The organism is Embleya sp. NPDC059237, from assembly GCF_042754105.1.
Lineage (GTDB): Bacteria > Actinomycetota > Actinomycetes > Streptomycetales > Streptomycetaceae > Embleya.
This window is the reverse complement of record NZ_JBHZAE010000005.1, coordinates 1-88,584: the sequence shown is the minus strand read 5'-3', so window position 1 is coordinate 88,584 and position 88,584 is coordinate 1. Positions and strand designations below refer to the sequence as shown.

The following is an 88,584-nucleotide window of genomic DNA, read 5'->3' as shown; positions in this document are numbered from 1 at the left end:
GTTGCTCGGCGAAAATCGGCCGGCAGCGGCGAGCAGAGAGGACCGCCGGGTCGAATCCGCCGGCGAGCCTTCCCGAGCGGGCCGGGCGCTTCCCGCGAGCGTCGCACCTCGGTCAACTGCGGGGCCGGGCAGAGTCGCCGGGTTGGCCGCCGCCGGCGTGCGGGGCTCCAACACTCGAAGCCCCCGACGAGACGGGCGTGTTGCTCGGCGAAAACCGGCCGGCAGCGGCGAGCAGGGAGGACCGCCGGGTCGAGTCCTCCGGGGAACCTTCCCGAGTGGGTCGGGTGTTTCCAGCGAGCGTCGCGTTTCGGTCGGGTGGCCGGTCCGGGGCGGTCAGAGTCGCCGGGGTTGGTCGCCGCCGGCGTGCGGGGCTCCGAGACTCGAAGCCCCCGACGAGACGGGTGCGTTGGTCGGCGAAAACCGGCCGGCAGCGGCGAGCAGGGATGGCGGTCGCGTCGAGTCGGCCGGGAGCCTTTCCGAGTGGGTTGGGAGGGCGGGTGTTTTCGGTGTGCGGTGGGTGTGTGGGCGGCGAAGGTTCACGAACCCGGATCGCGTGGGGTGCTGCTGCCTCAGCGTGAGGGAAAACCGCAGGTCAGCTTTGGATGGGAGCCGTTTCGCGGGCTCGGGATCCGGTTTCGAGTCGTACTGGGCACTTTCGGTCGCCGCGCCGGCGTTTTAGAGGCCGGAGCGCACGAAACCGGCACTCGACACCCGACTTTCCGCGCCGGCCCCGCAAATCCCCAGGTCACCGAAACATGAAGCCCCAAGCCACCCATCGCGAACCGGTTTCAGACCCCATCCCGCGCAAACGCCCCCGAAATGCCCCCAACCACTCGGGAAGGCCTCCGGCAGACTTGACCCGAGCCCCCTCCCACTCCCCCGCTGCCGGCCGGTTTTCGCCGAGCAACACACCCGTCTCGTCGGGAGCCCAGGGTCTCGGAGCCCCGCACGCCGGCGGCGGCCAACCCGGCGACTCTGACCCGGCCCCGCAGCCGCCCGAGGCGCGACCCCCGCCGCAAGCACCCGACCCACCCCTGAAGGCCCCCCGGAGGACTCGACCCAACCCCTCACCCTGCCCGCCGCTGCCGGCCGGTTTTCGCCGACCAACGCACCCGTCTCGTCGGGAGCCCCCGGTCTCGGAGCCCCGCACGCCGGCGGCGGCCCACCCCGCGACTCAGACCGCTCCGGACCAGCCCACGCAACCAAAAGCGCAACGCCCGCCGCAAGCACCCCACCCACTCCGGAAGGCCCCCGCAGGACTCGACCCGAGACCCGACCCCTCACCCTGCCCGCCGCTGCCGGCCGGTTTTCGCCGAGCAACGTGCCCGTCTCGTCGGGAGCCCCCGGTCTCGGAGCCCCGCACGCCGGTGGCGGCTCGCCCTTCGAGCCGGGCCGGCGTGCGGGGCTCCGCAGCCGACCGAGATGCGACCCCCGCCGGAAGCGCCCGGCCCACTCGGGAGAGCCCCGGCGGCCCCGGCCCGCTAGCGTGCCTCGGGGGCTGTGCCGTAGTGGTCGGCCAGGGTTCGGAGTTCGCGGGCCGCGGTGATGGCGGCGGATTTGCCGTTGGAGGTTTGGATGCCCATTACCGGCAGCGTGTCGCCGTTGGACATGTCGATGTAGACCCACGGGTCGCCCTGGCGGAGGTACACGCGGACGATCTGGGCCCATTCCAGATGTGTGGTCCGCAGCAGGTTGACCACCGTCACGCCGTCCGCGGCGGCGACCACCTTCGGGCGGCCCAGCATCACCATCGCGCCGAGGCCCAGGACGCCGGTGGCCGCGACGCCCATTCGTGAGCCGAATCCCCAGCCGCCCTTCTCCGGCAGCATCACCGCCAGCACGCACAGCCCGACCAGGATGATCGCGCCGAGCACGCCGGTGATCAGCCGACTGCGCCTGGCGTACCAGGTACGCGGGAGCGGGGGGTCGACGGGGGTGGGCTCGCTCATAGGGAAACGGTTCTCCGGAGGGTGGCGGTGGTCGGCCCGCCGGGTGACGGGCCGACCGGACGGGGTCAGAGGCGGCAGGCGTGGATCCCGGTGACCAGGATCGCCCGCGCGCCGATCTCCCAGAGGTCGTCCATGATCTGCTGGGCGTTCTTGCGCGGCACCATCGCTCGCACCGCGACCCAGCCCTCGTTGTGCAGCGGGCTGACCGTCGGCGACTCCAGGCCCGGGGTCAGCGTGACCGCCGCCTCGACCCGCTCGACCCGGATGTCGTAGTCCATCATCACGTAGCTGCGCGCGACCAGGACGCCCTGGAGCCGGCGCACCAACTGCTCCAGCGCCGGCGAGGTCTCCGCGCCGGCGCGCCGGATCAGTACCGCCTCGGAGCGCAGGATCGGCTCGCCGAACACCTCCAGGCCCGCCTGGGCCAGCGTGGTGCCGGTCTCCACCACGTCGGCGATCACGTCGGCGACGCCCAGCTGGATCGCGGTCTCCACCGCGCCGTCCAGCTTGACCAGTGCCGCGGCCTCGATGCCGTGCTCGGCGAAGTCGCGCTGGACGATGCCGATGTAGGAGGAGGCCACCCGCAGTCCGGCCAGCCCCTTCTTGCCCTGCTCGGCCAGCTCGCGCGCGATCGGCGCGGGCGCGGCGTAGCGGAACGTGGCCGGGGCCAGGCCCAGTTGCAGGATCTCCTCGGCGTCGGCGCCGGAGTCCATCAGCAGGTCGCGCCCGGTGATGCCGGCGTCCAGCCGGCCGGAGCCGACGTAGATCGCGATGTCGCGCGGGCGCAGGAAGAAGAACTCGACGTTGTTGTCGGGGTCGGTGAGGACCAGTTCCTTGGAGTGCTTGCGCTGGCGGTAGCCGGCCTCATGCAGCATCGCCGACGCAGGCTCGGAGAGGGAACCCTTGTTGGGTACGGCGATGCGCAGCATGGAATGACCCTTCGGGATGGTGCTGAACCGAGTGGAGCGGAACCGAGTGGAGCGGAACCGAGTGGAGCGATACCTGGTGGAGCGATACCGAGTGGAGTGAATCGGGTGGATCTCAGGGGTACGGCTTCGCCCCCGGCCCGGGTGGTGGGCCGGGGACGGCGGCTGTCACAGGTGAGCGTATACGTCCTGGAGGGAGATGCCGCGGGCGACCATCATCACCTGGAGGTGGTACAGGAGCTGGGAGATCTCCTCGGCGGTGCGGTCGGCGCCCTCGTGCTCGGCGGCCATCCACACCTCGGCGGCCTCCTCCACGACCTTCTTGCCGATCGTGTGTACGCCGGCGGTGACGAGCTCGACCGTGCGCGAGCCTTCCTGGCCCGATTCCGCCTTGGCCCGCAGCTCGTCGAAAAGCTGTTCAAACGTCTTCATGGTGCCCATCGCGTGGTTGTGGGTGGCGTGTCGAACGGCCCGGCCGACCTGCCGGTCAGGCCGAACGCCACGGTTCGGAGAGCGTACGCAACGCCATCGCGGTCGCGACGGCCGCCTCCACCGCTTCGCGGCCCTTGTCCTCGCGCGAGTGCGGCAGGCCGGCCCGGTCCAAGGCCTGCTCCTCGGTGTCGCACGTGAGCACACCGAAGCCGATCGGCACGCCCGTGTCGAGCGCGACCCGGGTGAGGCCGTCGGTGGCGGCGGAGCATACGTACTCGAAGTGCGGGGTGCCGCCGCGGATGACCACGCCGAGCGCGACCACCGCGTCGTAGCCGCGGCCGGCCAGCGCCTTGGCGAGCACGGGCAATTCGAACGCGCCGGGGGCCCGGATCAGCGTGGGTTCGGTGATGCCCAGCTCGCTCAGGGCCTTGACGGCCCCATCCACGAGGCCGTCCATCACGGCGGTGTGCCATTGCGCGGCGACCACGCCCACGCGCAGGTCACGGCAGCCCTCGACGGTCAGTTTCGGGGCTCCTGCGCCACTCATGTCTGTCGTTGTCCTTCGGCTGGAACGGCTCGATGCCCGGGCTGTGTTGCCCGGTTTGTGCACGACTGCGAGCCTGGTTGCGAGATGAGGATGGAGCGGTTCGAACGAGACGAACCTATCGGCGCGGCCGGGACCGCACCGCGTGCGTGTCACCGGTACGGGTGACGTCGGCGGCTCTGGAAAGCCGAGGGGTCACGCGCTGCTGACCGCGCGCCCCTTCGCGTCGACGGCCTCCGCGACCTCGGCGACCGACGGCAGGTCCGCGGTCGGGTCGCTGGGGTCCAGCCAGGGCAGGTCGTGGCCCATCCGGTCGCGCTTGGTCTGGAGGTAGCGCAGGTTGTCCGCGGTGGCGTGCACCGGCAGGGCGACCCGGCCGGTGATCTCCAGGCCGTAACCCTCCAGGCCCGCGCGCTTGGCGGGGTTGTTGGTGAGCAGCCGCATCGAGCGCACGCCCAGGTCGACCAGGATCTGCGCGCCGGTGCCGTAGTCGCGGGCGTCGGCCGGCAGGCCCAGTTCCAGGTTGGCGTCCACCGTGTCGTGGCCGGCGTCCTGGAGTTGGTACGCCTGGAGCTTGTGGATCAGCCCGATCCCGCGCCCCTCGTGCCCGCGCATGTACAACACCACGCCTCGGCCCTCGGCGGTGACCCGGTCCAGCGCGGCGTCCAGCTGCGGGCCGCAGTCGCAGCGCAGCGAGCCGAACACATCGCCGGTCAGGCACTCGGAGTGCACCCGGACCAGGACGTCCTCGCCGTCGCCGATGTCGCCGGCGACCAGCGCGATGTGCTCGACGTTGTCGACCGTGCTGCGGTAGCCGATCGCCCGGAACGTGCCGTGCTCGGTGGGCAGTCGGGTCTCGGCGGCACGCTCGATCGTGCGCTCGGTACGGCGGCGGTAGGCGATCAGGTCGGCGATGCTGACGATCTTGAGGCCGTGTTCGCGGGCGAACGGGATCAGCTGCGGCAGCCGGGCCATCGTGCCGTCGTCGTTGACCACCTCGCAGATCACCCCGACCGGCGCCAGACCGGCCAACTCGGCGAGGTCCACGGCCGCCTCGGTGTGCCCGGGGCGCACCAGCACACCGCCCTCGACCGCGCGCAGCGGGAAGATGTGGCCGGGTCGGGTCAGCTGGGTGGGCAGCGTGTCCGGGTCGGACAGCAGCCGCACGGTGTGCGTGCGGTCGGCGGCCGAGATGCCGGTGTCCACGCCGTCCTTGGCGTCGACCGAGACCGAGTAGGCGGTGCCCTTGCGATCCTCGTTGACGGCGGTCATCGGGGGCAGCTTGAGCCGGTCCAGGTCGGCACCGCGCATCGGCACGCAGACCACGCCCGAGGAGTAGCGGATCATGAAGGCCATCAACGCCTGCGTGGCCAACTCGCCGGCGAAGATCAGGTCGCCCTCGTTCTCCCGGTCCTCGTCGTCCACGACGACGATCGCCTCGCCGGCGGCCATCGCCTTGATCGCGTCGTCGATGGTGTCGAGGGCCGACTCGGTGGGCGCGCCCATCTGCGCCGGCACCTCGATCTCGGTGGTTTCGCTGCTGGTCTTCACGCCGTTGCCCCTTCCAGGTGCCGTTCTGCCCTGCGGGCAGCCCCCTTGTCCCGGTACCGCCGGGAGCGGTTCCACCAGTCGACGAGTCCGGCGACGCACATCACGAGGAAGACGCCGTAGACCAGTCCGCTGAACACCAGACCGTGCTGCCAGGCGAGGGGTACGCCGACCAAGTCGACCGCGATCCACACCAGCCAGAACTCGAACAGCCCTCGGGCCTGCGCGAGCATGGCCACGACCGAGCCGACGAAGATGTACGCGTCCGGCCAGGGCGCCCACGAGATGCCCGTGTGTTCGAGCAGTTGCGCGAAGCCGACCGTGCCGACCGCCATCAGCGCGACCAGCGCGATCCGCTCGTGGGTGGTGCCGAAGCGGATCTCCACCTCACCGGTGTCGCGCCGCCCGCGCGCCCAGCGCCACCAGCCGTACGCGGCGGCGACGATGATCACCACGTTGCGCATCGCGCTGCCGCCCAGGTGCACGGAGGTGTTGGCGGCGATCAGCAGCGCCGCGCCCACGATCTGTACCGGCCATGCCCACAGGTTGCGGCGCAGCGCGAGCCAGACGGTGGCCAGGGACGCGATCTGGCCGAGCAGGTCGGACCACGGCACCGGCTTGTTCGCGACGGTGAACGCGGCGTCGTTGAGCCAGCCGGTCACGATGCCCTCACCTGTGTACCGAGCCCGGGTGTGCCCGGTCCGTGGGTGCCCAGTCGCTCGACGTACTTGGCGATGATGTCGACCTCGAGGTTGACCGGGTCGCCGACGGTTTTCACGCCGAGGGTGGTGAGCGCGAGCGTGGTGGGGATCAGGCTGACGGTGAAGCTCGCGTCGTGCGCCTCGACGACGGTGAGGCTGATTCCGTCGACGGTGATCGAGCCCTTGTCCACCACGTAGCGGGCCAGGTGCGCCGGGAGGGCGATCTCGACGATCTCCCACTCCTCGCCGGGGGTGCGGGCCAGGATCTCGCCGGTGCCGTCGACGTGCCCCTGGACCAGGTGTCCGCCGAGCCGGCCGCCGAGCACCATGGGGCGCTCCAGATTGACCCGCGAGCCGGTGCTCAGCGCGCCGAGGCTGGACTTGTCCAGCGTCTCCTGCATCACGTCGGCGGTGAAGGTGGCCACCTCGGGGTCGACCTTGTCGTCCACGACGGTCAGACACACACCGTTGACGGCGATCGAGTCGCCGTGTCGGGCACCGGTGGTGACGACGGGGCCGCGGATGGTGATCCGGGCCGAGTCGGTCAGCCGCTCGATGGCCACGATCTCGCCGAGTTCCTCAACGATTCCGGTGAACATGCGTCAGGACTCCTTCGTACGGCCGGCGGAGTGCGGCCGTGGGCGGGCGGTGATGCGGATGTCGGTGCCGAGGCGCGTGACGTCGTCGACGTCCAGTCGCAACATCTCGGAGATGGTGCCGATTCCGGCCGGGCCCAGGGCGGTGGGTCCGGCGCCGAGCAGGGCGGGGGCGAGATAGCCCACGACGGTGTCGATCAGGCCGGCCGCGGCGAACGCGCCGGCGAGGGTGGGGCCGCCTTCGAGCAGCACGGCGCGCACGTCGCGGGCGTACAGCTCCTTCAGCAGCGCGGGCAGGTCCAGGCCGGTGTCCGCGAGCGGTACGCGCAGTACGGCGGCCTGGGGCAGGTGTGCGGCGACCGCGTCGGGGCCGACCGCGATCAGGGTCGGCGCCGCGTCGTCGAGCACCCGGGCGTCGGCGCGGGTGCGGGCGTGGGTGTCCACGATCACCCGCAGCGGTTGCCGGGCGCCGGGTACGTCGCGCGCGGCCAGGTGCGGGTCGTCGGCGAGCTGCGTGCCGGAGCCGGCCAGCACCGCGTCGACGCTCGCCCGCAGCACGTGGGTGTCGGCGCGGGATTCGACGGAGCTGATCCACCGGGCGCTGCCGTCGGCGGCGGCGCTGCGGCCGTCGAGCGTGGCCGCGTACTTCCAGGTCACGTGCGGGCGGCCCAGGCGGATGGCGGTCAGCCAGGCCCGGTTGCCCGCCGCGGCCTCGGCGGCGAGCAGGCCGCCCTCGGCGTCGATGCCCGCCGCACGCAGCACCGCGCCGCCGCCGGCCGCGGCCGGGTTGGGGTCGGCGACGGCGTAGCGCACCCGGCGGATGCCGGCGTCGATCAGGGCCTGTGTGCAGGGGCCGGTGCGGCCGGTGTGCGAGCAGGGTTCGAGGGTGACCAGGGCGGTGCCGCCGCGGGCCGCCGCACCGGCCGCGCGCAGCGCCTCGACCTCGGCGTGCGGGGCGCCGGCGCGGGTGTGGAAGCCCTCACCGACCACGGTGCCGTCGGGGCCGAGCACGACACAGCCGACCAGCGGATTGGGACTGGTGTGACCGAGCGCACGGCTCGCCAGCGAGATGGCCCGGCGCATCGCCGAGGTCTCCTCGACCGGCGGGGCGGTGTTGCCCTCCACCTCGTGCCTCCTCGCGTTCGACGCGGGGCAACCGGGGTGTTTTCGGGCACAACGACACGACGAATCGACGCGCGGGGATGTCGGCGCACCTTGGGGTACGCGGGCATGCCGCAGTCGCTCGCCGCGCGCCACCTCCCATCCGGACTTTGACCGTCGGTACCGGAATTCCACCGGTTCAGCCGGCCGTCGCTCCACGTGATGCGGGGCGTCGACCGGGTCGCGGACTGTAACCGCCGGTTCGGATTTTCACCGACCCCGGAGCGCGCGTACGTGACTTTCGTACACCTCGAAGTGTGCCACGGCGGCCGACAACGTTGACCGTGGGCAACCTGTGCCGTCCGTCACGGTGCGTTCGTATATCCGAACGCGACTGCGGCGAGGATGATCTGACGATTCGTCAGGTCGCTGGTCGAGGCGGTGCCCGCGGCGGGCCGCTTCGATGAGATTCTGTGCGCATGACCGTGCAGATCAATCCGAGCATCCTGTCCGCCGACTTCGCCCGCCTCGCCGACGAGGTCGCGCAGGTGCGCAACGCCGACTGGCTCCACGTGGATGTCATGGACAACCACTTCGTACCGAACCTCACCCTCGGCCTGCCCGTGGTGGAGAGCCTGATGAAGGCCACCGACACCCCCATCGACATGCACCTGATGATCGAGGACCCGGACCGCTGGGCACCCGCCTACGCGGAGGCCGGCGCGGGCAGCGTCACGTTCCACGTGGAGGCCGCGACCGCCCCGATCAAGCTCGCCCGCGACCTGCGGGCCAAGGGCGCGCGGGCCTCGATGGCGCTGCGGCCGGCCACGCCGATCGAGCCGTACGAGGACCTGCTGCCCGAGCTGGACATGCTCCTGGTGATGACGGTCGAGCCGGGATTCGGCGGGCAGAGCTTCCTGGACGTGATGTTGCCGAAGATCCGCCGGACCCGGCAGCTGATCGCCAAGCACGGTCTGCAGATGTGGCTGCAGGTGGACGGCGGGGTCTCCGCCAAGACGATCGAGATGTGCGCGGAGGCCGGGGCGGACGTGTTCGTGGCGGGCTCGGCGGTCTTCGACGGAACGGACCCGGGTGCGGCGGTGGACCGGCTGCGGGCGCTGGCGACGGGGGCCGCGGAGCGCTGCGCCCATTAGGGCGGGGTTGTTTTGCCCACGCGCCCACCCGTTGCGCTGCGTGAGCACGCTGCGGTTTTCACGGTTCGGGGTCGCCCGCGCCGGCCCGTGAAGCTTCGTCACAATGAGTGAAAGCGATGCGCGGCTGTTGGGGTCTCTCGTCGTCCTCGCCGGGGCGGGAGACCTCAGCCGGTCGCGGACCAGATCGTCCAGTGGTCGATTTCGGTGATGGGCGCCCGGGACGGAAGCTTGGACTCGATGTAGGCCGCCAGCGCGTCCAGTTCGGTGTCGGTCAGTTCGTGCAGCAGCGAGCGGCCCGTGCGGGCGCGCAGGTCGGCGCCGACCTCTCGGGCGTCGGTGTAGCTGCGGCGGGTCTCGGCGAGCGCGGTGGTGCGTACGGCGGTGAAGCCGGCCTCGCGCAGTGCCGCCTCGACCGTGGCGCCGGTGGGGCGCCGGGCGGTCTCGATCGCGAGCAGCGCGGGGAACCGCTCGAAGAACCAGCCGCGCAGGTGGGTGGGCGTGCCGGGGCGGGCGACGTCGGCCGGGGTGCGGTCCTGGACGATCAGCGTGCCGCCGGGCGCGAGCAGCCGCCGGGCCTCGCGGAAACATTCGGCGAGGTCGTCGAGATGGTGGATCAGCGCCCGCTCGAACACGATGTCGGCGGCGCCGTCGGGCAACCCCGTGGCGTACGCATCCCCTTCGCGAAACGACAGCCCTCCCCGCGGCGACAACCCGGCCCGCTCCCGGGCGCCGGAGAGGATCGCGGCCGAGAAGTCCACCCCGACCACGCTCGCCGCCCCCAGGTCCAGCCACGCGGTGGTGTACACCCCGCCACCGCACCCGACGTCCACGACCCGCGCCCCGACCGGGTCCACGAGGTCGCCGACCAGCCGCGCCCAGTCCGCGCCGGCGGTGCGGTGGGTGTACGTGAGGCGGTTGGCGTGGTTGTGGAAGTCGATCGGCATGGCGGCCTCCCGGGGGCATGGCGCAAACTATCTCGACATCAAGATACTTCACGACGAGAGGACGCTTCAAGGTCTCGCCGGCGCCGCCGGATCAGGTACACGCCGGTGCACAGGGTGACCCCGGTCAGCGCGGCAATGTGCTCGCGGCCGGCCAGGTTCGGCTTGACCACCACCTCGGCGATCATCAGCGCCCACACACCCACGAACAGGATCGGCGCCCGGCGCACCATCGCGATGCACACCACCAGGCCGACCACCGCGGCCGAGGGGCCGGTGTCCATGATGTCGCCCTGATGTGCGTCGATGCCGAGCACGTGGTCCGGGCCGAGGCCGACCATCACGCGCGCGGCCAGCGTGCCGGACAGCGTGGCGACGTACGCGATCACCAGGGTCCGACGGGCGCCCAGGTCGAGTTCGGCCAGTCCGAACAGGATCAGCACCTGGATCAGCGCACCCCACACCGGCAGGTCCGGCGCGGGCACGAACAACGACACGGGGGTGCGCAGCAGCGCGAGCGGCAGCGGGATGCCCGCGCTCACCCCGCCCAGCACCCGCACCACGTCGCCGCCCCACGAGGTGCGCCAGGCCAGCCAGAAGCCGAGGCTCAGGAGCACCGCGCACACCGTGAGCGGAATCGCTTTCGGCCCGTGCGCGCGCAGTTCGCGCACGGGCCGCGCGGTGAGCCTGGTCCATTCGCCGCGCACCGCCGCCCCTGTGCGGACGAGCAGGCCGGGGCGCGGGGTGCTGCGGGCGAGCGTGGACATGGGTACGGCGGCTCCTGCGATGGCGGGATGTCGCGACCGCCCGCGGTGCGCGTGGAACCCGAGGGACGGCCGGTGCGGCCGCGCCCGAAGTGACGACCACCCTCGCCGGTATGCCCCATTCAACCGGATTCAGCCGCGCATCACCCCATTCGGCCGGGCGACCGCCGACCGGTCAGCCCCTCCGACGCAGCAGGGCCAGATACATCGCGTCCGTGCCGTGCAGGTGCGGCCACAGTTGTACGTCCGGCCCGCTGCCCAGGTGCGGTACGCCCGGGAACAGGGGGCGGGCGTCGATCAGCTCGGCCTCGTCCGCGCGCAGAATGTCGTCGACCACCACGCGGGTCTCGGCCGGGTGCGGTGAGCAGGTGACGTAGGCGATCACCCCGCCGGGACGGGCCGCCGCCACCGCCGTGCGCAGCAAAGCGCGCTGGAGTTCGCCCAGTTCGGGGATGTCCTCGGGCTTGCGGCGCCAGCGCGACTCCGGGCGGCGGCGCAGCGCGCCCAGGCCGCTGCACGGGACGTCGGCGATCACCCGGTCGAAGCTCCCGGGTCGCCAGGCCAGCCTGGTGCCGTCGGCGGTGATCACCTGATGGTGGGTCAGGTGGCCGATCGCGTTGCGGACCAGGCGGGCGCGGTGGTGGCGGCGTTCGACCGCGAGCAGCGACACGTCGCGGCCCGTGGCGATCGCGGCGAGCAGGCCCGCCTTGCCGCCGGGGCCGGCGCACAGGTCCAGCCAGCGGCTCTCGGTGCCCTCCACCTCGGCGTTCGCCAGCGCGGCGGCGACGAGCTGGCTGCCCTCGTCCTGGACGGCGGCCCGGCCGTCGCGGATCGCCTTGATCGCGGCGGGGTCGCCCTCGGGCAGCGTGGCGGCGTACGGCGACCAGCGCCCGGGGGTGGCCCCGGCCTCGTACAGCTCGGCGAGTTCCACCCGGCCCGGGCGGGCGACCAGGGAGATCACCGGGGCGAGGTTGTCGGCGGCGAGCAGCGCCTCCATCGCGGCGCGGTCGTGCGGGTTGCCGCGCGCGCCCAGCGCGTCCCACAGCGCCTGCACGATCCAGCGCGGGTGCGAGTGCAGGACCGCGAGGTGGCCCTCGGGGTCGTCCTCGTAGGGCGGCGCGATCTGCCGCAACCACGTGTCCAGGTCCTGCTTGGACACCCGGCGCAGGATCGCGTTGACGAACTTGGCCCGGCCGTCGCCGAGTACCGCGCGGGCCAGTTCCACGGTGGCCGAGACGGCCGCGTGTACGGGGGTGCGCATGCTCAGCAGCTGGTGCACGCCGAGCGCGAGCACGTCCAGGACCGGCGGGTCGATCTCCTGGATCGGCCGGTCGGTGCAGGCCGCCACGATCCGGTCGTAGGTGCCCTGGCGGCGCAGCGTGCCGTGCACCAACTCGGTCGCGAAGGCGGCGTCACGGGGGATGATCCGGCGCTCGCGCAGCAGCGCGGGCAGCACCAGGTTGGCGTAGGCGTCGCGTTCGCCGACCGCGTGCAGGACGTCGTAGGCGGCCAGGCGCGCGGCGTCGGGACGCGGGCGGCGGTAGGGGCGTGCGGCGGGGGCGTTGGTCACGGTGCTCAGTTCGTGCCGAGGGTTTCACCGGGCTCGGGGTGTGCGCCCCGGGCCCAGTCGGTGGCGGCCATCATGCGTTTGCCCTGGGGCTGGACCTGGGTGAGTTCGACCGCATGGCTGCCGGTACCCACGCGGACCACCTTCTTCTCCACCGCGATCTCGCCGGGGGCCAGCGCGTTGTCCCCGGCGCGCAGCCGGACCGGGGCGAGCTTCAGCCGCTCGCCGCGGAAAGTGGTCCAGGCGCCGGGGGCGGGGGTACAGCCGCGCACCACGCGGTCCACGCGCAGCGCGGGTGCGGTGAAGTCGACGCGGGCGTCCTCGACGCCGATCTTGGGCGCGAGGGACACCCCCTCCGGGGACTGCGGGCGCGGGGCGAGGCTGCCGTCGGCGATCCCGTCCATGGTCGCCACCAGCAGGCGCGCGCCGGAGCGGGAGAGCCGGTCGAGCAGGTCGCCGCTGGTGTCGGTGGGCCGGATCTCGTCGGTGACCATGCCGTACACCGGGCCGGAGTCCAGGCCCTGTTCGATCTCGAAGGTGCACGCGCCGGTGATGTCGTCGCCGGCGAGCACGGCGTGCTGCACCGGCGCCGCGCCGCGCCAGGCGGGCAGCAGCGAGAAGTGCAGGTTGACCCAGCCGCGCGCGGGGATCTCCAACGCGACCTTGGGCAGCAGCGCGCCGTAGGCGACCACGGGGCAGCAATCGGGGGCGATCTCGGTGAGCCGGGCCAAAAATTCCGGGTCGCGCGGCTTGGCCGGGCGCAGGATCTCGATCCCGGCCTCGGCGGCTCGCTCGGCCACCGGACTGGCGACCAGTCTGCGACCGCGACCGGCGGGGGCGTCGGGGCGGGTGACCACCGCGACCACCTCGTGCCGGGACTCCAGGAGGGCTTCGAGTGCGGGGACGGCGACCTCGGGGGTGCCGGCGAAGACTAGGCGCATGGGGTTTTAGAGGGCCTTCCCGAAGGTGGAGTGGGGGGAGAACTTCACCTGGGGCGGGGCCTGCCCCGCCCACTCCGCCTCGCGCAGCGCACGCAGCGCGGACTTGCGCTGTTCGCGGTCGAGCCGGTCGATGAACAGGATGCCGTCGAGGTGGTCGGTCTCGTGCTGGATGCAGCGCGAGAGCAGCCGGGTGCCCTCGATGACGACGGGGTCGCCGTGCATGTTGAAGCCCTTGGCGACCACGCCGTACGCGCGCTTGGTGTCGTAGCGCAGACCCGGCAGGGACAGGCAGCCCTCGGGGCCGTCCTGTTCGTCCTCGGACAGGTCCAGGTCGGGGTTGATCAGGTGGCCCACCTCGCCGTCCACCTGGTAGGTGAACACCCGCAGGGCAACGCCGATCTGCGGCGCGGCCAGGCCGCTGCCGGGCGCGTCGCGCATCGTGTCGGTGAGGTCGGCGACCAGTCGACGCAGTTCCTTGTCGAACACGGTGACCGGGTCGGCCTTGCTGCGCAGGACGGGGTCGCCGAACAGGCGGATCGGCTGGACTGCCACGGGTGTGCTCCCCCATCGGTGGTCGGTCGGTGGTCGGTCGTACGGCTGCCGGCGACCGCCGCGCGTGGCGGCGCGGTGCACGAGGTGTGCCGCTCGGCGGTGTCGGTCGATCGGAACCGGAGAGCGGCAAGTCTACTGAGCGGGCGCGGCCCGGCTCCCGCATGCCGGGCGTGGGTCGCCGGCGGGGCGGCCCGGGGTACGTCCGGCGACCGTCCGCGTCGGCTTCCGGTGGTGCGCGGAGTGGGGCTCGCGTGCCTCCGGCAAGCCTGGTCGGGTGGGGCCGGCTTACCTCCGGCAACCCTGTCCGAGGTGGCGGACACTCTCCGGGTGTGATGACCGAACAGGAACATCAGGACGGGGACCACGTGTTGTGGGCCCGGGTCCGCGCGGGGGATCGCGACGCGTTCGCGGTGGTGTTCGACCGGCACGCGGGGGCGGTCTACGGCCACCTCCTGCGGCGGACCGGTGACGGCGGTGAGGCCGAGGACCTGACGTCGGCGGTGTTCCTGACCGCCTGGCGTCGCCGTGCGGAGGTGACCTTCGACCGGGACAGCGCACTGCCGTGGCTGCTCGGCACGGCGAACCGCACGGTGGCCAACCGGCGGCGCGCGCTCAAGCGTTACCGGGCGCTGGCCGCGCGGGTGCCGCTGCCCGACCACGAACCCGACCACGCGGACGAGGTGGCCCGGCGGATCGACCGCGAGCGTGCGGCGCAGGCGTTGCGGCGTTCGGTGGCGAAGCTGCCCCGGCACGAGCGCGACGTGGTGGAGCTGTGCGTGTGGGGCGGCCTGGATCAGCAGGCGGCGGCCACCGCGCTGGGCGTGGCGTTGGGCACGGTCAAGGCGCGGATGCATCGGGCCCGCAAGCGGTTGAGCGGCCTGCTGGCCGAAGAGGGCGTGCACGCGAGCACGCACACAGGCATCGAGGAGGCACGATGAGCCCGTACGACGAGGACCGGCTGCCCGGACACGACCGGCGCCGGCGGGAGTTGCTGGCCATGCTCGACACGGAGCCGTCCGGCCGGCACCGGGCGCTGGTACCGGGGATCGCCGCCGGCGCGGTGCTCGCGATGTGCGCCGTGGGGGTGTTGGCCGCGGGGCCGTGGCGGGGGCCGGAGAACCTGTCGGCCGCGGGGCCGGTGGCCGGCCAGGACCCGTCCCAGGGGGTGCCGAGGGAGTCGGCCAAGGCGGGCGACCCGGTGCCGTGGGACGTGGCGAGCCGAACGCTGGCGACGTGTCTGGACAACGGCCGGCGGGCCGCGGTCCCGCCTCCGCCGCCGACCGGATTCGCGACGTCGAAGCCGACGTGGCAGCCACCGGGGGCGACGATGTCGCCGGGTGGAGGGTGGTCGCTGCCGCCGGGGATGCCGTTGTCGGAGGCGCCCGTGCCGCCGTGGTCGAGCGATCCGGTGCCGCCGGCCGGAACGGGCCGGCCGACCGGGCCGAACGTGTCCCCGACGTCGTCCGGGGGGCCCGCGATCGGGTCCGGGTCGCTGTACTGGCCGGACAAGCCGGCCACGTTCCCGCCGGGCGTCGCGGTGGACGGGGGGCCGCCGCCGCCGCTGACGGCGAGCCCGACGGCGCACGGGGCGCGGACGCCGAGTCCGGCCGGGCCCGACGCGTCGTTGTGGAAGGTGCGCGAGCCGGATTCGGCGTTCAAGCCGTACTTCACCGCCTGGGAGGAGATGCGCAGCGGCATGTTGCGCCCGATGGTCGTGGGCAAGGCGACCAAGCCGGGCCTGGTGGTCTGCCACGGGGAGGCGCCACCGGACTTCCCGGCCCCGACGGCGGCCGACGGCACCCTCGCGGGCCCGTTCGAAGTCCGTCGAAGCATGCTCCTCGGTCCGGTGAACGACCCGCCGCCGGTCTCCGCGGTGTCCACGTGGTGGGGCAGGACCACGGCCTCGGTGGCCCGGATCGTGGTGGAGCTGCCGGACGGACGCACGATCGGCGCGGTGGTCCGCAACGGCGTGTGGTTCGCCGGCATCCCCGGCAACGTCGACGCCCCGCCGCACATCCGCGCCTACGACGCGGCCGGCGCCCTCCTGGCCGACCGCACGGGCGACACGGAGTCGCTGCGCTGCACCACGACCCCGACGACGAAGGGCTGCGGAAGTCGGACGCACTGGGGGTAGCCGCCCCTAGCTGCGACAGGGGCGAACGCCCGATTCGTCGCGGGTCCGCGGGTCCGCGGGTCCGCGGGGCGGCAGGTCTGCGAGGCAGCAGGGCCGCAGGGCCGCAACCGACGAGAAACCCGCGGGCATGGCGTCACTCGCGTCGGCGGGTCACACCCGGGTGGGCTCGTGGCACCCGCCGCGCGGCCCCCGGAGCCGGGCCATGAGCCGGGCGCCCGGGGTGCCGCCGGGGGCGCGCCGTCCGGGCGGACCGGGCGCCGCGCCCGACCGCGTCAGCCGATGTCCGGCGGATCGACCCTGATCAGCACCGGATCGGCGGTCCCCCGGGCCAGACGCAACGTCTGTGCCGCCTTCAGCGCGTGTGCCAGTTCCGCGCCGCGGCCGGGTTCGATCCGGAGCAGGACCCGTTCGTGGCGCGGCGGTTCGGCCGCCGGCCGGGCCGCCGCGGGGGGTGGCGGCGTGGTGCCGAACAGGGCGCGGGTGAGTTCGGCGCGGGTGTCGGCGGCCCTGGGGTCGGGCCTGGTCGGCGCCGGCGGCGGGGTGCGGGCGACGGTCGGGGCGACCGGGACGGGCCCCAGTACATCCACCCCGTCCGGCAGCCGCAACACCGCCAGGAAGTCGGCGATCCCTGCGGGCGGCCCGGTGACCGACGCCATCCGCGAAACCGGCGGCAGGTTCAGGTCGGCCCGCTCGCCGAGTTCGGTCAGCGCGTACCCCTGTGGGTCCCACCGCACCAGCGCCTGCACCGGGCGCAGCGTGGACTCGGCGACCACGACCAGCGTGCCGCCCTCCCCCGCCGGGCGGACCAGGCTCGCCGCGTCCAGCCAGCGGCGCAGCGCCTCCTCGCCGGCGCGCAGGTCGGGCCGGGTGAGCAGGGCCCAGCCGTCCAGGAGCAGCGCCGCCGCGTAGCCGCTCGGCGCGACCGGTTCGGCTCCGGGCGTGGCGATGATCAGCGCGGGCAGATCCGGCACGGTGGTCAGGATCGCGTCCCGCCCGGAGGTACGCACCGGCACGGTCGGGAACGCGCGGCCCAACTCCTCCGCGGTCCGCCGCGCGCCGATCACGCCCGCCCGGATGCGGTCCCCGCCGCACACCCGGCAATGCCAGTTCGGCGCCGGCCGGGTACACCAACCGCAGGTCAACACCGCGTCCCCGGAGGGCAGTTCGAGCGGCCCCGAACAGTGCACGCAGCGCGCCGGCTCCCGGCAGCGCTGACACGACGTGCGCACCAGGTAGCCGCGTCGGGGCACCTGGACCAGGACCGGACCGCTGCGCAACGCGGAGCGCGCCACGTCCCAGGCCAGGCTCGGCAACCGTGCCGCGCGCGCCGCCTCGTCCCGGGCCAGGTCGAAATCGCTGCCGACGGTGCGCACGAGCGGTGCGGCGGCGCGGACGGCGGCGCGGTCGGCGTCCAGCGGCCGGGCCCAGCCGGTGCGGACCAGTTGCGCGGCCTCGACCGTGGTGGAGTGCCCGCCGACGGTGAACGCGGCGTGCTCGCGGGCGGCGCGCATGGCCAGTACCTCGCGCACGTGGGGGTGCGGCGCGTTCTGGTCGGCGTGCGAGTCGTCGCCGTCGTTCCAGACCAGGGCCAGGCCCAGTTCCACCACCGGCGCGAACATCGCCGCGCGGGTGCCCACGACGGCGCGGACCGTGCCCCGGTTGACCGCGAGCCAGCGCCGGTAGCGCTCCTCGGGTCCCAGTCCGGCGGTCAGCGCGACGTGCCGGCCCGGACCGAGCAGCGCGGTCAACGCCGCGTCGACCCGATCCACGGCCTTGGCGTCGGGGACGACCGCGAGCGCTCCCCGACCTCCGGCCAGGGTGGCGGCCAACGCGCGGGCGATCTCGTCCGGCCAGTGCGGTCCGGGCAGCGCGGCCCACACCGTGCGCGGCGACTCCCCCGCGGCGAGCGCGGCCAGGTGCGCGACGCCGGCCGGGTAGCGCGACCACGGCCCGGGCGCGGGCGGCCCGGGCCGTGTCAACGGCTCCCCCGAGGGCTCCGCCTCGGCGCGCGCGTGCCGGGCCGGCAGCGCGAGCTGCACGACGTCGGCGAGGCTGCCGGCGTACCGGTCCGCCACCGCCCGGGCCAGCTCGACCATCGGCGGCGCGAGCACGATCTCAGGCGAGACCACGCTCGCCAACGGGGCCAGCGGCCCGGCGTACGTGCTGCGCTCGGCCCGCTCGACGATCACCCCGTCGATCAACCCGCCACCGCGCCGCCGCCCGTCCACGACCTTGGCCCCGAACCGCACCCGCACCCGCACCCCGGGCTGGGCCTGCTCGTCCAGCTTGGCCGGCACCGAGTAGTCGAACAACCGATCCAGATGCACGAGCCCCTTGTCCACGACGACCCTGGCCACCGGTAGCCGCTCGGCCTGAGCCGGCGCCTTCGGCTTGCGCCCCCGCGCAGCCCGCACGGCCCGCCGCGCCCCCTCGACCCCGAGCACCAACTGCCCGTCCTCGCCGCTGCTCCCACCAGGATCGTTCGTCGCCACATCGATCATCCTGACAGACGGGTACGACGCATCCCCGCAGGGACGACGCCCCCCTCAGCAGCCCGATACCGCTCCCGCGACGGGCAACGACAGCCCACTCGCATACTCCCAGGTATACTGGACGGTATGACCTCCACCACGATCAAGGTCGAGACGGGCATACGAGACGAACTGGCTCGCCTGGCCGCGGACGAACTCGGCGGCGTCACGTTGAATGCCGCCCTTTCCCATCTGCTCACCGAGCACCGCAAGGCAGCGGTCTTGGCCGCGTATGCACGGCTCGAGGCCGACCCTGCCGCGTGGAAGGGCTACGAAAGCGAACTCGGCGAGTGGGACGGCCTGGCCGGCGACGGCCTGGGCGGTGGGCAGTGAGCCGGAAAGCCGCCCCGTGGGAGGTCTGGATGGCCGACCTCGCGCCGGTCATCGGCTCGGAGCAGTCCGGTCGCCGTCCCGTCGTGGTGGTGAACTCACCGTTCTACGCGTCCTTCCCCATCGCCATGGCGATCATCGTGCCGCTGACCACGCAGGACCGCGGCCTGCCCCATCACGTCCCGGTGTCCTCGCCACAGTCCGGCCTCCGCCGTCCGAGCTGGGCCCGGACCGACGATGTGCGGGCGATCTCCGAACAGCGTCTCATCGGGCGCCCGCTGGGCAGCGTCGGCGACAAGGAGGCGGAGGAGATCCGCACCTACCTTCGGCTCATGCTGGACGTCTGAAGCGTCATGCACGCCGGATCGACCCGGGCCGGGCGTGGCCTACTCCACCTCCACGCCGTGTGACTCCGCGACGCCCAGTAGGCCGTTGCGGAAGCCGTTTGTGGTGGGGGAGAAAGTCCAGCCGGTGTCGGTGCGGACGAAGGCGCCGAGGACCATGGCGGTTTCGCCGGAGCGGCGGGTCGGGACCGGGTTGGTGCCGAGGTTGCGGCCGTTCGCCTGGTCGAGGCGGGTGAGTTTGGTGCCGCGCAGGGTGCTCAGGTCGCGGCCGGGGGCGTGTTCCTCGTCGACGGCGGCGGCCAGGACCAGCCGGTCGGCCTCGCGGGGCAGCAGGGCCAGGTCGATCAGGAAGCCCACCCCGTCGCCGATCCGCACCGCCCCTTCCGGACTGGCCGGGTTGTTGAAGAAGACGAAGTGCTCGTCGCCGAGCACCCGTCCGCGCCGGCATACGAACGCGCACGGGTCCAGCGGCGGCGCGGTCCCCGCGTCCCAGGCCACCTGGACCAGGAGCCGGCTGCCGGGCGCGGCGGCCGTGCCGGTGCCCGGACCCAGCCGACCGCGCAGGCCGTGGCGGGCGAGCAGGCCGACCAACTCCGGCCCGGTGACCAGGCCCAGCGGCTTGTTGCGGATGAACTCGTGGCTGCCGGGCCCGAATTGGGACGTGGTGACCAGCAGGCCCTTGTTCGCGCCGTGGTGCTGTACGGTCCCGGCCAGGTCGCGCACGGCGGTCGGCGGGACGGTGTGCCGGTAGCGCTTGACCTGCACCACGATCGTGCCGCCGCGGATCGGGTCCGGGTCCACCGCGACCACGTCGACGCCCTGGTCGCCGCTGCGCGCGGTGGTCGCGACCTCCATGCCCATGCGCTGGAACAGCTCGGCGATCAGGTTCTCGAACTCGATCGGGTCCATCACGAACAGGTCCGGATCGTCGTCGGCCCCGGGCCGCGCGGGCAGCGTGGGGGTGGGCGCCGGCGCCGGCGTCGGCGCCGAGGCGACGCTGTCCGCGAGCCGGGTCGTGCGTACCGGGGTGGGCCGGTCCGGGCGCGTCGACAGCGTGCCCTCCATCGCCTCCAGGCACGCGACCGCGTCCACCCGGTCCAGGCTGATGTGCCGGAAGTCCTGCGCGCGGGCGGTCACCGTGACCAGGTACGTGCGCCCGGGTCGGCCCGTCGCCGGGTCGATCGCCTGAACGAAGCCGTTCAGCACCACCGAGTCGAGGATGCCCTCGTGGTCGGCGAAGAACAGTTCGGCGAGTATCCGCAGCGCGCTCTGCGCGAGCACGTCGCGGTGGATCGTGCGCCGGTCGGTCGCCGTGCGGGCGACCTCCTTCTCCTGGTCGTCGGTCTTGACGTAGCGCATCCGGGCCACCGCCGGCACCACGTCGACGGTCGGGAGTTCGTGGTCGACCACGAGTTGGCGCTGCGCGGCGTCGAAGGCCACCGTCGACTGGTCGGAGAAGCCCTCCGGCCAGTCCGGCGAGGCGAGCAGGACCCCCTCGAAGTAGTCCTCGATCGCCTCCGGATCGCGCGCCGCGAGCCGCCGCACCAGGTCGTCGACCTGCTCGTTGCGCTGCGCGGCGAGCGCCCGCTGACCGTTGGCCCACTCCTCGAACCGGCGGCGGTAGTCGTTGTATCGCTGCTGCCGCTCGTATTCGGCGGCCTGTGCGGCCCGCAGGTCGTGCTCGTAGCGGGCCTGTGCCTGCGCCCGGTCCTGCTCATAGCGCGAGTGCGCGCCGGGCGCGAACGAGCCCAGGCCGGACGGGGCGGCGACCTGATAGCGCGCCGGATCGGGCATCGGGATCGGCCGGGCCAACTCCCCCGGCTGGAACGGCGGGATCTCCACGGCGGCGCGCAACCGGTCGATCCGGAACCCCGGCGCGCTCAGCCGGGCCCGGAGCACGCCCTGGAGTTCGGCGACGCGCTCCTCGATCTCGGCGGTCCGTCGGGCCACTTCGGCCTCGCGGGCCTGCTGGTAGGCGCGCTGCGCCTCGCGGTCCGCGCGGGCGGCGGCCTTCTGCGCCTCACGGCGATTGCGCTCGTCCGCCCGCTGTTGCTGCTGCCGCGCGCGCAACTCGGCCTCGCGCTGCCGCTGTTGCTGCCGCTGTAGTTCGGCCCATGTCCCCAGCACGCCGGTGCTCCGCCGACTCGCCACGCTATCGCCCTTCCGCCCTGCACCCGTCCGCCCCCACGCTGGATGCCATCCTGCCGTGTTCGACCACTCGGCGCGAAGGCGGTCGGCGGGTCGATCCGCAGGTGGTCGGGCGAGGGGCCGGGTGGGCGGCGGAACGGGGGCCGGACCGGCACCCCGCTCGCGCTCCCGAGTCACGCCGAGCCGTCACCGGCCCCCGCGTGAACCACCACCCCTGGAACCGCTGGACGAACCGCCCTTGGAGCCGCTGCCGGACGAACTGCCGCCCTTGGACCCGCTGGTCGAGCCGCCCGTCGAACCGCCGGACGAGCCGCCCGTGGCCGAACCGCCCGTGTTTCCCGTCGTGGCCGATCCGGAACTCGTGAAGCGCGCGGGATCGGGTGTGTCCGTCGGTCCGGATCGGGTGGCGGTCGGCAACGCGGTGCCGGGGTTCGTGGCGGTCGCGCTCGGGACGGAAACCGTCGTGCGCTTCGGCGGTTTCGGCCGCTTCGACGACTTGCTCCCACCGCCGCATCCCGTCAGGACCAGTACGCCGGCCGTGGTCGCCGCGACGGCGACCGTCCCGACCCGGAAGATTCGTTTCTTCGTACGTCGCATGCTGCACACGCCCCCGTGATCGACTGTCGTAGGACTGTAGCCGGCCCGACCGGCCGCCGCCGGCATCCCCCTCCCCACGGCGGCCGATTCGACTCATTCGCAGGCCGTACCATCCCCGTCCCGGTCCAGGTGCGCGCCGTAGCCGGGTTCGCCGCGATGGATCGGCGCGGCGCCGGCGGCCCGAACCGCGGTGCAGTTCTTGTAGTAGACCGGCCCGTCGCCGCCGGTGCTGCTGCCGCCGGTAGTACCGGAGGTACCGGAGCCACCGGACGAACCCGTCCCCGCCGAACCGCCGCTCGACCCCGTGCTCTTGCTCCCCCCGGTGCCGACCGAGTCGCCCGCCGGCGTGGCGGGTGCCTTCGACGGTGTCGGCGTGGAGTTCTTCGCAGCCGCCGACGGCGACGGCGACAACGAGGACGACGGCGCGGAAGGTGTCGGCGAACCCGACGCGGTGGCCGCGCCCGCCCCGCCGCCGCTCTGCGAGGGCTTCGGCGAGCCGGACTTGCCGCCCCCGTCGCACCCCGCCAATGCCAGGGTCAACACCACCGCCAACGCCGGCACGATCACCCCCGCATGCCGCCGCGTGGATCCGATTTTCGGCATGCCTGTACCCGATGTGCCCATCTGCGAGTTTCCCCCCTCGATATGTGCCGCCCGGACTCTAGCCGCCATCCCCGCCGCTGTCCGCCGGACCCGGGAGCCGGCACCGCTTATCACGTTTCGCCGGGTATCTGGACCGGGCCTCGGAAGGCACCTACGGTGCCTGGATGGACCGATTGAGCGCGATGGATGCCGGGTTCTACTTCGTCGAGGACGAGAACGTGCCGATGCACGTCGGATCCGTGCTGATCTTCGACGGGCCCGCCCCGTCGTACGGCGACGTGATCCGACTGTTCGTCTCGAAGTTGCCGGACGTGCCGCGCTACCGGCAGCGGGTCCGCACGCTGCCGCTGCATCTGGGCCGCCCGGTGTGGGTGGACGACGAACACTTTCAGATCCTCTACCACGTGCGGCACACCGCGGTGCCCGCGCCGGGCGGCGCCGATCAGGTGCGCAACCTCGCCGGCCGGCTGTTCGCGCAGCGGCTGGACCTGACCAAGCCGCTGTGGGAGGTCTGGCTGGTGGAGGGCCTGGCCGACGGCCGCTGGGCGATCATCTCCAAGGTGCACCACTGCCTGATCGACGGCATCGCCGGCACCGACCTGCTGCAGATCCTGCTCGACTGGCGCAAGGACCCGGAGCCGCCCGGGGCCGACGAGTCGGCGGACCTCGACCCGTGGCTCCCGGAGCCCGCGCCGAGCACCGCGGATCTGATCGCGGACGGCCTGCGGGACGCGGTCGCGGCCCCGATCAAGCACCTGGCGGCGGTGCCGGCGCTGGCTCGGGAAATGCGCAGCGGCTCGGAACTGACCGACATCGTCCGGGCGCTGGCCCGCAGCCTGCCCGGTACCGCGCATCGGCTCCTGGAGACCTCGGCCGGCTCGCTCAACGGCTCGATCGGGCCGCATCGGCGCTGGGTGTGGGCCGATGCGGAGATCGCCGAGATCAAACGGATCCGGAAGGAGTTCGGCGGCACCGTCAACGACGTGATCCTCACCGCGATCACCCGGGGCTTTCGCGATCTGTTGGCGGGGCGGGGCGAGTTGACGTCGGATCAGGTGGTCCGCTCGCTGGTCCCGGTGTCGGTGCGGGCGCCGCGCGAGCGCAAAACGCTCAACAACCGGCTCAGCGCAATCCTGGTGAACCTGCCGGTCGGCGAGGACGATCCGGCGGCCCGGCTCCGCTCGATCCGCGAGCAGATGGACGACCTCAAACGCAGCCGGCAGGCGGCCGGCGCCGATGTCCTCACCAATCTGGGCAACTTCGCCGCGCCGACCCTGCTGGCCCTCGGCTCGCGCACCGCGCTGCGCTTCCCCCAGCGCTTCCTGCAGACGCTCACCACCAACGTCCCGGGCCCGCGCGTGCCGCTGTACATGCTGGGCCGCCCGCTGCGCGAGCTCTACCCGTACGTCCCGATCGCGAGCACGATGCGCATCGGCGTCGGCGTCTTCTCCTACCTGGACCACGTCACCTTCGGCATCACCGCCGACTTCGACGCAGTCCCCGACGCCCAATCCCTCGCCGACGGCGTCCGCGCGGGCATCGACGAACTGCTGGATGCCGCGGCCACTTCCCCCTGAACACGCCGGGGCGAAGGGAGGACCGGGGGGCGGGAACGGCACAATGCCGGGATGAGCGCTTCGCGGGACATTCTTGGTCGGTCGGCTGCCGGGCCGGATCGTACGTTGCGGTACGGGGCGGGAGTGGAGCAGGTTGTCGATCTCTGGCAGGCGGCGGGCGAGTCGCGTGGGCTTGTCGTGGTGTTGCACGGGGGGTATTGGCGGGCGCGGTACGACCGGGGGTACACGTACTCGATGTGCGTCGCGTTGGCGGCCGAGGGGTACACGGCCGCGACCGTCGAGTATCGCCGGGCCGGGCAACCGGGGGGTGGCCGGCCCGGGACGTTCGAGGATGTCGCCGCCGCCGTCGATCTGCTGGCGGCGCAGGTCCCGGAGCCGATGGTGCTGCTCGGCCACTCCGCCGGCGGGCACCTCGCGGTGTGGGCCGCGCTCCGCGATCGGGTGCCGGCGGGTGGCCCGGGTCGGCTGTCCGCGCCGCCGGCCCTGGCGGGGGCGATCGCGTTGGGCGGCGTACTGGACCTGGACGCGGCGCTGAAGCTGAACCTGGACGACGGCGCGGCGGCCGAGTTCCTGCCGGACCACTCCGAGCCCGTGCTCGCCGAGACCGACCCGGTCCGGCTGGCGGCGGGTGGGGTCGGCGGGCGCCGGTTGATCCTGCTGCACGGCGACGCCGACGAGCAGGTCCCGATCGCGCTGAGCCGAACCTTCGCAGCCGTCTCGGGAGCAGACCTGCGCGAACTCCCGGGAATCGGCCACTTCGAGCCGGTCGACCCGCTCTCGACGGCCTGGCCGAAGGTCACCCGAGCGGTCGCCGACGTGCTGGGCTGACCAACGGCGGTCCCTGGCCCGCGGCTCCTCAGCCGCGATTCGCCAGCAACACCCCGACGCCGCCGATCGCGATCCCGGCCAGCGTGGTCACCCGCAACGACTGGTCCAGCAGGAGCCACGCGAGGAGCGCGGTCGCGGCCGGCGTCAGGAAGAACAGCGTGCCGACCCGACTGGCCGAGGACCGCCGCAACATCAGGTTGAGCAGCGTGAACACCCCGATCGAGTTGACCAGCACCATCCACGCGAGCGTGCCGAGGAACGGCCCCCACGCGCCGATGTGCGGCGTCTCGAACAGCAGCGATCCCAGGCCGATGAACGGCGCGCTGACCAGGAACTGCACGGCCGTGCCGGTGCGCAGGTCGACGTCCTGCACATAGCGCTTCTGGTACACCGTGCCCACGCTGAGCCCGAGCAGCCCGACCACGGCCAGGACCAGCGCCGGGAGCGACGTGCCGGCGGGACCGGAGACGGCGAGCACGACCCCGATCGTGCCCAGGCCGAAGCCCAACCACTGCCGCACGCTCACCCGCTCGCCGAGGACACGCCCGGCCAACAGTGCGATCAGCACCGGATTGAGCCCCTGGACGAGGGCCGCCACGGCGGCGGACATGCCGAGCGACAGCGCCGTGTACAGCGCGCCGAACTGGACCGCCTGGAACAGCAGTCCGGCCACCATCACGTGCCCGAGCCGTCGACCGCGCGGCCACGGCGCCCGCACGACCAGGGCGAACACGGCGAGCAGCGCTCCGGCGAGCACGAACCGGAAGAACATCAGCAACAACGGCGGCGCCGCGTCCACCCCGATCGCAGCGACGATGAACCCGCTGCTCCACAGCAGCACGAACAGCGGCGGCACCGCCTTCCCGGCCGCGTCCCTTCGCCGTTCCCGCCCGGGTCGCCCGACTCGCCACCCGGTCCGATCCGGCGGATGCCCGACGGCCGTCGGTGCCGACCGGCCGCCCGGAGCGACGTGCTGCCTGCTGTCCTGGGTGGTGTCTGCGACGGTCACTGGGACCCACTCCCGATCGACGAAGAGAATAACTGCCCAATCCGGTTACTCAGCCTGGCCCGTCCGACGCTAACCTGTCAAACGGGTTATCCTGACGGGGTGGCCTACACCTTCAGCGGCGGCGACGTCGCACTCGACCTGATCGGCACCGTCCAGGCGCGCCGCACCGAGGCGCGCGACCTTCTCGACACACCGACCTCGCTCGCGTCCTGGACGGTCGCGGCCGGCCTCGTCGACACGCTTCCGACGGTGGACGATCGCGGGCTCGCGGACACGATCGAACTGCGCGAGGCGATGTACCGACTGGCCCTGGCCCGCGAGACACCGCAGGGGTACGCCGGGCCCGACCGCGCGACGCTCAACCGCCTCGCGGCCGGCGAGCCGGTCCGGGTGGCGCTGACCGCGGACGGCCGAGTGGAGCGCACCGGCGACCTCGCGGCGGTGCTGGCCGAGATCGCCCGCTCGGCGATCACGTTGTTCGGCGGCCCGGACGTGGACCGGATCAGGGAGTGCGAGGCGCCGCTGTGCACCCGGCTCTACGTGGACACCTCACGCCACGGCAGCCGCCGCTGGTGCGACATGCGCGGCTGCGGCAACCGGGCCAAGGCCGCCGCCTTCCGCGCCCGCCACCGCGGCGAGCCGGAATCCGCCGACGCCTGAGCGGATCGGCGCGCCGCCGGCGCCGCGGGCGACTGCCCGGTCAGGCCCGAGCGCACGACCGCCCTCGCGTCAGCGCCCGCCGAGCGTCGACGCCAGGATGCGCAGTGCCCGGTCCACCACGTCCCGGTCCGCGCCCGCGATCGGCTCGAGGAGCCCGTCGAGCGCGTCGATCCGCGCCCGCATCGCCGTCCGGGCACAGCGCCGGCCCGCCTCGGTGAGGCAGACCAGCACCGAGCGGCCGTCCTCGGGGTTGGGCCGGCGCTCGACCAACTCCTTGCGCGCGAGCCGGTCCACGCAGTGCGTCATACCGCCCGAGGAGTACATCACCAGCGGCCGCAACTCCCGCAGCGTCAGGCCAGGTTCGTCCGGCCGGGTGGCCAGCACGGCCAGCACCATGTACTCCGGCGCGGTCAGGTCCAGCGCACCGATGCTGCGCCGGTCGAACTCCTCCATCGCGATCATCGCCTGATGCATCCGCACCACGAACCCGACCGAGGACGCCTCCACGTCCGGCAGCACCGCCGACCACGCGGCCACCACGGAGTCGGCGTAGTCGGCCTGTGCATCACTCACGTCGTACTCCCTGGCAGCGCAACCCCACTCGGTCCCGGCCGCCACGGTAGCGGCGAAGGCCCCGGGCCGGCGCTAACCGGCCGGTGCCGTGCACGGCGCGCCGCCGCACACGTCGACGACCCGCCCGGTGGCCAGGAAGATCGCCTTCTGCTGCCGGGCCACCGGCGAATTGCGCGGGTCCGAGTGCGGATCGCGGCCGTACTCGGGCCCGATCGGCGGCGTATTGGTCACCGGCGGGGCGGGCGAACCGCTGTCCCAGACCACCAGCGCGGAGCCCCGGTACGGCCCGTGCGGCAGCGGCCTGATCCCCCAGTACGGGTCCCGGTCCGGATTGCGTCCGGGGGCGATCGCGGGCTCGTGGATCCGCGCGCCGATCGTGCGCGCCTCGACCTCGGCGGTCACCGTGGAGACTTGGTGGTCGCCGAACGCGATCTGCATCAGCACGTCGTGGCGCGGCGTACCGGGCAACGATCCCCGGCCGAGGCCGCTCGCGTAGCCGTTGGTCTCGCCCCGGTCCCAGAGCATCTGGAACAACGAAAGCACCACCTGCTGATCGAGCCTGTCCGGATAGGTCGCGTCCAGGATCCGTCCGTACGGCCCGAAGTCGGAGCTGCGGTTGAGCAGCACGCCGTAGTTCATCCCGGTCACCCCGAGCACCCCGCGCTTGATGTCCCGCGACACCGCGACCAACGATCCGCCGAGGATGCCGCCCTGGCTGTTGCCGTCGAAGACCAGCCCCTTGGAGGTGTCGATCAGCGGTCGGCCGGCATCGGTACGAAACGCCGGATCGGCGCTGAAGCCGCGCTCGTGGATCATCTCCCGGCCGAGGAACAGCGCGTTGAGGAACCCCTGTCGGGTGCGATCCGGCACCGCGCCGAAGCTGCCGAGGTCGGCCAACGCCCGGGCGACGGTGGGCAGATCCTCGTCGGCCATGCCGATCCACTTGGTCGCGCAGAACGTGATGCCGTGCTCGGCGGCCATCGCCTTGACGTTGCCGCCGCCCACCTCGTTGTTGCTGCCGAGCAGGCCGTGACCGTACAGCGACGCCTGCGACGGGGTGTCGAACGCGCTGCGCGGAATCTCGCAACGGAACTGGGCCTGCTGGGTGTTGCCCGGCAGTTGGCGCGGCAGCCCGTCCCGCCCGAGATTGAGCGTGGAACCGGTGGGCCCGCCGGGGCGGTCGAGGTAGCTGGGCACGGTGACCGTCCCGGTGACCTCGCGGGCGATCCGCGAATCCTCCTGCGGCGTGGTGTTCTTGACACCCGTCACCGTGAACTGCGGTGCCTGATCGCCGAGTCGACCGAACGCGTCGTCGCGCATCCGCAACATGCCCGCAGTGAGGTTGTGTTCACTCGCGACGGTGAAGTCCCAGGCCAGGTACAGGTCACGGCGCTCGACACCGGCCCGGTCCAACCGGTCGAGGACCGGTCGCAGGCGCGCCTGGCGAGCCGCCAGGGGGTCGCGGCGCGGGAGGGTGCGGCCGGCGACCTTGGCGAACGCCTCGGGCGTGGCGAGCAGTCGACCGTCGACGCCGCGCAGGTTGCGCAGGCCGACCACGTAGTGGTGGCCCGGTACGAAGTTTCGTGCGGGGTGGACCAGCAGCGCCTGCCGGGTCGGATCGACGGCGTTGGCGTCGAGTTCGGCCCAGTACGGCCACCGTTCGCCGGTGTCGGTGTCCAGGACGACGATCGGTGCGTCGCGGGCGAGCGAGGCGCCGACGTCGGTGACCGGGGCCGCGCCGCTTCGGCCGAGGTCGACGCCGGGGACCCGGGTGGTCAGCGTCGAACCGGGCGAGAAGCCGTCGTTGCGATTCCACGCGTCGGGGGTGGCGCCGTGCGGCATCATCGCCGCCGAGAAGGCGACCCGCCGCCCGGTCTCGGTATGCCGATCGGCTTGCGTGTACCAGTCGTTGGGGAACGGCAACAAACACGCCGCCGGGTCGATCGGGTCGCACCCCGGTTCGCCGCCGGGGCCGTCCGGATGGGCCTCGGCGGCCGGTGGCGCCAGGAACACCAGGAGCAGCGCGGCCGCGGCGACGATCGTCGCGGGCATCCGGCGTCGGGAACGCACGCGGGGGCGGGGCAGGGTTCGGCTCACTATTCCTCCAACTCCTACGGCGAGGGCTGTGCAGGAATATCAACCGACATCTTGCAGGGCGGGCGGCACGAGGGGAACGGGCAACGCAGGACCCGGCGATCGGCGCGTGGGCGTCGCCGATCCACACTCGTACGGCGCAGCCCCGAGCGCGGGCGCCCATCCGCTCGACGACGATGGTTCGATGACGCCGTCCCGGACGCAGCCGAGCAGGCCAGGGCAGGCACGGGCGTGACCGCCGTACTGGTCGCTGCCGGCGCCTTCCTGATGACCCTGCTCGGCGGCTGGGTGGCGCAGCGCATCGGCGATCGTCGGCATCTCGTACTCGGCCTCGCCGCCGGACTGATGCTCGGCGTGGTCGCGTTCGACCTGCTGCCCGAGTCGTTGTCGGCGGCGGGTGGGCGGATCGGCGGGGTGCCCCAGGCGCTGCTGATGTTCGTCCTGGGCTTCCTCGTGCTGCACGTGGTCGAGCGTTCGGTGGCGATCCACCGGGGCCACGAGAGCGAGTACGCCCCGCACGCCCACCACCACGGCCCGACCATGGGCACCGACGGTCGGGTCAAGGGCATCGGACTGACCGCCGGCATCGCGCTGGTCGGGCACAGCGTGATGGACGGCTTCGCGATCGGCGCGGCGTTCCAGGCCGGCACCACCGTCGGTACGACGGTGGCGATCGCGGTGGTGGCGCACGACTTCGCCGACGGCTTCAACACGTTCACCGTCACCCGCATGTACGGCAACGACCGCCGCCGGGCCCTGACCCTGCTGGGCGCGGACGCCCTCGCGCCGGTGGCAGGCGCGGCCCTCACGCTGGCGTTCACCATCCCGGAGCACGCGCTCGGCCTGTACCTGGGTTTCTTCGCCGGTTTCCTGCTCTACCTCGCCACGGCCGACATCCTCCCCGAGGCGCACAGCCCACACCCGTCGGGCTCGACGCTGCTGTGCACGGTGGCGGGTGTGGGGTTCCTGTGGTTGGTCATCTCGTTGGCGCAGTAGGCGGCGCAGAGGGTTCGGGTCGGCTCGCCGCCCGTCCCCGTATTCAGCGGATCGGGCCCGTACGTTCGATCAGGTCCCAGCGGTTTCCGTACAGGTCGCGGAAGACGGCCACTATCCCGTACTTCTCCCGGCGCGGCGGCTCCTCGAAGACCACGCCCGCCGCCAGCATGCGGGCGTGTTCGCGCGCGAAGTCGTCGGTGTACAGGAACAGTCCGACCCGGCCGCCCGTCTGGTCCCCCACCCGGGAGCGCTGCTCGTCGTCCACCGCCCTGGCCAGCAGTACGGCCGCCTCGTTCGGTCCCGTGCCGGGCGGGGCGACCACGACCCAGCGTTTCCCGTCCGCCATCGGGGTGTCCTCGCGCAGGTCGAACCCGAGCGCGCCGGTATAGAACGTGATCGCCTCGTCGTAGTCCCGCACCACCACCGCGACCAGCCCGAGCCGATTCATCGGCCCACCCCGACCGGTACCCGTGTGGCAACGCCCTCGATGGTCATGCGGCCCAAGCTACCTTCCGGGTCTGCCATCCGACCGGGACGGGTCGTCGACACACCGGCGGGTTGGTCCCGGCGGGCGCGGGGCCGCGCGCTCCCCTCGGATTCCGCTGTGGGCGGACCTTCTTGCCTTCCCTTCGTATCGGCGTAACTTGGATTACATGATTACAACGAAGCAGGAAGCAGTGCGCGGCTGGTTCACCGGACGCCTGCCGGAGGGCCTGTTCACCGCACTGGTCGAGGTGATCGTCGACCGCGAGGAGATCACCGTCATCGGCCGTATCCCCGAGCCGGAACTCGCCGAGGAGGTATCGGCCGACGAGCGGGAGGCCGCGCTCGACGGGCGGATCGCCGAGTTCCGCGAGCGCACCCGCGAGGACCGCATGGCGGTGGCCCGCGAGGCCGAACGCCGCTTCGGCCGCAAGGTCTCGTGGGGCGTCGAGTGCGGCGGCACCCGCGCCCTCTACACCAACGTCTCCGTACCCGTGATGACCCGGCTCCGCCAGCCCGAACGCCAGGTCCTGGACACCCTGGTCGCGGGCGGCGTCGCGCGCAGCCGCAGCGACGCGCTGGCCTGGTGCGTGCGCCTGGTGCAGCGCAACACCGACACGTGGCTCACCGATCTCCGCGACTCGCTGGAGCACGTCGAGCGGGTCCGCTCCCAGGGGCCCGACACCCCCGGCGAGTAGAGCCCCCGGCCCCACACGCGCCGTGCCCGTCGCCCACCCGGCGACGCGGCACGGCGTACGCATGATCCCCGAGCGACGGCACGCAGCGCGGCACGCCCGCCCCCCTCGGCCCGAGTGGCATCGGCGCCTCGATTCGATCGAGATCGGCGCTCGCAAACGAGAGCAGTGCTCTTGACTTGGAGCATGGGACGCAGAATGATGCTCTCAGGCGAGAGCGGTGCTCTCGCAAGCCACGGGGAGGCTCGCATGATCGTGCTCTATTGGACCGCGATGTTGTTTCTGTTCCTGGCCGAGTTGGCCGCCATCGCGGCCACCGCCTACTGGGGGTTCACACTCACCGCCGGGTGGGCGGTGCGGATCCTGGTCGGATTGGCCGCACCGACCGTGATGATCCTCCTCTGGGGTCGGTTCGCCGCCGCCAACAACGCCGATGCGCTGACCGGGCTTCCGCGCGTGTTGTTCGAGATCGCCTGGTGGGGCGCCGGCATCGTCGCCTTCGTCGCGGCGGGCCTGCTCCCCGGCGCGATCGGCGTCGCCGTCGCCCGCCTCACCGGCCTCGGCGCCCAGCGCGGCAAGGCCCACGCGGCACGCCGCTGAGCCGCGCCCCGGGCCCTGTCCGGCGGTTCAGGCCAGGCGCCGGCGGAGCCAGTGCAGCGCGCCGTGGGCCTGGGCTCGTTGGAACGCGCGCAGAGTAGGGAGGCCGTTCGGGGCCGGCCCCAGGGAGTTCGCGGCGAAGAAGCCGGCGGCGGCCAGTACGGCGGTGATCCGGTCCGGGTCCACCCCCCGCCGGACCAGATGGGCCTCGATCGGGTCGATGGCGGCGTCGCCGTTGTGCATGATCACGCTCGGCGCCATCAGGACCACGTCGATCCAGGACGCCCCGCGCACGGCCCACGGCCAGTCGACGAACACGACCCGGTCCGGGGTCAGCAGGATGTTGTCCGCGCGCAGGTCGCCGTGCACCAGCGCGGTGCCCTTGGCGGCGGCCGGCCAGTACGCCTCGTGCGCGGCGATCCGGTCGACGTTGGCGCACGTCCACGCGCCGAACGACTCGGGATCGAAGCCGCGTCGCCACGCCCCGAAGGTGACGCCCAGCGCCTCGGCGACGGTGGGCACCTCGATCGGGGACGGGTCCAGGACGGCGACCAGGTCGGCGCAGGCGGCCAGGACCCGGGTCAGGTCCTCCGGGCGCCAGGGCTGGGCCGGCGTGTGGCCGTCGATGTCCTCGAAGGCCAGTGCCACCCAGCCGTCGAGGTCGACCTCGGCGAGCAGGCGCGGCACGGGGGCGGCGGGCGGGAGGGCGGCGGCGACCCTGGCCTCGGCCCGGTGCAGGGCGGGCGACTCGGGGTTCGCCTCGACGCCGACGGCCTTGACGAATGCCCGTCGGCCGTCCGCGAGTTCGACTCGGGCGGCGATGCCGGGCGAGAATCCGCCGACCTGGGTGACGGCCCTCACGACCCGGGCGCCGAGCCGCGCCTCCACCGCCGCGCGCAGCCCTTCCGGCGCGGCCTCCCACGGCACTCGTACCCCGGAGGCCACGGGCGCGGCCTCGGACATCCCGGGCGCCTCCGCCTCGGGCGACGTCGTACCGGCCCGCTCTGCGCTGCTCTCGCTGGTCATCGGATCAGGATTTCCGTCCGCCGGAGCCCGGGCAAATCGTTATCCGGACCCGCACCGCGACCGGAATCGACGACCCGGGTCCGCACCGGGCCCGATCCGTGTCGTTCCGTGCCCGGATCCGCGCCGGCGGTTCCGCCGTTACCGTTCCGTCCAACTTCGGCCATGTGATGTCCACCTGACGCACCGTGGGCCGCCGCTACCGTGACGGCCATGATCCGCATAACTGTTTTCCACCCCGGAGTCGTCCGGTGATCGGTTGGTTCGAAGCCGTCGTACTCGGCTTGGTCCAGGGGCTCACCGAGTTCCTGCCGATCTCCTCCAGCGCGCATCTGCGCATCGTGTCGGCGTTCGCCGGCTGGGAGGACCCGGGTTCGGCGTTCACCGCCGTGACCCAGATCGGGACGGAAAGCGCCGTCCTGATCTACTTTCGCAAAGACATCGGCAACATCGTCGGCACGTGGGTGAAGTCCCTGTACACGCCGTCGCTGCGCGGCGAACTCGACGCGCGCATGGGCTGGTACATCATCGTCGGCACGTTGCCCATCGGCGTACTCGGCCTGATCTTCCAGGACACGATCGAGACCACGTTCCGCGATCTGCGGCTGATCGGCACCACGCTGATCGTGTTCGGTCTGATCCTGTTGATCGCGGACCGGATGGCGCTGAACAACCGGGGCATGGAGAAGCTCAACGGCAAGGAGTCGCTGATCTACGGCTTCGCCCAGTCGCTGGCGCTGATCCCCGGCGTCTCGCGCTCGGGCGGTACGGTCACGGCGGGCCTGCTGATGGGGTATCGCCGCGAGGTCGCGGCGCGCTACTCGTTCCTGCTGGCCATCCCGGCGGTACTGGCCTCCGGCGGCCTGGAGTTGTTCAAGATCGGCGAGGGGCCGGCGCCGGCGTGGGGGCCGACGATCGTGGCCACGCTCGTGGCGTTCGTGGTCGGCTACGCGGCGATCGCCTGGTTCCTGAAGTTCATCAGCACGCACAGCTTCACCGTGTTCGTGGCGTACCGCGTCGTGCTGGGCCTGGTCGTGCTCGGCCTGGTGATCTTCGGCGCCCTCGAACCGACGGCGGGCGCGGCGAAGTAGGACCGCGCCGATCCGGAAAGCCGTTCGGCTCCGCCATGTACGGCGAGGCCGAACGGCCCACCGAAAAAAACCGCTCGGGTCACTCGTCCCCGAGCATCGCGAACACGAAGGCCAGCCGTCGGTCGACCCACGGCGCCAGGATCCGGACCGGCTTCCCGCGCCCGTCCGTCGTCATCACCAGGTCGCCGGCCGCCTTCCAGGCGAGTACGCGCGGGCGTACCGGGCCGATCGACCCGTCGGGGCCGCCGAGCACCGTGTCGAACGTCAGGCTCAGCGCGGTGTCCGCCGTGTGGGCGGCCAGGCGGCGCGGATCGGTCGTCGCGAAGAGGTTGCGGCCGACGATCTCGGGCCGGCCGGGCTGGTCGATCCGCCAGGTGTGCTTGAGCGGTCGCCGGGTGGGCGGAATGCGCCGGATGGTGCCGACGGGTTCGCCGTCGGCGGCGCGGACCCGGTCGTGCCGTACGTCGTCGATCGTCTCGGCGGGGTCCACCGTGCAGAGCAGGTCGCCGTCGGGGAGGTACAACGAACGGCGGTCGTTCCCGGCGAGCGCACACGGGGTGAAGAAGTCCCCCGGGCCACCACCGCGCAGGATCCGCACGCCGACCGCGGAACCGGCCGCACGATTCCTTGTCCCGTCGCTCGACGACGAGCCGTAGCGGAACGCGGTTACGCGCTGCCAGGCGGGCGCGTCGGGGTCGAACCCGGCACCGGAGTCGGTGTCGGGACCCGGTTCGGCGTCGGCGCCCGGTTCGGTATCGCGACCCGGATCGCCCGTCGCAACGGGATCCTCCGAGCCGGGTACCGACGCCGTATCCACCCCGGCCGTCGGCTCCGCCTCGCCCCGTCCCCTCCGCCGCCCGAACACCATCCGACCCCGGTCCTCCTCCGTCACGACACGTCGACCCGCGCGCCGGTCGTACCGTCGTACGCCCGGACCATCCGCGCTCGACCGTATCGGGCGGGCTCAGACCTCCCCGAAGTCGTCCCCCGCGTCGTCCTCGACCTCGTCGCCGAAGTCGTCCTCGAAGTCCGCGCCGTAGTCCTCGCCGAAGTCCTCCTCGAACCCGGCGCACACCGCCTTGCGGCCGCCGCTGCGCAACTCGACGCGGAAACGTTGGGTCAACGCGGCGACCACGAGCAGACCCCGCCCGGCCTCGGCGTCTTCCAACACCTCCACGGGAGACGGCAGCGAACACGGCAGGTGATCCAACACCTCGACCCACAACATCCGGCCGTGCAGCGACGCGGACACCTCGTAGTCGCCGTAGTCGCCCGCGTGCTCGACCGCGTTCGAGGCCAGTTCGGAGGTGACCCGGACCGGATCGTCGGACTCGAACCCGACCCGCTCGCAAAAGCGCCGCACGTGGGCGCGCGCGGTGGAGACGGTCTGCGGTTTCGACACGAGCCGTACGGTCGAACGTGTCCTGGACACGGTGGTGGCCACGTCTCCCCCTCCAGTCGGTCGGGCTGCTGAGAGCACCGTGATCGAATACTTCCTGGAAACGGGCCCGAACTGCGATTTTCGGTCACCGATCGACCGCGATCTGGTAGAAACCGCGGCAAGATCGGTGGACTACTTGGAAGTTACCGAATCCGAGGCCCTTCCGGGCGGATCGTTTGGCAAAGAAAACCGCGCGTCGGACCGGACATCCCACGCCCGGGCCGGCAACCAGCCGTCGTACCCCGGGAGTTCGTCGAAATCCCAGGTCAGCCTATCGAGCCGAGGGCGCTGGGCGCGGCGAAACGCGGGACAACGACGCGTCGAGGGAGCACCGAATCGCCGACGACGAACGACCCGACCCCCAACCGGGGATCGGGTCGTTCGTCGTCGGCGGCGCAGGTCGGAGGGGCCCGGCTCAGAAGCGGATCGAGCGCTCGATCGACTCGATGTCCCGCAAACGCTCGGTCGCGCTGCTCGGCGCCGAGGACAACAGGTAGATCGGCACCACGCCGGTGTCGATCACGGTGACCCGGAGCCGGAACGGCGCCACGTTGCGGTCCTCGGGCGTGCTCTCGATGTCCATCAGCCACGCGTTGCGCCCGTCGAGACGGGTCGCCTCGCTGGAGCGCACCACGTCCTGGGCCTTGGCCGGGTAGATCAGTTCGAGTTGGGCCCGGCCGACGGTCTCCGCAGTCTCCGGCATCGATCGCGGCTTGGCGGTCACGTACGCCTTGGTGTCGACCACGCCGACCATGAACGTGCCGAGCGGGTTGTTCGGGTCGGGTGTGGGCTTGGCGGTGGGGTCGGTCGCCTTGGGGTCGACGGTGGAGGCGACCGAGGAGTACAGGCCGACGTACGGGTCCGGGGGCTTGGCGTACCAGCCCTGGGGCAGCACGTACGACACGTGCGCCTTCTCGTCGCGGATCTCGCCGGGTCGGGCCGAGCGGGTGGCCGCGGGGGGCGCCGACTCGCCGTCGCCGGCGTTGTCGTCGCCCGGTCCGCACGCGCCGACCGCGATCAGCGCGGCCAGCGTCGCTCCGAGGGCCGCGCGCCTCATCCCAGGACCTCCGCGTCGCCCCCGTCGACCTCCACGTCGCCCGCCTCGACCGCGACCCGGTAGGCCGCCTCGACCTCGCTCGTGGCCGCGCCCTCCCGGTCGAGCAGGTGCGCGTACAGCAGGCGCGAGCCGGCCAGGTCGGCGTCGAGCGCGCGCCGGATGTGCTCCCGGGCGGCCTCGGTTCGGCCCGCGTCCAGTTCGGCGTCGCCGAGGTCGACCAGCGCGTCCTCCTGGCCCGCCTCGACCGCGCGGGTCAGCCAGGCGATGCCGTCGTCGACGGCGTCGCCGTTGAGCAGCAGCCGGCCGAGGTTGGCCATCGCGAACTCGTCGCCCGCCTCCGCCGCCGGGCGCAGCAGCGCCTCCGCCTCGGCGGCCCGGTCGAAGTCCTGGAGGAAGGCGGCGAAGTCGTTCGGCGCGTCGGGGTCGCCGCTCTCGATCGCCGAGACGTACCAGCGCTCGGCCGCCTCCGGCTCGTCGAGCGCGTCGGCGAGCAGGTTGGCGATCGGCAGCGCCCAGCGCGTCTCGCCCAGCCGGTGCCGGTCGATCAGCAGGTCGACCGCGGCCTCCGCCCGGCCGGTGACCTCCAACAACTCGCTCAGCGCGTCCACGGCCTCCGCGTCGCCCTCCGCCAGCGCCCGGCGCAGCACCGCCTCGGCGGTCTCGTCGCCGCCCGCGAACATCAGTTCGCCGGCCTTGCGTCGGGCTTCGGGCGCACCGGCGTCGGCGGCTTCGAGGTAGAGCTTGACGGCGACGTCCATGCGTCCCTCGCGCACTGCTTGGTCGGCCTGGGCGAGGTGGTTCGTGCCGGACATGGTCCTGCTTTCGGATCGCGGGGCGTAGGCCCACGAGCCTGCCACATCAGCGGGCTTCGGACGTGGTCGGCACGGACGGCGCCCGTCGAGGCCGGCCGGCGCGTGTCACCGCTCGGAGGCCGGCGTGCCGCCGCTCAGAACGGATGCGGCGCGATCTCCCCCCGCATCGTCACCCACTGTGTCTCGGTGAATGCCTCGATGTTGGCCTCCGGGCCGCCGAACCGGGCACCCGTGCCCGATGCCGCCTGGCCGCCGAAGGGGGCATTGGCCTCGTCGTCGACCGTCTGGTCGTTGATGTGCACCAGGCCGGTGGGGATCGCGTCGGCCACCCGCATCGCCTGCCCGACGTCGCCGAGGATGCCGAGCGAGAGGCCGTACTCGCTGTCCCGGGCCAGCGCGATCGCCTCCTCGACCGTGCCGAACGGGACGACCGGCGCCACCGGTCCGAACACCTCGTCGGCGTACGCGGGCATCGTCGGCCGCACGTCCGCCAGTACGGTCGGCCGATAGAACAGCCCCTCGTACGTGCCGCCGGCGGCCAGGCGCGCGCCCGCGGCCACGCTGTCCCGGACCAGGCCGTCGATCCGGCGCAGTTGCCGCTCGTCGATGATCGGGCCGAGCGCCACGTCCTCGGTCTCGGGGTCGCCGACCGGCAGGTGATCGGCCTTCGCGGCCAGGGCGGCGACGTAGTCCGGGTACAGGCTCTCGTGGACGAGATGGCGGCCGGTGGCCATGCAGATCTGGCCCTGGTGCAGGAACGAGCCCCAGGCGCCGGCCGCCGCGGCGCGGTCGAGGTCGGCGCCGGGGAGCACGATCAACGCGTTGTTGCCGCCCAGTTCCAGGTGGGCGCGCTTGAGCAGGCGTCCGCAGGTCTCGCCGATCCGGCGCCCGGCGGCGGTGGATCCGGTGAACGAGACGATCCGTACCTCGGGGGCGGACACCAGGGCCGCGCCCGTGTCGGCCCCTCCGGGCACCAGGTGCAGTACGCCGGCGGGCAGGCCGGCCTCCTCCAGGATCCGGGCGAGCACCACGCCGCCGCCGATCGCCGTGCGCGGGTCCGGCTTGAGCAGGACGGCGTTGCCGAGCGCGAGCGCGGGCGCGACGGAGCGGATCGACAGGATCAGCGGGTAGTTGAACGGCGCGATCACGCCGACCACGCCCGCCGGGCGGCGGCGGGCCATGCTCCAGCGCGGCTGGGTCGACGGGAGCACCAGGCCCTGCGGATGCGCCGCGAGCGCCGACGCCTCGAAGCACTCGGCCGCGGCGAAGCCCACCTCGACGGCCGCCTTGGCCGGGACCGATCCGGACTCGCGGACCAGCAGGTCGCGGATCTCCTCGGCGTGCCGCTCGAACAACAGCCCCGCGCGGCGCAGTACGGCGGCGCGCTCGTCGTACGGCCGGGCCGCCCAGTCGCCCTGAACGGCGGCGGCGGCCGTCGCCGCGCGGGCGACGTCGGCGGGATCGGCCGCGCCGACCACACCCAGCACTTTCCCGGTCGCGGGCGCGACCGCCTCGTACGTCCCTCCGGATCCGGGCGTCCACCGCCCGTCGAAGATCTTCCCGGTCCACGTGCCGTCGGCAAGCAACATGCGGCGTCCTCCCAGGCGATCGGCCTCGCGGGTCGCGGCGGACCTGCTCGCGACCTCGACGTGCCCGATACGCCCGGATGTTGCTACGGATTCCTCGCCTGCGAACCGATTCCTTCCACTCACCGGAAGGGTGGACGTGTCGTGTGATGAGGTGTCCCCATGACCGCCGCGACCTCGCCCGTGATCTCCCTCGGCTTCCGCACCGACCTGATGCTGCTCACCCTTCAGGGCAGCCGCGTCGAGGAGCGGGACGGCTACCGGGTCGTCCGTACGCCCGCCAACCCCACCTTCCACTGGGGCAACTTCCTCCTCCTGCCCGCTCCCCCGGCCCCCGGCGCCGCGGGTCGCTGGGTGGACACCTTCCGTCGGGAATTCCCCGACGCGGACCACGTGGCCCTCGGCGTCGACGGCACGGACGGTGCCGCCGGCGATCCGGCCGACCTCGCCGCCGCCGATCTGCACGTCGAGCGCGGCACGGTCCTGACCGCCGCGTCCCTGCGCCCGCCGGCCCGCCCCAACACCACCGCGACCTACCGCGTCGCCGCCGGCGACGACGACTGGGCCCAGGCGCTCGCGCTCAACGAGGCCGGCAACACGGACTTCGAGCCCGCCGCCTACCGCGAGTTCGCCGCCCGCCGCCTGGCCGGCTTCCGCGCCCTGCAGGAACGCGGCCACGGCGCCTGGTTCGGCGCCTTCGAGGACGGCCGACTCCGCGCCGGCCTCGGCCTGTTCACCGACGGCCGAGGCCTGGCCCGCTACCAGATCGTCGGCACCCACCCGGACCACCGCAACCGCGGCCTGGCCTCCGGCCTGGTACACGCCGCCGCCGAGCACGCCGCGACCCACTGGTCCGTGACCACCCTGGTCATCGTCGCCGACCCCGACTACGTGGCGATCGACCTCTACCGCCGCCTGGGCTTCGCCGGCACGGAAACCCAGATCCAACTCCAGATCGTCCCCACCTGAGCACGCCGGGCGTTGCGTCAGGGGCGGGCGAAGCCGATGGCGGCTTCGCCGGTGTACATCAGGAACGTGAGGGTTTCCTGGAAGTAGAGGTGGATGCCCGCGTCGTCGTGGGACAGGTAGCCGATGGACAGGTCCTGGCCCAGGCGCAGTTCGTAGTCGCCGCCTCGGGTGGACAGCACGAAAGCGCCGTCGATGGCGGGGGCCCAGATCGGCTCGCCGGCCAGGATTCGGGTCAGGTGTTGGCGGATCGGGTAGCCGTGGTCCGCGGCCTCGTTGACCGCGGTGTACGCCTCCGGGCCGAGCACCAGGTGGTACGGGCCGTTCACGCCGGCCAGGCGCAGTTCGGTCAGCGCCCGGCTGACCGCGTCCGGATAGTCGCGGGCGTCGGTCGGGAGCGACACCGGCACGTTCGTGGACGCCCGGCGGATGCCCTCGATCGACGCCGCCGGGTAGCCCTCGAAGATCAGCCGGTCCTCGGTGAACGCCATCTTGCGCGCCGCGTCCTTGACGGGCTGCCAGTCCGCGTCCGCGGCGCCGCGCTCGACCGCGTCGACGGCGCTGCGGGCGACGGTGAACGGCACGCGCAGTTCGATCAGCGGGCGGAATCGGCGGCTGCGGGCCTGGACTCCGTCGGCGGGCGGCTCCAGGTCGGTCAGGTGGCCGGTCCCCACGCCGGCCGCCGCGCTGCCGTCCGGCCCGGTCACGTCGACGACGCGCCGGCCCGCGACGTGCTGCTTGAACGTACGCCTGGCCTCGTCCTCGAGGTCGGCCCACGCGGCGTCGGAGATCGGGGCGAGTTCGCGGTGGAGGTTGTTCATGGGGTGAGGCTCCTGGTTTCGGGGGCTGGTGCGGGGTGGGCTGCGGGGTCGACCGGGTCGGCGTCCGGGTCCGGGTCGGCCGCGCCGAGTGCCCCGATGCCGAGCGAGCCGTCCGCGCGCAGCGCCGCCGGGGCCGGGTCGGCCGGGGCCGCGCGCTCGATCGGCGCGTCCGGCGGGCCCGGCGGGTCGTCCAGGAAGTCCGCCGTCGGCACGAAGAACAGCCCGCCGGTGACCGCCGTCGAGAAGTCCAGGATGCGGTCGTAGGTGCCCACCGGACGGCCGATGAACATGTTCTCCAGCATCTGCTCGGTGACGCTCGGCGTACTGGAGTAGCCGATGAAGTAGGTGCCGAACTCGCCGCTGCCCACCGATCCGAACGGCATGTTGTTGCGCAGGATGTCGCGCTCGGTGCCGTCCGGGTCGGTGATCGTGGTGAGCGCGACGTGCGAGTCGATCGGCTTGACGTCGTCCGGCAGTTCGAGGTCGGACAGCTTGGTCCGGCCGATCACCTTCTCCTGCGCCTCCACCGGCAATGCGTTCCAGGACCGCATGTCGTGCAGGTACTTCTGGACTATCACGTAGCCGGCGCCGACGAAGTTCGGGTCCTCCTCGGCGGTGATCGTGACCGCCTCGAACGCATCGCGCCCCTCGGGGTTTTCGGTGCCGTCGACGAAGCCCATCAGGTCTCGCTGGTCGAAGTAGCGGAATCCGTGCACCTCGTCGACCACGGTCGCCGCGCCGGCCAGCCGGTCGGTCAGCACGGTGGCCAACTCGAAGCACAGGTCGATCGACCGCGCGCGCAGGTGGAAGAGCAGGTCGCCGGGTGTGGACACGGCCCGATGCTTGGTGCCCACCAGTTCCCGGAACGGGTGCAATTCCGCCGGGCGCGGGCCCGCGAACAGCCGATCCCAGGCGTGTGAGCCGATGCCGACGACACACTTCAGGTCGCGCTCGGGGAGCCGGAAGCCGACCGAGCGGCGCAGTCCGGCCAGGTCGGCGAGCAGGTCGCGGACCGTGGCCACGGCCGCGGGGTCGGCGTCGATGGTCAGGACCAGGAACATCGCCGTCGTGGCCGGCAGGCCCAGGATCTCCTGCGGCCGGGGCAGCGGCGTCGCGTCGGTCTGTGCGCACATGCCGTGGCAGATCGACGGATCGCGGGCACGGCAAACCTGATTCGGCCGAGGCGATCATGGCGGGGCACGCCCGCGTGGGGGCGGGTGGGGGCTGGTGGGGCGACGATTTTGGCCTCAAACGCCGGCCCGGCTGAGTGACCCGGCCTCCGGCCGAGGTGGCCTCAACGCCGGCCGGGCTACTTGGCCTCAAACGCCGGCCGGGCTGATTGGTGGCCTCGGTGGGGTGGGTGCCGGGGTGGCGTGGGGTTACCAGGGGATTGGGCCGTTTTCGGATTGGAAGGTGGCCGTTGGGCCGTCCTTGGCCGGCGTTGCCATGGCAGCCGCGACGGCTGCGCCCTCCTCTGCCGTGCGTATACCGGTGTGGCGGTTGAGGTCGGTTGCGCAGTAGCCGGGGCTTACCGCGTTGACCAGGATGCCTTCGGTGCGCAGTTCGTTGGCGTAGAGCGCGGTGATCGCGTTCAGGGCGCTTTTCGAAGAGCAGTACGGGAGGAGCATCGAGGAGTAGGGGGACCATGGGCTGCCCGGGTCGGCCAGGTGGGTGAGGGAGCCGAGTTCGCTGGACATGTTGACGATCCGTGCGGCGGCGGAGCGGCGTAGCAGCGGGAGCATGGCGTGGGTCACCGCGATGACGCCGAACACGTTGGTCTCGTAGACCTGCCGGACGGTGGCGGCGGGGGTTTCACTCGGTTTTTGCGGTCCGGCGGCGATCGCGGCGTTGTTGACGAGGATGTCGAGGCGGCCGAACGTGGCGTCGATCTGCTTGGCGGCGGCCTGGACCGACATCTCGTCGGTGACGTCCAGCGGTACGAACCGGACGTCGGCGCCGTCGGCGCGAAGCTCCTCCGCCGCCGCCTCGCCCCGCTCGGCGTCGCGGGCGCCGATCAGCACGGTGATGCCGAGGGCCGCGAGCCTGCGCGCCGTTTCCTTGCCGATGCCCTTGTTCGCGCCGGTGATCAGGGCGGTCTGCTGCGAAGTCGTCGTCATGGCACCCAGCCTCCCCTGGCCCACGGGCGGCAGGGAAAGACCGGACGACTCTGGATCTATAGTCCACGGATATGAATGAGCTGGAGGTGCGGGAGCTGAGGTACTTCATCGCGGTGGCCGAGGAGTTGAACTTCAGTCGGGCCGCGGAACGCCTGGGCATGGCGCAGCCCCCGCTGTCGAAGGCGATCGCTCGAATGGAGTCCCGGCTCGGGGTACGCCTGTTGGAGCGCACCACCCGGCAGGTGCGGCTGACCGCCGCCGGTGGGGTGCTGCTCGACCAGGCCCGGATCGCGGTCGATGCGGTGCACGCGGCGGCCCGGCGGGCACGCCGAGCCGGTCAGCCGACACCCCGACTCGTCGTGGCGGTCAAGCCGGGAGGCGATGCGGGGCTGTTGCGGGAGATCCTCGACGCCTACCGGGGAACGGGTGCGCATCTGCCGCCGCCCGAGGTCGTCGTCGGCGGCAGCGGGGAGCCGATCGCCATGCTGCGGGACGGCCGTGCCGATGTGGCGCTGCTGCGCAGCCCGTTCGACGGCCGGGGGCTGGATTCCCAGACGCTCGTGGTCGAGCCGCGACTGGCCGTGCTCCCCGCCGCGCACCGCCTGGCCGGACGACGGCGACTGCGGCCGGCCGACCTGGAGGGCGAACCGATCCCACGCTGGAAGGGGGCCGCCCCCGCCACCCTCGCCTACTACACGGGATGCGACGGAGCGGAAGGGGGCGACGGCCGGCCGGGCTCGGCGCCGGCCGACCCGCCCGAGGGGCCGCTCGTGGCGAGCGTCGAGCAACTCCTGGAGGTGGTCGCGCTGGGCCAGGCGGTGGCGTTCCTGGCGCTGTCCACCACCAAGCGGTACCGGCGCCCGGACATCGCATACCGGCCGGTCACCGGCCTCAGCCCCAGCGCGGTCGTGGTCGCCTGGCCGGAGACCTCACGATCCCCGGCCGTCGCCGCCTTCGTCCGCGCCGCCCACGACGTCGCCGCCCACCACCCCGACCACATGAGCGCACTGGCCTACTGACCGAGGGGCGCTTACCCCGGGGTCTACCGCCCAGCCGCCACCGCCGCCCCCGTGCGGATCACCTGGCGGATGGCCTCGCCGCTTGCCAGCGCCTCCATCGCCCCGTTCAGGTCGTCCAGTTCGACCGTCCCCGTGTGCAGCAGCTCGACCGGCATCTGCCCGGCCCGCCACAGGGCCAGGTAGCGGGGGATGTCGCGGCGGGGGACCGCGTCGCCCATATACGAACCGATCAGGGACTTGCCCTCGCCGGCGAAGGCCAGCGCCGGCACCGCATGCAACCGCCGACCCGGCGCCGGCAGGCCGACCGAGACCACCCGGCCGCCTCGACCCACCGCCGCCAGGCAGTCCGCGATCACGCCGGCGCTGCCGACCGCCTCGATCACCACGTCCGGGCCGTCGCCGACCAGGTCGCCGATCGCGCCCACCGCCTCCTCCGGGTGGTACGCGTGCGACGCGCCGAGCCGCAGCGCCAGGTCGCGCTTCGCGGGGACCGGGTCGACCGCGACGATGGGGTACGCCCCGGCCGCCCGCGCGCCGAGCACCGCGGACAGGCCGACCCCGCCCAGGCCGAACACCGCGACCGACTGGCCCGGCCGTACCGCCGCCGTGTTGATCACCGCACCCGCCCCGGTCAGCACCGCGCAGCCGAACATCGACGCCACCTCGAACGGCACGTCGCGCGGGATCGGCACCACCGACTCCTGCGCCACCACGGCGAATTCGGCGAACGCGGACACCCCGAGCTGGTGGTGCACCACCGCGCCGTCCGCGTCCCGGAGCAGGGCCGGCCCGTGCAGCAGCCCGCCCGAGCCGTTGGCCGCCGCGGCGGCCGAGCACAGCGCCGGCCGGCCCTCGTCGCACCGCACGCAGTGGCCGCAGCTGGGCACGAACACGAGCGCGACGTGCTCCCCCGGCGCGACCCGGTCCACTCCGGGCCCGACCGCCTCGACCACGCCGACCGCCTCGTGCCCGAGTGCCATCGGCAGCGGCCGGACCCGATCGCCGTTGACCACGGACAGGTCGGAGTGGCACAGGCTCGCGGCGGCGATCCGCACCAGCACCTCGCCCGCACGCGGCTCGCCCAGTTCCACATCCTCGATCGCGACCGGCCGGCTCGTCCCGTACGGCCGGGCCTGCGAAGTCGCGCGCAGCACGGCGGCCCGCATCCTCACGGCGCGACCTCGCGCGGGGTGAGCCGGACCACGTCCCGGCTCACCAGCAGCGGCACCACCTTGCCGAGCACGATCTCCCGGAAGTGTGCGGAGGCGCAGTGCGCGGTGAAGTCGGCCTCGGCGTCGTACTCCTCGACGAGCACGATCGTCCGGGCCTCCTCCGTGCCCTGATGTACGCGATAGCTCCGGCAGCCGGGTTCGGCCAGCGAGTGACGGGTCATCTCGTCGAGCAGGGTCAGCACCTGGTCCTGCGCGTCGGGATGGGTGAGATAGCGGGCGACGACTACGTAACTCAAGGGTGGTTCTCCTACGTACTACGGGGCGGGGGAAGCAGGGGGCGGGGGTGGCGCGGTCGCGCCGAGCCGGTCGCGCCGCAGGTCCCACAACCGGGGGTCGGACGTGGCCACGGCGACCGCGCCGAGCGCGAGTGCCGCAGCGGCGTCCTCGGCGGTCTCCACGAAGCCCGCCGCGACGAACGGCGACATCGCGCGTTTGGCCTCGGGGGTCATCCGGGCCACGATCGGCGACGGCATGATCTCGACCAGGTCGGGGCCGCCGCGCGCGATCGCGTCGGTGCTGCGGCGCATGTTGGAGCGGTCGGTGACGAACACCTTCTGCATGGTCAGCAGCCCGAGCGGGCGGCCCTTCTCCATCAGCGAGAGTCGGGTGCTGACCATGCCGTGCGCGCCCATCGCCTTGAGGAATTCCAGCGCGCCCTTGTCCTGGGCCAGGCCGGGGCAACTGTCCACGTTGACGAACACCGTCTTGCCCGCCCTGCCGAGCAGCTGCACGATGTTCGGCAGCTGCCCGACCGGGATGGACGCGAGGATGCACACCTGTGCGGGCGCACCGAGGAAGTTCTGCAGGCGCTGGGGTCCGATGATCGACGCGATCACGGGTACCTCGGCGAAGGCGGACGAGAGCACGGAAGACATCCGGGGCGCGCTCGCGGGGCGTCGACTGGCGTTCATGACCTACCTGGGCTGGGTCTCGGCCGCCTCACGCATCGAAGCGGTTGGGCAGGCCCAGTTTGCCAGGATTGAGTATTCCGGCCGGATCGAGGCCGGCCTTGACCTTGGCGAACGTGTCGAACCCGGCACCGAGCGCGGCGGGCAGGTACGGGCCGCGCAGCAGTCCGCAGCCGTGGTGGTGGCTGAGCGCGGCGCCGTGCCGGATCAGCACCTCGTTGGCCGCGTCCCACACCGCGCGGTACCAGTCGCGGCGCCGGGGCCGGTCCACGTCGCCGCGCAGCGAGAAGTAGACGCAGGCGCCGTCGGTGTACGCGTGCGACTGGTGCGCGGAGGCCGCGAGCGTGCCGGGCACCGCCTGGATCGCCGCGACCACCTCGTCGTACACCTCGCCGAGCGCCGTCCACGACCCGGCCATCTCCAGCGTGTCGGCGACGAAGCCGGGCCCCGGGGTGAAGCCGTCGGAGGACTTGCCGACCAGCATGCGGTCCCGCAGCCAGCGCTCGAACACCGCGTCGCTGTCCAGTTCGGGGCCGTAGCTCAGGCAGACCTCCTCGCTGACCTTGAGCATCGCGTCGACCAGGATCGGATCTCCCTCGTCGGCAATCAGCAGGAGGTTGGTCTCGGGGTAGTCGAAGTGCACCCCGCTCTCCAGCTTGTCGTACAGGCGCAACACCGCCGGGGTGGCGCCGCGCTGCATGATCTTGCGGCACGCGTCCAGGCCCTCGGCGAAGGTGTCGAAGCCGAACGCGAGCGCCTTGGCGTAGGTGGGCAGCGGGTGTACCCGGATGCGCGCGGAGACGATCACGCCGAGCGTGCCCTCCGAGCCGATGAAGATCTGCCGCAGGTCGGGGCCGGTGGCGGCGCGCGGGTAGTCGCCGTAGGTGGCCCGGGTGCCGTCGGCGTGCACCACGTCGATGCCGACGACCATGTCCTCGATCTTGCCGTAGCGGGTGGAGAGTTGGCCCGCGCCGCGGCAGGCGATCCAGCCACCGACGGTGGAGACGGCGAACGCGGACGGCCAGTGGCCGGTGGTGACGCCGTGGGTCTCCTGGAGTTCCTTTTCGAACAGGTCGCCGAACATGCCGGCCTCGACGTCGACGACGAGCGATTCGGCGTCGAAGGAGACGATGCGGTTCAGGCCGCACAGGTCGAGCACGACGCCGCCGTGCACGGGCAGCGCGGCGCCGGTGACGTTGCTGCGGCCGGCGGAGGCGGTGACCGGGATGCCGGCGGCGTGGCAGATCCGCAGTACGGCGGCCACCTGGTCGGCGTCGACGACCTCGACGATCACCGCGTCGGGGGTGGCGGGGCGGCCGTCGGTCTCACCGATCATGGTGCCGGCCCACCAGTCGCGGGTACGGGCGACCACGTCGTCGCGGTCGGTGTACACGGCCTTGGCGGCGGCGCGCAGGTCCTCGATCACCGGGGCGGGCACCTCGACCACGGTGCCCTGGAGCGACGCGTCGCCGGTGCCGATCGGGGTGTTCCGGGCCCACTTGGCCGGGGTGGGCGCGCCCACGATGTAGTCGCCGCGGTTGAACGGGTTGGTGATGGTCTGCCTGCTGATCACTTCGCGGCTCCTTGGGATGCGATCACTGCGGATGTGGGTTCTTCGGGCTCGCCGAGCAGGACCGCCTTCTCGTGCCGCACGGCGGCGAGGTAGTCGGCGACCTGGCGGTCGATCTGCGCGGCGGTCAGGCCCAGTTCGGCGCCGAGCAGCCGGCCGACCTCGGGGGCCGCGGCGGCCGAGGCGTCGCGGGCGAACAGGCGCGAGCGGGTGCGTCGGGAGAGCACGTCGTCCACCGAGCGGGCCATCTCGGAGCGGGCCGCGTAGACGACCTCGGCCCTGATGTACGGCATGCCGGCGACCACCGGCTCGGCGAGCGCGGGGTCCTCGGCGAGCAGGTCGGAGACGAAGCGGGCCTCGGTGCCGTAGCGCTCGCCCAGGTGTGCGGCCAGGCCACCGGACGCGGCGACCGCCTCGGCGTCGTAGCCGGCACCGCCGATCAGCGGCAGGTTGGTGGTGCGGCTGCGGCCCTTGCGGCCCAGGACCTGCATCACCTTGTCGATCACCAGTTCGCCCATGTGCCGGCTGGTGGTGAGCTTGCCGCCGGTGACGGTGACCATGCCGCCGCGACCGACGCAGATGTGGTGGTCGCGGCTCATGTCGAGGGTGGCGCCCTCCTTGCCGCCGACCAGCGGACGCAGGCCGCCGATGCTGCCGATCACGTCGTCCGGGGTGAGCCGGCCCTCGAACGCGGTGTTGGCGCCTTCGAGCAGGAACTCCATCTCCGGGCGGGTGCAGTGCACGTCGTCGATCGAGCCGCGGTAGTCCTCGTCGGTGGTGCCGAGCACGACCGCGTCGCCCCAGCGGGTGCAGGTGGCGCGGCGGGCCCGGCCCGGGATGGGCACGGTGACCGTGCAGTCGATCCGGACCTTGTGCCACGGAACCACGATGTGCACGCCCTTGGCGGGTCGTACCTGCGGCCGGTGGTCGTCGTCGGCCAGTCCGTCGACGGTGTCGCTCCACACGCCGGTGGCGTTGACCACGGCGGAGGCGCGCACGTCGAAGCGCTCGCCGTCGACCTCGATCCGGGCTCCGGCGGCCCGGCCGCGCTCGGTCAGGATCCGGTCCACCGTGGCGCCGTTGAGCACGGTGGCGCCCAGCGCGGCGGCGGTGCGCACGATGGTCAGCACCAGGCGGGCGTCGTCGGCGCGGCCGTCGAAGTACATCAGCCCGCCTTGGAGGTGGTCCGCGCGCAGCGTGGGCGCGTGGGCCAGTACCTCGTCGACGGTCAGCCGCTGGTGCAGCTTGCCGATCCGCCAGCCGCCGACCAGGTCGTAGGTCCACAGCAGGCCCTCGAAGCCCTTGGCGAGGCGGGCGTCGAAAACGCCCTCCTTCTCCAGGATCGGGAACAGGAACGGCAGACGATGCACCAGGTGCGGTGCGTTCTTGCGGAAGCGGTGTCTTTCCAGGAGCGAGTGGCGGACCAGGTTGACGTTGCCCTGCTCGATGTAGCGCAGGCCGCCGTGCACCATCTTCGACGACTTGGAGGAGGTCCCGGAGGCGAAGTCGTCCTTCTCCACCAGGGCCACGTCCAGGCCGCGCGAGGCCGCGTCGAGCGCGGCGTAGGCGCCGGTGACGCCGCCGCCGACGACGAGCACGTCGAAGCGGTGGTCCGCGAGTCGGTGCTTGGCCCGGCCGCGGTCGAGAAGCAGCGGGGTGCCTCTCGTGGCCGCCGCCGACGCCCGTCGTGGCTTGCGGGCGGGCATCGAAATCACAATCAACTCCTGGGGTCTGTCCGGCGGTTCACGGTTCGCGCCGCCGGGTCGTACGGGCGGTTCGGCTCAGGCGGGGTAGCCGGCGAGCACGCTTCGCCAGGCGGCGCGCTGTGTGGCGCGCCGGTCGGGGGTGGTGGTCGGTTCGAAGATCCGGCCGCGTGGTTGGGCCTCGACCACCTCGTCGAGCGAGGACCACAGGCCCTCGCGGACGCCCGCCAGGTAGGCGGTGCCGCGCAGGCTCGCGGTGGCCGAGTCGGCGGCGCGCTCGATCGGCAGGCCGACCAGGTCGGCCTGGATCTGCATGAGGGTGTCGCTGCCGGCCACCCCGCCGCCCACCCGAAGGCGGGCGAACGGGGCCTGCATGGTGGCGGCGACGCCGTCGATCAGGTCGCACACGGAGTGCGCGATCCCGTCCAGCACGGCCCGGGCCACATCGGCCCGGGTGGTGGCCAGGGTCAGCCCGCCGAGCGCGGCCCGTGCCTCGGGCCGCCACTCGGGGGTGCGGATCCCGGCGAGCGCAGGCACGAACCACTCGCGCGGGCCCGCGCCGGCGTCGACCCCCGCGGCGAGTTCGCCGATCTCCGCCGGCGAGGCGAACAGGCCCAGGTCGTCGCACAACCAGCGCAGCGCGGACCCGGTGGTCGAGCAGTACGCCTCCAGGCTGAAGTGCGTGGTGTCGCCCTGGCGCCAACCGGGCTGGGCGAGCACCCCGGCGATGCCCGGGATCGGCATCGCGGGGGTGCGGCCGGTGGCCGCGTCCACGAAGGTGCCGGTGCCGTACATGCACATCCCTTGGCCGGCGGCCAGTCCGCCCAGCGCGATCAGCGCCGCGTGCTGGTCGCCCATCACCGCCGCCAACGGCAGTTCCACACCGAGCAGTTCGGGGTCGGTGCGGCCGTAGCCGAGGTCGTCGTCGGCGAACAGGTCCGGGAGCAGTTCGAGCGGGTAGCCCAGGTGCTCGATCCACTCGCGGTCCCACGCGTGCTCACGCAGCAGGTAGGCGCCGATCGAACCGGCGTTGCTCGCCGAGACCGCGTGCGCGGCCCCACCGGTGAAGCGCCAGGCCAGCCAGGTGTCCACGGTGCCGAACACGAGCGTGCCCGCCTTGTACGCCTCGGCCACCTCCGGCCGCTCGGCGATCTGCCGCGCGGCCCAGTGGAACGGCGCCCTGCTGCCCACCGGGCGGCCGAGCCGGGCGAGCAGCCGCTCGTCCCACGCGGCCTCGTAGCCGAGCAGGTCCCGGGCATAGCGTCGGTCCTGCCACACGCACGCCGGCACCAGCGGCAGGCCGGTGCGCCGGTCCCACAACATCGCGGTGGCCCGCTGGGTGGACAGCGCGAGCGCGACGATCTCCACGCCGTCGGCGCGGGCGCCGGCCAGGGCCTCGCGGCACACGTCGAGGGTGGCCGACCAGATCTCCATCGGGTCCTGCTCGACCGAGTCCTCGTCGGGGTGGTCCACGGCGATCGTGCGATACGCCAGGTGGGTAACCGCCCCGGAGTCCTGCACGACTCCGGCGCGGGTCCCGGTGGTGCCCTCGTCCACGGACAGGATGCCCAGGCGCCGGCCGGGGTGGTGCAACGTCTTCGTCATCACAGCCCTTTCGGTGCAATATCTCCGCTTGATCCGAGTGCGAGTCTCGCGTGACGGATCCGCTTCAGCGGGTGACCAACGCGGGGTTCGCGGGCCCGGCCGACGGCGCGGCGATGATCGGCACGTTCGGGTCCTCGTCGGGCGAGACGGCCCGGGTCGGGTCCCAGCGGATCGCCAGGCAGGTGAGCAGGCCCAGCAGCGGGACGACGGCCAGGACCATGAAGGTCTTGTCCAGCCCGATGCCGTCCTTGATCTGCGGGAACAGGTACAACCCGGCCACACTGCCGAAGCTGCCGATCATCCCGGTCACGCCGGTGCCCAGGGTGCGCACCTCGCTGCGGTAGGACAGCGCGGCGATCGACTTGCCGTTGGCGCCGGGACCGGCGGAGTGACAGAAGATGAACAGCGCCGGGAGGATGAACGCGATCCAGGTCGGCACCCGGTCGAAGGTCAACCCCATGCCGAGCAGCATCACGAACACGCCGCCGAAGCCGATCGCCGAGCTGATCCGCAGGCCGAGCCGGCGGGCGAAGTACGCGGAGAGCAGACCGCCGACGATGCCGAAGGCGTTGAACACCATCGAGCCGATGGTGGCCTTCTCGAAGCTGTTGCCGAAGATGGCCAGGCTGATCACCGGCAGATACCAGCCGACGGCGAAGTACTGCATGGACTGGCCGAGCGAGATCGCCGAGGACAGCAGGGTGCGCGGCAGGTACGAGCCGCGGAACAGGATCCCGGCCTGCTTGATCCCCACGTTCGGCGGCGCCTCCTCGGCGTCCGCCTTGTCGGGCACGGCGCCGGCGACGGTGGGGGCGGCGGCAACCGCCTCGATGCCGTAGATGCGGCGCAGGTTGCGGACCGCGTCCTCCAGCCGACCCTTCGTGGCCAGCCACGTGGGGCTTTCCACCAGGAACGCCCACTGGAGCAGAAACAGGGTCAGCGCGATCACCCCGGCCGAGCCGACCGACCAGCGCCAGATGTCGGCGCCGACGTCGAACTTGAAGCAGATCAGGGTGAGCAGCAGGTTACCGGTGGTGGCGATGTACCAGATGCCCTGCCACAGGTTGAGCCGGCCGCGCAGCGACTTGGGCGTGTATTCGGCGAGCAGCGCCATCGCCACCGCGAAGTCGACGCCGTAGGCCACGCCGACCAGGACCCGGCCGATCCACACCACGAGGAAGTCGTCGGCGGTGGCCGCGATCACCGCGCCGGCCAGCGCGAACAGCTTGGCCAGCAGCAGCGGAGGCACCCGGCCGATCCGGGTGGCCAGCCAGCCGCCGATGGGGTTGAACAGGATGGCCAGCGCGGGTGCGGTGGCGGTGAGAATGGAGACCTGGGTGCTGCTCAGGTCCATCTGCTTCGTCATCGGGGCGAGCCCGGCGCCCAGTGCGGCGTTGGAGTACGCGTCGAGGAAGAGTCCCCCGAACACGAGGAACCAGATGACCCTGGACCGGCCGGAGATCGTCCCCTGCCGGTCGATGAGCGCGACGACGTCCTTGACGCCTCTGACGCTCGGCTGCTGTGCCATGTTCCCGTCCTCGGAAAAAAGGACCGGTCGGTGACACGCGAGCGCTAACGCGTAGGAGGGCACAGCGAAGCCACCGACAGGTGGTCTTCGTCTGTTCCTGCCAAAGAATGCTCTGGACCCTAGGAGGGACATCCGGGGGTGTCAAGGGTGGCGGTCGAGGGCCAAGATGGGGGAATGATCCACTCTGCCGCCGAGAACCGTTACCAATCCATGCGCTATCGCCGTGCCGGACGCAGCGGGGTCGAGTTGCCCGCGGTGTCGCTCGGGTTGTGGCACAACTTCGGGGACACCCAGCCGATGGAGGTCCAGCGCGCGGTGTTGCGACGCGCCTTCGACCTCGGGGTGACGCACTTCGACCTGGCGAACAACTACGGGCCGCCGTACGGGTCGGCCGAGGCCAACTTCGGGGTGCACTTCCGGGCCGACTTCCGGCCCTATCGCGACGAGCTGTTCATCGCCTCCAAGGCCGGCTGGGACATGTGGCCCGGTCCGTACGGCAACGGCGGTTCGCGCAAATACCTGCTGGCCAGCCTGGACCAGTCGCTGGGCCGGATGGGGCTCGACTACGTCGATGTCTTCTACTCGCACCGCTACGACCCGGACACCCCGTTGGAAGAGACGATGGGCGCGCTGGACACGGCCGTTCGGTCCGGGCGCGCGCTGTACGCCGGGATTTCCAACTACGGTCCGGAGGAGCACCGCCGGGCCGTGGAGATCCTGCGCGACCTCGGCACTCCGGTACTGCTCAACCAGTCGGCGTACTCGATCCTGGACCGCGAGCCGGAGCGGGGCGTGCTGGACGCGGTCGGCGAGACCGGGACCGCGCTGATCGCGTATTCCCCGTTGGCCCAGGGCCTGTTGACGGACCGCTACCTGAACGGCGTGCCGGCCGACTCGCGGATGGCGGTGGGCCACTTCCTCACCGAGGACGCCCTCACCGAGGAGCGCCTGACCCTGCTGCGCGCGCTGAACAAGCTCGCCGGCGATCGCGGCCAGACCCTGGCCCAGCTCGCCCTCACCTGGATCCTGCGCGACCCGAGGGTGGTTTCGGTCATCGTCGGAGCAAGCAGCGTGCGGCAGTTGGAGCAAAACCTGTCCGCGGTCGGCCAACCCGACCTGACCGAGGCGGAGATCGCCGAAATCGACCGACTCTGCGCACAGCTCTGACCGACCCCGAGCCCCGCTGCCCCGACTCGTCGGCTGCCCGCCGTCGGGTCGGGGCGTCGGCGGCCGGTCAGGTGCGGTCGTGGAGGGTGACGTGGTAGCCGTCGGGGTCGGCGAAGGTGAAGGTGCGGCCGAAGGGTCCGTCGATCGGCGCGGCGACGATGGCGTGACCGTCGGCGACGAGGGCGTCGTGAATGGCCTGGACATCGGTGGCGTGCAGCCAGATCGCGGCACCGATGCCGGGTCGGGCCGCGGACGCGAGATCGGTGCCGGGCACGATGTCGCGCAGCGCGAACGCGATCGGCTTGGTCTCGAAGACGACGGCGTGCGGGGGCCCGGCCGGCGAGCGGACGAGGCCGAGGTAGTGCTCGTAGAACGCCTGCGAAGCGTCGAGGTCACGCACCTGGAGCGAGATGAAGTCGGGGCCGGTGGCGGGCATGGCAATACTCCTTCGTTGCATGTCAGGTTCCTGACATGCACCAAGGTATGTCAGAATCCTGACATGAGTCAAAACGGCGCGGGCGTCGACCTGGACACATCCCTGGGCTACCTGCTGAAAGAGGCTTCGAGCGCCCTGCGCGCGGCCATGGAGGAGGTGCTGCGCCCCCTCGGGATGAGCGTGACGCACTACTCCTGCCTCGAACTGCTGGCCCAACGCCCGGGCCTGTCCAACTCCGAACTCGCCCGCGGCGCATTCGTGACCCGCCAGACGATGAACGTCCTGCTCCAGGCCCTGGAACGGGACGGCTACGTCACCAGACCGGCGGAGGCACCCGTAGGAAAGGCCCTCCCCGCGAGACTCACCCCCCGAGGCCGCCAAAGCCTGGAAAAGGCGACCACGGCGGTGCGCTCCGTCGAACTCAAAATGCTGACCGGCATGACCGAGCAGGAACAATCAGCCGCATTCCGCAGCCTACGAAGCATGATCGAGGCCCTGAAAAACCCCACCGAAGCCCCATAATCCACGCAGCGCCGCACGGCTGAGGATGCCCCGACCCGACGGCCACTCCCCACCGAGTCGGGACACTTCACATCCCGGGACCCTCTAGCCCTTCACCGTCGCATCCAACAACGCCTGCCAAGCACCGGCCGACACGCCGATGTATCCCCGACCGGGGTCCTTGCTGTCACGAACAGCGGTTATTGCGCGATCGAACGGCGCAACCTCAACACATTCGGCGTTGGTGGCGCTGTAGGACGATGTGCGCCACTGCAAGGAGCGAACGTCAGCGTTCATTTCGTACTCATCTCTGCGTGATGCTTGATTATCTGCATGGACTCGGTGTAGGAAGCCGCCGCTGCCGAAAGCATCCGGAACTGCTCTTCGTAGATCGCGACTTCCGACGGGTCCTCGATGTACAGCGTGCCGCTCAGGCTGTCCACGTAGGCCACATCCGTTTCGGATGGGTCCGGAAATCGCAGCATCTGGAACGACCCGATCACTGCGGCGTGCATGGCACCGTCCTCGCGCAGAATCTGCACGTGCACATTCGGCCTACGCGCCATGTCGGCGAGGTGTTCCAACTGCGCACGCATGACCGCGCCACCGCCGACCACGTGCCGCAAGGCCGATTCCGAGATCACAGACCACACTCTGAGCGGATCACGTCGAGTCAGAACCGCTACACGTTCCTGCCGAACCTTCGTCAACAGGTCGATTCGATCCGGTGCGACATCGGGCCGTTGAATCTCCACCACGGCACGGGTGTAGTCCTCGCTTTGCAGGAGTCCCGGAATCAGTATCGTTTCGACGCTGTACTGATCGGAAGCATCGGATTCCAGAGCGATGTACTCCGCGTGTGTATGAGTGAGTTCATATTGGTCCCACCATCCACGACGCCGTCCATTGCGCGCCAAGTCCTCCAAGTGGGCACGGTGCGCTGGGTCCTTGACGCTGTACGCGTCCAGGAGCAACCGGAGATCAACGACTCGCACACCCGATTGCGCGCTCTCGATCCGACTCACCTTGGCGTCCGAACAGGCCAGAACTTCCGCCGCTTGCACGAGCGTCATCCCGGCAGCCACTCGGTACTGCCTCAGCGTCCGCGCAAGCCTCCGCTGCCGCACGGTCGGATTCTTGTTGACCGCCACCCGTCCCCCTTCTTCGAAGTGCCCCAGGTGGGCGTGGCATCGGTCAGTCTGCCCGCCATCCGGTGCAGTCGCCAACGAGGGGAAACCTAGCCCATGTCGATCTACAAGGTGAGGCACTTGCACCTAGTAGGGCTACGAGTGCAGGCTACGTAGTGCGACGACATCGGCACACACTGGTGATCTTGAGATTGCCGCGCCCTCACGAGCGGCTGTTTCGTCGCGTCTTGAACTGCCCCGGCGTCGGTCTCGATCGCGCGTGGTCCCGGCGCCGGGGCGCCTGGTCTCGAAGGGAGTGGCATGGCGAAGTCGACGCAACCGCCCGATGTGCTAAGGACGTTGAGCCCGGATCAGTACGCCATTCGAGCGTGGGTCATCCGCCGGGTTCGTGCCCGGTATCCCCGTCTGGTTGTTCGGCCTGTCCCCTGCGGGCGGTGGCCGTGAGGTGCGAAGCGGGGTTCGTCGTCGGGGCGGACGGGGAGGCCGTCCGGGTTGTCACGGCGCGTGAACTGCCTCCGCATGAAAAGCCCTTGCCGCTGCGGTACGCCCTCGGTGAATGGGTCGCCCCGCTGCCCGGGCACGGCCACGACGGCTGTCCCGCCGGGCGGGTGGAACGCGCCGAGGAATGTGCGGGCTCGCCGACGACCAGGTTGTCATGGTGCTTCCGCCCGGCGGCATGCCGTATGTGCTGAAGGGTTCCGAGTTGTATCGGGTCAAGCCGCCGCATTGACCTTCACGTTCGCCCTGTCCGACTGCCCGGGGAGGAGCAGTGGGCGGGGTCCGCACCATCCGAGCACTACCGACACGAGAGGTAGGGCACATGGCACGCGACGAGGAATACGAGATCACCGGCGGTACCGCCGGGTGTGAACACGAGTGGTGGCACTGGTCCGGCGAGGACCGGTGCAGGAAGTGCCCGGCGGTCCGCAAGCGGAAGTAGGCGGTACCGACCCGTGACCGACGCGAAAGGCAACGCATGGAACGCCGCTGGATGTGGAGTGAACTGCCCGAACCGGTCCGCGTGGAGATCGAGTCGGTCACGGGTGCGGTGTGCGAGGCGGAACCGCTGCCCGATGGGCTGACATCGCCGTTCGCGGCCGTGCTTCGGGCGCCGGGGCGAAGGGTGTTCGTCAAAGGCGCGCCGACCACGAACGGCAAAGCCGTCACCCACCAGCGGCGGGAAGCGTTGGCAGCCCCGTCGGTCGGTGGACGCGTGGCGCCGACCATGCTCGGCCACCTCGCACCCCCCGGCTGGGACGTACTCCTGTTCACCCACGTGGCCGGACGGCACGCGAATCTCGCGCCCCACGGGAAGGATCTGTCCTCCTTCGCATACGCGCTGAGTCGAGCGGGTCGTATCCGCGCGCCACACGGGCTCGAACTGCCGCCGCTCGCCGACCGATGGGCCGAATACCTCACCCCGGACGAACGCTCCCTGCTCGGCGGAACACACCTGCTGCACACCGACCTGAACCCGTGGAACGTGATCGTCGGAGACCACGGAAACGGCGCACGAACCTGCTTCGTGGACTGGGGCATGTCCGCCATCGGACCCGCGTGGGCGGAACTCGCCTACGTCTACATGTTGTTGCTGTGGTCCGAACACACACCGGGTTCGGCACACGCGTGGTTGCGACAGTTCCCGGCATGGCGGGCCGCATCCAACGCGGGCATCAGAGCATTCGTCACCGGCGCAACCGCCGAGGCACACGCCCGCCACCTACCCGACCAGGCCGCCCGGTGGACCTCGCTACTCACACGGTGACCCACGAACGAGGAAGCCCCCGGCGACCGTTGGAGCGGTCCCGGAATCGGCCGGCAGCTGTAGGAGGTGACGCCGTGACCCGCTTTATCGCCACCGTCTTCGGATGGCTGCGCCGATTGCCCACCCCGCCGAAGCCGGCCGACAAGCACCCTCGACCCGCCGAACCGAACCGGCCAACCAAGCCTAAGCCTCGGATACACCCGGCATGGCACGACTTCGTACCGCCCACCCCCGCCGCCGACACCCCACCGACGCAGGATTCGGCAACGGTCGTAGGGCCTTATCTCATGACCCCAAAAGAACTCGCTGAGCGGCGCCGACACCGACGCCGCACCGAACTCGCCAAGACCACCACACACCCACCCACGACCGAACCATCGCAACCGAACAACGCGGGCCGGCACTTGAACCCAACCATCCCGCCCGGCGCTCAAGCCCACTCGTCCCGGCCAACGCGTGAAACCGAATCAGCCCCACCGACAGCTGAGCAAAACAACCCGGCCCGCGCCTGAGACAAAACAGCCCAGCCGGCGCTTGAGGCCGCCTCGGCCGGCGCTTGAGGCCGCCTCGGCCGGAGGCCGGGCCACTCAGCCCAGCCGGCACCCCAGGCCAAGCAGCCCCGCCGGCGCTTGAGGCCAAATCAGCCCCGCCGGCGTTTGAGGCGAAACAGCCCGGCCGGCGTTTGAGGCCACCTCGGCCGGAGGCCGGGTCACTCAGCCCGGCCGGCGCTTGAGGCGACACAGCCCGGCCGGCGCTTGAGGCCACCTCGGCCGGAGGCCGGGTCACTCAGCCCGGCCGGCGCTTGAGGCGAAAGAGCCCAGCCGGCGCTTGAGGCCGTCGTGGTGGGCCGCGGAGCGCGCCCTCACGTCCTCGCGAGGAGCGCCGGGCGCAGGTCGGCCAGGTCGACCGCCGCGAGCGAGGCGACCACGCGGCGGCCCGGTGCGGGCTGGATCGGGGCAGTCGTGCGCACCGCAACCACCGCACAGCCGGCCGCTTCCGCCGACGTGACGCCGACCACCGTGTCCTCGACCGCGACGCACGCGCTCGGCTCGACCCCGAGCGCGGTCGCCGCGGCCAGATAGGGGGCGGGGTCGGGCTTGGTCCGCGCGACGTCCTCCGCCGCGACGGTGACCGCGAAACGCGCCGACCCCAACGCGTCCCGCACCAGGTCCACCACATGCCGCGGCGACGCCGACACGATGGCCAGCGGCACCTCGGCCTCGGCCAGCGCGTCCAGCAGGGCCACGACGCCCGGCAGCGGCTCGATCCGACCCCGCACCCGGTCGGTGAACGCCGCGTCCAGCGCGTCGGACAACTCGTGGACGCACGGCCCCTCGGGCACCACCGCGTGCAGATAGGTCGCCGTATGTCCGATGGCGTGGCCCACCACGTCGGCCGTGTCGGTCGGTCCCAGCGCGTAGCCCACCCGGCCGGCCACGTCCTCGACCGCCTCCCACCACAACTGCTCGGTGTCGACGAGGGTGCCGTCCATGTCGAACAACACGGCGGCGGGCAGAACGCTGGACACACTGACTCGTTTCGACGCGCGTTTCGCTGCGTGGAGCGCGGACGTCCCGACCCTCTCAGCCCGACGTGAGCGCAGTGCCAAGGCCGGGTTGCGGGCGCGTGAACGTGTGCGAACCCCGCCGTCACACAGCGCGAGCCCAGCGGTCACACCACGCCGCTAGCTGTATTCACCCGTGAGGTTGGTGACGCGGATGCCGTGCATCGGCGCGCCGGAGAAGCAGGTGCATATTGGTCCCATTCGCCTGTTTCTCCGGGGCGGCGAGGTGCGGTGCCGGGCGTCGTGGAGCTCGGCGGGGGTTCGAAGACACGCGCTAGACCACCGCGGCGCGCAACGACAGTACGTCGGGCAAATGCTGGGCGATGCGCTCCCAATGGTCACCGCCGTGGTGCCCCCGGTAGATCTCGCCGCTGCGCGAGCCGAAGTACAGGCTGGTGACGTCGGCGTCGTCGGCACACATCGCGTCGCGCAGGACCGCCGTCCAGAACCCGTCGGGCAGGCCGTCGGACAACGCGGTCCACGTCTCGCCGGCGTCGTCGCTGCGATAGACCCGACAGCGCCCGTCGATCGGGAAGCGCATCGCGTCGGCGGTGAGCGGGACCACATACACCGTGTCCGGTCGGCGCGGGTGCACCACGATCGTGAAGCCGAAGTCGGCGGGCAGGCCCTCGGCGATCGACTGCCACGTCGCACCCGCGTCGTCGCTGCGGTAGACCCCGTGGTGGTTTTGCAGGAACAGCCGGTCGGGCCGCTCCGGATGCCGGGCCACCTTGTGGACGCACTGGCCGTATTCCGGATACTCGTCCGGCTGGAAGGTGACGTGGATCCCGGTGTTGGACGGATGCCAACTGGCCCCGCCGTCCTCGGTGACGTAGACCCCGCCGGTGGACATCGCCACCACGATCCGGCGCGGGTCGGTGGGGTGCGGCAGCACGGTGTGGATCGCCTGCCCGCCGAAGCCGGCCCCCCAGTGCGGACGGTGCGGGTGGTCCCACAACGCGCGGACCAGTTCGAACGAGCGCCCACCGTCGGCGGAGCGGAACAGCGCCGAAGGCTCCACGCCGGCGTAGACCACATCGGGCTCGGAACTCGCCCCGGGCACCAGTTGCCACACCCGCTCGACCGACGCACCGGCGTCGGCCGGGAAGCCGACCCGCCCCAGGTCCGGCTCGCGCCAGGTCGCGCCGAGGTCGTCGCTGGTGACCACGACCGGGCCGAAGTGCTCGTTCACCACACCCGCCATCACCCGAGGCGCCGACCCCCGCGTATCGATCGCGACCGAGTAGACGCCGGTCATCGGATGGTGCGGCCCGGTGAACTCCCAGGGCTCGGCGCCGTGTGAGCGACCGAGCCACAAACCCTTGCGAGTGCCGACGGCAAGCAGGACGGACTTCGTCACGATGACCTCCAGGCAGCGATTCCCAGGTGGGAAACGCTACGCGCCACCGGTGACATTCGCCCGATTCGACGCTCTTGTCGGCCTGGTTCCCCCACCCGGGCGCCGCACTACGGCAGCGGGCGCCGACCCGCGAAGCCCAGGTCGGTGCGGTGGTACCAAGCCAGTTCCCGGTCCCCCTCCAACCAGCACAACAACACCGGTACGCCGCCCAGGTCGGCGGGGAAGTCGACGAGCAGCGGCGCGAAGCCCTTGAGCTCCGCGCCGGTCTGCTGGATGCGGGTCATCAGGTCGTCGAGCCGCGCCTGCATGCCCTTGAGCTCCGGCAGACCGCCCAGTTCGGTACGGGTCCCGCCCGGCTCCAGCGCCGCGGCCAACTCCGCCGCGTCCGCGCGTAGCACGATCAGTTCGTCGAGTACCGGCATCAGCCGGGCCAACTCCGCGCGTGCCTCGTCCACCGTGAACAGACCCATGCCGCACAGCCTCCCATGCCCGCCGGGGACCGATGTCGGCGCCGGGTCACCGGACGGCACGACCAGGGGTTCGGCCCACGCGCCCCGCCGCCCCGCGCCCCGCCGTTCCGTCGGACCGAAGCTAGACGCCCGGCCAGGAACCGTGGTTGGTGTGCACGCCGAGCACGCCGCCGGCGGCTTCGGCGCGCGTCGTGTTGTCCCGCTCGATGCGCAGACCGTCGTGCGTCGCGGTCCGGGTGCGCGCGCGATCGCGCAGGGCGAGGAAGACGATCAGCACACCGACGACGAGGAGCAGGTCGGCGACGAGAATGACGGTGATCACGGCGGCTCCCGAGGAGTGGATCGGCGGCCGGGCAACCCGGACCACCCCTACATGATCCATGCCCGTTCCGACCGGGTCGACCCCTGTCCCGTACAGCGGGCGGCCAGCGCGCGCAATCGGGCCTCGTCGCCGTCCACCGAGGAGTCCAGGCGCAGGATCTCCTGGACGAAGGTCCGGTTGATCGGCCGGCAGCGGATCTCCTGAGCCGCCGTGACCTCGGCGTCCAGCAGCGCGGTGACCGCCTCGCCGCGCCGGCCCAGCGCGGCCAGGGCCCGGGCGAGGTCGATCAGGTGCCGGGCCTGCCTGCCGCGCGGCAGCACGGCGAGCGCGGCCGGGTCCAGCCGACCGTCGACGGCCCGCCCGTACTCGCCGAGCAGCACGTGCGCGGTGACCCGGCACAGCGGCACCTGGATCGCGCCGGGATCGATGCGCTCCGCCGCGTCGAGGAGGTCGCGCGTGCCCGAACGATCGCCGAGCCGCGCGGTGGCCAACGCGGCGCCCAGGCGCAGGGTACGCAGCGCCGCCCGCCCGACCGCGCCGCGCGGGCCCAACGCGGCGGCCAGGTCCGCCTCCACCTCAAGGGCGAACTCGGCGGCGGCCCCGGCCCCTTCGTGCCCGACCATGGCCGCGGTCAGCCGATCGGCGGCGCGCGCGAGCACCACCGCGTCGCCGCTGCGCCCGGCCGCGGTGACCGCCCGGTCGGCGGCGCGCCAGGCCAGATCGGCGTCGCCGAACACCTGCGCCGCGGCGGCCGCCAGGGTCAGCGCGCCGGCGCGCACCACCATCGGCGCGAGCGAATCCGCCGCCCCCTCCCCGACGGGCGCGACCGCCGCGGCCCCGGTCCCGACCAACATCGGCGGCACCACCCGGTCCAGGCACAGGTAGTCGGCCGCGGCGTACGCAGTCCATCCGTACGCCAACTCCCGCCGCAACACCCCGAGATCGAGCGGCTCGACGGGGGCACCCGCGGTCGGCGCGAAGTCCGCCCGGCGCAGCGCGACCCGGACCGCCGCGAGCGGATCGTGGTCGACGCCCTCCCGGTTCGGCTCGGGAGGCAGCAGGCGGTCGATCCCGATGCGCAGGACGACCGCCGCCCGCGCGAGTACCGACAGCCGTGGGTCGGCCTGCCGGTGACCGGCCTCCACGTCCTCGACCCAGCGCACCGATCGGCCCATCAGACGCGCGAATTCGGCCTGGGTCAGGCCCCTGCGCGTGCGCCAGTACGCGATCTGCCGGCCGATCCCACCCACCGTGTGCATGCCGTACCCACTCCTTTGGGTAGCGCCGAATGCGCGTTCGGTAACCTATGTACGGAATTCGCTCCGCCGCCCGCCGCTTGTGCGCTGTATGTGACGCACGGGTAGGAAGTTCCCCACGCACACTGCGTGGATTGTGTCGGGTGCCTCACCGGTACCTTCGGCCGGGTCGCGGCAACCGCAATTTCGGGCCCGGTTGCCCTTGCGGGAGAGTCGATGAGAAAACTGATGCGCGCCCCTCGGGCCGACCGGACCGGGGCGGCTCGCTCGCGGCCGCGTCGGACCTTCACCATTCGGACCCTGCTGGTCCTGCTGACCGTGGTGCCGCTGGTGTCGATGGTTGCCCTGTGGGCGATCGCGACCTATCGGCTCGCGGATCATGCGAGCGGTTTGGACAACGAGGTCTCCGTGGCCGAACGGGCGGGCACGCCCAGCTACAACACGATGATCTCGCTCCAGGCCGAACGGCGGCTGACCGCGGCCTGGATGGCCAAGCCCACGCCCGCCGCGGCGGACGCGCTGCGCGGGCAGCGGGCCAAGACCGACGAGGCCGTGAAGCAGTTCGTCGCCTTCGCCAAGAGCGGCGCGCGCGAGACCCCGGGCAACGCGGTGCGCCGCGCCCGCGAGGTCGCCGCGGAATTGGCGCAACTCCCCGACGCGCGCCGCCAGGTGGACGCCATCGGCGCGATCGGCCGGGACCGCTGGATCAAGTTCTACACGAGCCAGATCGCCGATCAGATCTCGGTGGTCCAGGCGCTGGCCGAGACTTCCGACACCGACGTCACCTACGCCGGGCAGTTCCTCGTCATCCAGTTCCGCGCCGGGGAGGCGCTGGCGCAGGAGGACACGCTGGTGTCGTTCTCGTTGCCCGCCGGACGGCTGAGCCAGCCGGACTACGCCGCGTTCGTCCAGAACGTGGGTGTGCGTCGGCACTCGATCGACGACGAGATCGAGCCCTTCCTGCCGCCCGAGTCACGGGCCGGCTATCTGGCGCTGACCCAGAACCCGGCCTGGCACGACCTGGTCTCGATGGAGAACGCGATCATCGCGACGGTCGACGCGCCGCGTGAGGCGCGCGCCACCGGCAGCGGTATCCCGATCCCGGCCGAACTGGCCAGCTGGCGCAGCGTTCTCGACCGACTCGCCGAGCCGGCCTCGGCCTTCGACTTCGCGCGTGTGGACCAGGTGTTCGCGGCCGGCGACGACGCCACCTCGGACACCTGGAACCAGGTGTACCTGCTCAGCGCGATCGGCCTCGCCTTCGTGGTGATCGGCGGCGTGTTGTGCTGGCGGATCACCCGGGCGGTGCGGCGTCGGTTGTTCCTGCTGCGCGACGCGACGGTGGAACTGGGCACACACCGGCTGCCGATGGTCATCGAGCGACTGCAACGCGGCGAGCGGGTCGACCTCGCGGTCGAGGCGCCGGAGGTGGAGGCGGGTCGGGACGAGATCGGCCAGGTCGCCTCCGCGTTCAACTCCGCGCAGCGCGCGGCGCTGGACGGCGCGGTACAACTGGCCCGACAGCGCGAGGGTTTCGCGAAGGTATTCGTCAACACGGCGCTGCGCACCCAATCGCTGGTGAACCGTCAGATCGGCGAGTTGGACACGATGGAGCGCCGGCACCAGGACCCGGAGCTGCTGCGCGAGTTGTTCACCATCGACCATCTGGCCACCCGACTGCGGCGATACGAGGAGAACCTCGTGGTGCTCACCGGCAACCGACCGGGCCGACGCTGGAGTCGCCCGGTCCGCATCGTGGACGTGGTGCGCGGCGCGGTCGGCGAGGTGGAGGACTACCACCGGGTCGAGGTGTACTCGGATCCGGACGTGCTGCTGTCCGGGCCGGCCGTGGGCGGGGTGATCCACCTGCTGGCAGAACTCGTGGAGAACGCCACGATGTTCTCGCCGCCGGACACGCCGGTGCATGTCCGCGCGGCGGCGGTGGCCAAGGGCTTGGCCATCGAGATCGAGGACCGCGGCCTGGGCATGTCCGAGACGGAATACGAGGCGGCCAACCGGCAGTTGGCGGTGCCGACCACGTTCGACGTGATCGCGCTCGCCGACGACGTGCGGATGGGCCTGTTCGTGGTCGCGCAACTGGCGGACCGGTTGGGTGTCGGCGTGACGTTGCGGCCGTCGCCCTACGGCGGCACGCTGGCCATCGTGTTCGTGCCCGACGAGCTGATCACCCGCGAGAGCGGCGTCCCCGAGGAACCGGACCGCGCGGCGGGGCCGTTCGAGGCGGCGACGGCGATCGGGGCGGCGGTACAGCCGGCTTCGGAGCCGGAGGCGGCCTCGACGCACGAGGCGAACGAAGGCCCCGATTCCGTACCGGAGTCGCCGGGTCGGCCGCATCCCGAGCCGGTGGTGCGCTCGCTGGACCGGGTCCCGATGCCCGCCGAACACACCGAGCCCGCACCCGCCGAACCCGACGTGTCGGTACGGCCGACCGCGCCGACCGGCACCGACCCCGGCCCGGTCGCCACCCCGGAGCCGGTCTCGACCCCGGCTCCGGCTCCGAGGCACGCCCGCCCGGCGACCGCACCCACGCCCGCCGTCGCGGAGACCACCGCCGACGGCCGCCGCGCGCTACCCCGCCGGGTGCGCCAGCGCAACCTGCCGATGCCGCTGCGTACCGAGACCGCCACCACGAGCGAGGGAGGGGCGCGAACCGAGGCGAAGCCCTCCTCACCGCGGGAAGCTGCGGCTACCTTGTCCTCGTTCCGATTCGCGAGCCAACGTGCGCGCGAGGCATCCGAACCGACCGCGGCCGACGACGAGTCCGCGATCGCGACCGAACCCGGAACCGGGACCGAGCCCGCTCCGGGCGCGCGCCCCGCCGCCGGAAGCACCACGCACCCTGGGGAACCGTCATGACGAACACGCACGATCTCGCCGGCGGCATGGCCACCACCGCGACCGACAGCCGCCTGGACTGGTTGTTGACCGACCTGGTCAAGCGCGTCCACCAGACGCGGCACGCGATCGTGCTGTCCGAGGACGGCCTGCTGATGAGCCGGTCCGAGACCATCCCGCGCGACGACGCCGAGCAGTTGGCCGCCGCGGCGGCCGGCCTGCAGAGCCTGGCCCGCAGCATCGGCCGGGGTTTCGCGGGGGGGTCGGTGCGCCAGACGCTGGTCGAGATGGACGACGCCTTCCTTTTCCTCACCGCCGCGGGCACCGGCGCGCATCTGGCCGTTTTGGCCGAACAGAGCGCGGACGTGGGCGTGGTCGCGTTCGAGATGAACATGTTGGTGAAGAAGGTCGGTGAATACCTCGGCACCCGACCACGCGGTGACGAGGGCGGCACTCGAACCGGCGGTCGAGCGTGAGATCCGGGTGGGATCAGTCCTGGGACGAGGACGCGAGCCCGGTGGTGCGCCCGTACACGCTCACCCGGGGGCGGACCAAGGCGGTGCGCGACGCGGACCTGACCCTGATCACCCTGGTGACCACGGTCGACCCGGACGAGCCCGCGGTCCGGTCCCCCGGGGCCGACGAGTCGTCCCCGGGGCCGCGGCGCAAGCCCCGCGACGGGCGCGGCCGCCAACCCGAGCATCAGCGGATCCTGGAGTTGTGCCGGGAACCGCAGGCCGTCGCCGAGGTGGCGGCCCTGATCGATCTGCCGGTGAGCATCACCAAGGTGCTCGTCGACGACCTGCTCCGCGACGGCCTGGTGACCGTGCGCGCCCCGCTGGCCCTGGCCCGCACCCCCGATACCGCCCTGCTGAAAAAGGTACGTGATGGTCTCCTTCGGCTCTGACCGACTGCCCGAGCGCGCGGCGGCGGTCAAGATCCTGATCGCGGGCGGATTCGGGGTCGGCAAGACCACGCTGGTCGGCACGGTCAGCGAGGTTCCGCCGCTGCACACCGAGGAGATGATGACCGAGGTCGGTGTCGGCGTGGACGACACCGTCGGCATCGAGGCCAAGTCGCGCACCACGGTCGCGCTCGACTTCGGCCGCATCACGCTGTCCGAGGAACTGGTGCTGTACCTGTTCGGCGCGCCCGGACAGGAGCGGTTCTGGTCGTTGTGGCACGACCTGGCGATCGGCGCACTGGGCGCGATCGTGCTGGTGGACACCCGCCGCCTGGAGGCCGGTTTCGGCAGCATCGACTTCTTCGAGCGGCGCGGCATCCCCTTCGTGGTCGCGATCAACCGCTTCGACGAGGCGGTGGAGTACACCGTCGACGAGGTCCGCGACGCGCTCGACCTCGACCCCGAGGTACCGATCGTGCCGTGTGACGTGCGTACACGCGAGTCGGGGCGCGACGTACTGCTCGCGCTCGTCGACCACCTCCTCGGCGTTCCGGTGCCGGCCGGTGCCGGTCGGGCACCGGCCGGCGCGGCCGGCGGGTGAGATCCGATCGATCGCGTCGGGGTCAGTGCACCGTGACCCCGACGCGGACGATCGGTCGGGCGGCCGAAGTGCCCAGCCCCTTGGGCCCGTAGCCCACTCGGGGTGCCACGGCCCGTTCGACCGGCGCCCGGGCCGCGCCCGAGCGCACGCCCTGTGCGATCGCGCCAATGCCCGGCCGCGGTGCGGTCGGCACGAACCGCGTCCCGATCTGCCACGGGAACGGCACCAGCGGCCTGGGGTCGGCGTAGCGCTTGCACTCCCGATGCCACTTCAGGATCGCCGCATTCCAATCGCCGAGCGCCACGGCGTAGCCGTCCAGCGCTTCCCTGGCCGCCGAACTCAGCTCCAGGTCCCGGTACATGGCCGGGAGTTCGGTCGCCACCACCCGCTCGAACTCGCGCATCCGGGACGTCATCAGGTCGTTCACGATGGCCAGCGCGTGGTCGAAGTCGCAGCCGAAGAAGTTCTGCACGACCAGGAGCAGGTTGTGCAGTTCCCCCTCGACCTCGATCTCCTTGCGGTAGGAGAACACGTCGTTGATCATCCAACCGACGTCGGCCGCCGAGTTCTCCATCGCCCGCACCGCCCGTGAGCGGTAGGCCTGTTCGGGCACCACGTCGCCGTGGGTCAGCCGGGACAGGCTCTTGGTCAGGTCGGCGCCGAACGTGAGGCGACGCATCTCGATGTAGTCGACCGGATCCGGGACGCGGTTCAGCGCGGTGTTGGCCAACTCCCACAACCAACTGTCCAGCATGTCGTCGACGGTGCGCCGGAACCTGCGTCGCGACGCGGGCGGCATCGGGCCCGCCGTGCGCGTCCACAGGTCGACCAGGCCGCGCTCGATCGCGTCCGTCGGCGCGGGCGCGGCCTCGCCGTCGACCGGCATCAGGGTCTTCAGCCGCTCGGTGTAGGCCTTGGCGCCGGCCTGGTCGTGCGAGCGCCCGAAGACGATCGGATAGTAGTCGTCGCCGTAGGTCCCCCACGCCAACCACTGCGCGCCCAGGTCGAGTTGCTCCGGAGAGGCGGCCGGCGCGATGCCCGCCGCGCACAGCGCCAGATCGAAGTCGCGCAGTGCCCGCTCGTCCCAGACACCCTCGTCGAGGATGCCCATACGCCGGCTCCACTCGACGAGGTTGTCCCGGGCGCCGTCCAGGTGCGGGTTCAGGCGCGGCTCGAACGGGATGTGGAAGTCCGGGATCTCGTACGGTGCGACCGGCCGGAACGGCACGTGCGTGTAGCCGCGCAGACCGCTGTTCAGTCCGGCCACCAGGCCCGGCAGCATGCGCGCCGCCGAGGTGCCGATGCCCTGCGGGCCGGACAGCGCCCCGGGGACCGTGGGGGTGCCGCCCACCTCGGTGGCGCCGTTCATGTACCGGCTGGAGCGCATGTGCCACTCGTGGCCGCCGGACTGCCAGTCCTGGAGGCCCTTGACGTAGGCCATCACATCGATGCGGGACTGCGGGTCCAGGCCGTGTTCGGCGAACAGCGGCGGGAGTTCGGTGAAGGTGGTGTGCTCGAACTGGTGCAGGCGCGAGGTGAGCAGTTCGTTGACCGAATCGGCCGCCTCCTGGGTGGCGCAGCCGAGGAACTTCTCGAAGACCAGGACGGCGTTGGCGTTCTCGCCCTCGGTCTCCACCTCGCGCTGATACGAGAACAGGTCGTTGCGCAGGTGCACGGCGTCGGCGAAGGTGTCCTTGAGCACCCGCATCGGCCGGCTCGCGGCGATCACGGCGGGCACCTCGGCGTTCGCGACGTATTCCACCAGGTTGGCCGACCACGGCGCGCCGCCCACCTTGCGGCGCATCTCGATGTATTCGACCGGATTGGCCACCCGTCCCTCGTTGATGTTGGCCAGTTCCCACAACGACTCCTCGAGCAGCGCCTGCGTGCTCGCGGCGAACCGCTCGCGCCAGGCCGGCGACATGCTCGGCACGGTCCGCGCCCACAGGTCGGCCAGGCCCTCCTCGACCTGGTTGATCGGCTCGGGGATCGGCGTGCCCGGGTCGACCGGCATGAACGCGCGCAGCCGTTCCAGGTATGCCTTGGCGCCGGCCGTGTCGTGGGTGCGCTTGAACACGTCCAGGAAGTGGTCGTCGAAGAAGAAGACCCAGACGTACCAGTCGGTGACCAGATCGAGCTGCGGGCCGCCGCAGTCGGGATGGGTGTACGCGCACAGCAGCGCGTAGTCGTGCGAGTCGAAGTCGTGCTCGTCCCAGATGTCCGAGCCCTCGATCATCCGCATCCGGCGGGCCCACGCCTTGGAGTGCACACGCGCGCCGTCGAGATGCGGATTCAGTCGTGCCGGGTACGGCACGTAGAACTCCGGGAGTTCGAAGGGTTGTGACATCGATGCGCCCCTTTCGCCAGGGCACACCGTAGGGTCACGCACGGTCGAACGGGCCTTCGTCGTGCCGGTTCTCGCTCGATCAGGTGAAACGGGACCCGCACAGGATTGATGATCTTCGCCGGCAGGCATAGGGCGCGCACGCCGGGGCCATGGGGGCGCGTGGCGGGCGCGCGGCGCGGCGGGTGAGGATGGGCGCATGACGACATCGCAGCGGCTCACCCGTATCCCCGCGCCCGAGGGCGTCGCGCCGGGCCGGGGGTACACCAACGTGGTCATCGGCACCGGCCGAGTGGTCGCGATTTCCGGACAGATCGCCCTGGACGAACACGGCGACCTGGTCGGCAAGGACGACCCGGGCGCGCAGGCCCGACAGGTGTTCGAGAACCTGCGCCGTTGCCTGACGGCGGTGGGCGCGACCTTCGACGACGTGATCAAACTGACCTACTTCCTCACCGACATCGCCGACCTGCCGGCCGTCCGCGCGGCCCGGGACGCGTACATCGACCCGGAGCAGCTGCCGGCGAGTTCGGCGATGCAGGTCGCGGCCCTGGTCCGGCCGGATCTGCTGCTGGAGATCGAGGCGTTCGCGGTGCTTCCCGAGCCCGAACCGGCCGCCGAATAACGCTCGGCGCCGGCCCGCGTCCTGGCGCGAATCGGTGCCGGCATCATGGCCGGGCAGGTCGGCCCGCCGTGCGTGCGGGCTCCCGACGGTTCCCGAAGGGTGGCGGCAAGTGCTCGTGCAGGTGAGCGTGGTCGGCGACGAAGGCATCGAAGTAGCTTCATTGCAGCGGTGGTTGGCCATGGACCCCGACCTCCGCGGCGGCGCGGTGACCAGCTACGCCGAGGACGACACGACCGGCACCATGGGCGCCACCCTCGACGTGGTCAACGTCGTGCTGAGCAACGGCATCGGCCTGTCCGGCCTGCTGGTCGCGATCGCCGGCTGGCGCCGCTCGCGCGCACCGATCACGGGCGCGGGCGGCCCGGACATCGTGGTGCGCCGGGGCGATGTGGAGGTCGTGCTGTCGGAGGCGACGGAGGACGACATCGCCCGGGCCGTACGGGCGCTGGAGGCCCCGGACGGCTCCGGAAGCCCCGCGTGACGACGCGCTCCGGCTCCTGACCGTCCATCAAAAACGCCCGACGGCCGACCGTTCGGCCGACCGTCGGGCGTGCTCGGGGATACGCCCGGATGAGGCGTGGCTAGACCAGCGCGTCCACCGGCTTCGCGGCCAGGACGCCGGCCGTGATCGCCTCGTTCAGCCATTCCGGGAATTCCAGGAGGAGTTGGTCGTACAGCTCCGCGTCACCGAGCGACCGCGGATCCTGCCCGGCGTGGAAGAAGCCCGCGTTGTCCACCACACGCTGCTCCGGCACGGTGAGTTCGTCCAGCTTGCGCAGGAAGTCGAAGCCTTTGGACTCGGGGTCGCCGAAGCCGAGGAACTGCCAGAAGATCGGCAGCCCGGCCGCGTCGCACAGCGCCTTCGCGGCGGCCGGCCGGCTCGTCGGGGCGCCGTCGGTCTGGAAGATCACCAGGGCCGGGTCGGTGCTGCCGGACGCGCGGTAGTGCTCGACCACCCGGGCGATCGCCCAGTGGTAGTTGGTTCGGCCCATGTGCCCATAGGAACCGTGCAGTTCCTCGATCCGGCCCACGTGGTTGCCGGGGTCGAGGTCGGCGACGCCGTCGATGTCGGTGGAGAAGAACACCATCGGGACGACGGCCTCGCCCAGTTGCCCGGACAGCGCCAGCGTCTGGTCGGCCAGGTGCTGGACGGTGCCGTCCTTGTAGTAGGAGCGCATCGAGCCGGAGCGGTCCAGGACGAGGTAGACCACGACGCTGCGGCCGGTGAGGCCGCACTTGGCCACGGCCGCCGCGGCGGCCTCGGCGCGGCCCGAGGTCGCGGGCGCGGGCTCCTCGGCGCGGGCGGACGGGACGGGGGCGACCGCGGTGGGCGTCGCGGCCGGGGTCGGCGCGGTCTCGGCGGCGGGCGCCTCGGGCTCCGCTGCCGGGGACTCGACCTCGGCGGTCGGCGTGACGACCACCTCGGCTTCGGTCGGCTCCGCCTCGTCACGGGTCGTGATCGACTGTGCCGGTACGGGAATCGACACCGGAGCGGGCTCGGCAGCGACCGACTCCGCCCGGGACTCGGGGATGACCACCGACTCGGCGACGACGGGCTCGGGCTCGGGTACGTGTACCGGCTCGGGCTCGGGTGCCCGCACGGGCTCCGGTTCCGGCTCCGGTTTCGTCAGGGCCGGCGGTTCCGGAACGAACTCCGGCTCCGGCGTGGTCGGCGCGTCCGACGTGTGGTTCGCCTCCGCTGCCGTGCTCGCCTCGACCGCCGTGGCCGGCTCCGGTGCGGGGCGTGCCGCCGGCTCCACGACCGCGTCCGTCGCCCGGGGTGTCTCCGCCGTCTCGCGGGACGCCCGCGAACGAAAGACGTTGCGCAGCAGACTCCTCAAACCCATCGGCGAATCCTTACCTGTGTGAGGGACGCCGCCCCGATCATCAGGACGGTGACGTAAGGCTAGTCATGGCGCCGGCCGCCCGGTGGCCGACCCGCGCGTACGACACCCGACCGCCCCCCGAACAGCCGAAGGATTCCCCCTCACACGCCGGCGAGCAGCACGAACGCCGCGTCCACGGCGGCGCAGGCGGCGGCCACGTCGTCGTCGGTGAGCGCCGCCGAGACGAACCAGCACGCCGAACCGGCCGCGTTGACATGGATTCCGCGCTCCAGCAACGCGTATCGGAACAGCGCGTAGCGTGCGTCGTCGTTCACGGCCGGGCCCCCACCGGCCCGCGTCGACGCACCGTCGGCGGAGAAAACCACCTGGAACATCGCCCCGACGCCCTGCACCACACAGGGAATTCGCCGATCCCGGGCGGCCCGTCGGATCGCCTCCATCACCCGGGTACCGGCCGCGTCGATGTGCGCGGTCACCGCCGGATCGCCGAGTTCGCCGAGCGTGACCAGCGCGCCCGCCGCGCACAGCGGCGAACCGTTGTACGTGCCACCGTGCTTGATCCGGTTGGCGCCGATCTCGCTCATCACGTCCTGTCGGCCGACGAACGCCGCGATCGGCAGGCCGCCGCCGAGTGCCTTGGCGTAGACGGCGAGATCGGGGATCACGCCGAACAACCCCTGGGCTCCCCCCGGTCCGGTGCGAAAGCCGGTGCACACCTCGTCGAAGATCAGCAGGATCCCGCGCCGGGTGCACTCCTCGCGCAGCGTCTCCAGGTATCCGGGCTCGGGCATGGCGCACGCGTTGTTGGCCATGATCGGCTCGCAGATCACCGCCGCGAGTTCGCCCGGGTGCGCGTCCAGCACCTCGCGCAGGATCTCCGCGTCGTTCCACGGGCAGACCACCACGTCGGCGAGCACGCCCTTCGGCACGCCCGGCGAGTACGGGTGGGCGCGCGGTCGCGCGTACGGTCCGGCCTCGGCGGCGGGCGGCCCGGTGGAGACCGCGAGCGTGTCGGCCCATCCGTGGCAGTGGCCCTCGAACTTCAGCACCCGGTCACGGCCGGTGAAGCCGCGAGCCGCGCGGATCGCCCCCTGAATGGCCTCCGACCCCGAGTTGGCGAACCGGACGAGGTCGGCGCACGGGATCATCGCCCGCATGGTTTCCGCCAATTCGATCTCCGGCACGGTGCCCGCGCCGAACATGGTGCCGTTGGCCAACACGTCGGCCACCGCCGAGGCGATCCGCGAATTGGCGTGCCCCACCACCGCGCAGCCGTACGAAATCAGGTAGTCGACATACTCGTTCCCGTCCACGTCCCAAATGTGCGCGCCCTTTCCGCGCGCGATATACAGCGGATAGGGATAGGACCCGGTGGTGGTGATCCGGCCGGACGAGGCCGTTCCGCCTGCCAGGGACAGTCGGGCCCGGTGGAAAAGCGCCCGGCTGGTTTCGGTCGACTCGGCCGAGATCACGAAATTCGCCACCTTTGCTCGCGACGCCCGCCGGGGACACCGCGTGGGTTTTCTCCGCCGCCGCCGGCGCTCCCGGGCGCCCGGGATCCCGGGCTTGCCCGGGCCGAGCAAGCCTGGCCCGGGATCCGCCCGGCGGCCGGCGGCGAGCCGGGGCATCGGCCGGTCCGGCGAAAAGCCCGATGTCTCCGAATATCCGAACTCGGCAAATCCGTCGATTCGGTGTTCGGCATATGGAATTCCCCCGCATCGGTCGTGTCCTTCGGTCGGTCGGGCGGGTGATCGCGGAAAGCGGAGGGGTGTCTCGCATTTCCTGGTGAAAACCACGTGACCGAACGGAAAACGGAGCCTGATCGAACCGATACGAGAAATATCCAGAAGGGGACCGATCCATGCGCGGGTCGGACGGATTGGCCGGATCACTCCCCCGGCCGACCGCGCCGACCGCGCGCCCCGGGGCGGATTCACGCCACGCGGCGAGGGCCCGCCATCGGCCGGCCGGGCCCGGCCGGCGGGGCTCAGCCGAGGAAGGTCAACCGCACCGTGCGGTCCGGGTTGTCCCGGTTGGTGTCCACCATCGTGACCGACTGCCAGGTGCCCAGCGCGAGTTCGCCCGCGATCACCGGCAGGGTCGCGTGCGGCGGGACCAGCGCGGGCAGCACGTGATCGCGTCCGTGGCCGGGGCTGCCGTGTCGGTGTCGCCATCGGTCGTCGGCCGGCAGCAGATCCGCGAGCAGTACGAGCAGGTCCTCGTCGCTGCCCGCGCCGGTCTCCAGGATCGCCACCCCCGCGGTCGCGTGCGGCACGAAAACGTTCAGCAATCCGTCCCGCCCCGCCGCCGCCTCGCGCAGGAATCGCGCACACATCCCGGTCAGGTCGTACACCCGCTCCTGCCGCCCGGTACTGACCTCGAACACCCGCGACACATTCGTCTCCGCCATCCCCCCATGCTCACCCGAACCCCGGCCGCCGCCGCGCAGCCACACGCTCTCCCGGCGGATTCCTTTGCTTTCGGCCGAATACGTACGGACAATGTGCGGCAGTACCTACCTGTCGGTAAGGAACTGTCCGAGGAGGGGGAGGCGCATGGCTCGGCGCTACCAGTGCGGTCTCGACGCCGCCATGGACGTCATCGGCGGCAAGTGGAAGGCGCTGATCCTGTGGGCGCTGCACACCGAGGAGCGGCGGTTCGGGGAGTTGCGGCGCGCGGTGCCCGGGATCAGCGAGAAGATGCTGATCCAGCAGCTGCGCGAGATGGAGACGCGGGGCATCGTGCACCGCGAGGTGTATCGGGAGGTCCCGCCGAAGGTGGTCTACTCGCTGACCCCGCTGGGCGAGTCGCTCAACGAGGCACTGTTGCCGCTGGGCGTGTGGGGGCAGGACCACGAGGAGCACATCACCGCCACCGCGCCCTCGACCACCGCGACGCCGGATCCGGCGCGGCCCGCCGCCTAGAGGTCGTTTCCGGGCGAAGTTTCCGGAATCGGCGAATGCCCGGGAATAGCGTCGAACGGTCTGCTATACCCGCGCGGGCACACTCTGGGTGAGTCCTTGTTGACTTTTCGTAGCACCCGCCGTAATTATTTCGGCAGCGAATATCCGGATTGTCTGCGACGTCTTCGTTGAGCCGCCGGGGTGTGAATATATGACCGAATACGTCCGAGTGTCCGAACAGCTGGCGCTGCCTCGCGGCCGGGTCGATCCGATCATGGCCACCGCTCGGCGGCTCGACACATATCCGGTCCATGTCTGCCTCGACGAGAACACCGCGCTCGCGCGCCTGTGCGCCGAGATCGACGGCCGCCGGGTCGCGCTGGTCACCGACGACACCGTGCTCGCCTTACACGCACGCCGCCTGACCGAACGCCTGATCGCCGCCGGACTCGACGTGGTCGCCACCTCCTTCCCGGCCGGCGAGGCCAGCAAGAGCCTGCGCACCGCGAGCACGCTGCTCGACTGGCTGGCCGAAACCTCGCTGGTCCGCCGGGACATCCTGCTCGCGGTCGGCGGCGGCGTGGTGATGGACACCGTCGGCTGGGTGGCCAGCGCGTACATGCGCGGACTGCCGTACATCAACGTGCCCACCACGCTGCTCGCACACGTGGACGCGGCCCTGGGCGGCAAGGTGGCCATCGACCACCCGTCCGCGAAGAACCTGATCGGCGCCTTCTACCAACCCCGAGCGGTGGTCTCCAACGTCGGCTACCTGAGCACCCAGGACGATCGTGGACTGCGCGCCGGACTGGCCGAGGCGATCAAGACCGGGATCATCGCCTCACCCGAGTTGTTCGAACTGATCGAGCACCGGCACGCGGCCGTACTGGCCACCGAACCCGGGCCCACCGCCGCCCTCGTGCATGCATCCAGCGTGCTCAAGTGCCGCCTGATCGCCCGCGATCCGTACGAACGCGACCTGTGCCGGCCGCTGAACTTCGGACACACCATCGGACACGCGGTGGAGACCGCGACCGGCTACGGCCCGGTCCTGCACGGCGAGGCGGTCGCGTTCGGGATGGCCTGCGCGGCGCGCATCGCCGAACGTCGAGGGCTGCTCGACCCGGCCCTGCTCGCCCGGGTGACCGCACTCCTCGACCGGGTGCGACTGCCCACCACGCTCGCCGCGTTGCCCGCGCCGCTCGATCCGGCGACCACCGTCGAGGCGCTGGGGCAGATCCGCAAGATCCGGGACGGCCGGCTGCGTTTCGTACTGCCCACCGCGCTCGGCGAGACCGTGATCACCGACGACGTCACCGACGAGGAGATCCACGCCGCGCTCGTGGTCTCCACCGGATCCGAGGCCACCCTGGCGCGCACCCACGGAGGTACCGATGGCTGAACCCGCCGGGCTGGATGTGTTCGTGGTCGGCGGGGTCGGCGTGGACGTGATCGTACGGGTGCCGGAACTTCCCTTGCCGATAAGCGACTTCAAGGTGCCGCCGATCCGCAGCTATGTCGCGCACACCGGCAACGGGGTGGCCCTGGGCTGTCGGGCGTTGGGACTGCGCACGCACCTCGCCGCCGTGCTCGGCGAGGACCCGGAGGCGGACTTCGTGCTCGCGCACTACGCGCGACACGGCCTGTCCTTCGCGCATGCCACCGACCCGGCCGGCACCCCACGCAGCGTGAACCTGGTCGGCCCGGACGGCGAACGACTCTCGCTGCACGACAGCCGGCTGCCGAAGGACCTGGTGGTCGACCCCGATCTGTACCGCCCCGCGCTGGCCCGGACCCGGCACGCGCACGTGTCGATCGGCGGCTGGTCGCGGGCCGCGCTGGCGGAGGCGGTCGAGGCGGGCGTGTCCACCTCGACCGACCTGCACGGCTGGGACGGGAAGGACCCCGGCCGGGCCGACTTCGCCTACGGCGCCGAACTGGTGTTCACCTCCACGAACCGGCTCGGCGACCGGGTCGAGGAGGCCGCGCGGGACCTGCTCGCCCGGGGCCGGGCGAAGATCGTGATCGCGATGGCGGGCGGTCGGGGCAGCTATCTGGTGGTGCCGGACCGGCCGCTGTGGCACGTACCGGCGCTGCCCATGCGGGCCGACGAGGTGGTGGACACCAACGGGGCCGGGGACAGCTACGTCTCCGGATTCCTGTACGCCTACCTCGCCGGCCGTGACTGGGCCGCGTGCGCCGCCGCGGGCACCCATGCGGGGGCGCACGCGGTCCGCACGGCCGGTACGCACACGTCGTTCATCACGGCGGAAGAGCTGGATCGTGCGGTGTCCTGACCGGCGGGGTCGGGGTCAGGATCCCGCTCGGGGTGACGATGGCATCGCGGACCGTATTGCCGGCGGCGACCGTGGCGCCCGGCAGCACCACCGAGCGCAGTACGGTCGCGCCCGGTTCGAGGTGACAGCCCGGGTGGAGCACACTGCCCTCGACCCGCGTCCCCGGTGGTATCCCGGTGCCCAGCAGACTCCCGTCGGCGTACCTGGGGAACCCCTCCCCCAGGCCCGCGAGGGTGCGCGGCAGCAGGTCGGCGGGGATCGGGTGCGGCGGGTCGAGCAGCCGCAACTGCTCGTCCCGGTAACGCTCGACGGTCCCGATGTCGGCCCAGTGGTCGGCCACCCGATATGCCGTCACCCGGTCGCCCCTGGCGATCATCGCGGGCAGTACGTCGCGGCTGATGTCGTGTTGCCAACCCGCCTCGCCACGCGCCGCCAGCACCGCCAACACCTCGCGCAGCGCGGCGATCCGGAACACGCAGAATGCGGTGAACACCAGGTCGGAGGTCGGCCGCACGGGCTTCTCGACCAGGGCTCGGACCCGGCCGTCGGGATCGGTCTCGACCATGCCGAACAGGTGCACCCAGCGGCGCTCGATGCGCTGTACGCCGATCGTGCAGTCGGCGTCGGCGGCACGATGCGCGGCCAGCATCGGCGCATAGTCGAACACGTAGACGTGGTCCGCGTGTTGGATCAGCAGATCACGCGCGCCGGGGGCGAACAGGTATTCCGCGTTGGCCAGCAAAGCGTCGGCGGTGCCGCGTTCGGCGGGCCGGGCGGGCAGGATCGCGCCGGGGCCGGATCGGGCCAGGGCGTCGTGCGGGCCGAAGTGCAGCCGGGTGCCCGGGTGTTCGTCCCAGTGCGCGATCAGGTGCCGGACCAGGTCGGACTCGCGGTGCTGGGAGAGCAGGACCAGCTCGGGCAGGCCGGAACGGATCGCGTTGGCCACGCTGAAGTCGACCAGGCGGCAGCTCGCGGCGTACGGAACGAGCGGTTTGCAGACGGTCGCGGTGAGCGGGCCCATACGCTCGCCCAGGCCGCCCGCGAGCAGGCCGCCGCGTACTCCATCGAGCGTCACCAGGTCCGCCCCGGGGCGACGCCGGCGGGGATCAGCGTGCGCAGCAGCGCCAGCGAATTGGCGATGCCCTGCTCCGTCGGCAGTAGGGCGTCCTCGTGTTCCACGTAGATCACTCCCCGGTAGTCGTCGTCGAGCAGCGCGGCCACGATGGCCGGCCAGGGCAGGGCGCCGGCGCCGAGGGCACGGAACCGGATCGCCGGGCCCGGGCCGTAGCGCGACCAGCCCGCGCCGCGCGGCGGTTCGGTGTCGGCCCAGCGCTGGAGGTCCTTGGCATGCACGGCGGCCAGTCGCCGGCCCCAGCCGCGGACACAGGCCACCGGGTCGTATCCGACGGCGGCGAGGTTGGCGGGGTCCACGCACAGATGCACCGCGCTCGCGGCGGAGAGCAACGCCCGCGTGCTGGCCGGATCGTACGCGACCTGCTTGGGATGCGGCTCGATCACCACGCGTACGCCCAGCGTGTCCGCCAGTTCCAGCACCGGGCGCGCGGCGTGCACCCATGCGTCCACGTTGTCCTGCCAACTCACCTCGCTGCCCGACCAGGACAACCAGCGGGCCAGATCGGGCACGCCCAGCATCAGCCGCACCTGCGGCGCGCCCACCCCGGCGGCGAACCGCACCGTCCCGAGCGCGGCGCGCACCCCGAACGCCCGCTTGGCCTCGGCGCTGCCGACCAACACCGCGTCGGTGTGCGGCCCGTGCGGGCCCAGTACGAGCTGGGTGTCCCGGCTGTTGCTCACACACCCGACCTCGACGCCGGCCGCGGCGCACCGCTCCCGCACGTCGCGCTGATGGCGCGGATCCTCGAGGCGAGCCGCGTCCACGAGCGCGAAGGCGCGGTCGACCGGCAGGTCGACGACGTCCACCCCGACGTCCCGGGCCACCGCCAACGCCCCCGCCGGTCCGAACGGCGCCAGCGCGGCGAGACAGATCCCGAGCCGAATGGGCGCGGTGGAGGGGGCGGCTCGGGCCGTGGGCGCGGCGGTTCGGGCCGGTGGGGTGGGGTTTTGGTGCTCGGCTCCGGTGGGGTTTCGGGTCATCGGCGGTCCCCCTCGTTCGGTTGCGTCTCGCTTCCTCACAGGTGGCGGATGTGTGCCCAACCCTTGGGCGGCGAACCCTCGTTCGCCCGCAGGGCGGCGTACACCGCGTCCACCGGATCGGCGATCACGGTCGGCGATTGGGCCGCGCCGAGTTCGGTGACCACGCGCCGGCTCAGCTCGGCCGCGTACGGCGGACACCCCCGGAACACGCCGCCGTTGAGCACGACGCGCCAGGTGCCGCTCAGGCCCGCCGCGTCCCGGGCCGCGCGGACCCCGTCGACCAGATCGTCGAGGCCGGCCCGCACCACCTCGCCCGCGACCGCGTCGCCCGCCTGCCACGCCGCGCACACCTCGGGCGCCAACGCGGCCACCGCGCTCTTGGGAAACGGCTCCGCGGCCAGCCGGCGGGCCAGTTCGCGCGGACCCCGGGCGGCGAACAGCGTGGTCGGCCGCCCGCGCCCGTCCGCGCTCCGTACGGCGGCCCGCAATCCGGCCGCGCCGAGCGCGTACGCGCTGCCCTCGTCGCTGCCCAGATACTCGCAGCCCCCGATCACCACCGGCGGCCCCGCGTCCGGCCCGGAGCCCGCCACGCAGGCCGACCCGGTCCCGGCCACCACGACCACCCCACGTCCGGCCGTCGGCGGCGCGAGCAGCAGCGGCGGTACGTCCCCGGAGACCACCAACCGCCCCACCAGGCCCTGTTCGCGCGCCAGCACCGCCAACCGATCGATCTCCGTCGGCGCGGTGTCCATGGTGATCGTGGCGCTCGCGAACCAGCCCAGCGCGGGTGCCCCGGCCAGGTCCGCGGCGATCTCGGCCAGCAGCCGCGCCAGCGTCGCCTCGGCCGCCGCGCCCGCCGACGCGGGATTCACCGACTCCCGGGTGTACCGCGCGTCGCCCACCCTGGCCGTGGTGCGTGTGCCGCCGGCGTCGATCGCCCAGTACTCCACCGTCGAAAGCCTCCGCAGTCCGTCGAAATCGCCCGCCGCCGATCACGCTATCGGTGCGGAAGGCCGGCTCGGGGTAGTGGTGGAGAGATACGGTGGGCGACACTCTCGGTCACCTGTGACGGACGGAGTGTGCATGCGATACGGCGGCGGTGTGCTCGGTCTGCTTGCCCCGGCGACGAGTTGGGGACTGTTCTGGGGTGGTTGGGCCGCGCTGCTGCCCACCCTCCAGGACGAACTCGGGTTGGACGACGGGGGTCTGGGCCTGGCGCTGTTCGCGGTCCCGGTCGCGGCGGTGCCCGCGATGTTGCTGACCGGGCCGCTCGCGCGGCGGCTCGGCCCGCGTACGCTCCCCCTGGTCACCCTCGGGTTCGCGCTCGGCACGCTCGCCGTCGCGGTGGCGGGGTCGCGCTGGACGTTCGCCGCGGCGCTGTTGCTGATCGGCGCGACGAGCGGGGCGATCGAGGTGGCGCTCAACGCCACCACCGCCGCGCGCGAGGCGCTGACCGGCGAGCGGCTGTTCCACCGGGTCCAGGCGGCCACCCCGCTCGCGATGGTCCTGGCCGCCCCGGCGGTCGGTCTCGCGCTGCACGCGGGAGTGTCGGCGCGGGCGATCCTGGTGACGATCGCCGTACTGGTCGCGCTGAGCGCGGCGGCGGCGATCGACCGCCGGCGATGGCAGGAGGAAGCGGCCGGACCACCCGGATCGGAGCGCGCCGAGCGGGCGAACGGCCGTCTCCTGATCGCCCTTTCGGTGGTCGGTGCGGTCGGCGGCACGGTGCTGCTGATGGAGAACACCGTCGAGCAGTGGGGCGCGATCCACCTCACCGACAACCTCGGCACCGGCCCGTTCCTCGCCTCGTGCGGCCCGGCGGTCTACATGGCGGGCCTGTCCGCCGGCCGTATGCTCGCCCAGTGGCGCGGCGAACGGGTCGGCGACGCCCCGCTGATCGTCGTCGGCGGCGCGCTCGGCGGCCTGGGCCTGGCGCTCGCGGCGGCGGCCTGGTCCACGCCGACCACCCTCGCCGGCTTCGCGCTCGCCGGCGTCGGCCTGGCACCGGTGTTGCCCACGCTGCTCGCCGCGACCGGGCGCGCGGTCGCCCCGAGCCGGCGCCCGCAGGCGATCTCGCTGGTGACCACCGTGTCCTACGCCGGCTTCCTCGGCGCCCCGCCGCTGGTCGGCACCCTGGCGGGTCGGCTGGGCCTGGGTACGGTCCTCGGCATCGTGGCGCTGTGCGGGGTGGTGGTGATGGTGGGCGCGCGGTCGTTGCGACTGCTGCCCGCCGAGACCGGCCCGGGTACGTCCGGCCCGGACGGCGATCCCGATGATCCCGACGATCCGGGCGGCTCCGGCCGCATCACCGACGGTGACCGCTCCACCGAGGGTGACCGTCGCGAAGGTGATCGTTCCGACCCGCCGCACCACCCACGTCCGCCGCACCGGAAGGGAGTCGCCCGATGACCCGGGTCCTGCTGTTCGGATCGGGGTACATAGCCGGCCACGTCGGCGCCCGGTTGACCCGCCTCGGCCACGGCGTCGTGCTCGGTTCGCGGCGCCGCCCCCGCACCCCGGAGACCCGGGGACTGCGCTGGCTTCCGGTGGACGTGGCCGATGCGCGCGAGGTGCGCACGGTGGTCGACGCGGTCCGTCCCGACGCGGTGGTGGCCGCGCACGGGCCCTCGGACATCACCCGGTGTGAGGCCGATCCGGCGGGCGCGGCCGCGGTACACGTCGCCGGGGCCCGACACGTGGTGGCGGCGCTGGCCGGGCGGACCGCGCGGATGGTGCTGATCTCCACGGACAACGTCTTCCCGGGCCACGCGGACAGTTGCGCCGAGTCCGCGCCGACCTCGCCCGCCAACGCCTACGGGCGGGCCAAGCTCGCCGCCGAGGCCGCCTATCTGGCCGGCGGCGACGCGCTCGTGTTGCGGGTCAGCCTGGTGTACGGCTGGGACCGGGCCGGACTGCGGCCGAACTTCTTCACCACGTGCGCCGAACGGCTCGGCGCGGGCGCGCCCGTGGCGGTGCCGGACGAGCACTGGAACACCCCGGTGTTGATCGACGACGTCGCAGCCTGGACCGCCGCGCTGCTCGACTCGCCGCACACGGGCGTGGTGCATCTGGGCGGACCGCGGCGGCTGTCCCGGGTGCAGTGGGCCCGGCACATCGCGGCGGTGCACGGCGTGGACCCGGCGCTGGTGACCGCCGTACCGCAGCGGGACACCGGGTACGCCTGCCGCCCGCGCAACGCGTGTCTGCACAGCGAACGCGCCGCGCATCTGCCCGAATTGCGCGGCCTGGACCCGGTCGACGTGTTCGCGGCCGACGCGGCGCTGATCGCGGCCGTGGTCGGGCCGACGGGCTCGATCGGGCCCTCCGGATCCCCCGGCTCGGCCGCCGACCCGAACACCCTCGCGCCGCGCGCCGCCCTCGACGCGTCGGCCGCTCTCGACGCTTCAGCCGCTCTCGGAAGGGACCAGCCCTGATGGACCGTCATCTGTTCCTGGCCAGCAAGCGTGCCGCGGTCAGCTTCGCTCCCGATCCGGTGACCGGCGCGCTGCGTCCCTGGCTCGCGCCCGGTGGCACCGGCAACGTGGTCGCCGAACAGGCGGGCGTGCTCGACGTGACCTGGATCGCCAGCGCGGACACCGACGACGATCATCGGGCGGCCCGGGAGAACCCGAACGGCCTGAATCTGCGCCTGCGTTCGGGCCGCGACATCCGGGTCCGACTGCTGCGGCACGACCGGGAGACCTTCGACGTCGTGCAGAACTTCATGACCGCGCAGTTGATGTGGGCCGCGAACAACTACGGCTGGGACCGGTGGACCACGCCGACCTTCGGCGCCGAGACCTATACCGCCCTGGAACGATTCACCGAGTTCACCGAGGACTTCGCCGGTGCCCTGCTCGCCGACTCGGCCGACGTCGCCGATCCGGTGTACCTGGTGCACGACTACCAACTCGTCGGTGTACCGGCCCGGTTGCGCGCGGTGCGGGCGAACGCGCCGATCCTGCTGTTCGTGCACATCCCCTGGCCCTCGCCCGACTACTGGCGGATCCTGCCCCGCGCGCTGCGGGTGGGCCTGCTCGAAGGCATGTTGCCGGCGACCACAATCGGCTTCTTCGCCGAGCGGTGGTGCCGCAACTTCCTGGACTGCGTGGCGGATCTGATACCCGACGCCGACGTGGACCGCAACGCGGGCGTGATCCGATGGCGCGGCCGGCGCACGGGGGTGCGCACCATGCCGCTCGGCTACAGTCCGCGCGCGCTCGACGCGGACCATCCGCGCCTGCCGGCGGGGATCGCGGAGTGGGTGGGCGACGCGCCCCTGGTGGTGCACAGCGGCCGGACCGACCCGATGAAGAACGCCGAACGCGCCGTCCGGGCCTTCGTGGCCGCCCATCGCCGCGAGCCCGCGGTGCGGTCCTCCCGGATGCTGGTCCGGATGAATCCGAACCGGCTCTACGTCGAAGCGAACGCCGACTACGTCCGGCGCGTGGAGTACACGATCGCCGAGGCGAACGCCGAACTTGGCCCGGACACCGTGCGGTTGCACTGCGACAACGAGGTGGAGCACACCATCGGCTGCTTCCGCCGAGCCGACGCGCTGATCTTCAACTCGACGGTGGACGGCCAGAATCTGAGCACCTTCGAGGCGCCGCTGGTCAACGAGCGCGACGCGGACGTGATCCTGTCCGAGATGTGCGGCGCGGCGGAGATCCTGGGCCCGGTGTGCCGCACGATCAACCCGTTCGACCTGGTCGAGCAGGCCGACGCGCTGATCGGCGCGCTGACCGCGTCCCCCGCCGAACGGGCGGCGGCGGCCGAGCGGCGGCGCAAGGTGGCCGAGCCGTGGACGCTGGAAGCCTGGGTCCGCACCCAGTTGGAGCGGCTCGACGCGGACCACCGCGATGACTGAGTCGGCCGAGGAGCGCGCCGCCGCGACCGCCCGGGTCGCGCAATACCAGCTGGGCGAGGCGCAGTTGGTGCGCGGCGAGGGCATCCGCTCGTGGGACGCGAGCGGCCGGGAATACCTGGACTGCGTGTCCGGGACGTTCAATCTGATCCTGGGCCACCACCATCCCGAGGTGATGGCCGCCGTCCGGGCGCAGACCGAGGAACTGGTCTTCGCCTCCTCGTCGTTTCGCACCGAGTCCACCGACCGCCTGATGCGCGACCTGGCCGCACTGGCCCCGGCCGGTCTGACCCGGGTGAACCTGCGCAGCAGCGGCGGCTCGACCGCCAACGAGGGCGCGATCCGGATCGCCCAGCACCACACCGGCCGGCGCGACGTGATCGTGCCGTTCCGGGGCCATGTCGGCCAGACCATCGCCGCCGCCGCGTACAACGGCAGCAGTCGGATGCGGGCACCGTTCCAGATGCCGCCGCTCGGCGCGGTACACGTGCCCGACGCCTACTGCTTCCGTTGCTTCTACCGGCAGACCCCGGACACTTGCGGCATGTTGTGCGTGAGCCGGATCGAGGACTTCATCACGTACGCCAGTTCGGGCAGCGTGGCGTGTGTCCTGATCGAGCCGATCAGCGGAATGGGCGGCAACATCGTGCCTCCGCCGGACTACTTCCCGGCCCTGAGGGCCCTGTGCGACGAGCACGGGATCGTATTGATCTTCGACGAGATCCAGACCGCGTTCGGCCGCACCGGGCAGATGTTCGCGGCCGATCTGTTCGGCGTGGCGCCGCACATGATGACCGTCTCGAAGGGGTTGACCGGCAGCGGACTGCCGCTCGCCGCCATCCTGACGGAGGAGCGTATGGCCGACTGGGATCGCTCGCTGCACGGCTTCACCTACGGTGGCCACAACCTGGCCGCCGCGGCGGCGGTCAAGACACTGGAGATCGTCCGGCGTCCGGGTTTCCTGGAAAATGTACGCCGGACCGGCGCGATCCTGACCGAACGGCTGGGTGCTCTGCGGCGGGATCATGCGATGCTCGGCGACGTACGCGGGCCCGGGTTGATGCTCGGCCTCGAACTGGTGCGCCCGGACGGGGGCAAGGCCCCGGAACTCGCCCACGCGTTCCAGCGCGCACTGCACGCACGGGGTGTACTGACCCGGGTCTCCGAGCACGGGCTGGGCAATGTCATCGAACTGCGTCCGCCGCTGATCCTGACCCCCGCGGAGGCGCACCTGATCGCCGACCGGTTCGGCGAGGCACTGGCGGTGGTGGCCGCCGAAGCGGTCGGGCGGACCACACCCGCGCCCCGCGTCGGCACCGCTCGCCCGGATCGGGCGGGATGAGGGTCGAGTTGGGCCCGCACGGCCCGCACCTGCGGCTCGGCCGACCACACCCGCCGGTGGGCGAGCACCGGGTGCGGATCCGGGTCGAGTTGGCCGGTCTGTGCCGCTCCGACCTCAAGGAGGTGGCCCGCGAGCGGCACGGTCCCAGTCAGTTCGGCCACGAACTGGTCGGCGTGGTCGCCGAGTCCACCCTGCCCGAGGTGCTGCCGGTCGGTGCCCGGGTGGGCCTCGATCCCAATGTGCCGCTCGCGCGCACCAGTGGCTTCGCGACCGAGATGTACGCGGCCGGCCCGGCCGACCGGCTGACCGCCGCGCTGCCCCGAATCCCGACCGAACTCTCCGACCGGCAGGCAGTCTTCGCCGAACCGCTGGCCTGCGCCGAGCACTGCGTCGCGGCCCTGGTCGGGCATACCGGCATCCCCCTGCTCGGTCGGCGCATGGTGGTGTTCGGCGCGGGCGCGGCCGGTCTGTGGATCGCCCGCCTCGCCGAACTCGCGGGCGCCGACGTCACGTTGACCAATCGCAGCGCCGACCGCAGCGAATTCCTGCGGGCGCGCGGCTTCGAGGTGCGGCCGAGCGTGGGTCTGCCGTCGTCGGCCTTCGCGCTCGCCGTGATCGCTACCAGCTTCGTGCGCCCGGAGATTCTGGCCGCGGCCCTGCGCACGCTGGTTCCCGACGGTCTGGTCCTGCTCTACGGCGGCACCGCCCCGGGCGACCGACTCCCGGACCTGGCCTGCGATCTGGACCGGGTTCGGCGCCGCGAGCAGGCGGTGCGCACCACCTGGGCGGGCCGGCCGGTCACCGTGGCCGGCAGCTACGGCACCGGCCGCGCCGACTTCGCCGCCGCGCTGGCGGTGTTGCCGAAGCTGCCCGTCGAGCGCCTGGTGACCGCGGAGATCACCCTCGCCGAACTCCCGGCCGTACTGCGCGACCAGGTGAGTGGTCGGCCGCTGGGCAAGACGCTGATCCGACCGCGAGCCGCGACCGCTCCCCCGCACGCGACGTAGGATCCGGGACATGACGATCTCTCTGGGTGATTCCGCCCGCAAGCTCCTCGACGCGGCGCACCCGGCCGTACTGGCCACCGTGAACCGGGACGGCAGCCCACAGACCTCCGTGGTGTGGGTCGGTCGCGACGGCGACGACGTCCTCGTGTCCACCCAGGCCGGCCGGCTCAAGGACCGCAACCTGCGCCGCGAACCGCGCGCCAGCCTGACCATCTACGACCCCGCCGACTCCGAGGTCTACGTCGAGATACGCGGCACCACCACGATCACCGAGGACGTCGGCCGCCGGCTCGCGGTCGAGTTGGCCGAGAAGTACGAGGGCCCGGGCGCCGGCGACGAATATCTGAACCTCCCGCCGGAGTCGGTGCGCGTGGTCGTGCGGCTGACCCCGACCCGGATCACCGGCACCGCAACCGACTGAGCACCACTCCGCGGACGGATCGGCCCCGCGCGGGGTTCACGCCCGGTCCGGCACACCGAAGCCGCGCAGGGCCCAGCGCGGACCGTTGTGGATGAGGTCGACCCGGGCCAGGGGGCCGGCGTCCAGGTGCCAGAACACGCTCGCGGGGGCCCGCAGCGCGTGGACCGCGACGGCGCGCGCGACGGTCGGGTGGGTCACCGCGATCACCCGCGCGTGCTCCGCCGCCCGGCCCAGCTCGTCCAGCCACCTCCCGGCCCGCGCCGACACCGAGGCCAGGGACTCGCCGCCGTGTGGTGCCGCGTCCGGATCGGCCAACCACGCGGCCACCCCGGCCGGATCCGCGGCCGACACCTCGTCGAGCGTGCGGCCCGCCCAATCGCCGTGGTCGCAGTCGCGCAGCGCCGGCTCGACGCGTACCCCGACCAGGTCGAGCGCGGCGGCGGTCTCGGCGCAGCGCAACTCCGGCCCACGCAGCGCCCGCGGCGCGCGTCCGCTCGGCGGCCGTGCGCTCGGCGGCCGGGCCTGCTCCCGGGCCGCCGCCAGGCCGGCCGCGGTCGGCGGCTCGTCCAGCGGGAAGGCCGCGCGCGCGGTGGCCGCGGTCGCGGCATGGCACACCAAGGTGACCCGTGTACTCATATCCGTGTACTCACCCCAGTCCGCCCGGTTCAAGACTTGCACAAGTCTGCCCTCCGGAGCCCCGCGCCCGTTGACCCGCTCGCGCGGCGACCCCTAGATTCCGATCGACCTCGCGTCGCGACGAGGAAGCCGGTGAGACCCCGGCACGGACGCGCCACTGTGATCGAGCCGTCGACCCGCGCAAAGCGGGGTTCCGGCGGCCGTGAGTCAGACCCTCCCGCGACGCATCCCGCACACGGGCGCGTTGCCCCGAAGGAGGATTCCGTGGCTCAGGCTGCCGTTCCCCGCCCCGCCGCCACACCGATCGCGATCCCGGTCCGGGCGATCGTGCCCTGGGCCGCGTTCGCCGGGGCGTTCCTGCTGTTCCTGATCTACTTCGTCGCCTCCGAGCAGGGCGCGGTCGCGCTCTCCTCGGGTACCGGTGTGCACGAGTTCGTGCACGACGGGCGCCACCTGCTCGGCTTCCCCTGCCACTGACGACCGCGCGATCGTGCGGCCGCACGGTCGCGCCGTGAGGCACGTTCGGCGCGGCCCTCGGTCGAGGGCCGCCGCACAGGGAGTCGACATCACGCATGGTGCGAAATCTGTTGATCCGCGGCATGCTCACCGGCGTTCTCGCCGGGGCACTGGCGTGGGTGTTCGCGTGGGTCTTCGGTGAGCCGCAGATCCGCGACGCGATCGCGTTCGAGGAGCACGGGCACGAGGCCGGCGCGGCCGGCGATCATCCCGAGGAGGAGGTCGTCGGTCGGGGCGTGCAGAGCACGATCGGCATGCTGACCGGGGTCGGTGTGTACGGGATCGCGATCGGCGGCCTGTTCGCGCTGGTCTTCGCGTTCGCGTACGGCCGGATCGGCCCGTTCCGGCCCAGGGCCACCGCCGGGCTGTTGGCGCTGCTCGGCTTCGCGGCGGTGATCGTGGTGCCGTTCCTGAAGTATCCGGCGAACCCGCCGGCGGTCGGCGACGCGGACACCATCGGGCGGCGTACCGCGCTGTACTTCGGCATGCTCGCGCTGTCCGTGCTGTTCGCGGCGGCGGCGGTGATCCTGGGCCGGCGGCTGACCGACCGGCTCGGGGCCTGGAACGCCGTCCCGCTCGCGGTGGCCGGCTTCCTCGTCGCGGTGGGGATCACCATGTGGGCGATGCCGACGGTGAACGAGGTGCCGGCCGAGTTCTCGGCCACGGTGCTCTGGCGTTTCCGGGTGGCCTCGCTCGGCGTGCACGCCATCATCTGGACCACGTTCGGCCTGGTCTTCGGCCTGTTCGCGGAACGCGTTCTGCGGCCCGCGGCCGATCCCAGGCCCGAACCCCGGGTCCCGGCCGCCGCCGGTTGACCGGGCCGGTCCACCACGGTGTCGCGGCCGAACCCGGCCGTGACCCCGGCCGCCGGTCGGGCCGTCCAGGGCCCGACCGGCGACCCACCGTCGCCCCCGCCGGGT

General features: G+C 72.2%; 87 protein-coding genes and 2 riboswitches. Of the genes, 35 read left to right on the top strand and 52 right to left on the bottom strand.

Features of this window, described 5'->3' with window-relative positions; translation table 11 throughout:
* Nucleotides 1-1,481 precede the first annotated feature (1,481 nt).
* The 8 genes from ACFXKZ_RS17590 to ribD form a co-directional block, all read right to left on the bottom strand.
* Nucleotides 1,482-1,949, bottom strand: coding sequence for a PH domain-containing protein (locus ACFXKZ_RS17590; protein ID WP_380001320.1), 468 nt, complete (start codon nt 1,947-1,949; stop codon nt 1,482-1,484).
* 65 nt (nt 1,950-2,014) lie between these two features.
* A complete protein-coding gene (gene hisG / locus ACFXKZ_RS17585; protein ID WP_380001318.1) occupies nt 2,015-2,878 on the bottom strand; it encodes an ATP phosphoribosyltransferase in 864 nt (287 codons plus the stop codon).
* A gap of 165 nt (nt 2,879-3,043) precedes the next feature.
* Nucleotides 3,044-3,307, bottom strand: a complete 264-nt coding sequence (locus ACFXKZ_RS17580) for a phosphoribosyl-ATP diphosphatase (RefSeq protein ID WP_371863190.1) — start codon at nt 3,305-3,307, stop codon at nt 3,044-3,046.
* 55 nt (nt 3,308-3,362) lie between these two features.
* The gene (gene ribH / locus ACFXKZ_RS17575) at nt 3,363-3,854 is read right to left on the bottom strand and encodes a 6,7-dimethyl-8-ribityllumazine synthase (RefSeq protein ID WP_126642970.1); all 492 of its coding nucleotides are present in this window, start codon (nt 3,852-3,854) and stop codon (nt 3,363-3,365) included.
* A 192-nt stretch (nt 3,855-4,046) separates the two neighbouring features.
* The gene (locus ACFXKZ_RS17570) at nt 4,047-5,357 is read right to left on the bottom strand and encodes a bifunctional 3,4-dihydroxy-2-butanone-4-phosphate synthase/GTP cyclohydrolase II (protein WP_380002051.1); all 1,311 of its coding nucleotides are present in this window, start codon (nt 5,355-5,357) and stop codon (nt 4,047-4,049) included.
* Nucleotides 5,358-5,398: 41 nt separating this feature from the next.
* Nucleotides 5,399-6,061, bottom strand: a complete 663-nt coding sequence (pnuC, locus tag ACFXKZ_RS17565; protein WP_380001316.1) for a nicotinamide riboside transporter PnuC — start codon at nt 6,059-6,061, stop codon at nt 5,399-5,401.
* The gene (locus ACFXKZ_RS17560) at nt 6,058-6,699 is read right to left on the bottom strand and encodes a riboflavin synthase (RefSeq protein WP_380001314.1); all 642 of its coding nucleotides are present in this window, start codon (nt 6,697-6,699) and stop codon (nt 6,058-6,060) included. The genes pnuC and ACFXKZ_RS17560 overlap by 4 nt, the downstream gene beginning before the upstream one ends.
* 3 nt (nt 6,700-6,702) lie before the next feature.
* Nucleotides 6,703-7,779, bottom strand: a complete 1,077-nt coding sequence (gene ribD / locus ACFXKZ_RS17555) for a bifunctional diaminohydroxyphosphoribosylaminopyrimidine deaminase/5-amino-6-(5-phosphoribosylamino)uracil reductase RibD (RefSeq protein ID WP_380002049.1) — start codon at nt 7,777-7,779, stop codon at nt 6,703-6,705.
* A gap of 165 nt (nt 7,780-7,944) precedes the next feature.
* Nucleotides 7,945-8,089: riboswitch (FMN riboswitch) on the bottom strand.
* A 187-nt stretch (nt 8,090-8,276) separates the two neighbouring features.
* Between ribD and rpe the strand changes: the two genes are divergently transcribed.
* Nucleotides 8,277-8,951, top strand: coding sequence for a ribulose-phosphate 3-epimerase (rpe, locus tag ACFXKZ_RS17550; RefSeq protein WP_380001312.1), 675 nt, complete (start codon nt 8,277-8,279; stop codon nt 8,949-8,951).
* 164 nt (nt 8,952-9,115) lie between these two features.
* Here the strand turns inward: rpe and ACFXKZ_RS17545 are convergent, their stop codons facing one another.
* From ACFXKZ_RS17545 to def, 5 genes are all read right to left on the bottom strand, one after another.
* A complete protein-coding gene (locus ACFXKZ_RS17545) occupies nt 9,116-9,895 on the bottom strand; it encodes a class I SAM-dependent methyltransferase (protein WP_380001310.1) in 780 nt (259 codons plus the stop codon).
* A 38-nt stretch (nt 9,896-9,933) separates the two neighbouring features.
* Complete coding sequence (locus tag ACFXKZ_RS17540) at nt 9,934-10,659, bottom strand: hypothetical protein (RefSeq protein WP_380001308.1); 726 nt, start codon at nt 10,657-10,659, stop codon at nt 9,934-9,936.
* 172 nt (nt 10,660-10,831) lie between these two features.
* The gene (locus tag ACFXKZ_RS17535) at nt 10,832-12,226 is read right to left on the bottom strand and encodes an RsmB/NOP family class I SAM-dependent RNA methyltransferase (protein ID WP_380001306.1); all 1,395 of its coding nucleotides are present in this window, start codon (nt 12,224-12,226) and stop codon (nt 10,832-10,834) included.
* Between the two features lie 5 nt (nt 12,227-12,231).
* On the bottom strand, nt 12,232-13,164 hold the full coding sequence (fmt, locus tag ACFXKZ_RS17530) for a methionyl-tRNA formyltransferase (RefSeq protein ID WP_380001304.1): 933 nt from the start codon (nt 13,162-13,164) through the stop codon (nt 12,232-12,234).
* A gap of 6 nt (nt 13,165-13,170) precedes the next feature.
* The gene (def, locus tag ACFXKZ_RS17525; protein WP_380001302.1) at nt 13,171-13,716 is read right to left on the bottom strand and encodes a peptide deformylase; all 546 of its coding nucleotides are present in this window, start codon (nt 13,714-13,716) and stop codon (nt 13,171-13,173) included.
* Nucleotides 13,717-14,048: 332 nt separating this feature from the next.
* Here def and ACFXKZ_RS17520 point away from each other — a divergent pair, with 332 nt between their 5' ends.
* The gene (locus ACFXKZ_RS17520; RefSeq protein ID WP_380001300.1) at nt 14,049-14,654 is read left to right on the top strand and encodes an RNA polymerase sigma factor; all 606 of its coding nucleotides are present in this window, start codon (nt 14,049-14,051) and stop codon (nt 14,652-14,654) included.
* A complete protein-coding gene (locus ACFXKZ_RS17515) occupies nt 14,651-15,850 on the top strand; it encodes a hypothetical protein (RefSeq protein WP_380001298.1) in 1,200 nt (399 codons plus the stop codon). Before ACFXKZ_RS17520 ends, ACFXKZ_RS17515 begins: the two co-directional genes overlap by 4 nt.
* Before the next feature lie 272 nt (nt 15,851-16,122).
* On the opposite strand, the gene ACFXKZ_RS17510 is transcribed toward ACFXKZ_RS17515, so the two are convergent.
* Complete coding sequence (locus ACFXKZ_RS17510; RefSeq protein ID WP_380001296.1) at nt 16,123-18,351, bottom strand: primosomal protein N'; 2,229 nt, start codon at nt 18,349-18,351, stop codon at nt 16,123-16,125.
* 117 nt (nt 18,352-18,468) lie between these two features.
* On the opposite strand from ACFXKZ_RS17510, the gene ACFXKZ_RS17505 reads away from it, so the two are divergent.
* Nucleotides 18,469-18,714: a hypothetical protein gene (locus ACFXKZ_RS17505; protein WP_380001294.1), complete on the top strand. Its 246-nt coding sequence runs from the start codon at nt 18,469-18,471 to the stop codon at nt 18,712-18,714.
* 29 nt (nt 18,715-18,743) lie between these two features.
* On the top strand, nt 18,744-19,058 hold the full coding sequence (locus tag ACFXKZ_RS17500) for a type II toxin-antitoxin system PemK/MazF family toxin (protein ID WP_380001292.1): 315 nt from the start codon (nt 18,744-18,746) through the stop codon (nt 19,056-19,058).
* A 39-nt stretch (nt 19,059-19,097) separates the two neighbouring features.
* Here the strand turns inward: ACFXKZ_RS17500 and ACFXKZ_RS17495 are convergent, their stop codons facing one another.
* The gene (locus ACFXKZ_RS17495; protein ID WP_380001290.1) at nt 19,098-21,182 is read right to left on the bottom strand and encodes a restriction endonuclease; all 2,085 of its coding nucleotides are present in this window, start codon (nt 21,180-21,182) and stop codon (nt 19,098-19,100) included.
* Nucleotides 21,183-21,441: 259 nt separating this feature from the next.
* On the opposite strand from ACFXKZ_RS17495, the gene ACFXKZ_RS17490 reads away from it, so the two are divergent.
* A complete protein-coding gene (locus ACFXKZ_RS17490; RefSeq protein WP_380001288.1) occupies nt 21,442-21,819 on the top strand; it encodes a hypothetical protein in 378 nt (125 codons plus the stop codon).
* Between the two features lie 74 nt (nt 21,820-21,893).
* On the opposite strand, the gene ACFXKZ_RS17485 is transcribed toward ACFXKZ_RS17490, so the two are convergent.
* Nucleotides 21,894-22,403 carry an excalibur calcium-binding domain-containing protein gene (locus ACFXKZ_RS17485; protein WP_380001286.1) on the bottom strand — a complete coding sequence of 170 codons (510 nt, stop codon included), beginning with the start codon at nt 22,401-22,403 and terminating at the stop codon, nt 21,894-21,896.
* A 164-nt stretch (nt 22,404-22,567) separates the two neighbouring features.
* Here ACFXKZ_RS17485 and ACFXKZ_RS17480 point away from each other — a divergent pair, with 164 nt between their 5' ends.
* Both ACFXKZ_RS17480 and ACFXKZ_RS17475 read left to right on the top strand, forming a co-directional pair.
* Nucleotides 22,568-23,980, top strand: a complete 1,413-nt coding sequence (locus ACFXKZ_RS17480; RefSeq protein WP_380001284.1) for a wax ester/triacylglycerol synthase family O-acyltransferase — start codon at nt 22,568-22,570, stop codon at nt 23,978-23,980.
* 123 nt (nt 23,981-24,103) lie between these two features.
* Nucleotides 24,104-24,808 (top strand): alpha/beta hydrolase, encoded by a 705-nt coding sequence (locus ACFXKZ_RS17475; RefSeq protein WP_380001282.1) that lies wholly within the window; start codon nt 24,104-24,106, stop codon nt 24,806-24,808.
* Nucleotides 24,809-24,836: 28 nt separating this feature from the next.
* Here the strand turns inward: ACFXKZ_RS17475 and ACFXKZ_RS17470 are convergent, their stop codons facing one another.
* The gene (locus tag ACFXKZ_RS17470) at nt 24,837-25,817 is read right to left on the bottom strand and encodes a DMT family transporter (RefSeq protein ID WP_380001280.1); all 981 of its coding nucleotides are present in this window, start codon (nt 25,815-25,817) and stop codon (nt 24,837-24,839) included.
* A gap of 99 nt (nt 25,818-25,916) precedes the next feature.
* Between ACFXKZ_RS17470 and ACFXKZ_RS17465 the strand changes: the two genes are divergently transcribed.
* A complete protein-coding gene (locus ACFXKZ_RS17465; protein WP_380001278.1) occupies nt 25,917-26,477 on the top strand; it encodes a CGNR zinc finger domain-containing protein in 561 nt (186 codons plus the stop codon).
* Between the two features lie 69 nt (nt 26,478-26,546).
* Here the strand turns inward: ACFXKZ_RS17465 and ACFXKZ_RS17460 are convergent, their stop codons facing one another.
* Together ACFXKZ_RS17460 and ACFXKZ_RS17455 are read right to left on the bottom strand one after the other, a co-directional pair.
* Entirely contained in the window at nt 26,547-27,050 is a 504-nt protein-coding gene (locus ACFXKZ_RS17460; RefSeq protein WP_380001276.1) for a MarR family winged helix-turn-helix transcriptional regulator, read from the bottom strand.
* Between the two features lie 72 nt (nt 27,051-27,122).
* The gene (locus tag ACFXKZ_RS17455; protein WP_380001274.1) at nt 27,123-29,102 is read right to left on the bottom strand and encodes a hypothetical protein; all 1,980 of its coding nucleotides are present in this window, start codon (nt 29,100-29,102) and stop codon (nt 27,123-27,125) included.
* Nucleotides 29,103-29,411: 309 nt separating this feature from the next.
* Here ACFXKZ_RS17455 and ACFXKZ_RS17450 point away from each other — a divergent pair, with 309 nt between their 5' ends.
* The gene (locus tag ACFXKZ_RS17450; RefSeq protein WP_380002047.1) at nt 29,412-30,140 is read left to right on the top strand and encodes a ZIP family metal transporter; all 729 of its coding nucleotides are present in this window, start codon (nt 29,412-29,414) and stop codon (nt 30,138-30,140) included.
* A 43-nt stretch (nt 30,141-30,183) separates the two neighbouring features.
* Here the strand turns inward: ACFXKZ_RS17450 and ACFXKZ_RS17445 are convergent, their stop codons facing one another.
* Nucleotides 30,184-30,588 carry a VOC family protein gene (locus ACFXKZ_RS17445; RefSeq protein WP_380001272.1) on the bottom strand — a complete coding sequence of 135 codons (405 nt, stop codon included), beginning with the start codon at nt 30,586-30,588 and terminating at the stop codon, nt 30,184-30,186.
* A gap of 205 nt (nt 30,589-30,793) precedes the next feature.
* Between ACFXKZ_RS17445 and ACFXKZ_RS17440 the strand changes: the two genes are divergently transcribed.
* Both ACFXKZ_RS17440 and ACFXKZ_RS17435 read left to right on the top strand, forming a co-directional pair.
* The gene (locus ACFXKZ_RS17440) at nt 30,794-31,321 is read left to right on the top strand and encodes a hypothetical protein (RefSeq protein WP_380001270.1); all 528 of its coding nucleotides are present in this window, start codon (nt 30,794-30,796) and stop codon (nt 31,319-31,321) included.
* Nucleotides 31,322-31,567: 246 nt separating this feature from the next.
* Complete coding sequence (locus tag ACFXKZ_RS17435) at nt 31,568-31,918, top strand: YrdB family protein (protein WP_380001268.1); 351 nt, start codon at nt 31,568-31,570, stop codon at nt 31,916-31,918.
* Nucleotides 31,919-31,945: 27 nt separating this feature from the next.
* Here the strand turns inward: ACFXKZ_RS17435 and ACFXKZ_RS17430 are convergent, their stop codons facing one another.
* On the bottom strand, nt 31,946-32,941 hold the full coding sequence (locus ACFXKZ_RS17430; protein WP_380001266.1) for a phosphotransferase: 996 nt from the start codon (nt 32,939-32,941) through the stop codon (nt 31,946-31,948).
* A 251-nt stretch (nt 32,942-33,192) separates the two neighbouring features.
* Here ACFXKZ_RS17430 and ACFXKZ_RS17425 point away from each other — a divergent pair, with 251 nt between their 5' ends.
* Nucleotides 33,193-34,029 (top strand): undecaprenyl-diphosphate phosphatase, encoded by an 837-nt coding sequence (locus tag ACFXKZ_RS17425; RefSeq protein ID WP_380002045.1) that lies wholly within the window; start codon nt 33,193-33,195, stop codon nt 34,027-34,029.
* Nucleotides 34,030-34,108: 79 nt separating this feature from the next.
* On the opposite strand, the gene ACFXKZ_RS17420 is transcribed toward ACFXKZ_RS17425, so the two are convergent.
* From ACFXKZ_RS17420 to ACFXKZ_RS17400, 5 genes are all read right to left on the bottom strand, one after another.
* On the bottom strand, nt 34,109-34,846 hold the full coding sequence (locus tag ACFXKZ_RS17420; RefSeq protein WP_380001264.1) for a hypothetical protein: 738 nt from the start codon (nt 34,844-34,846) through the stop codon (nt 34,109-34,111).
* Between the two features lie 147 nt (nt 34,847-34,993).
* Nucleotides 34,994-35,431 carry an ATP-binding protein gene (locus tag ACFXKZ_RS17415; protein WP_380001262.1) on the bottom strand — a complete coding sequence of 146 codons (438 nt, stop codon included), beginning with the start codon at nt 35,429-35,431 and terminating at the stop codon, nt 34,994-34,996.
* Between the two features lie 454 nt (nt 35,432-35,885).
* Complete coding sequence (locus ACFXKZ_RS17410) at nt 35,886-36,527, bottom strand: hypothetical protein (protein ID WP_380001260.1); 642 nt, start codon at nt 36,525-36,527, stop codon at nt 35,886-35,888.
* On the bottom strand, nt 36,524-37,339 hold the full coding sequence (locus tag ACFXKZ_RS17405) for a hypothetical protein (protein ID WP_380001258.1): 816 nt from the start codon (nt 37,337-37,339) through the stop codon (nt 36,524-36,526). The genes ACFXKZ_RS17410 and ACFXKZ_RS17405 overlap by 4 nt, the downstream gene beginning before the upstream one ends.
* A 134-nt stretch (nt 37,340-37,473) precedes the next feature.
* Nucleotides 37,474-38,928, bottom strand: a complete 1,455-nt coding sequence (locus ACFXKZ_RS17400) for a benzaldehyde dehydrogenase (protein WP_380001256.1) — start codon at nt 38,926-38,928, stop codon at nt 37,474-37,476.
* 159 nt (nt 38,929-39,087) lie between these two features.
* Here ACFXKZ_RS17400 and ACFXKZ_RS17395 point away from each other — a divergent pair, with 159 nt between their 5' ends.
* Complete coding sequence (locus tag ACFXKZ_RS17395) at nt 39,088-39,894, top strand: GNAT family N-acetyltransferase (RefSeq protein ID WP_380001254.1); 807 nt, start codon at nt 39,088-39,090, stop codon at nt 39,892-39,894.
* Between the two features lie 17 nt (nt 39,895-39,911).
* Here ACFXKZ_RS17395 and ACFXKZ_RS17390 read toward each other — a convergent pair whose 3' ends face one another.
* From ACFXKZ_RS17390 to ACFXKZ_RS17380, 3 genes are all read right to left on the bottom strand, one after another.
* Nucleotides 39,912-40,712 carry a family 1 encapsulin nanocompartment shell protein gene (locus ACFXKZ_RS17390; protein ID WP_380001252.1) on the bottom strand — a complete coding sequence of 267 codons (801 nt, stop codon included), beginning with the start codon at nt 40,710-40,712 and terminating at the stop codon, nt 39,912-39,914.
* Nucleotides 40,709-41,845: a Dyp-type peroxidase gene (locus tag ACFXKZ_RS17385; protein WP_380001250.1), complete on the bottom strand. Its 1,137-nt coding sequence runs from the start codon at nt 41,843-41,845 to the stop codon at nt 40,709-40,711. Before ACFXKZ_RS17385 ends, ACFXKZ_RS17390 begins: the two co-directional genes overlap by 4 nt.
* Nucleotides 41,846-42,091: 246 nt before the next feature.
* Nucleotides 42,092-42,829 carry an SDR family NAD(P)-dependent oxidoreductase gene (locus ACFXKZ_RS17380; RefSeq protein WP_380001248.1) on the bottom strand — a complete coding sequence of 246 codons (738 nt, stop codon included), beginning with the start codon at nt 42,827-42,829 and terminating at the stop codon, nt 42,092-42,094.
* A gap of 71 nt (nt 42,830-42,900) precedes the next feature.
* Here ACFXKZ_RS17380 and ACFXKZ_RS17375 point away from each other — a divergent pair, with 71 nt between their 5' ends.
* Entirely contained in the window at nt 42,901-43,848 is a 948-nt protein-coding gene (locus tag ACFXKZ_RS17375; protein WP_380001246.1) for a LysR family transcriptional regulator, read from the top strand.
* A gap of 23 nt (nt 43,849-43,871) precedes the next feature.
* Here ACFXKZ_RS17375 and ACFXKZ_RS17370 read toward each other — a convergent pair whose 3' ends face one another.
* The 7 genes from ACFXKZ_RS17370 to ACFXKZ_RS17340 form a co-directional block, all read right to left on the bottom strand.
* Nucleotides 43,872-45,020 (bottom strand): alcohol dehydrogenase catalytic domain-containing protein, encoded by a 1,149-nt coding sequence (locus tag ACFXKZ_RS17370; RefSeq protein WP_380001244.1) that lies wholly within the window; start codon nt 45,018-45,020, stop codon nt 43,872-43,874.
* Nucleotides 45,017-45,316, bottom strand: coding sequence for a putative quinol monooxygenase (locus ACFXKZ_RS17365; protein WP_380001242.1), 300 nt, complete (start codon nt 45,314-45,316; stop codon nt 45,017-45,019). Before ACFXKZ_RS17365 ends, ACFXKZ_RS17370 begins: the two co-directional genes overlap by 4 nt.
* 18 nt (nt 45,317-45,334) lie before the next feature.
* Nucleotides 45,335-45,991 (bottom strand): glycerol-3-phosphate responsive antiterminator, encoded by a 657-nt coding sequence (locus ACFXKZ_RS17360; RefSeq protein WP_380001240.1) that lies wholly within the window; start codon nt 45,989-45,991, stop codon nt 45,335-45,337.
* Nucleotides 45,992-46,019: 28 nt separating this feature from the next.
* Nucleotides 46,020-47,561 (bottom strand): FAD-binding oxidoreductase, encoded by a 1,542-nt coding sequence (locus ACFXKZ_RS17355; RefSeq protein WP_380001238.1) that lies wholly within the window; start codon nt 47,559-47,561, stop codon nt 46,020-46,022.
* Complete coding sequence (locus ACFXKZ_RS17350) at nt 47,558-49,273, bottom strand: glycerol-3-phosphate dehydrogenase/oxidase (protein WP_380001236.1); 1,716 nt, start codon at nt 49,271-49,273, stop codon at nt 47,558-47,560. Before ACFXKZ_RS17350 ends, ACFXKZ_RS17355 begins: the two co-directional genes overlap by 4 nt.
* A gap of 66 nt (nt 49,274-49,339) precedes the next feature.
* On the bottom strand, nt 49,340-50,866 hold the full coding sequence (locus ACFXKZ_RS17345) for an FGGY family carbohydrate kinase (protein WP_380001234.1): 1,527 nt from the start codon (nt 50,864-50,866) through the stop codon (nt 49,340-49,342).
* A gap of 64 nt (nt 50,867-50,930) precedes the next feature.
* Entirely contained in the window at nt 50,931-52,394 is a 1,464-nt protein-coding gene (locus tag ACFXKZ_RS17340; protein ID WP_380001232.1) for an MFS transporter, read from the bottom strand.
* 174 nt (nt 52,395-52,568) lie between these two features.
* On the opposite strand from ACFXKZ_RS17340, the gene ACFXKZ_RS17335 reads away from it, so the two are divergent.
* The gene (locus ACFXKZ_RS17335; protein ID WP_380001230.1) at nt 52,569-53,561 is read left to right on the top strand and encodes an aldo/keto reductase; all 993 of its coding nucleotides are present in this window, start codon (nt 52,569-52,571) and stop codon (nt 53,559-53,561) included.
* A gap of 67 nt (nt 53,562-53,628) precedes the next feature.
* Here ACFXKZ_RS17335 and ACFXKZ_RS17330 read toward each other — a convergent pair whose 3' ends face one another.
* The gene (locus ACFXKZ_RS17330; protein ID WP_380001228.1) at nt 53,629-53,997 is read right to left on the bottom strand and encodes a VOC family protein; all 369 of its coding nucleotides are present in this window, start codon (nt 53,995-53,997) and stop codon (nt 53,629-53,631) included.
* Between the two features lie 63 nt (nt 53,998-54,060).
* Between ACFXKZ_RS17330 and ACFXKZ_RS17325 the strand changes: the two genes are divergently transcribed.
* Nucleotides 54,061-54,519, top strand: coding sequence for a MarR family winged helix-turn-helix transcriptional regulator (locus ACFXKZ_RS17325; protein WP_380001226.1), 459 nt, complete (start codon nt 54,061-54,063; stop codon nt 54,517-54,519).
* A gap of 84 nt (nt 54,520-54,603) precedes the next feature.
* Here the strand turns inward: ACFXKZ_RS17325 and ACFXKZ_RS17320 are convergent, their stop codons facing one another.
* Nucleotides 54,604-54,795 (bottom strand): DUF397 domain-containing protein, encoded by a 192-nt coding sequence (locus ACFXKZ_RS17320; protein WP_380001224.1) that lies wholly within the window; start codon nt 54,793-54,795, stop codon nt 54,604-54,606.
* On the bottom strand, nt 54,792-55,649 hold the full coding sequence (locus tag ACFXKZ_RS17315) for a helix-turn-helix domain-containing protein (RefSeq protein WP_380001222.1): 858 nt from the start codon (nt 55,647-55,649) through the stop codon (nt 54,792-54,794). The genes ACFXKZ_RS17320 and ACFXKZ_RS17315 overlap by 4 nt, the downstream gene beginning before the upstream one ends.
* 973 nt (nt 55,650-56,622) lie before the next feature.
* Here ACFXKZ_RS17315 and ACFXKZ_RS17310 point away from each other — a divergent pair.
* The gene (locus ACFXKZ_RS17310) at nt 56,623-57,411 is read left to right on the top strand and encodes a phosphotransferase (protein ID WP_380001220.1); all 789 of its coding nucleotides are present in this window, start codon (nt 56,623-56,625) and stop codon (nt 57,409-57,411) included.
* A gap of 862 nt (nt 57,412-58,273) precedes the next feature.
* On the opposite strand, the gene ACFXKZ_RS17305 is transcribed toward ACFXKZ_RS17310, so the two are convergent.
* From ACFXKZ_RS17305 to ACFXKZ_RS17285, 5 genes are all read right to left on the bottom strand, one after another.
* A complete protein-coding gene (locus tag ACFXKZ_RS17305; RefSeq protein ID WP_380001218.1) occupies nt 58,274-58,939 on the bottom strand; it encodes an HAD family hydrolase in 666 nt (221 codons plus the stop codon).
* A 310-nt stretch (nt 58,940-59,249) separates the two neighbouring features.
* Entirely contained in the window at nt 59,250-60,335 is a 1,086-nt protein-coding gene (locus ACFXKZ_RS17300) for a WD40/YVTN/BNR-like repeat-containing protein (protein ID WP_380001216.1), read from the bottom strand.
* A 107-nt stretch (nt 60,336-60,442) separates the two neighbouring features.
* Nucleotides 60,443-60,805, bottom strand: coding sequence for a DUF2203 domain-containing protein (locus ACFXKZ_RS17295; protein WP_380001214.1), 363 nt, complete (start codon nt 60,803-60,805; stop codon nt 60,443-60,445).
* Nucleotides 60,806-60,926: 121 nt separating this feature from the next.
* Nucleotides 60,927-61,187 carry a hypothetical protein gene (locus ACFXKZ_RS17290; protein ID WP_380001212.1) on the bottom strand — a complete coding sequence of 87 codons (261 nt, stop codon included), beginning with the start codon at nt 61,185-61,187 and terminating at the stop codon, nt 60,927-60,929.
* Entirely contained in the window at nt 61,175-62,386 is a 1,212-nt protein-coding gene (locus ACFXKZ_RS17285) for a helix-turn-helix domain-containing protein (RefSeq protein ID WP_380001210.1), read from the bottom strand. The genes ACFXKZ_RS17290 and ACFXKZ_RS17285 overlap by 13 nt, the downstream gene beginning before the upstream one ends.
* 213 nt (nt 62,387-62,599) lie before the next feature.
* Between ACFXKZ_RS17285 and ACFXKZ_RS17280 the strand changes: the two genes are divergently transcribed.
* Genes ACFXKZ_RS17280 through ACFXKZ_RS17265 form a run of 4 tightly spaced genes read left to right on the top strand, consistent with a single transcriptional unit; the run spans nt 62,600 to nt 66,744 of the window.
* Nucleotides 62,600-65,260 (top strand): nitrate- and nitrite sensing domain-containing protein, encoded by a 2,661-nt coding sequence (locus tag ACFXKZ_RS17280; protein WP_380001208.1) that lies wholly within the window; start codon nt 62,600-62,602, stop codon nt 65,258-65,260.
* On the top strand, nt 65,257-65,715 hold the full coding sequence (locus ACFXKZ_RS17275) for a roadblock/LC7 domain-containing protein (RefSeq protein WP_078974301.1): 459 nt from the start codon (nt 65,257-65,259) through the stop codon (nt 65,713-65,715). The genes ACFXKZ_RS17280 and ACFXKZ_RS17275 overlap by 4 nt, the downstream gene beginning before the upstream one ends.
* The gene (locus ACFXKZ_RS17270; RefSeq protein ID WP_380001206.1) at nt 65,712-66,146 is read left to right on the top strand and encodes a DUF742 domain-containing protein; all 435 of its coding nucleotides are present in this window, start codon (nt 65,712-65,714) and stop codon (nt 66,144-66,146) included. The genes ACFXKZ_RS17275 and ACFXKZ_RS17270 overlap by 4 nt, the downstream gene beginning before the upstream one ends.
* The gene (locus ACFXKZ_RS17265) at nt 66,127-66,744 is read left to right on the top strand and encodes an ATP/GTP-binding protein (protein ID WP_380001204.1); all 618 of its coding nucleotides are present in this window, start codon (nt 66,127-66,129) and stop codon (nt 66,742-66,744) included. The genes ACFXKZ_RS17270 and ACFXKZ_RS17265 overlap by 20 nt, the downstream gene beginning before the upstream one ends.
* A 22-nt stretch (nt 66,745-66,766) precedes the next feature.
* Here the strand turns inward: ACFXKZ_RS17265 and ACFXKZ_RS17260 are convergent, their stop codons facing one another.
* A complete protein-coding gene (locus ACFXKZ_RS17260; protein ID WP_380001202.1) occupies nt 66,767-69,091 on the bottom strand; it encodes a germacradienol/geosmin synthase in 2,325 nt (774 codons plus the stop codon).
* A gap of 196 nt (nt 69,092-69,287) precedes the next feature.
* Here ACFXKZ_RS17260 and ACFXKZ_RS17255 point away from each other — a divergent pair, with 196 nt between their 5' ends.
* Entirely contained in the window at nt 69,288-69,713 is a 426-nt protein-coding gene (locus tag ACFXKZ_RS17255) for a RidA family protein (RefSeq protein WP_380001200.1), read from the top strand.
* Between the two features lie 109 nt (nt 69,714-69,822).
* Nucleotides 69,823-70,194, top strand: a complete 372-nt coding sequence (locus ACFXKZ_RS17250; protein WP_380001198.1) for a hypothetical protein — start codon at nt 69,823-69,825, stop codon at nt 70,192-70,194.
* Nucleotides 70,195-70,294: 100 nt separating this feature from the next.
* Here the strand turns inward: ACFXKZ_RS17250 and ACFXKZ_RS17245 are convergent, their stop codons facing one another.
* The 3 genes from ACFXKZ_RS17245 to ACFXKZ_RS17235 all read right to left on the bottom strand — a co-directional run bounded on the left by ACFXKZ_RS17245 (nt 70,295) and on the right by ACFXKZ_RS17235 (nt 73,970).
* A complete protein-coding gene (locus ACFXKZ_RS17245) occupies nt 70,295-71,560 on the bottom strand; it encodes a VWA domain-containing protein (protein WP_380001196.1) in 1,266 nt (421 codons plus the stop codon).
* Nucleotides 71,561-71,700: 140 nt separating this feature from the next.
* On the bottom strand, nt 71,701-73,032 hold the full coding sequence (locus ACFXKZ_RS17240; protein ID WP_380001194.1) for an aspartate aminotransferase family protein: 1,332 nt from the start codon (nt 73,030-73,032) through the stop codon (nt 71,701-71,703).
* A gap of 515 nt (nt 73,033-73,547) precedes the next feature.
* Nucleotides 73,548-73,970 (bottom strand): YjbQ family protein, encoded by a 423-nt coding sequence (locus ACFXKZ_RS17235; RefSeq protein ID WP_380001192.1) that lies wholly within the window; start codon nt 73,968-73,970, stop codon nt 73,548-73,550.
* Between the two features lie 145 nt (nt 73,971-74,115).
* Between ACFXKZ_RS17235 and ACFXKZ_RS17230 the strand changes: the two genes are divergently transcribed.
* The 3 genes from ACFXKZ_RS17230 (at nt 74,116) to ACFXKZ_RS17220 (ending at nt 76,760) form a co-directional block, all read left to right on the top strand.
* Nucleotides 74,116-74,484 carry a winged helix-turn-helix transcriptional regulator gene (locus ACFXKZ_RS17230; RefSeq protein WP_380001190.1) on the top strand — a complete coding sequence of 123 codons (369 nt, stop codon included), beginning with the start codon at nt 74,116-74,118 and terminating at the stop codon, nt 74,482-74,484.
* Nucleotides 74,485-74,674: 190 nt separating this feature from the next.
* Complete coding sequence (aroB, locus tag ACFXKZ_RS17225) at nt 74,675-75,865, top strand: 3-dehydroquinate synthase (RefSeq protein WP_380001188.1); 1,191 nt, start codon at nt 74,675-74,677, stop codon at nt 75,863-75,865.
* On the top strand, nt 75,858-76,760 hold the full coding sequence (locus ACFXKZ_RS17220) for a carbohydrate kinase family protein (protein ID WP_380001186.1): 903 nt from the start codon (nt 75,858-75,860) through the stop codon (nt 76,758-76,760). Before aroB ends, ACFXKZ_RS17220 begins: the two co-directional genes overlap by 8 nt.
* Here ACFXKZ_RS17220 and ACFXKZ_RS17215 read toward each other — a convergent pair.
* Genes ACFXKZ_RS17215 through ACFXKZ_RS17205 form a run of 3 tightly spaced genes read right to left on the bottom strand, consistent with a single transcriptional unit; the run spans nt 76,726 to nt 79,825 of the window.
* Nucleotides 76,726-77,835, bottom strand: a complete 1,110-nt coding sequence (locus ACFXKZ_RS17215) for a sugar phosphate nucleotidyltransferase (protein ID WP_380001184.1) — start codon at nt 77,833-77,835, stop codon at nt 76,726-76,728. The two genes, ACFXKZ_RS17220 and ACFXKZ_RS17215, sit on opposite strands and share 35 nt — an antisense overlap.
* On the bottom strand, nt 77,832-78,875 hold the full coding sequence (locus ACFXKZ_RS17210) for a sugar phosphate isomerase/epimerase family protein (RefSeq protein ID WP_380001182.1): 1,044 nt from the start codon (nt 78,873-78,875) through the stop codon (nt 77,832-77,834). The genes ACFXKZ_RS17215 and ACFXKZ_RS17210 overlap by 4 nt, the downstream gene beginning before the upstream one ends.
* 35 nt (nt 78,876-78,910) lie before the next feature.
* Nucleotides 78,911-79,825, bottom strand: a complete 915-nt coding sequence (locus tag ACFXKZ_RS17205; protein WP_380001180.1) for a BadF/BadG/BcrA/BcrD ATPase family protein — start codon at nt 79,823-79,825, stop codon at nt 78,911-78,913.
* Between the two features lie 133 nt (nt 79,826-79,958).
* On the opposite strand from ACFXKZ_RS17205, the gene ACFXKZ_RS17200 reads away from it, so the two are divergent.
* The 6 genes from ACFXKZ_RS17200 to ACFXKZ_RS17175 are packed head-to-tail and all read left to right on the top strand — an operon-like array spanning nt 79,959 to nt 86,512.
* Complete coding sequence (locus ACFXKZ_RS17200; RefSeq protein ID WP_380001178.1) at nt 79,959-81,284, top strand: MFS transporter; 1,326 nt, start codon at nt 79,959-79,961, stop codon at nt 81,282-81,284.
* Nucleotides 81,281-82,309 carry an SDR family oxidoreductase gene (locus ACFXKZ_RS17195; RefSeq protein WP_380001176.1) on the top strand — a complete coding sequence of 343 codons (1,029 nt, stop codon included), beginning with the start codon at nt 81,281-81,283 and terminating at the stop codon, nt 82,307-82,309. The genes ACFXKZ_RS17200 and ACFXKZ_RS17195 overlap by 4 nt, the downstream gene beginning before the upstream one ends.
* A complete protein-coding gene (locus ACFXKZ_RS17190) occupies nt 82,309-83,745 on the top strand; it encodes a trehalose-6-phosphate synthase (protein WP_380001174.1) in 1,437 nt (478 codons plus the stop codon). Before ACFXKZ_RS17195 ends, ACFXKZ_RS17190 begins: the two co-directional genes overlap by 1 nt.
* A complete protein-coding gene (locus ACFXKZ_RS17185; protein WP_380001172.1) occupies nt 83,738-85,084 on the top strand; it encodes an aspartate aminotransferase family protein in 1,347 nt (448 codons plus the stop codon). Before ACFXKZ_RS17190 ends, ACFXKZ_RS17185 begins: the two co-directional genes overlap by 8 nt.
* Entirely contained in the window at nt 85,081-86,091 is a 1,011-nt protein-coding gene (locus ACFXKZ_RS17180; protein WP_380001170.1) for an alcohol dehydrogenase catalytic domain-containing protein, read from the top strand. The genes ACFXKZ_RS17185 and ACFXKZ_RS17180 overlap by 4 nt, the downstream gene beginning before the upstream one ends.
* Nucleotides 86,092-86,101: 10 nt before the next feature.
* Nucleotides 86,102-86,512 (top strand): PPOX class F420-dependent oxidoreductase, encoded by a 411-nt coding sequence (locus ACFXKZ_RS17175; RefSeq protein WP_380001168.1) that lies wholly within the window; start codon nt 86,102-86,104, stop codon nt 86,510-86,512.
* Nucleotides 86,513-86,548: 36 nt separating this feature from the next.
* Here ACFXKZ_RS17175 and ACFXKZ_RS17170 read toward each other — a convergent pair whose 3' ends face one another.
* Nucleotides 86,549-87,148 (bottom strand): histidine phosphatase family protein, encoded by a 600-nt coding sequence (locus tag ACFXKZ_RS17170; protein WP_380001166.1) that lies wholly within the window; start codon nt 87,146-87,148, stop codon nt 86,549-86,551.
* Between the two features lie 124 nt (nt 87,149-87,272).
* Nucleotides 87,273-87,361, top strand: a riboswitch (cobalamin riboswitch).
* A gap of 51 nt (nt 87,362-87,412) precedes the next feature.
* Here ACFXKZ_RS17170 and ACFXKZ_RS17165 point away from each other — a divergent pair.
* Both ACFXKZ_RS17165 and ACFXKZ_RS17160 read left to right on the top strand, forming a co-directional pair.
* Nucleotides 87,413-87,625, top strand: coding sequence for a CbtB-domain containing protein (locus ACFXKZ_RS17165; protein ID WP_380001164.1), 213 nt, complete (start codon nt 87,413-87,415; stop codon nt 87,623-87,625).
* Nucleotides 87,626-87,720: 95 nt separating this feature from the next.
* A complete protein-coding gene (locus ACFXKZ_RS17160; RefSeq protein ID WP_380001162.1) occupies nt 87,721-88,479 on the top strand; it encodes a CbtA family protein in 759 nt (252 codons plus the stop codon).
* Nucleotides 88,480-88,584 lie beyond the last annotated feature (105 nt).

Coding starts and splice junctions, on each gene's coding strand:
- ACFXKZ_RS17590 (WP_380001320.1), bottom strand. CDS start 1,949: ATGAGCGAGCCCACCCCCGTCGACCCCCCGCTCCCGCGTACCTGGTAC.
- hisG (WP_380001318.1), bottom strand. CDS start 2,878: ATGCTGCGCATCGCCGTACCCAACAAGGGTTCCCTCTCCGAGCCTGCG.
- ACFXKZ_RS17580 (WP_371863190.1), bottom strand. CDS start 3,307: ATGAAGACGTTTGAACAGCTTTTCGACGAGCTGCGGGCCAAGGCGGAA.
- ribH (WP_126642970.1), bottom strand. CDS start 3,854: ATGAGTGGCGCAGGAGCCCCGAAACTGACCGTCGAGGGCTGCCGTGAC.
- ACFXKZ_RS17570 (WP_380002051.1), bottom strand. CDS start 5,357: ATGGGCGCGCCCACCGAGTCGGCCCTCGACACCATCGACGACGCGATC.
- ACFXKZ_RS17560 (WP_380001314.1), bottom strand. CDS start 6,699: ATGTTCACCGGAATCGTTGAGGAACTCGGCGAGATCGTGGCCATCGAG.
- ribD (WP_380002049.1), bottom strand. CDS start 7,779: ATGCGCCGGGCCATCTCGCTGGCGAGCCGTGCGCTCGGTCACACCAGT.
- rpe (WP_380001312.1), top strand. CDS start 8,277: ATGACCGTGCAGATCAATCCGAGCATCCTGTCCGCCGACTTCGCCCGC.
- ACFXKZ_RS17545 (WP_380001310.1), bottom strand. CDS start 9,895: ATGCCGATCGACTTCCACAACCACGCCAACCGCCTCACGTACACCCAC.
- ACFXKZ_RS17540 (WP_380001308.1), bottom strand. CDS start 10,659: ATGTCCACGCTCGCCCGCAGCACCCCGCGCCCCGGCCTGCTCGTCCGC.
- fmt (WP_380001304.1), bottom strand. CDS start 13,164: ATGCGCCTAGTCTTCGCCGGCACCCCCGAGGTCGCCGTCCCCGCACTC.
- ACFXKZ_RS17520 (WP_380001300.1), top strand. CDS start 14,049: ATGACCGAACAGGAACATCAGGACGGGGACCACGTGTTGTGGGCCCGG.
- ACFXKZ_RS17515 (WP_380001298.1), top strand. CDS start 14,651: ATGAGCCCGTACGACGAGGACCGGCTGCCCGGACACGACCGGCGCCGG.
- ACFXKZ_RS17510 (WP_380001296.1), bottom strand. CDS start 18,351: ATGATCGATGTGGCGACGAACGATCCTGGTGGGAGCAGCGGCGAGGAC.
- ACFXKZ_RS17505 (WP_380001294.1), top strand. CDS start 18,469: ATGACCTCCACCACGATCAAGGTCGAGACGGGCATACGAGACGAACTG.
- ACFXKZ_RS17500 (WP_380001292.1), top strand. CDS start 18,744: ATGGCCGACCTCGCGCCGGTCATCGGCTCGGAGCAGTCCGGTCGCCGT.
- ACFXKZ_RS17485 (WP_380001286.1), bottom strand. CDS start 22,403: ATGCCGAAAATCGGATCCACGCGGCGGCATGCGGGGGTGATCGTGCCG.
- ACFXKZ_RS17480 (WP_380001284.1), top strand. CDS start 22,568: ATGGACCGATTGAGCGCGATGGATGCCGGGTTCTACTTCGTCGAGGAC.
- ACFXKZ_RS17455 (WP_380001274.1), bottom strand. CDS start 29,102: ATGCCCGCGACGATCGTCGCCGCGGCCGCGCTGCTCCTGGTGTTCCTG.
- ACFXKZ_RS17450 (WP_380002047.1), top strand. CDS start 29,412: ATGACCCTGCTCGGCGGCTGGGTGGCGCAGCGCATCGGCGATCGTCGG.
- ACFXKZ_RS17445 (WP_380001272.1), bottom strand. CDS start 30,588: ATGAATCGGCTCGGGCTGGTCGCGGTGGTGGTGCGGGACTACGACGAG.
- ACFXKZ_RS17440 (WP_380001270.1), top strand. CDS start 30,794: ATGATTACAACGAAGCAGGAAGCAGTGCGCGGCTGGTTCACCGGACGC.
- ACFXKZ_RS17435 (WP_380001268.1), top strand. CDS start 31,568: ATGATCGTGCTCTATTGGACCGCGATGTTGTTTCTGTTCCTGGCCGAG.
- ACFXKZ_RS17430 (WP_380001266.1), bottom strand. CDS start 32,941: ATGACCAGCGAGAGCAGCGCAGAGCGGGCCGGTACGACGTCGCCCGAG.
- ACFXKZ_RS17410 (WP_380001260.1), bottom strand. CDS start 36,527: ATGAGGCGCGCGGCCCTCGGAGCGACGCTGGCCGCGCTGATCGCGGTC.
- ACFXKZ_RS17405 (WP_380001258.1), bottom strand. CDS start 37,339: ATGTCCGGCACGAACCACCTCGCCCAGGCCGACCAAGCAGTGCGCGAG.
- ACFXKZ_RS17400 (WP_380001256.1), bottom strand. CDS start 38,928: ATGTTGCTTGCCGACGGCACGTGGACCGGGAAGATCTTCGACGGGCGG.
- ACFXKZ_RS17395 (WP_380001254.1), top strand. CDS start 39,088: ATGACCGCCGCGACCTCGCCCGTGATCTCCCTCGGCTTCCGCACCGAC.
- ACFXKZ_RS17390 (WP_380001252.1), bottom strand. CDS start 40,712: ATGAACAACCTCCACCGCGAACTCGCCCCGATCTCCGACGCCGCGTGG.
- ACFXKZ_RS17385 (WP_380001250.1), bottom strand. CDS start 41,845: ATGTGCGCACAGACCGACGCGACGCCGCTGCCCCGGCCGCAGGAGATC.
- ACFXKZ_RS17380 (WP_380001248.1), bottom strand. CDS start 42,829: ATGACGACGACTTCGCAGCAGACCGCCCTGATCACCGGCGCGAACAAG.
- ACFXKZ_RS17375 (WP_380001246.1), top strand. CDS start 42,901: ATGAATGAGCTGGAGGTGCGGGAGCTGAGGTACTTCATCGCGGTGGCC.
- ACFXKZ_RS17360 (WP_380001240.1), bottom strand. CDS start 45,991: ATGAACGCCAGTCGACGCCCCGCGAGCGCGCCCCGGATGTCTTCCGTG.
- ACFXKZ_RS17345 (WP_380001234.1), bottom strand. CDS start 50,866: ATGACGAAGACGTTGCACCACCCCGGCCGGCGCCTGGGCATCCTGTCC.
- ACFXKZ_RS17340 (WP_380001232.1), bottom strand. CDS start 52,394: ATGGCACAGCAGCCGAGCGTCAGAGGCGTCAAGGACGTCGTCGCGCTC.
- ACFXKZ_RS17335 (WP_380001230.1), top strand. CDS start 52,569: ATGATCCACTCTGCCGCCGAGAACCGTTACCAATCCATGCGCTATCGC.
- ACFXKZ_RS17330 (WP_380001228.1), bottom strand. CDS start 53,997: ATGCCCGCCACCGGCCCCGACTTCATCTCGCTCCAGGTGCGTGACCTC.
- ACFXKZ_RS17325 (WP_380001226.1), top strand. CDS start 54,061: ATGAGTCAAAACGGCGCGGGCGTCGACCTGGACACATCCCTGGGCTAC.
- ACFXKZ_RS17320 (WP_380001224.1), bottom strand. CDS start 54,795: ATGAACGCTGACGTTCGCTCCTTGCAGTGGCGCACATCGTCCTACAGC.
- ACFXKZ_RS17310 (WP_380001220.1), top strand. CDS start 56,623: ATGGAACGCCGCTGGATGTGGAGTGAACTGCCCGAACCGGTCCGCGTG.
- ACFXKZ_RS17295 (WP_380001214.1), bottom strand. CDS start 60,805: ATGGGTCTGTTCACGGTGGACGAGGCACGCGCGGAGTTGGCCCGGCTG.
- ACFXKZ_RS17290 (WP_380001212.1), bottom strand. CDS start 61,187: ATGGATCATGTAGGGGTGGTCCGGGTTGCCCGGCCGCCGATCCACTCC.
- ACFXKZ_RS17285 (WP_380001210.1), bottom strand. CDS start 62,386: ATGCACACGGTGGGTGGGATCGGCCGGCAGATCGCGTACTGGCGCACG.
- ACFXKZ_RS17280 (WP_380001208.1), top strand. CDS start 62,600: ATGAGAAAACTGATGCGCGCCCCTCGGGCCGACCGGACCGGGGCGGCT.
- ACFXKZ_RS17275 (WP_078974301.1), top strand. CDS start 65,257: ATGACGAACACGCACGATCTCGCCGGCGGCATGGCCACCACCGCGACC.
- ACFXKZ_RS17265 (WP_380001204.1), top strand. CDS start 66,127: ATGGTCTCCTTCGGCTCTGACCGACTGCCCGAGCGCGCGGCGGCGGTC.
- ACFXKZ_RS17260 (WP_380001202.1), bottom strand. CDS start 69,091: ATGTCACAACCCTTCGAACTCCCGGAGTTCTACGTGCCGTACCCGGCA.
- ACFXKZ_RS17255 (WP_380001200.1), top strand. CDS start 69,288: ATGACGACATCGCAGCGGCTCACCCGTATCCCCGCGCCCGAGGGCGTC.
- ACFXKZ_RS17245 (WP_380001196.1), bottom strand. CDS start 71,560: ATGGGTTTGAGGAGTCTGCTGCGCAACGTCTTTCGTTCGCGGGCGTCC.
- ACFXKZ_RS17235 (WP_380001192.1), bottom strand. CDS start 73,970: ATGGCGGAGACGAATGTGTCGCGGGTGTTCGAGGTCAGTACCGGGCGG.
- ACFXKZ_RS17230 (WP_380001190.1), top strand. CDS start 74,116: ATGGCTCGGCGCTACCAGTGCGGTCTCGACGCCGCCATGGACGTCATC.
- aroB (WP_380001188.1), top strand. CDS start 74,675: ATGACCGAATACGTCCGAGTGTCCGAACAGCTGGCGCTGCCTCGCGGC.
- ACFXKZ_RS17220 (WP_380001186.1), top strand. CDS start 75,858: ATGGCTGAACCCGCCGGGCTGGATGTGTTCGTGGTCGGCGGGGTCGGC.
- ACFXKZ_RS17210 (WP_380001182.1), bottom strand. CDS start 78,875: ATGACCCGAAACCCCACCGGAGCCGAGCACCAAAACCCCACCCCACCG.
- ACFXKZ_RS17200 (WP_380001178.1), top strand. CDS start 79,959: ATGCGATACGGCGGCGGTGTGCTCGGTCTGCTTGCCCCGGCGACGAGT.
- ACFXKZ_RS17195 (WP_380001176.1), top strand. CDS start 81,281: ATGACCCGGGTCCTGCTGTTCGGATCGGGGTACATAGCCGGCCACGTC.
- ACFXKZ_RS17190 (WP_380001174.1), top strand. CDS start 82,309: ATGGACCGTCATCTGTTCCTGGCCAGCAAGCGTGCCGCGGTCAGCTTC.
- ACFXKZ_RS17185 (WP_380001172.1), top strand. CDS start 83,738: ATGACTGAGTCGGCCGAGGAGCGCGCCGCCGCGACCGCCCGGGTCGCG.
- ACFXKZ_RS17180 (WP_380001170.1), top strand. CDS start 85,081: ATGAGGGTCGAGTTGGGCCCGCACGGCCCGCACCTGCGGCTCGGCCGA.
- ACFXKZ_RS17175 (WP_380001168.1), top strand. CDS start 86,102: ATGACGATCTCTCTGGGTGATTCCGCCCGCAAGCTCCTCGACGCGGCG.
- ACFXKZ_RS17170 (WP_380001166.1), bottom strand. CDS start 87,148: ATGAGTACACGGGTCACCTTGGTGTGCCATGCCGCGACCGCGGCCACC.
- ACFXKZ_RS17160 (WP_380001162.1), top strand. CDS start 87,721: ATGGTGCGAAATCTGTTGATCCGCGGCATGCTCACCGGCGTTCTCGCC.